The 94,393-nt window shown below is 44.3% G+C and carries 82 protein-coding genes and 1 pseudogene (1 of these 83 running past the window's edge); 31 read left to right on the top strand and 52 right to left on the bottom strand.

Going from position 1 to position 94,393, the window contains the following annotated elements:
* The first annotated feature begins 133 nt into the window (after positions 1 to 133).
* Positions 134 to 382, top strand: coding sequence for a GNAT family N-acetyltransferase (locus ST37_RS00905; protein ID WP_277922119.1), 249 nt, complete (start codon positions 134 to 136; stop codon positions 380 to 382).
* 20 nt (positions 383 to 402) lie between these two features.
* On the opposite strand, the gene sigZ is transcribed toward ST37_RS00905, so the two are convergent.
* Positions 403 to 951, bottom strand: a complete 549-nt coding sequence (gene sigZ / locus ST37_RS00900) for an RNA polymerase sigma factor SigZ (protein WP_084882651.1) — start codon at positions 949 to 951, stop codon at positions 403 to 405.
* Between the two features lie 259 nt (positions 952 to 1,210).
* Here sigZ and ST37_RS00895 point away from each other — a divergent pair, with 259 nt between their 5' ends.
* Positions 1,211 to 1,753 (top strand): GNAT family protein, encoded by a 543-nt coding sequence (locus ST37_RS00895; protein ID WP_084882648.1) that lies wholly within the window; start codon positions 1,211 to 1,213, stop codon positions 1,751 to 1,753.
* 1,022 nt (positions 1,754 to 2,775) lie between these two features.
* Here ST37_RS00895 and ST37_RS00885 read toward each other — a convergent pair.
* Positions 2,776 to 3,510, bottom strand: coding sequence for an HAD-IIB family hydrolase (locus ST37_RS00885; RefSeq protein ID WP_084882643.1), 735 nt, complete (start codon positions 3,508 to 3,510; stop codon positions 2,776 to 2,778).
* Between the two features lie 229 nt (positions 3,511 to 3,739).
* On the opposite strand from ST37_RS00885, the gene ST37_RS00880 reads away from it, so the two are divergent.
* A complete protein-coding gene (locus ST37_RS00880) occupies positions 3,740 to 4,501 on the top strand; it encodes a hypothetical protein (RefSeq protein ID WP_084882641.1) in 762 nt (253 codons plus the stop codon).
* A 244-nt stretch (positions 4,502 to 4,745) separates the two neighbouring features.
* Here ST37_RS00880 and ST37_RS00875 read toward each other — a convergent pair whose 3' ends face one another.
* Positions 4,746 to 5,084, bottom strand: a complete 339-nt coding sequence (locus ST37_RS00875; protein WP_084882684.1) for a cytosolic protein — start codon at positions 5,082 to 5,084, stop codon at positions 4,746 to 4,748.
* Positions 5,085 to 5,546: 462 nt separating this feature from the next.
* Here ST37_RS00875 and ST37_RS00870 point away from each other — a divergent pair, with 462 nt between their 5' ends.
* From ST37_RS00870 to ST37_RS19895, 3 genes are all read left to right on the top strand, one after another.
* Positions 5,547 to 6,440, top strand: a complete 894-nt coding sequence (locus ST37_RS00870; RefSeq protein WP_084882681.1) for a sensor domain-containing diguanylate cyclase — start codon at positions 5,547 to 5,549, stop codon at positions 6,438 to 6,440.
* Between the two features lie 420 nt (positions 6,441 to 6,860).
* Positions 6,861 to 7,142 carry a hypothetical protein gene (locus ST37_RS00865; RefSeq protein WP_143698081.1) on the top strand — a complete coding sequence of 94 codons (282 nt, stop codon included), beginning with the start codon at positions 6,861 to 6,863 and terminating at the stop codon, positions 7,140 to 7,142.
* A 267-nt stretch (positions 7,143 to 7,409) separates the two neighbouring features.
* The gene (locus tag ST37_RS19895) at positions 7,410 to 7,547 is read left to right on the top strand and encodes a hypothetical protein (RefSeq protein WP_172400900.1); all 138 of its coding nucleotides are present in this window, start codon (positions 7,410 to 7,412) and stop codon (positions 7,545 to 7,547) included.
* A gap of 146 nt (positions 7,548 to 7,693) precedes the next feature.
* On the opposite strand, the gene ST37_RS00860 is transcribed toward ST37_RS19895, so the two are convergent.
* The 8 genes from ST37_RS00860 to ST37_RS20175 all read right to left on the bottom strand — a co-directional run bounded on the left by ST37_RS00860 (position 7,694) and on the right by ST37_RS20175 (position 17,913).
* A complete protein-coding gene (locus ST37_RS00860; protein WP_143698084.1) occupies positions 7,694 to 11,107 on the bottom strand; it encodes a hypothetical protein in 3,414 nt (1,137 codons plus the stop codon).
* A 184-nt stretch (positions 11,108 to 11,291) separates the two neighbouring features.
* Complete coding sequence (locus tag ST37_RS00855; protein ID WP_084882636.1) at positions 11,292 to 12,272, bottom strand: ABC transporter ATP-binding protein; 981 nt, start codon at positions 12,270 to 12,272, stop codon at positions 11,292 to 11,294.
* Complete coding sequence (locus tag ST37_RS00850) at positions 12,269 to 13,261, bottom strand: ABC transporter ATP-binding protein (RefSeq protein ID WP_084882633.1); 993 nt, start codon at positions 13,259 to 13,261, stop codon at positions 12,269 to 12,271. The genes ST37_RS00855 and ST37_RS00850 overlap by 4 nt, the downstream gene beginning before the upstream one ends.
* Positions 13,258 to 14,241 carry an ABC transporter permease gene (locus tag ST37_RS00845; RefSeq protein WP_084882631.1) on the bottom strand — a complete coding sequence of 328 codons (984 nt, stop codon included), beginning with the start codon at positions 14,239 to 14,241 and terminating at the stop codon, positions 13,258 to 13,260. The genes ST37_RS00850 and ST37_RS00845 overlap by 4 nt, the downstream gene beginning before the upstream one ends.
* Before the next feature lie 26 nt (positions 14,242 to 14,267).
* The gene (locus ST37_RS00840; RefSeq protein WP_084882628.1) at positions 14,268 to 15,242 is read right to left on the bottom strand and encodes an ABC transporter permease; all 975 of its coding nucleotides are present in this window, start codon (positions 15,240 to 15,242) and stop codon (positions 14,268 to 14,270) included.
* A 169-nt stretch (positions 15,243 to 15,411) separates the two neighbouring features.
* Positions 15,412 to 17,061 carry an ABC transporter substrate-binding protein gene (locus tag ST37_RS00835; protein ID WP_084882626.1) on the bottom strand — a complete coding sequence of 550 codons (1,650 nt, stop codon included), beginning with the start codon at positions 17,059 to 17,061 and terminating at the stop codon, positions 15,412 to 15,414.
* Positions 17,062 to 17,479: 418 nt separating this feature from the next.
* Complete coding sequence (locus tag ST37_RS20180; protein ID WP_242426170.1) at positions 17,480 to 17,674, bottom strand: hypothetical protein; 195 nt, start codon at positions 17,672 to 17,674, stop codon at positions 17,480 to 17,482.
* A gap of 14 nt (positions 17,675 to 17,688) precedes the next feature.
* Positions 17,689 to 17,913, bottom strand: a complete 225-nt coding sequence (locus ST37_RS20175; RefSeq protein ID WP_242426169.1) for a hypothetical protein — start codon at positions 17,911 to 17,913, stop codon at positions 17,689 to 17,691.
* A gap of 256 nt (positions 17,914 to 18,169) precedes the next feature.
* On the opposite strand from ST37_RS20175, the gene ST37_RS00825 reads away from it, so the two are divergent.
* Positions 18,170 to 19,222, top strand: a complete 1,053-nt coding sequence (locus ST37_RS00825) for a LacI family DNA-binding transcriptional regulator (protein ID WP_172400899.1) — start codon at positions 18,170 to 18,172, stop codon at positions 19,220 to 19,222.
* Here ST37_RS00825 and ST37_RS00820 read toward each other — a convergent pair.
* The 4 genes from ST37_RS00820 to ahpC all read right to left on the bottom strand — a co-directional run bounded on the left by ST37_RS00820 (position 19,219) and on the right by ahpC (position 25,476).
* Complete coding sequence (locus ST37_RS00820) at positions 19,219 to 21,471, bottom strand: glycoside hydrolase family 2 TIM barrel-domain containing protein (RefSeq protein ID WP_084882623.1); 2,253 nt, start codon at positions 21,469 to 21,471, stop codon at positions 19,219 to 19,221. The genes ST37_RS00825 and ST37_RS00820 overlap by 4 nt on opposite strands.
* A gap of 63 nt (positions 21,472 to 21,534) precedes the next feature.
* Positions 21,535 to 22,800 (bottom strand): extracellular solute-binding protein, encoded by a 1,266-nt coding sequence (locus ST37_RS00815; RefSeq protein WP_084882620.1) that lies wholly within the window; start codon positions 22,798 to 22,800, stop codon positions 21,535 to 21,537.
* Positions 22,801 to 23,086: 286 nt separating this feature from the next.
* Positions 23,087 to 24,679 (bottom strand): alkyl hydroperoxide reductase subunit F, encoded by a 1,593-nt coding sequence (gene ahpF, locus ST37_RS00810; RefSeq protein WP_084882618.1) that lies wholly within the window; start codon positions 24,677 to 24,679, stop codon positions 23,087 to 23,089.
* Between the two features lie 239 nt (positions 24,680 to 24,918).
* The gene (ahpC, locus tag ST37_RS00805) at positions 24,919 to 25,476 is read right to left on the bottom strand and encodes an alkyl hydroperoxide reductase subunit C (protein ID WP_084882615.1); all 558 of its coding nucleotides are present in this window, start codon (positions 25,474 to 25,476) and stop codon (positions 24,919 to 24,921) included.
* A 438-nt stretch (positions 25,477 to 25,914) separates the two neighbouring features.
* Between ahpC and ST37_RS00800 the strand changes: the two genes are divergently transcribed.
* Complete coding sequence (locus ST37_RS00800) at positions 25,915 to 27,534, top strand: trypsin-like serine protease (protein WP_084882614.1); 1,620 nt, start codon at positions 25,915 to 25,917, stop codon at positions 27,532 to 27,534.
* 114 nt (positions 27,535 to 27,648) lie between these two features.
* Here the strand turns inward: ST37_RS00800 and ST37_RS00795 are convergent, their stop codons facing one another.
* The 6 genes from ST37_RS00795 to ST37_RS00770 all read right to left on the bottom strand — a co-directional run bounded on the left by ST37_RS00795 (position 27,649) and on the right by ST37_RS00770 (position 33,728).
* A complete protein-coding gene (locus tag ST37_RS00795) occupies positions 27,649 to 28,434 on the bottom strand; it encodes a hypothetical protein (RefSeq protein WP_084882611.1) in 786 nt (261 codons plus the stop codon).
* Between the two features lie 69 nt (positions 28,435 to 28,503).
* The gene (locus tag ST37_RS00790; protein ID WP_084882609.1) at positions 28,504 to 29,061 is read right to left on the bottom strand and encodes a hypothetical protein; all 558 of its coding nucleotides are present in this window, start codon (positions 29,059 to 29,061) and stop codon (positions 28,504 to 28,506) included.
* Positions 29,062 to 29,326: 265 nt separating this feature from the next.
* On the bottom strand, positions 29,327 to 29,668 hold the full coding sequence (locus ST37_RS00785; protein ID WP_084882606.1) for a hydrogenase maturation nickel metallochaperone HypA: 342 nt from the start codon (positions 29,666 to 29,668) through the stop codon (positions 29,327 to 29,329).
* A 72-nt stretch (positions 29,669 to 29,740) separates the two neighbouring features.
* Positions 29,741 to 32,449, bottom strand: coding sequence for an FAD-dependent oxidoreductase (locus tag ST37_RS00780; protein WP_197687438.1), 2,709 nt, complete (start codon positions 32,447 to 32,449; stop codon positions 29,741 to 29,743).
* Complete coding sequence (gene hypB, locus ST37_RS00775; RefSeq protein ID WP_084882602.1) at positions 32,446 to 33,129, bottom strand: hydrogenase nickel incorporation protein HypB; 684 nt, start codon at positions 33,127 to 33,129, stop codon at positions 32,446 to 32,448. The genes ST37_RS00780 and hypB overlap by 4 nt, the downstream gene beginning before the upstream one ends.
* An 11-nt stretch (positions 33,130 to 33,140) precedes the next feature.
* Positions 33,141 to 33,728, bottom strand: a complete 588-nt coding sequence (locus ST37_RS00770; protein ID WP_084882600.1) for a HupE/UreJ family protein — start codon at positions 33,726 to 33,728, stop codon at positions 33,141 to 33,143.
* A gap of 382 nt (positions 33,729 to 34,110) precedes the next feature.
* On the opposite strand from ST37_RS00770, the gene ST37_RS00765 reads away from it, so the two are divergent.
* A complete protein-coding gene (locus ST37_RS00765; RefSeq protein WP_084882597.1) occupies positions 34,111 to 34,749 on the top strand; it encodes a TetR/AcrR family transcriptional regulator in 639 nt (212 codons plus the stop codon).
* Positions 34,750 to 34,769: 20 nt separating this feature from the next.
* Here ST37_RS00765 and ST37_RS00760 read toward each other — a convergent pair whose 3' ends face one another.
* The 3 genes from ST37_RS00760 to ST37_RS00750 form a co-directional block, all read right to left on the bottom strand.
* A complete protein-coding gene (locus ST37_RS00760; RefSeq protein WP_084882594.1) occupies positions 34,770 to 35,246 on the bottom strand; it encodes a GNAT family N-acetyltransferase in 477 nt (158 codons plus the stop codon).
* Between the two features lie 41 nt (positions 35,247 to 35,287).
* The gene (locus ST37_RS00755; RefSeq protein ID WP_084882591.1) at positions 35,288 to 35,656 is read right to left on the bottom strand and encodes a VOC family protein; all 369 of its coding nucleotides are present in this window, start codon (positions 35,654 to 35,656) and stop codon (positions 35,288 to 35,290) included.
* Between the two features lie 192 nt (positions 35,657 to 35,848).
* Positions 35,849 to 37,177 (bottom strand): Ig-like domain-containing protein, encoded by a 1,329-nt coding sequence (locus ST37_RS00750; RefSeq protein ID WP_143698079.1) that lies wholly within the window; start codon positions 37,175 to 37,177, stop codon positions 35,849 to 35,851.
* Between the two features lie 49 nt (positions 37,178 to 37,226).
* Here ST37_RS00750 and ST37_RS19645 point away from each other — a divergent pair, with 49 nt between their 5' ends.
* Together ST37_RS19645 and ST37_RS00740 are read left to right on the top strand one after the other, a co-directional pair.
* Positions 37,227 to 37,415: a substrate-binding domain-containing protein gene (locus ST37_RS19645; RefSeq protein WP_143698083.1), complete on the top strand. Its 189-nt coding sequence runs from the start codon at positions 37,227 to 37,229 to the stop codon at positions 37,413 to 37,415.
* Between the two features lie 504 nt (positions 37,416 to 37,919).
* Positions 37,920 to 38,927, top strand: coding sequence for a LacI family DNA-binding transcriptional regulator (locus ST37_RS00740; protein WP_084882676.1), 1,008 nt, complete (start codon positions 37,920 to 37,922; stop codon positions 38,925 to 38,927).
* Positions 38,928 to 38,966: 39 nt separating this feature from the next.
* Here ST37_RS00740 and ST37_RS00735 read toward each other — a convergent pair whose 3' ends face one another.
* Entirely contained in the window at positions 38,967 to 39,563 is a 597-nt protein-coding gene (locus tag ST37_RS00735; protein ID WP_084882583.1) for a pentapeptide repeat-containing protein, read from the bottom strand.
* A gap of 150 nt (positions 39,564 to 39,713) precedes the next feature.
* On the opposite strand from ST37_RS00735, the gene ST37_RS00730 reads away from it, so the two are divergent.
* Positions 39,714 to 40,796 (top strand): mechanosensitive ion channel family protein, encoded by a 1,083-nt coding sequence (locus ST37_RS00730; RefSeq protein ID WP_084882580.1) that lies wholly within the window; start codon positions 39,714 to 39,716, stop codon positions 40,794 to 40,796.
* Between the two features lie 63 nt (positions 40,797 to 40,859).
* Here the strand turns inward: ST37_RS00730 and ST37_RS00725 are convergent, their stop codons facing one another.
* Positions 40,860 to 41,495, bottom strand: coding sequence for a DUF3299 domain-containing protein (locus ST37_RS00725; RefSeq protein WP_084882577.1), 636 nt, complete (start codon positions 41,493 to 41,495; stop codon positions 40,860 to 40,862).
* Positions 41,496 to 41,734: 239 nt separating this feature from the next.
* On the opposite strand from ST37_RS00725, the gene yghU reads away from it, so the two are divergent.
* Complete coding sequence (gene yghU / locus ST37_RS00720) at positions 41,735 to 42,589, top strand: glutathione-dependent disulfide-bond oxidoreductase (protein ID WP_084882575.1); 855 nt, start codon at positions 41,735 to 41,737, stop codon at positions 42,587 to 42,589.
* Positions 42,590 to 42,649: 60 nt separating this feature from the next.
* Here yghU and ST37_RS00715 read toward each other — a convergent pair whose 3' ends face one another.
* Positions 42,650 to 43,525, bottom strand: a complete 876-nt coding sequence (locus ST37_RS00715; protein ID WP_277922116.1) for a DMT family transporter — start codon at positions 43,523 to 43,525, stop codon at positions 42,650 to 42,652.
* Between the two features lie 23 nt (positions 43,526 to 43,548).
* On the bottom strand, positions 43,549 to 44,535 hold the full coding sequence (locus tag ST37_RS00710; RefSeq protein WP_084882569.1) for a zinc-binding dehydrogenase: 987 nt from the start codon (positions 44,533 to 44,535) through the stop codon (positions 43,549 to 43,551).
* Between the two features lie 197 nt (positions 44,536 to 44,732).
* On the opposite strand from ST37_RS00710, the gene ST37_RS00705 reads away from it, so the two are divergent.
* Positions 44,733 to 45,632: a LysR family transcriptional regulator gene (locus ST37_RS00705; RefSeq protein WP_084882566.1), complete on the top strand. Its 900-nt coding sequence runs from the start codon at positions 44,733 to 44,735 to the stop codon at positions 45,630 to 45,632.
* Here ST37_RS00705 and ST37_RS00700 read toward each other — a convergent pair.
* The 11 genes from ST37_RS00700 to ST37_RS00650 form a co-directional block, all read right to left on the bottom strand.
* Positions 45,629 to 47,587, bottom strand: coding sequence for a diguanylate cyclase (locus tag ST37_RS00700; RefSeq protein WP_084882563.1), 1,959 nt, complete (start codon positions 47,585 to 47,587; stop codon positions 45,629 to 45,631). The two genes, ST37_RS00705 and ST37_RS00700, sit on opposite strands and share 4 nt — an antisense overlap.
* On the bottom strand, positions 47,584 to 48,120 hold the full coding sequence (locus tag ST37_RS00695) for a YfiR family protein (RefSeq protein WP_084882561.1): 537 nt from the start codon (positions 48,118 to 48,120) through the stop codon (positions 47,584 to 47,586). The genes ST37_RS00700 and ST37_RS00695 overlap by 4 nt, the downstream gene beginning before the upstream one ends.
* Positions 48,110 to 50,188, bottom strand: a complete 2,079-nt coding sequence (locus ST37_RS00690) for a TonB-dependent receptor plug domain-containing protein (protein ID WP_143698078.1) — start codon at positions 50,186 to 50,188, stop codon at positions 48,110 to 48,112. The genes ST37_RS00695 and ST37_RS00690 overlap by 11 nt, the downstream gene beginning before the upstream one ends.
* A gap of 89 nt (positions 50,189 to 50,277) precedes the next feature.
* On the bottom strand, positions 50,278 to 52,647 hold the full coding sequence (locus ST37_RS00685; protein ID WP_084882555.1) for a GGDEF domain-containing phosphodiesterase: 2,370 nt from the start codon (positions 52,645 to 52,647) through the stop codon (positions 50,278 to 50,280).
* Positions 52,648 to 52,710: 63 nt separating this feature from the next.
* The gene (locus ST37_RS00680) at positions 52,711 to 53,730 is read right to left on the bottom strand and encodes a spermidine/putrescine ABC transporter substrate-binding protein (RefSeq protein ID WP_084882552.1); all 1,020 of its coding nucleotides are present in this window, start codon (positions 53,728 to 53,730) and stop codon (positions 52,711 to 52,713) included.
* Positions 53,731 to 53,850: 120 nt separating this feature from the next.
* A complete protein-coding gene (locus ST37_RS00675) occupies positions 53,851 to 55,059 on the bottom strand; it encodes a hypothetical protein (protein WP_242426161.1) in 1,209 nt (402 codons plus the stop codon).
* 7 nt (positions 55,060 to 55,066) lie between these two features.
* On the bottom strand, positions 55,067 to 55,768 hold the full coding sequence (locus tag ST37_RS00670) for an ABC transporter ATP-binding protein (protein WP_084882547.1): 702 nt from the start codon (positions 55,766 to 55,768) through the stop codon (positions 55,067 to 55,069).
* 19 nt (positions 55,769 to 55,787) lie between these two features.
* On the bottom strand, positions 55,788 to 57,020 hold the full coding sequence (locus ST37_RS00665; protein ID WP_084882544.1) for an FtsX-like permease family protein: 1,233 nt from the start codon (positions 57,018 to 57,020) through the stop codon (positions 55,788 to 55,790).
* Positions 57,010 to 58,239, bottom strand: coding sequence for an ABC transporter permease (locus ST37_RS00660; RefSeq protein WP_084882541.1), 1,230 nt, complete (start codon positions 58,237 to 58,239; stop codon positions 57,010 to 57,012). Before ST37_RS00660 ends, ST37_RS00665 begins: the two co-directional genes overlap by 11 nt.
* A 19-nt stretch (positions 58,240 to 58,258) precedes the next feature.
* The gene (locus tag ST37_RS00655) at positions 58,259 to 58,948 is read right to left on the bottom strand and encodes an outer membrane lipoprotein-sorting protein (RefSeq protein WP_242426171.1); all 690 of its coding nucleotides are present in this window, start codon (positions 58,946 to 58,948) and stop codon (positions 58,259 to 58,261) included.
* A gap of 92 nt (positions 58,949 to 59,040) precedes the next feature.
* Entirely contained in the window at positions 59,041 to 59,697 is a 657-nt protein-coding gene (locus ST37_RS00650; protein ID WP_084882537.1) for a TetR/AcrR family transcriptional regulator, read from the bottom strand.
* A gap of 378 nt (positions 59,698 to 60,075) precedes the next feature.
* Between ST37_RS00650 and ST37_RS00645 the strand changes: the two genes are divergently transcribed.
* Positions 60,076 to 60,963 carry a porin gene (locus tag ST37_RS00645; protein ID WP_084882535.1) on the top strand — a complete coding sequence of 296 codons (888 nt, stop codon included), beginning with the start codon at positions 60,076 to 60,078 and terminating at the stop codon, positions 60,961 to 60,963.
* A gap of 55 nt (positions 60,964 to 61,018) precedes the next feature.
* Here the strand turns inward: ST37_RS00645 and ST37_RS00640 are convergent, their stop codons facing one another.
* Positions 61,019 to 61,525, bottom strand: coding sequence for a DUF3087 domain-containing protein (locus ST37_RS00640; RefSeq protein WP_084882532.1), 507 nt, complete (start codon positions 61,523 to 61,525; stop codon positions 61,019 to 61,021).
* 306 nt (positions 61,526 to 61,831) lie between these two features.
* On the opposite strand from ST37_RS00640, the gene ST37_RS00635 reads away from it, so the two are divergent.
* Both ST37_RS00635 and ST37_RS00630 read left to right on the top strand, forming a co-directional pair.
* The gene (locus ST37_RS00635; protein ID WP_084882529.1) at positions 61,832 to 62,455 is read left to right on the top strand and encodes a glutaredoxin domain-containing protein; all 624 of its coding nucleotides are present in this window, start codon (positions 61,832 to 61,834) and stop codon (positions 62,453 to 62,455) included.
* Positions 62,456 to 62,507: 52 nt separating this feature from the next.
* Positions 62,508 to 63,068, top strand: coding sequence for a methyl-accepting chemotaxis protein (locus ST37_RS00630; RefSeq protein ID WP_084882527.1), 561 nt, complete (start codon positions 62,508 to 62,510; stop codon positions 63,066 to 63,068).
* An 80-nt stretch (positions 63,069 to 63,148) separates the two neighbouring features.
* On the opposite strand, the gene ST37_RS00625 is transcribed toward ST37_RS00630, so the two are convergent.
* Entirely contained in the window at positions 63,149 to 64,015 is an 867-nt protein-coding gene (locus tag ST37_RS00625) for a LysR family transcriptional regulator (protein ID WP_084882524.1), read from the bottom strand.
* A 165-nt stretch (positions 64,016 to 64,180) separates the two neighbouring features.
* Between ST37_RS00625 and ST37_RS00620 the strand changes: the two genes are divergently transcribed.
* From ST37_RS00620 to ST37_RS00610, 3 genes are all read left to right on the top strand, one after another.
* A complete protein-coding gene (locus ST37_RS00620) occupies positions 64,181 to 64,894 on the top strand; it encodes an NAD(P)-binding oxidoreductase (protein ID WP_084882522.1) in 714 nt (237 codons plus the stop codon).
* Positions 64,895 to 65,345: 451 nt separating this feature from the next.
* Entirely contained in the window at positions 65,346 to 66,830 is a 1,485-nt protein-coding gene (locus tag ST37_RS00615) for a hypothetical protein (protein WP_084882519.1), read from the top strand.
* A gap of 111 nt (positions 66,831 to 66,941) precedes the next feature.
* A complete protein-coding gene (locus ST37_RS00610) occupies positions 66,942 to 68,135 on the top strand; it encodes an MFS transporter (protein WP_084882517.1) in 1,194 nt (397 codons plus the stop codon).
* Between the two features lie 11 nt (positions 68,136 to 68,146).
* On the opposite strand, the gene ST37_RS00605 is transcribed toward ST37_RS00610, so the two are convergent.
* Entirely contained in the window at positions 68,147 to 69,175 is a 1,029-nt protein-coding gene (locus tag ST37_RS00605) for an aldo/keto reductase (RefSeq protein ID WP_084882516.1), read from the bottom strand.
* 425 nt (positions 69,176 to 69,600) lie between these two features.
* On the opposite strand from ST37_RS00605, the gene yegS reads away from it, so the two are divergent.
* The 3 genes from yegS to ST37_RS00590 all read left to right on the top strand — a co-directional run bounded on the left by yegS (position 69,601) and on the right by ST37_RS00590 (position 72,174).
* Positions 69,601 to 70,515 (top strand): lipid kinase YegS, encoded by a 915-nt coding sequence (gene yegS / locus ST37_RS00600; protein WP_084882514.1) that lies wholly within the window; start codon positions 69,601 to 69,603, stop codon positions 70,513 to 70,515.
* Between the two features lie 78 nt (positions 70,516 to 70,593).
* Positions 70,594 to 71,400, top strand: a complete 807-nt coding sequence (locus ST37_RS00595; protein WP_084882511.1) for an AAC(3) family N-acetyltransferase — start codon at positions 70,594 to 70,596, stop codon at positions 71,398 to 71,400.
* 129 nt (positions 71,401 to 71,529) lie between these two features.
* Positions 71,530 to 72,174 carry a GyrI-like domain-containing protein gene (locus tag ST37_RS00590; RefSeq protein ID WP_084882508.1) on the top strand — a complete coding sequence of 215 codons (645 nt, stop codon included), beginning with the start codon at positions 71,530 to 71,532 and terminating at the stop codon, positions 72,172 to 72,174.
* 120 nt (positions 72,175 to 72,294) lie between these two features.
* On the opposite strand, the gene ST37_RS00585 is transcribed toward ST37_RS00590, so the two are convergent.
* Entirely contained in the window at positions 72,295 to 72,726 is a 432-nt protein-coding gene (locus tag ST37_RS00585; RefSeq protein ID WP_084882506.1) for an MAPEG family protein, read from the bottom strand.
* A gap of 164 nt (positions 72,727 to 72,890) precedes the next feature.
* Between ST37_RS00585 and ST37_RS00580 the strand changes: the two genes are divergently transcribed.
* From ST37_RS00580 to gltS, 5 genes and pseudogenes are all read left to right on the top strand, one after another.
* On the top strand, positions 72,891 to 73,454 hold the full coding sequence (locus ST37_RS00580; protein ID WP_084882503.1) for a dihydrofolate reductase family protein: 564 nt from the start codon (positions 72,891 to 72,893) through the stop codon (positions 73,452 to 73,454).
* A gap of 123 nt (positions 73,455 to 73,577) precedes the next feature.
* A complete protein-coding gene (locus ST37_RS00575; RefSeq protein WP_084882500.1) occupies positions 73,578 to 74,972 on the top strand; it encodes a diguanylate cyclase in 1,395 nt (464 codons plus the stop codon).
* Positions 74,973 to 75,193: 221 nt separating this feature from the next.
* Positions 75,194 to 77,059 carry a methyl-accepting chemotaxis protein gene (locus ST37_RS00570; protein ID WP_084882498.1) on the top strand — a complete coding sequence of 622 codons (1,866 nt, stop codon included), beginning with the start codon at positions 75,194 to 75,196 and terminating at the stop codon, positions 77,057 to 77,059.
* A 540-nt stretch (positions 77,060 to 77,599) separates the two neighbouring features.
* Complete coding sequence (locus tag ST37_RS00560; RefSeq protein WP_084882494.1) at positions 77,600 to 77,905, top strand: isoamylase early set domain-containing protein; 306 nt, start codon at positions 77,600 to 77,602, stop codon at positions 77,903 to 77,905.
* Between the two features lie 265 nt (positions 77,906 to 78,170).
* A pseudogene (gene gltS, locus ST37_RS00555) lies at positions 78,171 to 79,400 on the top strand (sodium/glutamate symporter).
* Positions 79,401 to 79,605: 205 nt separating this feature from the next.
* Here the strand turns inward: gltS and ST37_RS00550 are convergent.
* On the bottom strand, positions 79,606 to 80,820 hold the full coding sequence (locus ST37_RS00550; protein WP_084882491.1) for an MFS transporter: 1,215 nt from the start codon (positions 80,818 to 80,820) through the stop codon (positions 79,606 to 79,608).
* A gap of 7 nt (positions 80,821 to 80,827) precedes the next feature.
* Positions 80,828 to 81,169 carry a hypothetical protein gene (locus tag ST37_RS00545; protein WP_242426160.1) on the bottom strand — a complete coding sequence of 114 codons (342 nt, stop codon included), beginning with the start codon at positions 81,167 to 81,169 and terminating at the stop codon, positions 80,828 to 80,830.
* Positions 81,170 to 81,535: 366 nt separating this feature from the next.
* On the opposite strand from ST37_RS00545, the gene ST37_RS00535 reads away from it, so the two are divergent.
* The gene (locus ST37_RS00535; RefSeq protein WP_084882487.1) at positions 81,536 to 81,832 is read left to right on the top strand and encodes a hypothetical protein; all 297 of its coding nucleotides are present in this window, start codon (positions 81,536 to 81,538) and stop codon (positions 81,830 to 81,832) included.
* A 104-nt stretch (positions 81,833 to 81,936) separates the two neighbouring features.
* Here the strand turns inward: ST37_RS00535 and ST37_RS00530 are convergent, their stop codons facing one another.
* On the bottom strand, positions 81,937 to 83,397 hold the full coding sequence (locus tag ST37_RS00530; protein ID WP_084882484.1) for a DUF3360 family protein: 1,461 nt from the start codon (positions 83,395 to 83,397) through the stop codon (positions 81,937 to 81,939).
* A 374-nt stretch (positions 83,398 to 83,771) separates the two neighbouring features.
* Between ST37_RS00530 and ST37_RS00525 the strand changes: the two genes are divergently transcribed.
* A complete protein-coding gene (locus tag ST37_RS00525) occupies positions 83,772 to 86,324 on the top strand; it encodes a DUF294 nucleotidyltransferase-like domain-containing protein (protein WP_084882482.1) in 2,553 nt (850 codons plus the stop codon).
* A 100-nt stretch (positions 86,325 to 86,424) separates the two neighbouring features.
* On the opposite strand, the gene ST37_RS19890 is transcribed toward ST37_RS00525, so the two are convergent.
* The 6 genes from ST37_RS19890 to ST37_RS00500 form a co-directional block, all read right to left on the bottom strand.
* Positions 86,425 to 86,595, bottom strand: a complete 171-nt coding sequence (locus tag ST37_RS19890) for a hypothetical protein (protein ID WP_172400898.1) — start codon at positions 86,593 to 86,595, stop codon at positions 86,425 to 86,427.
* Positions 86,596 to 86,892: 297 nt separating this feature from the next.
* Positions 86,893 to 87,897, bottom strand: a complete 1,005-nt coding sequence (locus tag ST37_RS00520) for a substrate-binding domain-containing protein (protein WP_084882479.1) — start codon at positions 87,895 to 87,897, stop codon at positions 86,893 to 86,895.
* Positions 87,898 to 89,709 (bottom strand): methyl-accepting chemotaxis protein, encoded by a 1,812-nt coding sequence (locus tag ST37_RS00515; RefSeq protein WP_084882477.1) that lies wholly within the window; start codon positions 89,707 to 89,709, stop codon positions 87,898 to 87,900.
* 138 nt (positions 89,710 to 89,847) lie between these two features.
* On the bottom strand, positions 89,848 to 90,855 hold the full coding sequence (locus tag ST37_RS00510) for an Ldh family oxidoreductase (protein ID WP_084882475.1): 1,008 nt from the start codon (positions 90,853 to 90,855) through the stop codon (positions 89,848 to 89,850).
* Positions 90,856 to 90,917: 62 nt separating this feature from the next.
* Entirely contained in the window at positions 90,918 to 91,934 is a 1,017-nt protein-coding gene (locus ST37_RS00505; protein ID WP_084882472.1) for a zinc-binding alcohol dehydrogenase family protein, read from the bottom strand.
* 13 nt (positions 91,935 to 91,947) lie between these two features.
* Positions 91,948 to 93,417, bottom strand: coding sequence for a mannitol dehydrogenase family protein (locus tag ST37_RS00500; RefSeq protein WP_084882470.1), 1,470 nt, complete (start codon positions 93,415 to 93,417; stop codon positions 91,948 to 91,950).
* A gap of 329 nt (positions 93,418 to 93,746) precedes the next feature.
* Between ST37_RS00500 and ST37_RS00495 the strand changes: the two genes are divergently transcribed.
* Positions 93,747 to 94,393: the 5' portion of a sugar kinase gene (locus tag ST37_RS00495; RefSeq protein WP_084882468.1), read on the top strand. It continues 313 nt past the right edge of the window; the window shows 647 of its 960 coding nt (coding positions 1-647); the start codon lies at positions 93,747 to 93,749; its stop codon lies beyond the right edge, outside the window.

Genomic DNA, 94,393 nt, shown 5'->3' with positions numbered 1-94,393 from the left:
TTATAATCAAACAAGGAGGCACAGTGCTCTTGGATATCTAAGTCCAATCAACTTTGAAAAACAAAATGTCGCTTAACCGTGTGTCCAGTGTTGCTGGGGCAGATCACTTTGCCCTAATCCACAATACCGAGATATTAGATTCGCTATTAAACCGTCGATGCAAGGTAAGGGCTTTGCGAAAGAAGCAGCGCAGGCGGTCATTCAAGAATACTTTGTACAGCATAGCGAATCGATATTAGGCGTCGCTATCGACTCAAATGAGCCAAGCCTTGCTCTGCTTAGCCTGCTGGGCTTTTGTAATGATGAAATTGCAACCCCGTATTCAAGCAGAGAAGGGTTAACCGTACTACGATTAAACAAGCCAATTTACAGTGTTAAGTGACCTAGCTAAACTGCATAAATTCATCGTGGTTCTGGGCAGTTACAGCTGTCTCGCTTTGTATAATCGATAAGATTACCCTGCGCATCTCGCGTGAATAAACAGCAGCGATTAAACAATTGGTAAAGATCATCGCGAGCTCTTTGTACTCTTGATTTTACGGTTGAATAATTAATGTTGTGTTGCTCGGCATACTGTTTTTGACTCATGCCTTCAATTTCTATTGCTTTTAGCAATCCCTGTTGCTCTGTAGTCAGGCAATTAATAAAGGGCTCAATGCAGGGGCCCATTTTAACGATGAGCAGTGTTTCCGAAGCTTCCAGCTCGTGAAGCTGTTCAGAGAACTCTTCACTTGGCTTTTGTTTTCGGTAAAAATCCATCATCGCGTTATGAGCAATTTGAAATAGCCAAGACTTTAGCTTACTAACGTCATTTAGAGTATCTATGTTTTGATAGGTTTTTAACATCACGTCTTGAAGAATGTCGTCTGCATCAGCTTGGTTTCGTAAGTTTTTAAACAAAAATGCTCGCAAACTCACTTCATACTGTTGCCATATCTGCTCTAATTCCATATTGGTTACCTTCTTCAACACTGGTGACAGTATAACCGAACCTACAAATGTGAAGAAAGTAAGGAGTTACGCGTTCAACGCTTTCTAATTACAGCTTTTTAAGCGATTATTCGTAACATTAGCCTCTTTTTGGTGTTTAGCTTTCCATGCGCATGCCGATCTTTGTAAAACTGTTTACCTCTTTTGTAAACGACTCTCAAGAGTGTATTAAGTTTGTTTATGGCGTTGGATATAAGCTCAAATTGTAAAAGGACATAGCGTGGAAGCGACGATCGAGATACGAAAGGCCGCCCCTAGTGAACTAAACGATCTGTACGAGCTAGTCACAAACAACAGTGAGTGGACGCGATTTAACGGCCCGTACTTTCCATACAGCCACCCAACTTTTGAGCAGTTTCGCACTGATCTCTTTAATAAGCTGTTATTGGGTGAGTCCATTAAGTTAATTACTCTCAATGGTGTACCCGTTGGTTCAGTCAGTTATTACTGGGAGTGCGAGTCGACACGTTGGCTTGAAGTGGGCGTCATAATTTACGATCAAGCTCATTGGGGAAAAGGCATCGCGCGCCCTGCCCTTCGGTTGTGGATATCTGAGCTGTTTGACCGCTTTGATATTGCTCGGGTCGGATTGACTACCTGGTCTGGTAACCCACGAATGATGAAATGTGCAGAAAAACTCGGTATGACGCAAGAGGCTCGCCTTCGTAAAGTTCGCTATTTCAATAGTCACTATTATGATTCGGTTAAATATGGTGTATTACGCGAAGAGTGGAAGACGCTGATGGCTCAAGATTGCGCTTAAAGAGGAAATTTTTTAGACATTAATTTTCTGTTTTATTGCCTCCACTTTCAAGGCATTCTAGGTCCAGCAACAAGTTGCAAGTCATGCTCCGCAACGCATTGGAGTAGTCTCCCAGTGGTTGTTATGCTAATCGTTGTTCCCCCTAAGAAACTACGATAAAAAAAGCGCCAATATCGATTTTGATGTTGGCGCTTTTAACTAAGTCCCCTACTGATAGTTAGCCTAACTACTTCGCACTGACCCGTTTCATATTGACGATCTTTGCGCCGAATAGTGGGTCGCAGACAAACGCCATAAACGGCTAATGAACTTTTTCATCTCATCGAAGTCTAAAATTTTAGTTTAGATAATTAGGTAGCTGGCCTTTAATCAGTATATTAGTTCGCGATGAGAACTCGCCTGAAAGTGACTCGGTTCTCCCTACATGTAGGTAGTCACTTCAATTACACATCAATTTTGCCACTCAAAACACTGTCAATGAATTGATTCATCTGCGCTACCGACTTGATGATCACAACATCTTTTGCGGCAGATCAGTAGCGGATCAAGCAAAAATACCAAACCGAGCCATTGACCGATTTTTTTGTGTTGAGATACGCTTTTATCAATATTGCAGAACAGTGGTGCTCGCTTATAACATGCGACCAGTGGAAACTGCACAAAAAGGCCATTCCCGCAATTAGATTCACCACACCAATTAACGACAAATAGATCCCTTTCGAATCCATATTTTGTGTTAGCGAAAAGGCGAGTGGCAACGTGATAAGAAAACAGTAACCGACAATCCAGTAACTGACTGAAAAATTTTAGATTAACTTCGCCCAAAGTGACGGTTTTGTCTCTTTTGCTGAGACCGCATTATGGTCAAGAGTGTCTGTTCGCGTGGCGTTCACAAGCACATCCTCAATGTAGTGTGTATAACCACATTATTGATGCGGAGATTGGGGCCATTATGAAGAAAATGTAGAGATTGCAACTCACTGCACGAGCAACCTCCCTAGTTGACTATTTTAACTTCGATATCAACACACTGCGTGCGAACGTTGCCAAAACTCAAAACCCTCAATGACGCCTTTAGAATGATGGCCCTTGGCAACATACACATTTTGCCGCTCTGCTAAATGCGACACCTCAGGGTAATGATTTCCCACCAATACCCCGTTAACGCCTGGGAGCGTCAACATAGTGGTGTCATTAGCGGAATCGCCAGCCACCACGACTTCTTGAGGTTTAATACCGAGCGAGTCCAGCAAGTATGAAAGTGCCGTGGCCTTATGAATTCCGGCTGGTGTGACGTCTAAGAACCAATCGTGTGAATAGGTAATGTCAACTTGAAGGTTATTGTCAACCAATACCTCATGTACTGCATCGATCTGCGATGCAGCGAGCTTTCCTTCAAAGGTGAGTTTAAATTCGCCTTGATGCTGTCCATTTTGAGCACCCACAAAAGGTAAACACTCTAACAGTCGTTCCAGATGTTCTCGGTCCCACTGCTGTTTCACGTTGCTATGCCACCTTAGATCCGGACTTAACACTTTACCATGGTGCAGTTGAGTGCCAACATCGCTAATAATGCTTGTCGGTGCCGGGTAATCACCACTAGACAGCCCATCACAAATAGAGGGTAAAGTACGTCCCGTGGCAACCACAAAACTTAACGCATGGTTTCGCTCGATAAACTGCTTAAACTCAGTAACTAACGACGCTTTACCGCCTGAAATAGTGCCGTCAAAATCGCACACAAGCATTTTAATCATTTTTATGTCCCCTAGCCTTTTCATTAAGCTTTCCTCACATTTAAAGCAAGCACAAGAGAATTTCTGAATGAGTCTTTACTTTTGTTATCGTCCATACGTTTGGTGCAACTTATTACCTGTTTTTAGAGTGACTATTTATTGAGATATGACTCTCAATTCCTCAAGAAACCGCTTCCTTTAGCGCTATGGTCAACGCAAGATCACGTCAAGAAAACAAAAGGGATAACCAATGATTCAATTTTGGAACGGGAATAAAACGGCAGCTCGCCAAGCCCATGAATACGAATTGATTTCTAAACTTTTAAACAGTAGAGAGATCCACAATAACCTTACCGACTACCCTAACGCTGAAGACGAAAGTAACATTTTTCATAAAGGTGCAGATTTACTCGTTACCGTAGCAGGCAATCCCAAGTTTGCTCCTGAGACGTTTATCGAAGTTGCGCCACCTCTCTGCTTTGGCTTGCTAGGGTGTCGGTTGCTGATTACCCGAAAAATGGATGTTCAGTTTGACCACATTACTCAGTTAGAACTCAAGCAAAAGATCGCTGGTGTCCCTGCAACATGGGCCGACGCCACATTACTGCGTGACAACGGCTGCACTGTGTTGGAAGAAGGTGATATCGAACATATCCTAACCGCCATCTCACAAGGAAATGTCGATTATCTTTCTTTAGGTGCCAATGAAGTGCACGCAGTATTTGACCAATTTAAATCGCGCTTTCCCGATCTCCATATTCACCCAGAAACGATGATTTACTATCCATTGCCACTTGTATTCTATGTCTCGCCAGAACAACCAGAGCTCGCAGAACGCCTTTCAAAATGCATGCGTCGTATGTACCGCTCAGGTGACCTTTTAGGATTGTTGAAAGCGCATTATGGGGAGAGCATTCAAGCGTCATACTTAGATAAGAAACATTGCGTGAAGCTCGACAATCCAGCTTTAACTGAAGAACAGAATCAATGGCCTTGTATATTTTTGTCTTAACGGCGGAAAATCAAGATCGAGATAATGAAGCTTGCTTAAACCTGACATAGCACACTTGCGCTACTGCGCAGTGAAGTGTTCGAAGAAGTCTATAAAGTTTGGTCATAGCGGTTAACGTTTCATCGATAACCTTGTTGAAGCTACCAAACTAAGCTAAGCAATGGGCACCCAAATCATAAGAGAAACGTGTGCCGAAGAAAGGCTAGATATTCCGCTTGAACATTATCAATGTGTTGGACTAAATTCAGTCTAATCGAGTAATAAAGGTCTGCTCGTCATTAACAAAAGCTACAAAGCCGCCGTGATAAATAAACACCCGACCACGTCCTTCAACTAAACAGGCAAGTTGAGGGTTCAAATCTTCTTCGTTATCTTTGCTTTGAAACGTGCCGGTATCGGTGACTACACCGCTAAATGTAGGCAGGTATCCATAAGTACGTTTGGCTTGATCAATCAGGTTTAATTCGCTGGTGGCAGAGAAGCAAGACGGAATCGCACCAGCGTCTTCAATAAATAGAGTTTTCAGTTCTTCAAAAGCGGTTATGACTAGCCAGTCGATGCCGTTAACTTGATGGATAAACATTAATTTTCTCGGTATTTTTATTGCCGAGATTTTATCACTATCAAGTTGGTACATAATAGAGATTTTGTCACTAAAGTTGGTATTTCTGTACGGATAGCGAACATACCCTAGGCAAACTTGGAAAACGCTTTTGCCGTTAGGTCTATTAAGTTGTCGTAGGTGATAATACGGTTCTAACCCATTCTACGTTAACGTAGTGACTCAGTGGCAGATCCCGCAACTGGTTCCATCGTACTTTTATCATGGTGACTGGAGGAGATGCGATGCCAGAAGGATCATAATAGCGTCCACTTTTACACAAATTCAACTTATTATCACATTTACATAGTTATGGGACTGGATCAAATTTCGAGAAAAGGTAGAGTAAAGCTATAGACTTGTTAGCAATTCAGACTGATACAATAGCTATTTGTATAATGCGATCTAATTATGAAACGCATCGTTATTACGAGGTTAGCATTTATGGAAGAAAGTAAACTAGAAGAATACGAAGCGATCATTACGTCGTTACCTGATATGGTTTTTGTTCTGACCGAGTCAGGGCGTTATGCCGCAGTATTAGGCGGAGAAAGCCCAGAGCAATATCATGATGGTAGTTTTTTAGAAGATTTGAACCTATTTGATGTACTGCCCAAGCAAAAAGCCATTTGGTTTATCGAAAGGATTAAAGATACACTTTCCGCGAACACATTGAAGATTTTTGAATATTCACTTGCGGCTGATGAAGTGGATAATATTAATCCGAGTTCTGGCCCTACTGGAGAGCTTAGATTTGAGGGGCGAGTCAGCCCATTGAATTATTTACGATATGGAGAGCGCGCTGTTGTATGGGTCGCACGAAATATAACCGAGCGCTATCGACTAGAAAAGCTATTAACTTATCAGGCCGAAGTCGATCCTCTTTCTAATGCGTTTAATCGAAGAAAACTATTTGAATGTATGGATCAGGCTTTCTATAGTTTCCAGCGGCACAGAGAAAACATAAGTTTCCTCCTGTTAGACATTGATGATTTTAAGCAAATTAACGATAGCTTCGGTCACCAAGTAGGTGATAACGTTATACGATGCATTGCTCAGCTATGTCAATCTAAGATTAGGCAGACTGACGTGTTTGGTCGCATCGGTGGAGACGAGTTTGGAATTATTTACAGAAGTACATTACCTACATCATTTGCCTTTGCAGAACAACTAACTACTCTATTAGTATCGACGTCTTCTGATATAAATGTATCTATCAGTATCGGGATTAGTCAATTTGAAGAAAGTGACAATAATATCGAACAAATCTACCAACGAGCTGACAATGCGTTATATAAATCGAAAAAGGCGGGTAAAAACACCTGCTCAACTCACTAATTTTCGGATAATGCTACGGGTAAAGCGTGGAACTCTCAGATATCTATTAAGCCCTTGTCTGAAGTGACTAGAGAGGGATATAAATCAAACTCATCCAAAGCCGATAACTTATTGATAAAAAATAGTTAATATCACATTAATTACTATTTAAGTATTATTGTCCAGCCTCTAAACAATTTGAGCTGGCAAGTCTTTTGTGGAAAGTTTTTGTGCCTCAGTTTCGAGTGCATTCCAAAAAGTCACCTTGGCTATATCACTGCTATCAATTTGGCAAGAATGCTAGCTCAAAAATGACCAATAGTTTGCTACGTCACATTGTGTCATCACGTTTTGCGATACAAAAACGGATGAGAGTGTTACTGTATTGCACACTTTCAAACGCCGGCAACTAGGTGTGTAACATTCTATGGCTAAATAGAAATGAAGTCGAATTTAGAGCTAAAGTTAGTGGCTGTGGCTATTGTGATAGCGCTGCTAAACATTATAGCGCACCTGCTAATGAGTGAGTTCTTTCACGACTTCCCATTGCTCGAATACTCTCTGGCATCCATCCCTATCATGATGCTGTTATTATGTCTTGGGGCGTTACGTGCAGCAACTCGCGCATGGCGAAATGAACATGAGCAAAATAACCGAAGCATGTCGGCGAGTGGTGATGGATCCCAACAAACACTGAATCAATGTGAGTCTCGCAGCGATTAACAACCTCTAGCATAAACAAAAGCTCAACATCAGAGCACTTACAACTAAATCATCACATTCACTAAAAATCGACGTGAAAGGCCAAAGTACCGAACCTGCCAAGAATGTAAACGCATTTCGGATTCCCAATTTCGAGAGTATAAACGCCCAAAGCTAATCACTTTGGACTTTTTATTGTGGTGGTAAAGTAACAATCGATGACAAATGTTCTAATGCTATCAACACTCTTAAGTTAACGGGTAAAACACAATTAATAGGTGACGCATCATGAGTAGCACACTGGTATTACTTACTATTCTGGTAACCGGCGTAATCATCGGTTTATTAGCACTGTATTCGCCACAGCTTTCTAAGTGGAGTCACGATAAAGTGCGCAAAGCACAAAAAAACAAAGACCAACGTTAACCTTAATGGAAGTCTATGTGGTCACTTAGTTGGGCGTTTACAACTCCTAAAATTGTCCGTACAAAGCTAATTTGGGCTGGATCACGGTCAAAAATTGAAGAAAAAAACCAGTGACAAGTCACTGGTTTTTCTATCTTGCGAATGTTCTACGCGATTGACACTTCAACACGTAACACTTTTCCGTCACGATTGAAAATAGACGACGATACTTCCTTAGTAAGCGTCATGTCTGGCATAGACAGTGACTCACCATTGGCCAATACAACCGTAATTGCATTATTCTGAGCAGCCGTGTACACAAAAGGGACTTGGCAATAGCTATAGCCAAGTTGGCCTGCCGCTAGTTCAATGTCACAGGTTTCACCTTGAACATTTTGGAATTGATAGACCGCTTTTTCTTGTAACAGTTCATCGCGATTTAACAACGTTGGTGAAATGCTTACTTGCCCACCATCGACAAATAGACCCAATTCGACAAAGCGCGTTAAGATCTCTTCTTTCACCTGGCCTGTCATACCCGGTTGTTGAGCGCCAGCTTGTTTTGGCGTGTGAGAGTATGGGTCAGTTGGGAATGCACCATAGTTTTCAGCACTCTTATTAAAACCAATACCATCGCGCACTCGGTAGTAGTATTTAGCAAGCCCTGCCACTACCTCACTTGGTGCATCTTGTTCCAATGCGAGCAAGTAGTTTTCTTGGGTCGCAAGCAACAGTTTTGACACCATATGCCAGTAGATACATCCCAAACCTTCGTAACCAAACATAGTACCAGAACGGCCAGTAAAGGCTTTGTGGTTGAAGACCTCTTCAAAGATGCTTTCTACTTGCTGCCAGTCTTGCTCTGCAGCATCAACATAGTCGCCTTTGACTTTCGCAATGGCGTCACGCAGGTAACCTACATTTTCAAACTGCGCGTTAAAGTGCAATGCGCCATTTAGATCGGATTCAATCAGTCGGCGATCGCCGTTTTCTAGCATGCTTGATAGCAACTTGCTTTGCTCAAGGGTTGCCGCTGGTATCTGGTTTTTAGCCAAGAAGCTCGTTAGGTCGCGATCTGGATACAACATAAAGCTGTCTTGATCGGCGCGGTACATCTCACTAGTAAACAGCGTTTCGATTAACTCAATGCTTTGTTCTGGCGTTAGTAGCCCAGAGCTCAGTACCGACACCTGCCCTTCCAACATTGGGTACAGCTCTTCAATGTTTAGTGCATTATCGGTGTAAGTGAGAATGTTGTATGCGTTGTACAATCCATCTTCACGTAAGTTATTACGAATGCTGCTGTCTAAAATCTCCAAACTAACCGTCAGTAACTCCGACACAGTCTGGGTGTCTATAGATTGTTTACCACTAAAGCCCGCTTCATACACGTTAACGCGGTATAGCTCGGCCGCACCAGCCAATTGCTTAAGCACTAGCATACGACGCTCACCATCCATTTCGCCTTGAGAGATCGCTTGAGACGTCTCATTCAAAATGGTAGAGGTGGTGTTAATCCACTGTACAACCTCAGCCGACAATTTGGCGTTGCTTGGCAATGCCGCGACAATTTGCTGCATAAACGCTACATAGCGACGCATGTAGTACAAGGTCACCATTGATAGGCCGTTACCGACAATGGCATTGTTGGCGTCGTTCCATTCTGGGCGTTGGGTGTTGAGCCAAATACCACCATCAACCACCAGGTTACTCAGTTTGCTAAGCAATGGAACGAGCACTTTCTCTAGCAAGTTCACTTGGTAAACCGTGTCATCGCTATTCAGCATCAAACGACCGTCACTGCCAAGTTTCGCGACTTTCTCGTCAATAAAATCTTGCTTCTGCTGGTTAAAGCTTACGGTGTCTTTAGGGTTAGCGAACAAGCCGTCAACGCCACAGATTTCGTATGGAACATGTGCGTAGCTAAACTGGTCTTCAGTCAGCATGTTGATCAATGCTTCACGATCAAATTTGTCTGCCAGTTCTAGGAACTTAAGCAAATAAATGATCTGATGATCACCCCAGTATCCGATGTTGCTCCACGGGTCTGTTGGGTCAAGGATCTCCCAATCGATACCTTGTTTGGTAATGCGATATGGGTTGTAACCATCGGCAGTAGAGGCATTCACAAACTTAGCGATAAACGAGCCAATAAAACCTGGGTAGCTTAATGCCATTGCTTCCCAGTTTTGGAAGATGTCGCGCCAGTTGCCTTGGTAAGACAATAGACGATCGCCGTTTTCATCTTTTAGCTTAATTTCGTAGTGGTTCCATGGGCGACTTGGGTCACCATGACGTCGGCCAAAGGTCAGTGGCAAGTATTCGTAACAAAGTCGAACCAGTTGTTGATCACCGGTTTTCTTAGCCGCAGCAATCAACTCAGCATGAGTCAATTCGCTTTCTAAATTGCTCACAAACTCGGTTTGATTTTGCATAACCTGCTGGTTGTAGGCAGTCAGCGTTTTCACTACGTCTGCTTTATCTATCTGGTAGTTGTTTTCAATTACGCCGCCGCGCATGTTATTAAACAGCACGTTCGCATAGTGGTGAACGGTAGTGTTCTCTTGAGCTGTGCACTGCCAAGCATCCGCGCCAGACATAAGGTTAACCAGTTCGGTTTGGTTTTCGGCGATACTTTGTTCAACCAAACGCGCTGTGTCCACAGGCACTTTTAGAGTATCGCGTAATTGTGCGACGTCTTTATGGCTTTTGTCGATATCGGCCACAATGCTCCAGCTGTTACTGCTGCCCGCGCCAAGAGCGACGGTTTTATGGATCAAGTAACTGCCACGAACACCTTTAGTGAGTGTTTCGGCCGTGATCGCGCGTCCTTTTCTAAATGCCGTAACTTGCTGGCTGCTAAGTAACACTTGGCTTGCGTCGCTATCGATGCTAAATACCGTTGTCGCCAATAGTGATTCAGCAGGGTCAGCTCGATCGCTCAGTTTGGCGTACATGGTGTAAAGCGCAAGGCTTGAATCTTCGACCTTTTCGTTCCATTTGTAGGCATCAACCAATGCGCTACGAGTTTGCAATGCGCCTAGCGGTGCACCTGGCGGTAAAAGGTTCTGAATACCGTCGAGCATTTCAACTTCAACGGTAGCTTGGGTAAGGTTGGTTAGCTCTGAGCGACGCACGAAACCAAATTGCTCACTGCTACTCCAGCTATATTGAAAACGAAGCCCTAGAGAGTGGTTCATTTCTTCAAATACAATTTTGTCGCCAATGGCATTTTTATACAGGTTACGTTCAACCTCGTATAAGCCGTCATGATGAGGGTTAAACGGTTCCCACATCGATACGCCACTTTGTTGACGAACTTTAAAAATAGATTTTGCGCCGGTGTTGTCAGCACTTTCGTGAATGTAGTCTACCGACTTGTATGGAAATAGAGCATTTTCGGGGCGAATTCGACCCGCAGACAGAGAGCCGGTCGATGAAATAAACAACCAGTGGTCACTGGCGGAAACCACACTAATAAAAAATGGGTTCATATGATCGACATTGCCGATCTTGTAGAAACGCTCGTTATTGAGCGTGACAAACTCACCTTGAACGGTGGTATTAGGTGCTGCTTGCATTGTCATGAAATGCTCCAAAAATTAAAAATAAAAAAATTTCATCTTTAGAAAGGAGCAATCCATGTTGCTTAATACACTCTCCAAAGATTCTGAGATAATTGTTGTTTACCATTGCCAGTATAGACAGCAACGGTAAACAATACTGTGGTATAGAAAACACTATAACCGCTTTTCTATTAAGGAATTATTGCGGGTTATGACAGCGAATAAAGTGGTCCTCTGCCAGTTGAGTAATGCCCGGGAAATCACCTTGACACTTCTCGATTGCACGTGGGCAACGCGCAGCAAATGGGCACCCTTGACTGTCTGGCTTCCAAAGTGGAATTTCGCCTTTCTTCGCACCAAGCTCGCGACGTCCACCACGACCCGGCTCGGGTACTGCCGATAGCAATAACTGGGTATAAGGATGTTTTGGCGTTTGCGTCACTTTGTCACTGTTACCCCACTCCACCATATGTCCGACATACATAACTGCGGTCTTCTCAGCAAAGTAACGTGCGGTCGCAATGTCGTGCGTGATGTACATAAACGAAATGCCGTGCTTATCTTTTAAGTCCGCCATTAAGTTCAAAATGCCCAATCGTACGGATACATCAAGCATCGAAATAGGCTCATCCGCCAAAATAACTTCTGGATCAACCGCAATCGCGCGGGCAATTGCAACACGCTGGCGTTGACCACCACTCAGCTCGTGGGGATATTTTTCAGCCGTTTCAACAACTGGCGTCAAACCAACAAGCTCAAGAAGCTGATACACCAATTGATCAATATGCTCAGTCCCTACTCGGTTGTGTATCTGTAGTGGACGAGCAATATGGTGGTGGATTGTATGCACCGGATTAAGCGAGCCAAATGGGTCTTGGAAAATCATCTGCACCTGACGTGCATACTCTAGAGTCCCATTCTCTTCAATGTAGTCATCGATAGGCTGGCCTTTAAACTCAATCTGGCCATCTGTAGCGTCGTAAATTCGAGTAAGAACACGGGCACCAGTACTTTTACCAGAACCGGACTCGCCCACTATCGCTAGCGCTTCGCCCTTGCAAAGATCAAACGATACATCGTTTACGGCGCGCATGTACGCGTCTTTTTTCTTACTGGTACCAACACGGAAATCTTTAACTAGGTTTTTAACCGAAAGAATCACTTCTTGACCGTTATTCATCGTACTTCTCCGTGGGCAATAGTGTGTGAGGCAGTGAGTAAGTTGCACGCTGCGTGGTAGTCTTGACCCACTTCAATGAGCTGAGGATCGACTTGCTTACATGCTGCAACGCAGTCGTTGCAACGGTCTTGGAAGTTACAGCCTTGAGGCAAGTTAAGTAGGTTCACAGGGTTACCCGGAATACCATACAAGCGCTCTTTAGGCCCATGAATACTTGGGAACGAGGCAACCAAACCTTTTGAATAAGGATGGACAGGGTCGTTAAACACTTTTTGCGCTTCACCAATTTCAATAAGATTGCCCGCGTACATCACGCCGATTCGGTCCGCAATCTCACCCATTAAGCTCAAGTCGTGCGAGATAAACAAAATCGAGAATCCGAATTTGGTTTTTAGGTCATAAAGCTCATTCAAAATTTCACGTTCTACCACAACATCCAGTGCAGTAGTAGGCTCATCCATGATGATCAGCTTAGGCTCTAGTGCCAGTGCAATCGCAATCACCACACGTTGACGCATACCGCCGGACAATTGGTGCGGGAAACTCTTAAGGCGATCACCGTGAATACCTACAATGCCCAGTAGTTCAACCGCTTTGTCACGAGCTTGTGTATAAGGCACATTTTTATGGGCAATGATCACGTCGATGAGCTGCTCACCAATGGTAATAACCGGGTTCAACGAGTTCATTGCGCTCTGGAATACCAGCGATGTTTCGTTCCAACGGAATTTACGCAGTGCACGGTCATTCATTTTTAGAATGTCAGTACCTTTGTAAAGAATTTCACCCTCAGAGATGAGTGCCGGCGCTTTGTGCAGTCTTGCAATAGCGAATGCTAAGGTACTTTTACCACACCCTGACTCGCCGGCAATGCCTAAGGTTTCACCTGGCATAATTTCTAAGCTAACGTTATTAACCGCACGTGCCACACCATTTGGAGAGACGTAGTCCACGCACAAGTTGTTAATTTCTAATAATGGCTGGCTCATGCTAGACCTCGACGCTTATCTGCTTCTTTTTTCATTTTCGCCCACAGTTTCATGTGCGCGCCTGTTTTCAGTTTTGGATTACTTACTTGGTCAATGGACATATTGATCAGTGCTAACGCACCACCTGTCACGGCTAAAGCAATCGCAGGAACTATCATTTCCCACCATGCGCCGGTGTAAAGCGCTGCTGAAGTTTGCGCCCAGTAAAGCATTGAGCCCCAGCTGACTTCAGTTGCATCGCCCAAACCTAAGATGCCAAGGCCCGCTTCTGCACCCATAGCGTAGATAACCGCGCCAAGAAAACCACCAAACACAATTGAGGTAAGGTTAGGTAAAATTTCTACAAAGATGATGCGTAATTTAGACTCACCCATTACTTCTGCAGAGATAATGTATTCTTTATTACGTAGCGCTAGTGTTTGCGAGCGGATAACCCTTGCGCCCCATGGCCAGGAGGTAAACCCGAGCAACAGCGTTATTACCAGGGACCCTACTTGCCCCAAGAACGCGGCGAGTACTATCAACAGAGGTAACTGAGGGAAAACCAAAAATACGTTGGTGATAAAGTTAAGCCACTCGTCAACTTTGCCGCCCATGTATCCAGAGGTTACACCAACAACAACGGCCAATGTCATGGCGATGATGCCAGCAGTTAATGCTACAGTTAGCGTTTTCTTACCGCCATGCAGTACTTGGCTGTACACGTCACGACCACTTCGAGTCGTACCCAGTAGGTACTCAGCGCTTGGCTCTTGGTGTGGTCTTGCGACACGTTTTTCTGGGTTATGAGTCATTAATACTGGAGAAAATAACGCGCCAGCAAGAATGATAGTAATTAAAAAGGTACCAATGATCGCTGGCGGATTACCATGGAAGAAATTCTTAAGAATGTGCTTCCATTTGCGAAATGAGGTCGCTAAGTTTTTAGGGCGAGACGCCGGAATCTTCGACGTATCCATGCTTGCAGTTAATTTGTTCATAATTGTTCTCTTTCTCTGCTACTGCGTTATTCGTCGATACGTGGGTCAAGCCATACGTATAACAGGTCGGCGACAAAGTTTGCGGTGAGTACCGCAGACACTAAGATAAGAAGGATGGCTTGGATAAGCGGGTAATCACGCGCGGTGATCGCCTTTAGCAATATGTTGCCAAGCCCTTGGTAGTTAAACACCACTTCCGTCAAAATCGAGCCCGCAAAAGAGAAACCAATTGCCATCGCAATAGCGGTTGCAACAGGCAGAATTGCATTACGTCCAGCGTAGCGATACATCACTCTAAAACTGGTTAAGCCTTTCGCTTCCGCCATGGTGACGTAGTCTTCGCCCAACACATTGATCATCGCGTTACGCATGTTAAATACCCATGTTGCGATACCGACCAAAATCATCGAACCCATTGGTAGCACAGCATGGTAGGCCACGTTGCTAATAAACTCCCAAGTAAATCCAGGCACTAAGTTAGGATCATAGGTGTAGCCAAGTGGGAACAACTCCATTTTTAGACCGAAGATGTAGAACAGCAATAGCGCGGTAACAACATAAGGAAAGTTACTGATGAACGCCAATACAGGCGGAACGACTTGTCCAAAAAAACCTTCACGTCGGTAAGATGCGTAAGTACCAATGCTTACTCCAATGATCAGCGCGACTATCAGAGAACCAAGTGCAAGGAACATGGTCCACGGAAGCGCCATACCAATAACGTGGGTCACTTCTGTAGGAAACATCAATACCGATGGCCCTAGGTCTAAAGTGAAAACACTTTTAATGTAGGCAAAGTATTGCTCTGCAAGAGAGCCATCGACAAAGCCGTACATTTCTTTAACGGCTTCCATTTGAGAAAGATCCATTTTGCCACCAGCTGCTGCAAAAAGAGCGTCGACGGGGCTTCCTGGCATTATGCGTGGCAAGAAAAAGTTAAAAGTTATTGCCACAAAAAAAGCCGTTAGATAAAAACTAAAGCGGCGAACGATAAAATTCATAAGACATCCCAAGATAGTGCTATAACCGGCAAAACACCGAAATCAAAAAGGTTTGGGCAACTCTCCTCCCGCCTCAACAGTGAGAGGAACGAGGAGAGTCTAGGGGGTTGACTGTATAGAGTGGGTAGAGCCACCAGTCCCAACTTACTGATGGCCTTCCCCTATTCGATTACTTCTGATGAAGGTTGTCGAAGATTTTCACTTTTTTGTCTGCTTGGTAGTAGTTAGGGTGAATGTACGGGTTTTCCGCATTTGGCCAACCTACTACTTTCTCGGTGCGGTACTGAAACCAAGTTGGGTTAGAGAACAGTGGGATAAATGGCATGTTTTCCGCGGTAAACTCTTGCAACGTGTTGATGATTCGAGTTTGCTCTGCCGCGTCGTTAGTGCTACCGAAAGATTCGATTAGTTCAGACATATCTTTAGAGAAAATGCCGTGGCTTGCGTGCCATGAAGTTCCTACAGCACTCGCTGCAAAGTAGTCTTGATAAGACTGAATTGGGTGCGCATTGTTTGTGTTTGACCAGTTAATTGACATGGCGTAGTTGCCGTCTTTTAGGTTCTTGTCATACACAGACCAGTCAACAGTCTTAACATTGGCTTTAATACCAACTTCTTCAAACATCTCTGTTACGATTTGTACACTTTGAACCCAATCAGTCCAGCCGTTTACCACTTCAATGTCGAATGAAATTGCATCGCCATTTGGCAGTTGACGGAAGCCATCACCGTTTTTATCGGTGTAGCCCGCTTTGTCTAGAATTGCAGCTGCTTGCTCTGGATCGTACGACGTGTATTGAGAGTATTTTTTCTCTATATCTTTGTCGACGTAAGAGTCAAAGTAGTCACCTAGGCCGCCAAGGTAATGGTTTGGCGTTGGGTAACCGTACGCAGCGATATCAACGATCAGTTCGCGATCAAGAGACATAGACAGGGCGCGACGAACTTCTAGGTTGTCAAAAGGTGCCGCCTTAGTGTTCATGTAAAGATGGATTGCATCGTTACCTGGGTACCAGTAATGGTTGTTTTCTGGATCCGCTTCTACAAACGTTTTGTCGATATCGGCAATGAAGTTTGAACCCCAATCAATCTCACCTTTCATCAGTGCAGCTTGAATTTGAGAGTTGTCATTGTATGAACGAGCAACAACACAATCTAGGTAAGGACGGCCTTCAGCTGCCTGCCAGTAATGCGGGTTACGACACAGTTTCATTTGCTGTGCGCGCATAAGTGCAACTTCGGTAAAAGGCCCGTTACCCACTGGATTTGGGTTAGTAAAGGTGGTTAGATTTTCAACTTCGCCCCAGATATGCTTAGGAACGATGAAGTAGTCTTTTAGGCCCCAAACAAACGTCGAATCAGCGGCATTCATTTTGAATACAACCGTTGTTTCGTCCGTTGCTGTTACGCTGTCTAGTTTACCTGCGTCACCCCAAATACCTTTTACGTCGAATGCGCGAGTCTCTTTAGTCATATTGTAGCTGTATGCTACATCTTCTGCGGTCAATGGAGTGCCATCAGACCATTTTAAATCTGGGCGAACTTTAACGGTTACAGACATCAGGTCATCAGCAACAGTGATCGATTCAGCCAAACGAGGTTCGATTTCACCAGTTTTACCGTTATGTATAAAAAGTGGCTCGTACATAGTACCAGCCATCAAATCTTTAACTGTATAAGGGTTAAAGTTTTCAACAAAACCTGTACCGATAGCAGGGATGGTAACTTCGCCCCCTTGCTGGATTGAGGTATCTGCAATTGCAGAGCCCGCAGCCATCAAACCGATAACAAGTGAAGAAACAGCGCTTTTGTTAAACATAATGTCGTAATCCTTTTTATTCACATTAATTGTGGATTTTTCATCCAAAAAGAAACCGCTACCTTTTGGCTTTCAAAAAAATGCGCTTAGTGGAGCGCAATAATTTGTTATAAGGCTGTAATTGTGGCCACGCAAACGATAAAACAGTTACATTGACCCATAACGCCTTTTTAATAGAAGAAAGACTAAAAGGAACCGCTTTCTTGAAATGAAGATTAAAGGACTGCACACACAAATTCAGGGAAGTGGATCTCATTTTATAAACAATAGCGATTTTGTGGGTAATTTCGTGATCTAAAGCGTCCAATCGCGCTTGAAAGGTGGCTTTGGTCGATATCTAGAAGGGTAAAGTTTTAACAATTGTGGATTGCTGGCCTAATAAACCAGCAACAAAATGAAAGCGCTACCACTAACGCTATTATTTCTGAGTGGTCATAACGGTTTTTGCTGCCCCAACATTAAGCAGCTTTTGGTAAGCCGAAGTCACGGTGTTCACAAAGCCATGTTGATTCTTTAAGTCCGAGCCAAAGATAGACTTAATCGCTAATAACTCAGGCACAACGTTCGCACTGAGCCCATGCTTGTCATAAATCGCTTTAAACGTATCTGCCATAGGATCATTGATCGCTATCTCCTGCCCTTTTCATCCACACCAGACACATACCTCATCCAACCTGCCACGCCTAATGCTAGCCATCGGTAATTAGAATGGTGCTGCAAATGAAAACGAAGTGAATCGCCATATCGCTGTGGTAGCTTTTGGCTTCCGGCAGTTGCGATTTGGCCAGTACGATGCTTCAAACTTTGATTTGAAAAACGTTCGATGAGTTTAAGAAGGTAAGTTTCGAGCACTATCCCTTTTTGGCATAACAAGAGTGGGTGGTATACGATGTATGTTTTCGCTTAATAAATATTGAGATAACATGAGGGCTCTCGACTAATAGCAAGCAAAGCTCAATTCTCACCACCATATGACTTGGGGTTACTGGTCACCTTTACACAACGCTATATTGTTGCAGATAGTGTCACAAACCTAGATGATTTATTGCACTTTACTTGTCTAATGAGGCAAAGTGGACTTAGCTTATACGAGCACATTTCGGGAAAAATGACGACTCTTAATGACATAAAAATAAAAACTGGGCTATCCAAATCCACTATTTCCCGTGTCCTAAATCATGACCGCAGCTTATCTGTTAGTCAGGCCACCCGCGAACTAGTATTAAAAGTTGCCAAAGAGTTAAACTACCAAACTCCCAAAGAAAAGCGTAAGCGAAAAACCGCTGAAAACCTCATCACTTCCAGATCACATTTTGTTAAGCATTCGGGTAGTGCTACGAGTTTGATCGTCATTCATTTTTTGAATTCAGATGACGAGTGTTTAGACCCTTATTTTACATCCATTAGAATAGGGATTGAAAAGCGTGCTGAAGAATTATGCCTAATTCCGCATCACATCTTTAGCTCAACAATTCAATTCAATCTTCCCTTGCTAACGCAAGCAGATGCAGTGGTCTGTGTAGGTCATTTTTCTAGTACACAAATTGAACAAATTCAAAGCTGCTCAAACAAACTTATATTTGTAGATTCAAACCCTCTTGGAATGAAAAGTGATAGCGTCATGTTCGATAGACATCACGCAGCGTTAGATGTAGTTAAGACTATTTTACACAGTGGTTTTCAATCTCCAGCCTTTATTGGAAATGACGAGACTAGGCTACATGTATTTAGGCAACTGACTCAACAATATGGCCGCTATCAAGACGCATATTGTAAGATTACAAACACATTTAGCATCGAAGAAGGCTATCTATCGATGCGCGAAATACTTAAAGAAGAGTACTATCCGGATGTAGTGTTTGCAGCAACAGACATTATTGCGATAGGTGTGTATAGGGCGATTTTAGAAACTGGATTGAGAATCCCTCAGGATATATCAATTGTAGGAATGAATGACATTCCAATGGCAAAAACAATGACACCTCCCCTATCGACCGTATGGCTGCCAGCCAAAGAAATGGGCGAGGCCGCTATCGATTTGTTTGTTGAACGGCTCAATGGGCGCGCCTATAACAAATGCGTGACTTTAGGTCATGAAATGAAATGGAGAGACAGTTTTTCTGCTGCCTCACCATTAAAATTTCCACTTGAAAAAAGCTAGTCTTCTACCACAGTTAGGTTAATGACCTTTCTTCCAAAATATCGACTTTCAACTACAATACTCGCTTCGCCAGCCTGTGCCGCCACTACCCAAAATGCATTGTTACCGGCATCTAATGTTAAAAGGTTTGGCCCACAAACAGCTAAATTGCTTGATGTCGTAATCGATAATACATCGTCGAAATAAGGCATGCATTGTTGTTTTTGGTCTAGAGCTGCAACACCTATTCTACAACTGTCATTGCAGTTCGCATATAACTGATACGTTTGTACATCAAGTTCAAGTGTTGTTGGCACTGGTGAACCTGAAAACTCACAGACTTCGACAATCTCGCCATTGAGGTACCCTGTAAATCTAACGTCATCCCAGGTTAAACCCCAACCTCCAATTTCGAGATCACCAATACTATATTCGTCGATCACTATCGGTGCATTTGGTAAATGAGGAAAGCGAGATCTATCAGGGAAGTAAAACTGACTCTGACCATCAGCAAGTGTGATTTTTACTGAGTCGCAGTTGGTTAATATAATCAACGGAAGTGCTTTTGCGGCAGGTCTCTCTCCACGAGTCCAATAGGTGACAGGCTTGAGTATAGGAACATCAGTTGCGGGCTGCTGACTTGCATAAACGTATGCTGCGAACTTTGGCGTTCTAAAGGCATCAGATACACCGTGATAGCAGACCTTATCTCCACTGCCAAAATCTCGGTGAGTATTATAATCGAATAAGCACCATGTGATGGCACCACTAATACTCGCATTTCCGTAACTAGCATCCAGGACTCGTAAGTGTTTCATGACATGTTCTTGTTGCCAATTTTCACAATCTGCTTTCTTAGTGGGAAACATATGTCCCCCGTATTCAGTCACCAGATATGGAACCGAACGTGTTAGACCAGTCACTGATTGGGGTGTTCTTAGTGCTATCTCATCATTTGGATTAATTTGGTCATCGCTAAGTACAAAATCATTCATCGTATAGACATCTTCTAACAACTCACTGTTTTGAATACAGCGCACTCCTCCAGTCTGTCTAGAAGGGTCTAGGGTTTTCGCCATACTGTGAGTCTTTGAATAAAAATCGTGATCATCGGGGGATTCATTAATGCGCGTTCCCCATAGAATTATGCTCGGATGATTCCAGTCTCGCTCAATCATCGATTGCACATTGTCTATTGCTCTTTTCTGCCAGGCATCATCGCCTATATGCTGCCACCCTGCAATTTCTTCAAATACCAATAACCCTATTTGATCACAACGGTCTAAAAAATGGGGGCACTGTGGATAGTGAGATGTTCTTACTAGATTAAACCCTAATCGATGCTTTATATAATCAGCATCAAACTGTTGAGCACGCTTACCCATAGCGTATCCTTTATAAGGAAAGCTTTGGTGGCGATTTACACCTGTAATTTTTAACAGCTTACCATTTAGATAAAATCCAGTGGGCGTAAACTTAGCCTCCCTGAATCCAAATTGGCGACTGTAATTATCCTCTACACTTTTGCCCATTATACTAATTTCTAACGTATACAATGCAGGATTCGACGGCTCCCAAAGTTCAATTTTAGAGACAGGATTTAGCTCCACACTATACCGCTGTGAATGCCTCTTAGAACGCACAGTTCTCGGCTGTGCAATTTCTTTACCCTCACTATCTAAAAGACGAACCTCAATGATGAGCTCTGGATAATCATCCGAAAACTCTTCCAAAAAAATAGAGGCTTGCACATGTGGTTCGTGCAGTACATTCAGCGTGTCTATCTTTACGTTTTTTATTCGAACTTCGTCATATTCAGAAATTGTTACATCGCGATATATACCAGGAAAACAAAGGTAGTCAATTCTGCCACCAAATGGCGGAATTGCTGGATTTTCTTTACCCGAAAGTGTCACGGTAATTAAGTTTTCACCTAGCTTTAAAAATGGATTTAGATGAACATCAAATGATGTAAATCCATCACTGTGCGCTTTGCTAAGCACTCCATTTACATAAACATGGGCGTCACACATGACCCCTTGAAATGTCATTACCTGTTGGCGAGTTATTTGCGTCTCGCTAATTGTAATTACTTTGTGGTAAGTAAAATCCTGATGTAGAACTGTTTCGTCAAAATAGTTCAGTGGGAGATCCACACTATTATGAGGTAAAGTGACTTGCTGATAGTTATCTAAATTGCTCAGTGACGATAAAACGTGATGACCGGCGCCAAACCACCAACCTTCATATAAAAATTGTGTACTATGCATTAAAAATTGCTCCAAGGAACTCGCAAAGTTGCCGCCTGCCAATGTGACAAGCGGCGAATGGGATTATTGTATTAGTAGAAATTTCAGGTTTTGCTCAACTTGAGTAAGCACGTCTTTTACTGGTGCTCCTTTCAATATTGCGGGTATTGACGCACTAATTGCATCATCGATTTCTTGTGTATACATGCCATACGAGACTTGAGGTATTTCATTTACCCATAAAGAAAAGTCAGCAAACACTTGTTGTCCACCAAAAAACGGATCTGCAGTTTGATAGGCTTCACCCTTGCCGGCAGGGAGGTAAGTGGCCATTGCGCCACGATCAATCAACAAGCTTTGATACATATTGACATCAGACGCGAAGGTCTTTGAAAGAAAATCAATCACCAGTTCTCTATTTTTAGTCGTGCTCAAGACGTACCAACTTGATCCACCCTGGTTTGAGGCGTGCTTAGCACCTTCTACCTTAAGTTTTGGAATAGGAGCAACCCGCCATTTACCCGCTTGATCCGGCACGTTCTTAATTGACCCCATAATCCATACGCCAGACGTCACCGTAGCTACATCACCGCTGTTGAACCCTCCTATCAATTCCGACCACCCAGAAGTAGGCCTAGCTATGTCTGCTTCGCTGATTGCCTTAATTGTCTCAAGCGTTTCGATTAGTGCTTTGTTATTTGCGAGATTGAGTTCACCCTCTTCGTCTAAAAACCACTCTCCTCCTGATTGCATCATTATATGAGGCAAGACAACATCGTCAGTATCGAGTGTTAGCATATATTTGCCAGTTTTTTCCTTTACTTGTTTACCAATATCAATAAAGCGCTTCCATGTAATATTGAGCATATCGTCGTGCGTAAAGCCAGCTTGTTCCAAGTAATCCGAACGATAAAATAAACCAGCGACTCCTGAGTCAAATGGGATTCCGTATACATCATTATTTACTTTCATTACCTCAACTTTATATGGAGCAAATTGTTGATAATCTATGTAGTCTTGCAATGGTAAAAATGATCCTGGATAAGCCTGAATGTACTTTTGTGCGTTGTAGTCTTCTATGAGTACAATATCAGGAAGGTGTTTGGTCACACCGGACGCAAGCATTGTATGAAGCTTTTGTTCAATGTCCTCTTTTCCCGAGTCGATCACTGTTAAATTAAAGCTGGAATCAACACTTTGATAGCGTTCCGCTGCTTCATTCATAGCTGCTACGTTAAAGTTAGGGTCCCAAGCCCATACTTTAATTTCTTCGGCGTAAATTGCAGAGCTAAAGCCAACCGCAGTTATTGCGATTCCTAGTGCTAAAGATATTGGACTGAAGTTTTTCATCTTCTACTCTCCTTATGGATTTATACCTAGATTAGAGAGTTGGTTTGCCCTAAACAACGAGCGGTTAAAGGATTAGCGTTGTCAAAATGTGTTTAGTCGTCCAAATCCCTTTTTGCATATTTAAATTGATACAGGCAACTAAAAAAGGAGGTAAATATTTACTAAGGTTCTTCACTATACGTGACCGCAGTCGCTTGGTTTTAGTAGTTTACGTACCCTTTTACACATACAAAAAAGTCGCAGCGAATATTCTGCGACTTTGTTAGTTTGTGGTCGTTCCAATGTATTACTGTAAAGTTTCAGCAACAGTTACTGGTGCAGGGTTACGAATGAGGTAATCAAACGCTCCTAAACTCGCTTTTGCACCCTCGCCCATCGCAATGATGATTTGCTTGTACGGAACCGTGGTGACGTCTCCGGCTGCAAACACACCGTTCATTGAGGTTGCACCGTGTGCGTTAACTTCAATTTCACCGCGAGGCGACAATTCTACTTTGGTGCCTTTTAGCCATTCGCTGTTTGGCATTAGGCCGATTTGAACAAAAATACCCGCCAATTCAATCTGTTTGATTTCGTCGGTTTCACGGTCTTTATATTCAAGTCCCGTAACGCGAGTTCCATCGCCAATGACTTGAGTCGTTTGTGCCATTTTGATGATGTCGATGTTTGGCAACGAGTTGGCTTTATCAATCAATACTTGGTCTGCACGTAGCGTATCGGCAAACTCTAGTACGGTAACGTGCTCTACAATACCCGCTAAATCAATGGCCGCTTCAATACCTGAGTTACCACCACCTATAACTGCTGTGCGTTTTCCTTTAAACAATGGACCGTCACAGTGTGGGCAGTAAGCAACACCTTTATTGCGATACTCTTGCTCACCCGGTACGTTCATCTCTCTCCAGCGAGCACCTGTGCTAGTGATGACGCTGCGCGCCTTAAGCACTGCCCCGCTTTCTAGTTCAACATGAATGTAACCATCTTTTGTTTCTGATGCGTCGATAATATTCGCTGCACGCTGCTCGGTGATCACTTCCACACCGTACTCTTTTACGTGTTCTTCAAGGCTAGCAACCAGCTTTGGCCCTGTTGTGGCTTTGACTGAAATGAAGTTTTCAATCGCCATGGTATCCATTACCTGACCGCCAAATCGTTCTGCAACGATACCGGTGCGTATCCCTTTACGCGCTGCGTAAATTGCGGCAGACGAACCAGCTGGACCACCACCAACGACTAACACATCAAACGGTTTTTGGTCATTCAGTTTTTGCGCTTTCTTCTCAGCTGCGCCAGTGTCTACTTTGTTGAGGATTTCAGCCAGTGACATACGGCCTTGTCCAAACAGCTCACCATTAATAAACACACTTGGCACCGCCATTATGTCGCGTGATTTCACTTCATCTTGGAATGCTGCGCCGTCAATCATTGTAGTCTTAATACGTGGATTGATCGCAGACATCATGTTGAACGATTGAACCACTTCTGGGCAGTTTTGACACGACAATGAAATGAAGACTTCAACGTTGAGGTCGCTATCAAGTTCGGCAATTTGGTCAATAACGTCTTGTTCCAATTTTATTGGGTGACCGCCACTATGAAGAAGTGCCAGTACCAAAGAGGTAAATTCGTGCCCCATTGGTAAGCCAGCAAAGTTAATGCTAGTACCCTTGGTTGGATTAACAACTTCCATCACGGGTTTACGAGCCGATGTACCCGTTTCAATCACAGATACTTTGCTGCTCAATGAGGCAATATCTGTCGCCAACTGATGGAGCTTACTGGCGGTATCGCTATCATCCAAACTTAATACCAATTGTACCTCTGTCTTAAGATTCTCAAGGTACGATTTCAACTGCTGCTTCATGGCTTGATCTAACATAATAGTGCCTATTCCTAAATTCATTTGAGTCTGGTTGTTCACTCATTACTGACTGAACGAAATGCGGTCTTGCTTAAAAAGGGAGTAACTAAAAAGGGGGCGCAAGTGACACAGTGACTTTGGCTTGTTGGTAATGCATTTGGTGGTAAAGAAAAGAGCGCCTAACTCTTTGATGACTTGCCGCAGCTAGTAGTCCGGGACAAACAGTTAATTGTTAGGCGCTCTAAAGTCAGTGCGGTTTAGATTTTGCCGACTAGGTCTAGAGAAGGTGCTAGTGTTTCTTCGCCTTCTTTCCATTTAGCTGGGCAAACTTCACCTGGGTTTGCTGCAACGTACTGCGCTGCTTTCACTTTACGCATTAGGTCTTCAGCGTTACGGCCAATACCTTCAGCTGTGATTTCCATTGCTTGGATAACGCCTTCTGGGTCAACAAGGAACGTTGCGCGGTCTGCAAGACCTTGACCTTCACGCATAACACCGAAGTTGTTAGTGATGGTGCCAGTTTGGTCGCCTACCATGAAGTAGTTGATTTTGCCAATTGTGTCAGAGCTATCGTGCCATGCTTTGTGAGTAAAGTGAGTGTCAGTCGATACTGAGTACACTTCTACGCCACGTGATTGAAGCTCTTCGTAGTGATCCGCTAGGTCACCAAGTTCTGTAGGACATACGAAAGTGAAGTCTGCTGGGTAGAAGAAGAATACAGACCACTTGCCTTTTACGTCTTGCTCAGTGATTTCTACAAACTCGCCTTGCTTGAATGCCGTTGCGTTGAATGGTTTGATTTCAGTGTTGATCATGATGTTTCTCTCTTAGTTGTTTGTAGTGGTTAACGCTTTCCTGCGTCGATGGAGATATATTGCAACGAACTAAGAGATTGGTAAATTCGGAGGTTTCTATTAAATCAGTAGGTGAAACCTATTGAACTGCTTTTTTACTCGATACCTAAACACATTATGTCCTTACTAATCGATACAGAAGATCTTTTACCAACAACTAGTGCTAACGCATTCCTCGCCTAAGCAACATATGCCCTTACAAAAATTAATGTTAAGTCATCGTCAAAACTACGCATTTCTTTTGATTTACAGTATGACGGTTAATAAAATAATGCGAAATATCAGATAATTATAGCCCTACCTAAGTTTAGCTTGCTTAAATTGGACGCTAACTAAACCGATCACATGGATGATGCCAATGCAATGAATGCTAGGCATAAATGATATACGGACATAACTATGAAAAACTCTTCACTCGCATTGGTAACAATCACCGCGTTAGCGGGGTTCGTCACCGAAGCTACAGCGACTCAACACTCTCCTCGGGTTATTCTTGGCACTGATGTAACTCAGCAAGAGTACGCAAACTTCGACTCAATGGTTCATATCGAAACGTCAGCAGGGCGCTGCGGAGCGCAATTGCTCGCAGGTGAGTGGATATTGACGGCTCGACACTGTTTGCCGATTGAGTATGAAGCAAACGATGGTGATAGCGCCGACATAAAGATTTACCGTGGCCTAAAGAAATTTCAGATTGATAACCTAATCTACAACGGTGAGGTTACGATGTATGGCAATGAGCGAGACGAGATCGCTCAAGGTGAATACATGCGTGAAGTTTACACGGATAAAATTCATGACCGACTTGTTGCTGCTAATTTCAGATACCGCAAACGCAGTGACCATATGGGTGGATGGATTTATGAAGAACTCTATGGTGAAGATGCTCGCTCTAGCGAGGAAACCAATCAATCCAATATACATCCCGACAAGCCAATATATTGGTGGCATTACTCATATGACCTAGCGATTGCTAAGCTAGACCATCCAATATCGTACAAATACACGGCACCACTTCAAAATGGCCTCAAAGAACTTGATGAAATTCAAGAGGGTGGATACATCGACCATAGCGAAGTAACTGACCTCTTTAATATTAAATCGGGAGACACGTTTACATTTATGGGGTGGGGCAGTGGAGGGCCTAACGAAGATAGCGTAAATACACTCCGTAAAATCCCTATTGAGGTCAACGCTGGCGAGTTCACATTAGAGTGTAACTATCAGTTATTTTACAAAGTTGGTGGCAACTTCGAGGAAGACTGTAGCGATATTGCCTATGAGGATTTAAACCCTGATGACCTAATTGGCCAAATTAGAAAATACATGCAGATTCGTTACCTTGGTTATATTACAACGATACGGACGAACCAAGCGGCATACAGCGGAGACTCAGGGACACCACTGTACAATGATAACCAAGAAGTCATTGGTGTAGCTTCATCGGTGTTTGGAAATCCTGATGACGGTCAGTACGGAAACTCTTTTGCAACCCTGACACCATACTGGGACTTTATTGTAGATCGCATTGATACACTTAACGCCTCTAAAATCATTGAGGAAACATACGTTAAAGTGAACTCAATCGAACCTAGTTACTTGGTTAAGGTTCAAAACCTGACATCTGAGGATAAGGTGATCAGCCCTTTTTTATCGGATGGATCCTATTTCGCTATTACAGCAAACGACTGCCCCACCCTATTACCCAGTGGTGATAGTTGTACCGTGACACTTGAAGCTCCAAGGCTGGAAACACCCAATGAAATTACAGTATCAGATGTACTTAATTGGGGGGATGGCAATGGCACCGAAGAAAACCCAGATTATCTCACGGCTATTTCTATTTCTGTTGTCGATGAACTGCCAGTAGTAGACCCTTGTATCAGTTGGGGATACTGCGTTGATGTTGAAGATCCACCAGAATCTCCCAGCCCTAAGTCTGGTGGATCGCTAGGGTTTTGGCTTGGTGGCCTATACATACTTCTCTTTACGCGTCGACGTATACAAACAACGCCATAACAACACTCATTAAATGACAGGTGCTTAATAAGTATCTGCAATAGTGCCTGTCAAAACGTCTTTTAGGTGAACTCATATACGTTCACCCTACTTAATTTCAGCTATCTCTATCAGTCACTCATCAATGTGACTATATCTAGTCGCGAATTCTTTAAGCACCCGAGCATTATCAGCCGTTTCACTATCACCACACACCTGACCATCCACTATTAAACTTGGGCTAGAATAGGCTGGTATAGTATCCGCTGCATACGACATAACGGTGCCTCGCTCAGCACACCTAGCTCCAAAAGAATACGCTTTCTTCATTGGATAGTGTCCCGTCAGGTAGGCCGAGATACTATCTACCCCATCAATGGTCAATAACGTGTGCTTATCGTGGCTCGCGCCACTGAGATGGCCTAATTCATGTTCAAAAGTGGCATCGCGGCAATTAATGGCGATGGCAAAGAAGTAAGAATGATGAGAGGCAAAACCACAGTACTTTGAGTGATAACTGTCTAGCCAACTCTCAAATACAATGCCCGTGAATACAGGAAAACCTTGGGCTGATTGTTCAGCAATAGGATCCGCTAAATGATATTGCAATAGCTCTCTAGCGGCCTCAAGATCTTGAAACCAATAAGAATCGATCGCCGAGTTATAGGTCACTTTAGTTATTTTGCGCTCGATAGGTATGCACGAGTTAGACAACACCAAATTAGCGTAGGACTCCCATGCCGTAAGCTTGGCTTCGACATATTCTTCGGAGTATTGGTCAAGCACACTTGCATCGATATATAAGTGAATCTCTGTTTGTAGTTTTGTTGCTGCCTCACAGGTCGGAAACTCGGTTTGACTCGCCACGGTGGCACTGGCGAACAACACTAACCCCATCAACAACCAATGTACTGTCTTCATAGTGTCCTAATAATTTCTGGTTTTAAGGAACCGCCTATGTGTAGTGGCACCAAAATGCGTTATTTGCTCTTAACTAGCCATTTTTTTGGTTATCACTTTATAAGCGAGAAAAATTAATAAAGCGATCAGACCCAAAAAGTAGGTCATAGTTAGGAGGCTTTTCACTAGAGTGAAAAAGCTTGTCACAGATACTAATGATTCAGAAATGGAAGGGTATTGCGTCAGCATCATCCCAATGCCAATATTTTCAGAATAGTCAAATAGGCAAACAAACAGAGGCAACCTAGCGATGGTCTGCCAAAATTGATGATTAACCTTTCCAGCCGTCATGAGCCATTGGGTTAAGCAGAAGTAACACAACCCAAATAGCGCTGGATAAAACAGATCCAACACCAGCTGAAGTGTCAGGTACAAGTGCCGCCCTTGCTCTCCAAGTTGGTCCAGTAACGCCATCGCATCACTATAGCTGTAACCCATCGGTGACATATCGAACAGTGGCAAACCACCTGAAAACGCCATCACCTTTGGAATGCTATAGGCCAACATGGTGATATATATACCGTTGGCGGCGATAAACAGCAGTAAAACGGTTTTTCCGTTACTGCGTGACTTCAAAAAATTAATCATGTTATGTCCCTAGTAACTTAAGTCCTTTAGACCAAACGTTTAGGCACCAGTATGACCGTTGAAGCCTATTCATCAGTAGCAAACAATCTCAGCGGTAAACTATTTTGCACTCACTCACATCTGATTACTTGTCACTCACCATACATTGTAAATAACTAATATTTCAACAAATGATTAATCTCGTTACACATTGAGGCGTTGCTAGTTTTACTTTGGCAAAACCCGCCAAAATTCTCTAGGTGGGCATTGCAAACAGGTAACATCATCAATGGGCAATGATCTCTTTGACCATAAACTCCTTTCCCGACAACAGTCCCCACTTGTTCTGCTCACAACTCGGGCAGGTTGAGCGATGTTTTAGTATCTCAAAGCTTTCACCGCAGTGATGACACAACCCAATTGCGGCAATAATTTCTATCTCTAGCTTGGTCTTTTCTAGCGATGTCCCATCGACTGCAGCGGGGTAACAGGTTTCGACGTATTTTGGGATCATCGAAGAAAGCTCTCCGATTTGCAGGACTATGGTATCAACATGAGTAACTTGGTGCTTTTTAGCGAACCGCTGCACCGTATTTACCACCTCAATGACCACTCCGAGTTCGTGCATACTCTCTCCTTAGCGTCAGGCTGCACTGAAACACGAGTAATGCAGCCTGAGTTATTATTACGACTGGAACGTTTACCTCATAGGGATCAATGATTTAATCTTTTTAATGGGTTTATTAAGTGTGACTTTTACTTTGCGTTTGACTGCGTATTTGATGATTTTTTTGCGAGCATCACGCAATTCACTGCCTTGGGCGTCAAAGACTCTTTCGAGTGAAATAGCGCCAAACTTACAGCGAGTTGTACACGCTCCGCAGCCAACACACATAAAGTCATCGGCTTTGACCACTCCGCAATCCAAACATCGATTTGCTTCAATCTGAACTTGTTGTTCAGTCAAATAGCCCCTTAGATCTCTAAAGGTCGTTTTGGATTTAGCGCCGTCGACGTGCTTTGTGGTTTGGCGTGGGGTATTGTCATAGCCACCTAGCTCAACGTTATTCTTGTCGAACGAGGAATAGGCTCTGCGCAGTCGACCAAGTTCTAAACTTTGCCCATGTTGCACAAAACGGTGGATCGAAATCGCCCCCTCTTTGCCTTGAGCGATTGCGTCTATAGCAAACCGTGGCCCAGTCAGTGCGTCGCCGCCAACAAACACATCCGGTTGATCGGTTTGAAACGTTAGCTCGTTGGCTATCGCACACTGATTTGTGCGCACTTCAACGCGGCTGTTGTCTAATAGCGGTCCCCAATCTATCGCCTGTCCTACGGAGATTAAGATTTGGTCTGCGGCAACGGTTTTTCGATTCTCGGTATTAAAACGTGGAGCAAAATGTCCGTTTTCATCCACAACAGCTTCACACTTCACCAGTTCTAGCCCAACCACGTTGCCGTCTTCAACCAGCACTTTGCTAGGCCCCCATCCGTTTTCGATGGCAATACTTTCATCCAACGCTTCTTGAACTTCCTCAAAGTGAGCGGGCATCTCGTCGCGACTTTCCAAACTAAACAAGGTGACACTTGAGACATCGCAGCGAACCGCTGTTCGAGCAACATCAATAGCGACGTTCCCGCCCCCTATGACCACCACGTTTTTACCAAGATTGTGGGCATTCCCTAGATTGATCTCTCGTAAAAACTCAACGCCAGTTTGTACACCGTTGGCCTCGCTTCCTTCAATAGTAAGTTGTTTGCCCTTTTGCGCGCCAATAGCAAGATAAAACGCTGCAAAGCCTTGCTCTCTCAGCTCTGCTAAAGTGACATCATTGCCAACATCTATATCGGTTTTAAAGGTCACGCCCAACTGACGCAATACGTCTATTTCTGCGTTGATCACCTCTTTTTCCAAGCGGTAGGATGGGATGCCTAACGTCAGCATGCCGCCTAGCACAGGCTGGCGTTCAAACACAGTGACACTGTAACCTTCAACCGCCAGAAAATACGCACACGAAATACCCGCTGGGCCACTTCCGATCACCGCAATCTTTTTGTCTGAGTAATCATGACGCTTGGTTGGAACATAGCGCCCATCAGCTGACATATCTTGCTGGGCGACAAATTTCTTGATGTCGTCAATAGCAACAGGATCATCAATGTCTCCTCGGGTACATTCTGATTCGCAGTTTTTCGGGCAAATTCGGCCACATACGGCTGGAAGTGGATTTTCTTTCTTTATCAGCTCTAAGGCTTCGCTATAGCGCCCTTGCGCCGCGAGTTTGATATAACCTTGTATGCCAATGTGAGCCGGGCAACTGGCCTTACATGGCGCAGAGCCTTCATTGGCAGCTACCTGGCGATTAATGCGATAGTCAGGATTATATTTGTCTTCGCCCCACTCGTTGGTATAAGGCAACTCTCGAGGCTCGACTTTGGGTTTATTCACGGCGCATAGCTTTTGCCCAAGTCGAATGGCATTTGTTGGACAGTGCTCCACGCATTCGCCACACGCTACACATTTGCTTTCGTCAATTTTGACCACATAGTTTGAGCGGATCATATCGGGGTTTTGCCACTGCTCTGCCAATCGCAGCGCAAAACAGCCGCAACCACAACAGTTACAGATGGCGTGAGTCTCTCCCGACCCATCGAAGTTTGGGATCTGGTGCATCAAGCCATTGTCTTCGGCCTTGCGGATCACCTGTTTAGCTTCTTCACGAGTGATCGATTTTCCGCGTCCTGTTCGGATGTAATACTCCGCGGCATGTCCCATTTGTATGCAGATATCATCTTTGATGTGGCCACAGCCTTCACCCATCGCTTCTCGCGACGCTCTGCATGCGCAGTCCGATAGGGAAAACACCTCATTATCGTCGAGGTACTTTGATACTTCTTCGTATGAGGCGCTTCGCGTATCACCGTCAATGGCAGTTTCTATTGGGATCACACGCATCGGTCCACTGCCGACAGGCACGTTACCTGCTGCCATCGGTCCGCGCTTTTTACCAAAATCATCAAACGCTACCCCCAACTCAGGGTATTGATCGATCAGTTGTTTGTTGTTAACGACCATTTCCATGTGGCCAGGAACCCACACGTCATGCCAATAGACATCGACACCGTCTACGTTATTCACAAACGCAGCGCCCACCACGGCAAGCTCCCAAAGCAGAGCTTCGGTTTCTTCCACCGACTTGCCACAACGTTTTGCCACCTGTTTAGCATTGAGAGGCTCTTTAAGCTCTAGGCACAATCCAACTTCGGCCATTTCGTCGCTCATGACTGGCGCAAAGATGCGATACTCTGGGTCTTGAGGAGTGATCGCATTCTTTGACCCCGCTTTCACCATGCTGATTTTATTGGCATAAGCGATCACTTGTTGTTTTACTGGAGTGTGTTGCATCATTGCACTCCTTGGTTATTTTTCCACTCTGCGACATTGCTTTCGAGCCACCCAACCCAATCAGCAACGCCCTCGCCCGTTCTTGCAGACATGGGGATCACAGTAATGTCGGGATTAAGGGCTTTAGCGCGAGCGATAACCGCCTCAACATCAAAATCGAACACGCCTATGGTGTCTATTTTGTTGATCAGCAGCACATCACAAATAGAGAACATCAGAGGGTACTTAAGAGGTTTGTCGTCCCCTTCAGGTACACTAAGGATCATGGCGTTTTTTACCGCGCCAGTATCGAACTCTGCTGGGCAAACAAGGTTGCCTACGTTTTCTAAAAACACCAAATCTAAACCGTCGGCATCAAGTCCTTCTAGACCTTGTTTGGTCATATCTGCGTCCAAATGACACATTCCACCTGTGTGAAGCTGGATCACTTTGACGCCCTGCTCTGCAATGGTTGCTGCATCAACGTCCGAGTCGATATCCGCTTCCATCACTGCCACATTCAATGCACTTGGGAGGCGTGACAAGGTGTTGACCAAGGTTGTGGTTTTGCCTGAGCCCGGTGACGACATAAGGTTGAGCAAGAACGTGCCTTTTTCTTTTAAAGACGCTCGCAACAGGTCCGCTTGCTCTACATTGTTTTCAAACACACTTTCTTTTATTTCCATCACTTTATATGGTTTCATCACTCTTCTCACTATGCCGCAAGCAAAATCAATAAACCTGAGCCGCTCACCGCTAGAGCTACAAAGGTTTTAGGAAGCAATCGCGCAAGGTACGATCCGACAACAAAGGCCAGTGCAGAACCACCTAACATGCCTAATCCAAATCCCCAGATTGACGCGCCAGCAAGTTCTACTCCGTGCGCCCACCCATGTACGGCAACACCAGCAAGTGCCACAACGCTGAGTAATAAACTGATTGACGTCTGTTCGTAGCGTAAAAACAGTGCCGCTGCAGGGACAAACAGCGACATAACAATCACGGTTTCCATCATTGCAAAAACACCAAATTGATGACCCAAAAACAAACCCGCGACCATGGCGAATAACACCACGCTAAGTTTTGTCAGGTACAGAGAAGTCGACTTTTTGTTAGACGACGATGCTTGAAAGTGAGCTAACATCCCCATTGAGACGAGGATCAATAGATGATCCAACCCAAGCAGTGGGTGGATCATTCCCCCCCATAGAGATGGCAACAGTGTGTCACTAGCAGTGTGTGCACTAGCAACCGGTGAAACAGCTAAAGCAGCCAGTAATGCAGTCGAGGTAAAACGTTTCATGATTATCTTCCATACTAATTATAAATTCTTGATTTTATTAGCCACCACCATACAAATAACCTACTCAGTGCTCACTGAGTTGCTCAGATTGTTAGCCTAATAAAAACTAGAGTATTTGCTCTATTGGCGTAAAATTACTTCTTTTGGATTCGTTGTGTTGTGATTGGCTTCGCAAATCCATTGGTGTAGTGACTAGACGTCTGGGGTTAACCATTGATTTTGCGACAAAGGTCAACACCTTAGTTGTGCAACAGTCGTACAGTGAAACCCCGACAAGGCACTCTCCACACGTCACTATTGGCAAGTCATGAGCGACAAATAACTATCAACCTAGACGCAAAGACCTAGAAGTATCGGCACGGAAGTAAGGTAAGTTTCTATTATGAATACGAAAGATAGAATTGTTGTAGAAAGCTTAAAGCTATTTAATGAACAGGGTGAAAGAGACATAACCACCAACCACATTGCTGCTTATATCGGGATTAGTCCTGGGAACCTGTATTACCATTTTCGAAACAAGCAGGACATCATCCAGTCCATTTTTGGAAAATACATAGACCACATGCGCAGCTCTTTTCAGTTAGAGGCGGTTAACGACAACGCTGAGGTGTTTCTACAACAATACTGCGACGACGTGTTTGAGAGTTTATGGCAATTTCGATTTTTTCACTCCAGTATGCCGGGGATTCTATTGCGTGACGAAACCTTACATCACCAATACTTAGCGGCCCATGGCCTATTAACAGATAGAGCCAAGATGGCGGTGTCTAAACTCAATAAAGATGGCATCATCGAGATTGATGATCACGACATTGATGATTTAGTCGAATTAATGCGGGTGGTTGGCTCTTTTTGGACCAGTTATCTTATGGCCAACTCAGTCAACCAACCTCTAACTGAATTAGAGGTGTATAGAGGGATCAGTAAAATTATTATGCTGCTGTGGCCTTACGCGACAACCCAAGGAAAAGTGCGCCTTAACCCGCTTCGTGAAAAATACGAGGCATTGTCAAAGCCTTAGCAACATCTCCAAGTAACCGTTCACTGTGTGTGTTCTGCTGGTGGCAGCAAGTACGCCATCACTTGATGTCCCTCTTGCACATCGGCATCTACTTTGGAAAAACCAATATTGGCATACAGTCTTGGAACATCCGTGTAGACATAGAGGTGAGATTGGGGGTACTGCTTGGGGTTTGAGGCAACGTTTATAATGGCTTGTTGAATCAGTTGACTCGCAACGCCTTGCCCGCGATAGGCAGCATCGACCGCTAATGCGTTTACCCAAACGACGTCGTGATCATCATTGGGCGCTTTGAAGAAGGTATACGCAAGTCCGGCAACAAGTTGTTGTACGTGAGAATCACTCGATCCTATTCCAATCGTTGCGGCTATGGGCGCGGGTAGATCCCCGTGGTAGCCTGTAAAGCTAAAATCTGTCCACTCAGCGCTAAGTAGTGACTCAACTTGCTTCATTAGTGTTGAATTGAACTTAGGATAGTTCAGTAAAATATCGGTCATCGTTTACCCCATTCTCGCCATTTAAAATGGCACAGCAATCGCTAGTTGGTCACTCGTTCCATAATTTCAATGCGGTTGCCAAACGGATCACGTATATCAAACCGCTTGTACCCTTCAATTTGGGCATTTTCAAAAATAGGGACTGAATGTTGAGTAAATGCCATTCTCCAATGCTCAGCACTAGTTACATTTAAGGCGACATGAGCTTTGGAAATTTGTCGATTTGATAGCGCTTCACAGCCTAAGTGAAGCTGAAGATCACCAATACTAAACCAAACCCCACCATTTGCCTTCAAGTGCTCTGGTTTTTGCAACTCGGTTAAGCCAAGTAATTCACCGTAGAACTGGCGCGCTGTAGGTTCTTCACCAAACGGCATGGTTAACTGAACATGGTTTATCCCTAAAATCATAGCTTTCCTTCATTCTACCCATCAATATTACGTAGCATAGACTAACACTAGAGTTTGCTTATACAAGTATGTCTTCAGCTATGGGTGGAATATAGATGATGATTTTTAACAGCCAACACCACTTTATTTTTATTACGCTTAGAAAGCAAAAGCGGCCACTATATTGTGGCCGCTTTGTTTAGAAATAAACGCTTAGTAGAAGTAAATATTATCTAAGTAAACGCTATCACTACTGCTTCCCCACAACGCCATACCTAGTTGAGTCATGGTGCTTTTATTAAAACCAGACACCGCACTAGGGGTATCAGACAAGTCAAAGTCAAGTTCAACACTCACCCACTCTCCAGTCGCGATATTGTCAATCGTATAAATAAGCGGGCCACTTGTAGAGAGCAGTTGGAACTGAGCTCGTGTCACACCGGCCGTGGCGTAAAAGTCGAATCTTAACCCTGTCATCGCAGAGGCATCAACTACCTGGGAAATACCATATTGAATACCGGTGACACCGCCAGCCACACCATCTGGGGTGATGGTGAACTTGGCGGTATTGTTACCTTCAATTTGAATATCTTCATGCGTCGGAGCATTCCACCAATTATCGGACCAATAGGTGATCCAATGGTCACTGGTAAGCGCATCACTGTACAAGGAGATCACATCATCACTGTCTACAATTGGTGACGGTGCAGCAGCGGTAGGCCCTGTACTAAGTGCGGTAAGCTCTAGTGTGAGCAGATTAGAACCTGCCGTCACTATGGTACTCGCTTGATTAATGCCGTAACCTTGAGCCATTCCTTTAATTTTTTGCTTACCTTCTACCAACATCAGCGTAGCCACGCCTGAAGAATCCGTAATGCTCGTATTGGCTTCATCGTACTCTCCATCTACGCCAACACTGACTTCTGCATTGCTAATGGGTTGCCCTACACTATCCACAACTTCAACCTCAATAGCGTATTTTGATGACTGCCCTGAGAAATAAAAATTATCGACAAATATAGAACGTCCAGCCTCCCCGTATAACTGAATGCCAGCCATCTGCATCTGCGCCGTATTTAGCGTACTTTCGCCATTAAGGGACATATCGGCAAAGGGAATTGACATACTTACCCACTGTTCAGCAGGTAGGTTGCTCACTGTATAACTCGCTGAGCCATCGGTAGTGACCAACTGTAAGACAACCTGACTAATTCCTGGTTCCAGATAAAGATCAATGTTCCAAGTGTTATGTTCAGACACATCAACACTGCCGTATTCAATCCCAAACTGTATGCCAACTACGCCACCCGCAGCACCAGCTCCTTGAATTTCGTATCGCGCATAAGCGTTCCCATCGACTTCGTCTTGAGAATAAAATGGGGCGTTCCACCAGTTTTCATTCCATAGAGAAACAAACTTGTCTTCATCTAAGCTATCACTAAAAATAGAGAACACATCGCTGTTCAATACCGATGGCGTCGGCGCGGGTAAATTTGGTGCGGAGCGTTCAATCTCTTTAGTTATAAAAGAAACATTGCTCAATTGAATGCTGCTAGGTTGATCGCCTAGAAAGACAAACCCCAACCATCGCATCTGCGTTGTTCACGCCCAGCTTATCCGCCCTATCCTAACCACCGTCGATTTCCCGGTTCCAGGTATGGGCATAGAAGCTGCGAAGCGCTTATTTGCAATAATAGAAAACAAGAGTTGTACTGAGGCCGATCCAATAAAACTACTTCCACGATTAATTGAGAGACATTCAGTTCTGTCGATAGCGTAGCGTTATTGCAATCATTTTATGGAGCGAGATTTGGCTTTCACTTTATGACGTTGGTTTAGCGTCGTTCAATTCGCAGTAGTGTGTAGGCTAACTATTGTTACTCACTTGCTCAAAATACGTGCGTTTCACATTTTTACCTTGGTTACCTAACGCTATTAACCAATTCTATTGCTTCCTCGGTTTTAATACTTTAGCAACCATAAAGGAAGCGCTTTCTTTACTGGTGGTGGTTATTTGACGTTTCGATTATAGATATTGTCTAACAGTGATCGAAGAAAATGTACAAAATACGAATAAAATTATTAAAAAACAGCGAGTAATACAAAAAGGAATAAATTTACTCCCAAGTATTCGGTATAAGTTTTTATCATCGGAAACACACCGGAAAGAAACCGTTTCCTTTCCGGTGTGACTGATCGCAAGGATTTCGCCCCTATATTGCAGTATCCTTGCAATATCTTGATAAACTCAGCGTCCCACATGGGTCATTTACAGGAAGTTAACGTGTCCACCATTGATGAAGTTGCCAAATTAGCTAATGTTTCCAAAACCACGGTATCGCGTGTGATCAATCGCCATACCACGGTAAAAGAAAAAAACCGCCAAAAAGTGTTGGCTGCAATGGAAGAGCTTAACTTTAAGCCAAACTCATTTGCCCAAGCACTGGCATCTTCACGCTCTAATAGTATTGGTATGTTAGTCGGCACGTTAGGCGGTCCTTTCTTTGGCGTGTTGATGCATCACGCCGAAATCGAGCTTCGTCGAGAAAATATTCACCTCATTACATCCAGTGGCCAAGAAACAGAAGAAATTGAACGTGATGGGATACGCTTTTTACAGTCCAAGATGGTAGATGGAATGATCATTCATGCCGATACCCTGCATGATGATGAATTGATCGACATCGTGAAGCGCTATCCTAAAACCGTCATTCTCAACAGAAACATTCCTGAAATCACCGAACATTGCTTATTTTTGGATAATGAGTTGGGCGGATATCTTGCTACCAAATACCTAATTGATACGGGACATAAGCAGATTGGTTGTCTTACTGGTCAGTTAAGTAAAGCGGACAGTCGCGACCGCCTTTTTGGTTACCGAAAAGCGTTAAGCGAAGCAGGTATGCCCTATAACCCAAGCCTCGTTGTAGAAGGCCGATTTGATAGCGAAACGCCAATTGATGCGGGAAAACGCTTGTTTGAACGAGACTTAAATGTTGACGCAGTATTTTGCCAAAACGACCAGTTGGCGTTGTCGATGTACACCATTGCAGCAGAGTTTGGCAAAGTCGTGGGTAAGGATATTTCCATAATTGGATACGATAACGACCACTACACCAAGCACTTACAACCGAGCTTAACAACCATGCATTACCCACTGCAAGACATGGCGATGTTGGCGGTTGATAAAGTATTGGCGTTGGTGAATGGTGATAAAATTTACCCGTCAGACATGCTAAAACCTTGGGTTGTAGAGCGGAACTCGGTGAACACTCAAAACCAAATAAAATAATGCGATGTGGGGGTCATGATTTTGGGGGCAGAATAAGCCTCAGTCCACCAGTTTGATGTTGAGTGAATTAAGCAACGATAACGCTTCGAGCCTTGAGAATTGAGCACCACTTAATCGATTATTAAGCACATCAATCTCAAAGTGATAACTGTCGATGAGATTACTTTGCTCTAAGTTGGTTCTCGAAAATAGCGCCCCCGATAAGTCACATTCGGTAATTTCAGATTGTGAAAGCGATGCCTCTCTAAAGTCCACACCCACCAGTTTACAATTATGTAGCATAAGGTAATCGAGGAATAACCCGAAAAACGAGCAATCATTAAGTATGCACTGTTCAAAAGCGAGTTCAGAGTCCATATCAAATTGAGGCCATTGAGCCTTAGTCCAATCCATCCCCACCAGTTTACTGCTAGTAAACTTGCACTGGGTAAATCGGCTTAAGCTCGGGTCAACTAAGCTCATATTGCACTGTTCAAATTCGCACTCGACAAACCGACAGCGGCTAAACACCGTTTCGGAAAAGTCGCACTGCACAAACTTACAGCCTTCAAACTCAGTCTGATTGAGCTCTTCATAACTAAAATCGATTTGGGTAAACTCGTGCTCGGTGTATTGGGTGCGATTGTCGAAACTCATTGGATTGCCTAAGAATATTGAAACATGGTAAGACTACCACCCTCTTCATGTATTTATCTTGTGATAAAACACACTTTGTAAAGCTTTTGCTTTGACCCTCTACCGTCAACACTGCACACTGACATCATCAAACATTGCAGCTTGAGTAAAATGGACAGAATCGAGTTTTTTACCTCTCACCCCGACTTTCTTTGGGTCAACGAAGTGTTGACCATCACCTTATTCAGTAGCGTTGCTTGGATCGTATGGCGCGTGTTTATTGGTCGCTTAGAGCGCCACACCTCCGACAGTGCTGAAAGTCGCGTACACGCAGTCATTCATTCGATTAAAGCGCCGATCAGTACACTAATATGGCTTTGGCCAGGTACGATTTCCCTGGGTCTCATTCTCGGAAATTACTTTGACTATTCACTCAATTTTTTAGACACCGCCAAGCATGCTCTGGTGGTCTTTACCCTTGCATGGATCAGTTATCGCCTTTCTACCAACATAGAATTTAATGTCATTGCTCGTGGCAAACACGATGCAACGACCATTAACGGTATTGGCAAATTGAGCAGAATGGTCATCATAGTTATTGGCCTAATTAGCGTTTTGCAGTCTATGGGCCTTAGTCTTTCGGGTGTAATGACGATGGGCGGCGTCGGTGGTTTGGTTGCTGGTTTTGCGGCAAAAGACCTGCTGTCCAACTTCTTTGGTGGCTGGATGATTTATTTTGATAAGCCATTCAAAGTAGGAGATTGGATCCGCTCACCGGATAGAAGTATCGAAGGTACGGTTGAACGTATTGGTTGGCGTATGAGTGTTATTCGCACCTTTGACAAGCGACCACTCTATATTCCTAACGCCATCTTCAGCAGCATTGTGGTGGAGAACCCTTCTAGGATGACTAACCGCCGAATTAAAGAAACCATCGGTATTCGTTATGACGATGCAGAGAAAATGCACACCATTATTAACGCGGTAAAAAAGATGCTTCTCAATCACCCCGCTATCGATACCCAACAAACTATGATCGTTAATTTTGACAGCTTTGGGCCTTCTTCGTTGGACTTCTTTATCTATACGTTTACCAAAACTGTCAACTGGATCGAGTTTCATGAAATCAAACAAGACGTGCTGTTAAAGGTTATTCAAATCATTCATCAGCAAGGTGCTGATGTCGCGTTCCCGACGCAAACCCTTAAAATCGATCCCACTGCAGAACCAGAAATAAGCAATATCGGTCGTTAATAGCGAGTCACGGCTGCCTAATGCCTTGTAGGTTAGGCAGCATTCATTGTTTTTTGGCAAGAGCTATTGGACGGTATAAATTTCTATTTTATCGGCATCCATGGTGTACGCCGACTCAATCCCATTGGCACCGTCTGAGTACATGACATCTTGCACGTTAGCTTCAACGTTAAGAGTGCCTTCGATCCATACTGGCGTGTACATTGAGGTCAATTGGTAACCTTGTGGATAATCGACCAAAATAATTTGATTGGGTGGCGGAGGTGGTGTGTGTACGCAAGCGCCACCTGATGGCACGATAAAGAACTGGGTGACTTTATTATCGTCAAACTGAATCGGCGTGATAAAGCCAGGGACACGAACCTTTTCGCCATTTAACGACGCTTTAGGCACCGTTGCTGCAACGCGGCGCTGTTCACTAACTGCTGCTCTGATGCCAAACAAATATTCGACGTCAATCCCCTGGCTTTCGAGATCGTCATTAAGGGTTTTCCGTTCTAATTGTTCTTCTTCTGTGAGCGTCTCTTTCATATCGAGACGAGCAATCCTGCCTAAATCGAACAATTGGTCGCGGCTCAGCTCCATAAACGGGTCTTTAATGTTACTTACATCTGGACGTAAGTCTTCCCATTGAAGTTGTGTTGCGGCGAACGAATGAAATGCCACTAAAAGAGACGCCAATATTGCCAGTTTTTTCATAAAAATCCGAATCGAAATTATAGTGCTGTTTTGAGGGGGCTAAGAATGACAAATTCACACTGGTGCGACAAGTGACATTTCTTTGAATTTCGAGCCTGCTTACACAATGACATACCAATTTATAGCCTAATAGATCAATGCTTCAACAAGCGGTACATTAAATCTATGAACACTATCCCTTTAAAACCCGATTAAACATCCCAATAACACATGATGTAACCCAACATTAAGGAGTCACAATGGGCGATAATTACACCCCACCTAAAGTATGGACACACGACACCTCTAACGGTGGCCAATGGGCCAGCATTAACCGTCCAGATTCAGGTGCACGTCATGAACAGGTACTCGAACAAGGTCAACACCCTTTCCAGTTGCATTCGTTAGCTACCCCAAACGGACAAAAAGTCACCATACTTTTTGAAGAGCTATTGGCGGCAGGCGTTAAAGATGCCGAATACGATGCCTACCTCATCAATATTGGTGATGGTGACCAATTTGGCAGTGGCTTTGTTGAGATTAACCCGAACTCAAAAATTCCTGCTTTGCTAGACACCACCACAGGAACACGCGTTTTTGAATCTGGCTCTATCTTGCTCTATTTGGCAGAAAAATTTGATCACTTCATTCCCAAAACGCTGCCAGAGCGCACTGAAATGATGAACTGGCTATTTTGGTTACAAGGCTCTGCACCTTACTTAGGAGGCGGTTTTGGTCATTTCTATGCTTATGCCCCTGAAAAGTTCGAATATCCTATCGATCGCTTTTCGATGGAAGCTAAGCGTCAATTGGATGTATTAGACAAGCAACTAGCCAACAACGAGTTTATTGCTGGCGACGAATACACCATTGCAGATATGGCGATTTGGCCTTGGTATGGCGGTCTAGTACTAGGTCGTATGTATGATGCAGCTGAGTTCTTGGACGTTGCAAGTTACAAGAATGTCGTACGTTGGGCTAAGCAAATTGACGAGCGTGCAGCGGTTCAGCGTGGGCGCATAGTCAACCGTGGATGGGGCGAAGAGTGGGAACAAGTTCCTGAACGCCACAGCGCCGCAGACATTGATGCTGCTCTTGCCAAAAAGCCTAAGTAAAAGCGTTCTAATTGGGTCATCACTCAACTCGTGAGACGATGACCCAGTCTTCTCTTTTCGCTACTCTTTCGCATCCCTACATGAGGGTAATTGAGTCACAATAATACCCGCTAGCGTCAAAACACAAGCCAACACCTCTAACGAGTTCGGAATTTCGTTTAGCCATATAACTGCACCCACAAATGTTAGCGCGGGTACAGACAACTGATATAACGCAGCGCTAAACCGGCTAATAAGTGGTAACAACGCATACCAAGCAGCATACGCGCAGGCCGACGTCACCATTCCCGAAATTACCGCAAGCATCAAAGCGTTATTCGTTGCGGCGGTGTCAAGTCCAATAACGGTAGAACCTAACAATACAAATCCTGTAGCAACAATAAACGCAAAACCTGTTCTAAACAGCGGTTGTGTCGATTGGCGACCAAGCAAGGTATACCCACCCCACCCAACACCCGCTAGGACAGCACATACCATCCCTACAAACGTCGCTCCCATGACACTCAACGAAGGCACGACCAATGAAGCCATTCCTGCAATGGTAATGGCATAGCCGATGCGCTGCAGTTTTGTGAGGCGTTCACCCATACGAATGCTGCTTAGCAATAACACCAACTGCACCGTTGAAAATAGCAACAGCGCACCTAGTCCTGCATTGAGTGTTTTATACGAATAGCTAAAACCAATCATATACAGCGCAAGGAAAGCGCCACTTAACCAGTTATCTTTGAGCTTCCATTGAGACGGGTCTACCAACTGCAGTGCGTGTTTTCGGTTAAACACCAACAGCAACAGACACAACATAAGTGCGCCACTGGCGGTTCGGTAAAGTGCAAATAATGAGGGATCCATTCCCTCGGTGAAAACGGCAACGCGACTCAACAACGAGTTGGCCGCAAATGCCGTCATAATTAGGAGTGCAACTAAGTACTTCAATGTATAGTGACGTTAGCGGGATGTTACTCAATTTTTACCACAATTTTACCGACAGTTCTTTGGTTTCTTATATCTTTTAACGCATTAGCTGCGTGCTCAAGTTCAATAACCTCAAGCGCTGGTACTCGGATATGCCCATTTTCAAGTAATTGATTAAACTGAACGCCCGCATCAGTGATACCGGTACGCCCCGAATGATCATTGACATGACCCGATCCTAAACTCAGTTGATGAAAACTCAACCCTCGTAAAAATGCGTCGGGGTATTCACTTGGTCTAACCGTTTGCACCAGCTCCACCATCTCACCTTCAAACGCCAGTGCGGTAGCTGCAATAATATCATTGTCGCCACCGACACAATCCAATGCCACTTCTACACCATTGCCATCAGTAATGGCCATGATCTCTTTAACGATGTCTTGTTTTTGATAGTCAATAACGTGAGTTGCACCCAAGTCTCTGACGTAATCATGATTTTTTTCAGAGCAACTGGTTATGATCTTATCCACACCAAAGTATTTGGCAATTTGAATGGCAAACCCACCCACGCCACCGGAGCCACCAACGATGTAAATGGAGTCACGCGTTTCAATATCCAGTTTATCGACCAACGCGCGCCACGCGGTCCAACCGGCACATGGAGTGGCGGCAGCCAGTTCATGGCTGACTTTAGGGTGAACGGTCAATGTACGTGCATCATGAACTGCAAATTCAGCGCACCCGCCGCGAGTTCGGCGCATATTACCATGATAAAGGACTTTGTCGCCGACAACCCAAGACTCTACTTTATCACCCACTTTAACCACCGTCCCTGAAACATCAAGACCACCGACAAAGGTATTATCAATATCGGGAACCAATGCTTTCCAAAAATTCACTTTGGCGTCGACAGGATTAAGCCCTACCGCGTGTACTTTCACTACAACATCCCAATCGTTTTCAAGTTCTGGCTCGACAAGTTCCGATAAGTAAAACTTGTCCATTTGCAGGTGATAGGTGAGGGCTTTCATGGAGTATGTCCTTTTGATGGTCACTCTTTGATTATAGAACTCCATGTAAAAATGTCACACTATAGAGAGCATAATTAAATCGTTAAATCAGTAGCTTATTCTCTACCTAGTTAAGCTTTCCGCTTTCCGCTTCCCGACTCTACGCAACACTTTCTGCTATAATTTATTCAAACCAACCAAATTCATTATATTTAATTATGATAAACCCTAAGTGGCTCAAAACCTACATTGCACTCGTTGAAGAAGGGCACTTTACCCGCACTGCAGAAAAGCTCTATATGACTCAGCCAGGGGTGAGCCAGCATATCGCTAAATTGGAGCAAGAATGTGGTACACCGCTACTTCAACGACAAGGTAAAACCTTTGAACTCACACCAGCAGGCGATAAGCTTTATCAGTTTGCGCTAGAGCAGCTAGAACTGCATCAACAGTTGCTCGACACCATTACTGTTGATGATCCAAACAAGGGACTGGCGCGAGTCGCCTGTTCGGGAGCATTAACGCAGCAGTTGTACTCTCGTTGCATCAATATTCAAAAAGACTATCCCGAGTTACATTTTGCGTTTGAGTCTTGTTCTAATCAGGGGGCAATGAATCGTGTCTTAAATGGGCAGTCAGATGTGGCGTTGATGACTCAACAAGCGGTCAATCCTTTGCTCAGTTATCAGCAAATTGGGTTGCAGAAATTAAGCTTGGTTGTACCTCAGGTATCTGATGCCAAAACGGTGAGCGCCGAATATTTGCACCAGTTAGGGCTCGTTGCTCATCCAGACGCCCTCCACTACTTGTCTTTGTATCGACACTCTTCAAAGCACTCACTATTGTCAGATATGGACATCGCGCATATACCGCAGGTTAGTTTTGTGAATCAGCTAGAGCAAATTCTTGCCCCGATATCGCTAGGGGTAGGATTTACGGTGTTACCCAGCAGTTGTGTAGAGTTGTCTCCGTACAAGGATCGGCTGTCGGTGATCAACGTTGGTTTGCCAGTCGTAGAAAAAGTGTACTTGGTGACTAAGATCAGCAAGCCCTTGCCAAGCTTTTATCAGCACTTTGTCGAACTGTGCAAAAGGACTTTACAGGCCGACACTGCTTAACTTGATGATTGCGCAAATTGCCCTTTACCAAGAAACTTAGCTCGATACATCGCTTTATCCGCTTGTTTAATTACCGCACTGGCCTCGGTCTCATCATAATGTTTGTCCGTCATATGAATGCCTATGCTAACCCCAATTTTAAGCACATTACTTTCAAAGTTGATTGGCTCAGCAATCGCGTTCAGCACGCGCTCCGCCAACGAACTGCACAAGGCATTTGTGGACTGTTTAACTAGGATAACAAACTCATCGCCCGCAAGGCGGCACACTAGGTCATCATCTCTAACCACGCTTTGTAATCGCGTTGCTACTGTTTTTAACACAAAGTCACCGACATCATGACCCCATTGGTCATTGATCGATTTAAACCCGTCGAGGTCCAAAAACAGCATACCAAACTCGCCTTGATGACCGTTATCAAGCAGCTGTTGTGTTTGAGATAGGAGCTTTGTTCTGTTCGCTAACTGAGTCAATGGGTCGTGGGACGCGATATGCTCAAGCCTTTCCATCTCTTTTTGATCCCGTAAATCTGTGCATATCAGCACCAAGTCACTGTCTACGTTCACATCACTAACATTACTAGAAATCAATCTAGCCTGAACCTTAATTGGAAGTGCGCTACCATCGCGATGGTATTCAACTATCTCCCCTTCCCAACTACCATGCTCCGTCGCAACCTTACGTATACTATCGACGCTGCGCCAGCACTCATCGCCATTAAACACTTTGTAAACTAACTGGTTAATAAGATCCGCTTCACTATGACCAGATAGCTGTTCTAAAGCTGGATTGACCATAATGATTTTGCCGTCTTTATCTATTACTATGATACCGTCCTGGCTGTTTTCAAATATCCCTGTGGCAAGTTGCTGTTTGTAGGTTCGAGCCAGCTCTTCAGTAATATCAACTATTGAGAACAACACCATTTTAGAGTCCGTGGTTTGCAACGTAGTTACACGTAAAATTCGAGATTCTTTTGACGGTGTTGTCACGGTAAATAACGCATCGTTAAGATGCTCGCGACCCAACAGAGCCATCAATATCTTGCTCTTATCAGGCATGTCAAAATATTGATTGATATTGGTGCCGACCATTGTACCCACCACACCAAACTGCATACCCGCATGTTGGTTATCTTGCTTAATGAGACCTTTGTTATTCACTACAAGCAAGCCATGGGCGATGGATTCAATCAGTTCGTTAGCAAAATTTCGCTCACTTTCTAACTTGTCCATCGACGCCGCAATTTGTCGATCACGCGCTCTTATCCGCGAGATCATGGTGTTATATCCATCAACTAAGTCGCCAAGTTCGTCATACTGCTTAATATTGATCGGCTCAATATTGCTGCTGTTCTCCAGCAACGCTGTCATGGCTTCCTTGATTTGGTAAACAGGGACAAGTATGAGTCGGCTCAGACGTCCATAAAGGTAGTAGAGTATACCTATCCCCAATAGCACGATCAGGCTACCACCCTCAATGACGTGTTGGAGTTTACCTTTATCAAAATTGACATCAGATACGATTTTTAATTTTCCGACTAACTCATCGTCCACATTAATCGGAATATACACAAATAGCTTACCTGAAGACGCGACAGCACCTTCTAGCTCCCAATTAAACTTAATGCTCTGAAACCAATCTTTATCGGTATCCGGTTGATACATGGCAACCATATTATCCATCGCATCATGAAGAAATACCGACAGAATAGAAGGGTCGGCTTTGAAGGTATCTATTTGCTCTTGCGCCGCCTCTACATCTTCAAATAACAGCGGCGCTTCTAAATTGTACGATACTGTTCTGCCGAGTGTTTGCAGGTGAGTAAGTTGCGAATCGCGGTACAAGGTGTACTGGAAAAAGTCGGTGATCCCTTGAAAAAGCACAAAAACCACGGCAATACTCAGAAATAAAGGCGCGAGAATCTTTTTCTTAATCGAACGATACCTAATCACGATGGATCCTCAATGATCGTCGCAATTTTTAGTAACTTGGAACTCAACCGGATATCGCTCTCTTTTACCGATGGATAGTTCACGATGAGTTCGAGTTTGTTCTTGTTTTGTTTAAGTTCTATCTGCCCACCCTTAACAGCAAATTGGTCTTTATCGCCTACCGCAATTTGATAAGGAGCCAGCTCATCAATCACAAACTTATTGCCCATATACACCAAATCGCACTCCTCAATAACGTTAACTGGCACTAACTGTTTGCCCGCCACTAATTTTTTCTTGGCAATGTCATCGAAGGTGTCTCTTAATTCTTTGTCACCAAAAATACAGTAGTGGATCTGTGCCTTGTTAGCATCATCTGGCCATTTGATATAGTTTGCAATTTTAAACAGGTAAATGGCTTTGGCTTCAAACGGTTTGAGTTGAGCACTGACGGCCATACCACTGGGAAAATACGTTAAGCAAAACATCACCACGCAGGTGACTACGTAGCGAAGAAAGTTCGATTTTAAGTGGATCTTAAACTTAAAAATCATAGGTTAAGCGTGCGTACCATTTTAGTTCATTAATGTAAGTATAATAAGCCACTTCAGTATTAAGGTAGCTGTAACCAGCCCCAAGAAGGTTTTGTGCAATCAGTTCTACACTTGGCCAGTTTTGTTGTTTTTGCCAAGCAAGGCGTGCGTCTAAAACAGCGAAAGGATTGACTTCATAATCGGATGCACTTTCATGGAATTTTTGGTTAAAATAGCGACCAATTAAGTCCACTTCGAATTGTTCAGTAACCGACCATAAGCTTTGAATTGTTGCTGTATGTTGTGAGTCAATGTCGTAGTAACTTTCCCCATATGTGCCAATGTAGTCTGCATCTTCACCTGTACGAGCCACTCCTGACCAGTCCGAATCGATCGTTAAATAAGCGTAAGTTGCGAACAGAGACCAATTTGAAATGGGTTGATAGTTGATAGCCAGCTCTGCACCTAATGTTTTGGCATCATAATCTGAGTTTAAATATGAGGTGTAAGATCCGGAGATAAATGGTTCATAAATATCAGATTGTTCAACTCTGCCTGGATCGCTGTACCCCGAGTCCATATAACTCACACCGCGCAAGTTTTTATATTGGGAGACAAACAACACTGTGTCTACGCCAATTGTCGCGCTTGGGTTATAGCGATAACCAAATTCAGTAGTCAACACAGATTCGTTTTCTAACTCTGGATCAGATAGATATAGATCTGGTGATCCATAATAACCGTTCACTTCATCCATTTCAGTGTCAAGGTAGCTAGGAAGCATAACAGCCCGAGCGACACCTCCCCAAATAGAGTGATGACTGTTCATGTTATACAGCCCTCTTAATTGAGGGGACAGTTCAGTGCTATCATTTTGCGAAAAATGCTCTGCCTTAGCGCCTGCTACTAACTTAAACTTATCACTGAGCCACACTTCGACTTGCCCATAAAGGTTGTAGGCGTAGTCTGTATGTTTCGTGTCATTTACAGCTGCTCGTTGTCCAAGTAAAAAATGCTCATAGTTGTAGTCTGATATGTGATTATCGAAGTTGATAGTGACCGCTCGAATACCACCACCAAAAATCAAAGATGTGGTTTGTGAAAGCTCGGTATTCATGTAGCTATCGAGCTCTGCATGTAAATAATCGCCTTCTGCGAACGGATCATTATCAGAGTCGTAGTTTGCAAAGAATGAGGTGTTGAAGCTTGTTTGCGAAGAAGCCGCAAATTGGTGACGTACGTTTACATTCCAGGAGTGGCTATCTAGCGTGGATGGTCTTGCGCTTTCGTTATAGTAGAAATCATCAACCAAAGTATACCAGTACTCTTCAGAGCCCTCTGTGGACGACTCTCCACCTAACTGCACCAGCAGAGTATGTTTATCAGCATACAGTTCGTACGCAGCACCGTATTGATGACTTTCTCTGATCAGCGCATCGTCTTCTAAGGTACTCGGTGAGTGTTTGTACTTGTAAAACACCTTTGCAAACGAGTATTCGCCAAACGAAAATCCATGACGTACTTCTGCACTGCGATTGGCGTAATCTCCTACGTATGCTGAGACGTGCGTTCCTTGCGTATTTTGCGCAGATTTAGTGATGATATTAACCACACCGTTAGCAGAGTTAGCCCCCCACATAGTACCCGCGGGACCACGGACCACTTCGATCTGCTCAATATCAGCGATTAAATAATCAAGATCGGCCATGTATGTGCCCCCATATACGGGACTGTATACACTCCGGCCATCGACCATAATTAATAGCTTGTTGTAGAAACTGTCGTGAAAACCTTTGCTTGAAATATCAGAGCCATTTTCACTGTATTTTGTGGTTAAGAAACCTGGAACTAACGAGAGCAACTCAGAAATAGAGGTGTAACCGCTTCGAACGATTCGTTCGTTACTGATCACGTAAACTGAAGCAGGAATGTCATTCAGAGACTGGACATTTTTTGCCGCCGTTTCCATTTCAAGGGCAAACCCTGACAACTCTTCAAAGTCCAAATCCAGCAAAGCATCCAAGTCGTCTGCGACACACTGTCCAGAGATCATTAGAGTGATACAAAGCTTAAGAATATCCCTATTCACTAATTATTTTCCATTACACAACGCTTGCGCACATTGTACGGTATAGTTAGTTGGTTAACAATATTAGGAGATGCATTATTAGCAAACTCTTAAGTTGCTTGCGCAACAGCATACTCGATTATTTCAACGAGTTGCTCAAACGCTACGGGTTTTGACAAATAGTAGCCTTGTAGGTAAGTGCATTTCGCTCTTGTTGCTTCAAATTCTTTCTCTGTTTCAACACCTTCTGCCACAGTATCTAATCCATAAATGGTCGCTAGCTGTACAATCACATTAAACATTGTCTGCTGGTTATCGTTATCTGCGGTGAGATTTGAGACAAAAGAACGATCAATTTTTAACGTATCGATCGGGTACTTAGCTAACTGTGACAGACCGGTAAAGCCGGTACCGAAATCATCCAAGGCGAGATTGACCCCCGTCCTTTTAATCGACCAAAGTATTTTTTTCGTTTTTTCACCGCTATCGATCAAACTGGTTTCAGTAATTTCTAGCTCTATTGTATGAGGGTTGATTTGATACTGAGTAAGCAATCTTTCTAGTTCATCTGGGAAGTTAGGATTGTTAAGCTCTAACGCTGAAATATTAATCGCCGCTTTACCTTTGTATCCCCACTTTACTAGTCGCTTATGTGCTTTAAACGCATTTTCAATCACCCACAAGTCAATCAATCTGATTAACCCTGTGGCCTCCGCAATAGGAATAAATTTGTCGGGCCCGATGCCGTGAACTGAAAGCATTGGGCAACGCAATAGTACTTCATAGCATGCAACTTCCATGGTTTTGCTGTTAAACAACGGTTGAAAAACCAGCTCAAACATATCGTCATGGTAGCTCTTGACCAATACCGATTCGATAAACTTTCTCAATTCTAGATTATCGGCGATCTCTTTGGTAAATACCTGCACTTGGTTTTTGCCTCGATGCTTGGCTTGGTGCTTGGCTTCATCACTATAAGCCACCAATTCTGCCTGATTTTTTGCCACCTCTGGATAAATCGCGACGCCGATACTCACTTGTACATCGAGCAGTTTTTCTTGAAGGTTAAAACCAGAGCTAAAGTACTGATTAATCTCCAGCGCAATAGTTTCAGCAGTATCACTGTCCGGTATATTATTTAATATCACTCCAAACTCATCCCCGGCCAATCTCGCAATGTAATCGACTTTTCGACGCTGACTGCGCGTAATTATCGCGTCTTTACTATCAAGAAACGTAAGCAACCGTTTTGAAAAATCGGTTAATAGCTGATCGCCTAATTGATGGCCAAAATGATCATTCACTTTTTTAAAGTTGTCTAGGTCAATATGCAGCACCGCAACAAGGGTTTGGTCTGTGTTTGCGCGCGCAATCTCTTCTTCTAGGCAGAGATCGAAACTGTGACGATTTCCTAGTTCGGTAAGGCGGTCTGAGTTTGAAATGTATTGCACTCGATCGACCAGATCGGCATACGCATTATTAAGCCTAGCGACCTCACTATTGCCCGACAATTTCTCGATTTGGGGTACATTGTGTGTCGCTTGAAGTGAATTAACCAACTGTCTTATGGGCGTAATGACCTGATGACGAATGCCAAACCAAATAGCGATGTAACAGCTTAACGTGAGACTCACAATAACAACCAATAGTTGCCATCGAAGGGTCGTCAAAGCAGCAATCATGTTATTTTCATCAATGGTTAGTTCAATCGTATACAACTGGTTAACTTTTCGAACAAATAGATCATCGCCCTCCTCAAACGCGCCAAAAGTATGGGCAACAGTGTCACTGCCTTGAAAGTTGGGTTTAATGGTAAGCGCAAATCCATGTGCAAAATCTTGCTTTAGCGCTTCAACCAAATGCAGATATGACAGCGCATTAGCGTCGTAAATCGCTTTATAAGTGCTGCTATTTTTTGATATTTTGTCTTGCAGGATCAATTCAGATGAAAATCGTCTAATAACGCCTAACGACAACCCCCCACCCTGCTCTGAATAAAGTATATGTTGCTCGATGGGCAGAGTATAACTTCCACCACCGCTAATGTTGCGATCAAGTATTTTTTGAGGAAAATTAGGCCAGCTCGGCTCCTTAAATGGATCGTCATCACCCGCCGATATAACAATGTCGTTCATGTAATCAGCAATTTGAATCGAGCGCACGCCAGGTAGCCTCTGCTGAACCAATCGCAATTGATTATTAAGCATTACGTGCAGTGTATGCGAGGTGTAGGAGTTTTCAGCTTGATTCAAGAAGTTTATCAACTCTTTACTGCTCAAAACCAAATCTAAAGCAGACTGCGCAGACGCTAATTCAAGCTGATACTCTTTGTAGAAGAAATCGAGCAATGTCGACACTCGTTGATACTCGCTATCAACGTGTCTATCAAAAACCGTCTTGTAAACCAGGGCGCCAGTAATACTGCATATGAGCAATATGATTGGCAGCAATATTAAACGCAGACGCTGAATTAAAGTCATGTGCAGTCAATACTTCCTTTGATTGACGATGGGGCTAATTCTAAATATGCAAACAAATTCATGTCAGTGAAACTGCTCTATTATTTTTGAGCGAACTTGCAGTGCGTCAAAGGTGAGTGTTTTATATGCTGTGCTCTTGTGCAGTATATCGGCAGATGGATAGAGAGTGGTATCTTGACGGTGCTCTTTGCTCGACAACTCTTTAGCCCCTATAACCGGAGTTGCAAAGCCACTTTGTTCGGCGTTTTTCGACGCGTGTTCAGGCTGACTGATATATTGTATAAACTCAACAGTCGCTGATTTTAGGTTTTTCCCTTTGGGAAGCACTAAGCACTCTACCCATAAAAGTGTCCCCTCATTTGGGATAGTGTAGGTCCAATCGTCGTACGGTGAATGCTCGTTTAAATAATACTCATCACCCGCATAGCCAAGAGCTAATGATGCTTTCGGAAACGAACTATAAATACCTTCACTGGCTAAATAACCAACACCTAGCCGATCAGCTTTGGCACCGATCATCAAATCGTAAGCCGACTTTAACTCTGCCTTGTCTTCCGTAAATGGATCTAAATTGAGCGCATAAAGAGCAGCAGCAACGGTATCGACTTCATCCATGTAAAATACCGTTCTATTACGATGTTCCACCGGAATATCAAACAGTTGCTTCCATGATGTTACGGGGGTTTCGGTGACGCTTTCGCGATGTAGAATCCCAAGTGTGCCCCACGCATACGGATAGCCCGCTGATCCGCAATCGTCGTTAAACGGCTGTTTAAAAAGTTGCGCTCTTGCAGGGGCAAGTGTAGGAGCTTTAGTCAAATAGTCCTGCGCAAACATTTGCTGCGCCGACATATGATCAACTAGGGCTAAGTCAAACGCACTGCCCCTACCAGAAATAATGATCTGATCGCGCTGCATTTCGTTGTCAAAATAACTTAGAGATACCGTATGACCGGACTGCTGTTCAAACTGTTCGATAACTTCAGGGGCAATAAAACCATCCCAATTGAAGAACTTAATATCTTCAGCATGCAGTGGTTGGCTAGCAACAAGCATCACAATACAGGTTAAGCGTTTAAACATACAATGATCTCCATTTCGGCAACCAATGTAACTTATTGCACACAACCAAACAACATTACATACCGTTTAAGAGCGATAGCGCACATTTAGGCTAATTCCGAATAAATATTCAACAGTGTATTAAAAGTACCAACCGAGTTGTCCGTAGACACTGGTGTTGTTGATGACACCATCAAAATATTGAACAAAGCCAGATAGAGTCCAGTTGTCGGCTAAAGAATAAGACAGACTGGCCCCTAAAAAGTAACTACCGTCGTCATAGTAACTCCCTTGCGCTGTCACTCGGCTTAACGCTGTAAGATCAAACCCAATATCGGCATATCCAGTCCATTGGGTAAAACTGAGCGTTCGTGCCGTTAACGGCAGCTGGGATGTCGAGGTGGTATCGAGAGGGTAAGCATCAGAGAGATAAAGAATGGCGGCATTACCCATCCAATTTCGTAAGCCACCAAAGCTGTAGGTGGCTTCCGCACTCGCGACTAATGCCGAGTCTAACTCTATCCCTAGACTAACAGCGGCCTGTTCATCGTAAGGTGAAAAATAAGACAGTTCGGCTTTTAGACCTATCCCTTTAATATCGCCAGCAACGCCTGCTCCTAAGGTAAGGTCAAGATAGGATTTACCGGCAATAATTTGCGCATCCCAACCGTCTCTATTAAACAAATAGCGCGCAGCATAACTATCAAGGTCGCGGTTCTGATTTGGTGCATAGACGGCGTTCACTTCACTCGCAAAACCAAGTTTGTAGGTAAACTCAGCCGCATCAACACCCGGTTTCTCTGGGTAATCGACGTTGTAAATTGAATACGGGTTAAACAGATCATTGGGATTCCATAGGGTATTCATTCCCCAATTAACCCGGTACCGACCTATTCGTCCTTTGATATTGTTGTCTTGGTAGGTCACATACAAACGATCAAACTGCGACGTGACAATAGCGTTATCACTATTGTGCCAGTCGTAACTAAGATTGAAATACCCCATATCTTCAGTCACCGCGCTGCGATACACCTCAGAGTCGAGGCTATCTCCAACCAGGACTCGGTTACGCATAGAGGCATTAAACCGCCAAGGGGAATCGAATCGGTATTCAAAATTGAGTCGGTTTTGCAACTGATGATCGTCAACCGTGCCAATGGTGTCATAACGCTGCGCAACGCCGACATAACTGATGTAACCATCTAGATCCCATGGCGATTTTGGGGCAAGTCCCGGAATGTTCGCTAACGCGTTATTCCAACAGGCATTAAAAACGCCAATGCCGATTAACATAGCAGTGCTAGACCACGCCTTAGTCTTTCGAGAGTGAATGAGTAAATCCTTGTCCATGCCCGCGCTACTCGGCCAGTTCTGGCTGTTGTTGCTTATCCGATTTTAGTTGCCCATCTTCAAACACAATCACGCGTCTCGCACGAGTGATCACTCTTGGATCATGGGTGGAGAAAATAAACGTGGTGCCCTCTTGCTCATTTAGTTGCAGCATAATGTCTAATAGCTCTGCCGTACTTTGAGCATCCAGATTAGCGGTCGGTTCATCCGCCATCACAAACTTAGGACTGGGTGCCAGAGCCCGCGCTACCGCGACGCGCTGCTGCTGTCCACCAGACAAATGATTCGGCCTCTTGTGTAGTTGTTCTCCCAACCCGACTCGCTGCAATAGTTTTGTAGCGCGTTGGCGGCACTCTTCGCTAGAGTGCCCTTGCAGCTGCATGACAAACTCGACGTTTTCTAATGCCGTAAGCACCGGTAGCAGACTGTAATCTTGGAAAATAAACCCAATATTGTCACGGCGAAAGGCGATGATTTCTTTGTCACTAAGCTCGGTCATTGATTGACCATCAATGTGCACGGTGCCGTTTGTCGGTGTATCTATCCCACCCAGCATGTTGAGTAGTGTTGTCTTGCCAGAACCAGACGGCCCCATCACTGCCACAAACTCGCCCTGCTCGATGGTAAGGTCCAGATTATCCACCGCGTGGACGGGAAATTCACTGTCGGGATTATAGGTTTTGCATAATGCTTTTATTTGAATACTCATACTTCTCTCCAGCGAATGATTAATGTTTCTCAGCCATGGCATCCGCCGGCTTCTGTTTAAGAATTTGTCTCGCCGGATACAATCCTGCAAGCAAACTGACTAGTATTACCGTCGTGAACGTAGTGACGTAGTCGTTCATACCAATTTTTGGGAATACAACAGGGTCCATACCAAAAGCACTCAGCCCATCCGAAAAACTGCTCAAATCGAGCCCATGTTTCAGAAGAAGAGCATTACTGCCAACGCTTAGCACCATTCCAATTAACGCGCCAACGCCGCCCATGAGCCCAGATTCCAACACGATCAATCGGCGGATCTTACTTTTATCCATGCCTACTGCCATGAGAACGCCAAACTCTTGGGTACGCTCAAACACCGACATCAATAAAACATTCACGATGCCAAACGCCATTGCCGCGACGAAGATTAAAAGAAAGACCACATTAAACACCGCCATGCTCTCAATCATGGTTTTAAGCATCGGCTGTATTTCGGTCCAGTCCCGTATTAACACCTCTTTAGAGAAGCTTTTAGCATTGAGAGTTTTCACAAGCTCATCGACAATCATTGACGACGATTGAGCATCTAAGGTGATCATAGCAATTTCATGGTCACTTTCCGCGCCACTCAATGATTGAAGGTCGGCCTTTCTTACATAAACGTTGGCGTCGTCGAAAGTCGTGTTGGGTGTTTTATACAGCCCCCTCACCCGAAACGCAGCGCCTGTGACTTCTCCATGAACATCGGTAAAAGTAAGCACAATCTTTGAGCCAACCCGCAAGCTTAAACGCTCGGCCGTTTTGGTTGAGACCAAAATAGGGTTTCGACCTTGATTGTCTAGCCATTCGCCATCAATAACACTTTGATGTATGGGCGTAATACGCTGCTCTTTTTCAGGAACGATGCCGTTAATTTTAATTCCACGAGCACTTCGCGCCGACGAAATCATACCGTTCACTATGTGTCGTGAAGACCAATGAAGAACGCCATTGTTCTCATTGAGCATGGTTTCTAGATCATCTTGATGTGGCAGCGTATGAGTGACATCGGGATCGTCGGGGTAACTAACGTTATGAATTTGGGCATGACTGGTTTGCCATAAAATGGCGTTCTCAATCATATTTTGTGAAAATCCGGTCATGAAACCCATAGTGCCAGTCACACCCACAAGACCAAATATCATCGCGCCAAGCACAATACCGGTACGAAGCTTATTACGCCATAGGTTTCGCCAAGCTAACTTAATGAGCATGTGCGCCTCCTTTAAGACCCTGTACTACTTTCAGTTTTAGAAGGCGCGTAATGGGATATACCATACAAATAGCCAACAGCCCCAGTACGATCACCACTTGATTGAGGTATAAGCCTGCATCCAGCGCCACTGGCATAATAGGTTCGTACCCCATATCCAGCATCATCTGCGCGGTCTCTCCACCAAGTCGTATTGGATTAAAAAAGAAGTAAACGATGATAGGACTGGCTAGTGCGATTCCTATAGCTGAACCAAGTAGGCCTATCATTGCCGACTCAACACAAATCAGTGTTACTAACTTGCTTCTGAGCATCCCTGTTGCGAGCATGACCGCAAATTCGCGCTGACGCTCTAGCGTCATCATGACCAAAGTGGCAAACAGTCCAAAGCCTACAATCCCATACAACAAATACATCATAAACTGACCACTCACTCGGTCTAACACAATGCTTTGTTCAATCTCGGGCGCAAGCTCTGTCCAATCCCATACCGTTTGTTCTGGTTCATACTCGGCTTTTAGCTGAGTAGAGACCTCCTCTATGCGTTTTAACGAATCTAGCGCAATCACCCATGCACTCACCTGTTCGCCTGTGCTCAACAGCTCTTGTGCCAAAGGCAATGGTAAATAAACCATGGTGTTATTGATTTCGGGTAATGCAAACTCAACGATGCCCTTAATGGGGTACAGACCTGCAGCCGTCTGTCCGCGATAACCTTGACCGTAAAACACGATTTCATCACCCACATCTAAGTCGAAGTATCGAGCAACCCCAGCACCAATTAATACTGAGCGATCGCTTAATTCAATAAACTCTCCATTCACTAAACGGTCTTTGAGCCCCGTATACTCAGGATCAATGTCGGGATGGATACCGCTCATCATCACCCCTTTTGAGCGCTCGCCGGCTGCCGCCAACGAAAAGCTCTCCAATCTCGGAAGCAAGTGTTCTATATGGTCAATGGATTGAGCGCTTTGGATGAAAGAGCTTGTCGAAGGTAATAAATCATCGATACTCAGCGAATCTTTATAGTTGGGATGCTGGATCTGAATCATCCCGGTACTCATCTTCGCTGAATTCTCAATGGTTGATGTGTATTGCCCTTCTTGAAAAGAGCGCATTAACAACGATAAGAACAGCGCCAAAGCAATCGCCGACGCCGTTAATATTGTGCGGCGCTTCTGTCTCCATAAATTTCGCCAAGCCAATTTGATCAGCATAACGTTTCCTTACTAGGGGTTAGTCTCGTAGATTCTTCATTTGTGATTGAGAAAAAAACTCATCGCCAATGTCAAAATCAAATTGTGACGCATGGGTAATCATTTCTGTTTTATTGCCTGGCTTATCTGCTGGGATCATTTCCATTCTTACCGCAATTTGGCGACCGCCTATTTCCTGTACATCGTAGGTATTGAGGGTATTCACCAACTCATCAAACTCGTCATAAGATTCGACTTTGCGTTGCAAGTAAGTCTCTTGGGAGATCCACATACGCACTTTGCTCCACACAACCGGCGCATCGGGTTTTGCGATCGCATCGATAACCCAGCTCATGTCTCCATCAAATTCTTCTTCTTTCACCATTTCATGGGTGTAATCGACAACAATCGATGACTGGTTAATTAGATCGTTATTAGTGAAATCCGACCCCATCCAAGACTGAGCAAGCATAGAAGGCGCAATTTTGATCACCTTTTCTATTGTCGGTATCCAGCTCCACATTTCATTTTGACGTTTCAGTGAGGCGCTGCCTTTGTCTTTTGCTGGCGCAGTGACAAGCACTAGCGAAAGATCGTTTCCCTTGGTCCACGACTTCATGCCCATACTGCGGCTCCAGTCGGGACGCACAATGTTCATGGTTAGCTCGCTATAGCTCGAGTCCCCTCTCATCTGCTTGTCGGATCGCTCTACAATGTCTTTGGCGTCCATTGACGCAAAAACCGAGCTGCTTATGAGTAGTCCACTGGCTAATAGTGCGGCCAACCCGTTACGGTTCAAAATTCGCATCTTATATATTTTCCTTATTCGATCCATTCAATAAATTCGTCAAATTGAACGGTAATGTAATCGGGTGAGTCATTGCCCAACACTCTGGCAATACTTTGTTGTAAGGTACGGGTAAGTTCGACGAACTCAGCGCGTCTGGCATCAACATCGTCCTCACTAAGCAATAGACTGGAAAAATGTTGGCTAAAGCCGGTGATGCCATAGGAAATAAAGTGGGCACATCCGAGTGCTGAGTCGAGTTTAAATACCCCTAGATCTTTTCCTTCTTGTATTAAGCTCGCTAATAAAGGCAAGAACTTACGCTGAATGGTTTTTTCTATCCGATTTTTAAGCAGCACGTTTTCATCTTGTTCCATGGTTTTGTGCAGCTCTAACAGTTGGTCTTTATGCTCTATTTTCCATTTATAGCCGGCTTCGAAAAACGCACTCCAACGGCCTTTAAAATTAAGTGACGAGTCTTGCACTACTTTCTCCATTTGATCCATGGTCTGCTGGGTCAATTGGTCGGTAAATTCATCTAGCAGTGCTTGCTTAGAGGTAAAGTAGTGATAAAACGCTCCTTTAGACGCGCCTACGTATTGGAGGATGTCGTTGACTGATGTGCTCTCAAAGCCTTTGCTTAAAAACAACACTTGAGCAGCATCTAGAAACCGCTGTTTTTTTGCTTCCATTTTTTAGTACACCTTTGTTCCATGCGTGGGCACATAGCGTTTAGTGAGTTGCTTTATATTAACTGTAGAGTAATGGCAAACCGACGGTCGGTTTGAGATAATTATCACACTTCAAGTAAGGTAATAAGCAATCCGGTGAACTATTGATCCCCATCAAAAACCCCGAACAGCGCAACACTTCCTTACATCTGGACACCATATAAAACACTGCCTATCAATGACTTACCTAACTGCTCAAGCTTGTACCGTTTGAAATCAAACCTTCATTTTCGAGCAACACTTCATTCATATAAGCCACTTAGTATCCTTCCCATCAAAGCGAGACACAGCTCTCATTTTTTATCGAGCCTTAGCTCAGCTTCACTCAAGGAAATAATAATGAAAAAAGTACTACTAGCCGTTGCCATTACATCAGCATTCGCATCTGCAGCGACAACCGCAGCTACTGTCTATCAAAACGACGACACCAAATTCAGCATTGGCGGCCGTGCAGAAGTACGTGGTCTGTTCTCTGATGACGTAAAAGGCACAATGGCAGATAAAAGCCGTGCGCGCATTAACTTTGGTGGCGAAACCAAAATCGCTGAAGGGCTAACAGGTTTTGGCTTCATGGAATATGAAATGAAACCCGGTGTTGATTCAGAAAACCGTTACTTGTACGCTGGCCTAGGTACAAACTTTGGTGACGTCTCATACGGTCGACAAGACACGTCGAACGTTATGATCTCTGACATGACTGATATTGCGTCTTACCACTCAGGTATACAAAAGATCATTGGTGCTGCAAAAGACAAGCAAAATAATACTTTCTTGTACCAACACGACATCACCGATATGTTCACGGTTAATGCAAACTATATCGCAGCTGGCGATAAAGACGGTGATAGCTTTGGTATTGCTGGCATGGCCTCACTAGATTTCGGTCTTGACCTAGGTCTAGCTTACTCAAGTCAAGACGACACAAACCAAATTACCCTTGGTGCAGGCTACACTCTAGACAACCTTTATTTAGGTGCTACTTACGCTATTGTTGATCAAGATGACGACAATTTGAACTCTGTAGAGCTTGCCGCTGAATACAAATTGACTAGCGAGTTTCGTCTAATTGGTATTTACGGATATGCTGAGGCAGATGAAAAAGAAAAAGATTTCTTTGCACTAGAAGGCCAATACCGCTTTAACAGCGCTATGCGTACTTTCGCGTCATACCAAATTGACAACGAAGCGAACAATGAGCTAGTGGTTGGGTTACGTTACAACTTCTAGGCACGCCCCAATTAAAAAACCACGCTCGAAAGCGTGGTTTTTTTGATCTTAACATTCAGAATTGTTTTAAAAGCTCTTCTTGATACTTACTAATATCTAAAACCACACCATATTGCTCAACCCATTCATCCAATTGATTCTGCGCTTTATTCAAACTGTCCATGGTGATCGAGTTATCGTCCAGTTGCCACAATTGACGTGATCCCTCGTAACTGTACTGCAGGGCAAGCATCGCTAGTGGATTACCTGCTTTTGCTTCTGCCAGTAATTTTCTATTCTTTCGATAAATCAAGTTAAGTTGATGCTTTAAGTCCCACACATACGCCACTTCTTCCAGCTTAGGATAATTTTTAAGCTTATGAAGAACACTTGCCACCAACAGTGCCGCTACTATCACCCCTAACAAATTCCAATGAAAATGAGATCCAGACTCGGAAGGGAAAAGTACAATCAGCACTTGAGATACCAATAAACTTAGCCCAGCTAACGAGACGATGCACGCAACAATAATTCTATTAAGTCGTGAGCGATACGTGTGTTTATCAATCTTTTTTAACTGCATGAGGATTCCAGACTAAGGGTGGGAACGATTTCGGGCGACAGTCTTACACAATTACACTTTGAAGCACACTTAAGCGTCGTCTACACAGCAAAAAATTTGACCATGAGCCAAATATACTAACTGATCAGCCAAAACTAGAGGTTAATAAAGAAAGCCTTAAGCGCTATCAACAGCAGGTTGAGATATCCTCCTTGACTCTGATTTGCTAGTATTTATATCAGTTTTTGAGCCATTGACGTGATGCATTGAAAGTTTTTTTACGCGCAGCGGTTCTATTAAGGAAAGAGACTTTAAAAGGAATGCAGTATGTCCACTCAAACAACCCCAAACACTCAAGCTAGCCCAATTAAACTCACTTTATACCGCTGGGGCGGTAGTTGGGGCCCATTTAGCGTCAAAATACCTTGTGGTGAATGTACGCTCACCAAGGACATATTAGCCGATACCTTTGCCAACGAACTTGATGGTATTCCAGTAGAACTAGACGTGAAAGATTGGCTATCAAATTGGTGGGAACCTATGCGCTACGGTGCTTGGCATGCGCCTATTTTGGTGTGTGAAGGTAAAGTGATCAGCCAAGGTGAAGCGCTTAATCGCGGTGTACTGGTACAATCGGTCATTGCCGAATGGACCAAACGCGATCAATTACAAGGCAATATCGTTTACGGTAAAGCGACTTGCCCGTTCTGTACCAAAGCAAAAGCAGCACTCGATGAAGCGGGTATTGACTATCAGTATCACGATGTTGTGAAAGACAGTGCCGCGCTGTATAGAATGATCCCTGAAGTGAAAGCACACATTGGTGAAAAGACACCAGTAACGGTTCCTCAAATCTGGATTGATGGGGAGTACATTGGTGGTCATGATAATTTGATTGAGTGGCTGGCTAAGCAGCCGGCATCGCAACCCGATAACGTCGTTAATCTATAGTATATACAGGCCTCGAAAGAGGCCTTTTTTGATTCTAACAAACACCTAAAGTGTGTCGTCAAACATAGACACATTGGCGGCCAAAAGTGACTCTATCTCTAGCGTGCTAGACGTTATCCGTGGCATTTCAGAACAAACCAACCTGCTTGCACTTAACGCTGCAATTGAAGCCGCCCGAGCAGGCGAACAAGGCCGCGGATTTGCAGTCGTCGCCGACGAAGTATGTAACCTTGCTCAAAGAACCAGTGAGTCCACTGACGAGATCCATGCAATGATCACCGAACTTCAAGATGGTGCTAAAGCCGCGGTGTCATCTGTGCACGAAGGTCGTGAACACGCAGAAATGGGTGTAGAGGCGTCGCTTCGTACCAACCAAGTTCTTGAAGAAATTGTCGGCAATGTCCAGCACATTGCGGATCTTAATACTCAAATCGCCACCGCAACCGAAGAGCAGTCTGCGGTGATCAGCGAGATTAATCAGCACGTTGTCAACATTGGTGATAGCAGTGAGCACAGCGCTGAAGCCTCTGCAAGTATTGAAGCATCAAGTGGGTCACTTAAGGTAATGGCGCAAGATTTAGACAGACTTGTTGGTCGATTTAGACTGTCTTAAGCAATACTTTTGACTAAAAAACCAGACTATTAAACTGCCCCCAATAGTTGGACACTAATTATTGGAGGGCTTTTTATGTGTTAGTGCTCAAGGCGTTTGTTCAAACGCGACGCAATAAAATCAAATACTCGCTTAACCTTGCGATTATTTCTAAGCTCGTGTGGTGAAACCAACCAAACAGGCAGCTCCATCAACGGTTGCTCAAACCCAGGTACTTTATGAAAATGTGGCAGTGAATTGGCCACATCTTCTGGCATAAACAGAACACCAAGATCCTTTTCGCACAGTGCTATTTGCATAGGTTGATAGTTGGTCACCAGCCCAAAATGACTCTCATCAAGCTCCCAGCCGTGGTGCGACAACAGCGTAATGATTCTATCAATTTGATTAAACCCCAAGATCTGAACCTGTTTATAGTTGTCAACTAACGCTTCCACATAGCGTTTTGTGCCATACAGCCCGATATGCTCTTCACCCAATTTTTTTGCAATGAAATCGTACTCCGTCGGCCTAAAACTACGTATCGCGATGTCGGCCTCACGACGCTTTAAGTCGCTTACTCCGTTAGTAACAACAACTTCGACTCGTATTCCAGGCTCATGCTGTCTAAGTTCATCCAGTATACTAGGCAAGCGATATACGGCGTCCATTTCGCACACCGACACAACAACCTGTCCCTCTAGACTTTGTGATTGTCCACTGGCTACCATGGTAAACGCCTGAGCCGCTTCATACATCTTTCGTGCTGGCTCTAACAACTCTAACCCGGCTTGGGTTAACTCAATCGTCTGTCCACTTCGCTCAAAAAGAGTGACCGCTAAGTCCGCTTCAAGTGACATGACTTGTCGGCTTAAGGTCGGTTGCGTCATTGATAGCTTGCGAGCCGCTGCCGAAAAACTCCCCTCTTCTGCTGTAACCACAAAAGCACGCGCCTTATTCCAATCCATAATTTTCCCTTTATTTGTCCGCTGGCTCGATCTGTTTTCTATCTTAGCAAGCTTATACGTCACACTGACTATACACAAATGTATAGTCGCATTCGTTTTTAGACAATTTATAAATCATTTAAGTATAGCTAAAGTAATTGTGTATTCAGTTAGGAGGAAACAAACATGAACGTATTAGTATTAGGCGCAACAGGCGCAACAGGACGACTAGCAACACAATTACTGTTGGAAGCGCATCACCACGTAATGGCCATTGTGAGACCAACAAGCGAGCTAGACAGTGAAATCGCCAACCATAACAAGCTTTCTGTAGTTCGAGACAACATTGACTCGATGAGCGACGAGATGCTGTGTCACTATCTATCTAAGTGCGACGCAGTGGTAAGTTGTTTGGGCCACAACCTTTCTTGCAAAGGCCTCTTTGGCCACCCAAGAAACTTGGTCAGTGATACTGTGGCTAAGGTTAAACGATGTGCAGAGTTACTGGAGCGTGAGACACCATTAAAGCTTGTATTAATGAGTTCAAGCGGCGTGGCAAATCGAAGCATCGATGCCCCAATGTCTTTCGCCAGTCGATGCGTCATTGGGACTTTACGAGCACTCTTACCGCCACACGCCGATAATGAACGTGCGACTGCCCAACTACAGCAAGAGCCAACCCAAGCTCTAGAATGGGTTAGTGTTCGCCCCGACGCATTGGTTAATTGCAGCACGATTTCGCCTTTTGAAGTGCACGACAGCCCTCAACGTGACCCTATTTTTAATTCTGGTGACACGAGCAGAATCAACGTCGCTAAATTTATGGTCGATCTTCTGATTTCGCCCTCACTATGGCGTCAGTGGCGCGCGCAAACGCCAGTGATCTATAACCGCTCTTGATCCCGCATCAAACTGAACTTATTAATCAACAAAGCGCTGTTTCACAGCACAACAGCGCTTTGCTACTTGCGTCTGTGATAAGAAATTGCGCCTAAAGGTCACTGAGCTTTTTGGGGTTTTATCCAAGATTCGGCTCTACGGATCGTAAAACGAGGACTAATTGTCAAAAGTTTAAGCTAGCTCTGATATTTTAACTTTCCCAGTGACTAACCCCGCCTTATATGATCCTAATCATTTATAACTTGAATAGACTCTAACATCTATATTTTTACGTTATAAAACGGAAGTTTAAATGTCTTTTATTATCTAAAAACCTGCCTTAAATAACGATTATCACGGCCATTCACTTTATTTACTGAGCATGTATCATTACTAAGACTGCAAACGCTTTGTATCCACTTTGTAACTACCTATTATTAGGTAGAGCAAACAGAAAGCATTAGGAGTTCACATGGCCACCTTAAACCAAAAGTTACTAATTACTCTAGTAGCAACAACATTCATTGCAGGCTGTGGAGGCTCGAGTGACTCGGGGGACGATGCCCCCCAAAACCCAGTATCTACCAGCGCCTACACCGGTGTTTTCGTCGATAGCCCGGTTGGGGGTATGTTCTACCAAACCGAGTCGTACAGCGGCTATACCAATAGCTTGGGGGAATTTAGCTATCTACCCGGTGAGACGGTCCAGTTCTCTATTGGCTCTATAATGCTGCCCGCTGTCCAAGCTGGTGACATTATCACGCCATTAACCCTCGCTCGGACTTCTGATACAGACAACTCCATAGCCATTAATATAGCGAGAGTCCTTCAAACACTGGACAGTGATGGAAACCCAAACAATGGCATCGATATTTCTACTGATATGCATCAGGTACTGGCAGATCAAAACCTTGACATTAACTTCGATGATGACAGTTTTGACACGGCATACAATAGCTTTGTATCAACGCCGGGATTAAACAAGCAGCCCGTTGACGCAGACGTAGCAAAAGCGCATCTAGAGCAAACCCTATCTGACATTGCGCCCGTGGAATTTACTACCGAATGGCTCAGTGGTAAAACCCTTTACCTCGTCATGTTTGGTGAGGGTGACGTTGGTGGTGAAGAGCCAGAAAACGTTTCCGTAGTTGCGCAACTGACTTTTAATAGTGACAGCACCATCTCTTATACGGGGTTAGTCAATGACGATAACGTCGACACCATCGGCTATAGCTTAGAAGACGGTAAGCTTGCCTTCTATGATGATGGTGAAGTGGATTACACCGAAATCGTATGTGGCAGCACCAAGGAGTATCTAAAAACTCATAGCACACACCACGACACCATTAATGGTGCTGAATTGTTTTTTTACAATAAACAAACTGCTCTCGATTACGCCAAACGACTCACCCAAGATATTCCGGTGTGTATGAGTGAAGCCTATAACACGATTCCCACCTTGGACAATACGAACAATTGGGATGAAGTCGAGCCAATGATTATCGACCCTACTGGCGATGCCGGGTTAAGCGCCTATGACGTTACAGCGGTGTACTTGGCACAAAATGAAACCACCTTATTCATCCGATACCATACTGCTGGATCAGAAAGACCGCCTGTCGCAAATCATTATGCTAACCGATGGATTCATTTTCGTTCGCAATCTGGCTATGCGTTAGCGGTTGAAGCGTTTTACTTTAATGGGGCCGAACCGGCTATTTTATACGACGTGTCTAACGACGCGGAATACGATGATTATATGACTTTAGCAGACAATCTTCCGGTTACAGAGTTAAATCAAGTCATCACCATTGAGGTACCAAAATCGCATATTGACACAAGCAAAGTGTATGAAGTTGACTTCTTTACTCATTACTCGAACTTGTCTGATACTTGGGAAGGTGAAGATGAAACTGAAAATGACAGAGGTAGGGTAAACTACGTAAGTTTCTGGTAAATTGACATTCGTATACCCCCCATGCCACCAATTAACCATTGGTGGCATTTTTTTATTACTGCATAGCTTTGGTCGTGTACAATCATGCCTTTCTCCTTGCAGACACCTCTAATGCGCAGATTGACTCCCGTACAATGGATTGCTTTATTGTCAGTCCTACTTATTGCTTTAAATCTACGCGGGCCATTTACCAGCCTTGCGCCAGTGTTAGAACAGATTATGGAGTCGCTTCATTTGTCTGCGTCGATGGCGGGCATTGTAACAGCGCTGCCTTTAGCCGCATTGGCTTTCTTCTCGCCTATCGCCCCTAGAGTTGCCCTTAAAATTGGCCTAGAGCGCGCATTAATATTTGCGCTAATGTGTGTTGCAATTGGCGTAATGGTTCGCTCTATGGGGAGTGTATCGCCGTTGCTCATTGGCACGGTATTACTCGGTGCTGGCATTGCCTTTGGCAACGTGCTCTTACCGGCCGTGGTGAAAGAAGAATTCCCACTGCAAATCTCGGTGATCACGTCGTTTTATATTTTTGCGATGGGCATAGGTTCGACGCTCGCCTCTAGTGCGATGGTGCCGCTGTCTCAACTTGCCCCAGAGCAAATAGATGGCTGGCAGTTTGCGTTACTGTTTAACCTTCTATTTCCCGTTGCGGCGCTTGCGTTTTGGCTGCCTAAAGTATTTAAAAACAAGACGTCGGCTGGGCATACAACGGTAATCAACACCGCCCCACCAGAAGGAATGAGCTCAATACTTCGTTCACCTGTGGCCTGGCAAGTGACATTGGCACTGGGAATAAACTCGTTTACTTTTTATTCTCTTGCCGGTTGGCTACCTAAGATCTTAAACGATTTGGGCTATAGCGAACTGGAAGCCGGCTATACCTATGGATTTTTGCAGTTCTCGACGATGGTTCCCGGGTTGTTGCTGATGCCCATATTAGCTAAAGCAAAAAACCACATACTCCTTATCACATTGTGTGCCGGCGGTGTGGTTGTGAGTTTGGTTGGATTAATTGCTGCGCCTCAATGGGCGGTATTCTGGGTTGCCATGTTTGGGCTGACAAACTGCTCTACATTTATTGTGGCTATCTCGTTTGTCGGGCTTCGTACCAAAGACAGCAAACAAGCCGCGTTACTGTCGGGCATGTCTCAGAGCCTCGGCTATTCGCTGGCGGCGACGGGACCGTCGCTCATTGGCTACTTGTATACTCAAACACAAGGTTGGACTACTCCGCTGCTGACGATTGCCGGTTTTGGAGTAGTGTGTACCGTGTTTGCAGCACTAGCAGCTAGAGACAAACAGGTCTAAGTTCCCGGCCTTTAACTGGAGCTATGTGCGGTTAATATTGCACGGATCGCTTGCTGCTCTGACTCACTAAACTCAAGTTTCTCGGTTGAAGCTACATTTTCTTTGAGTTGCTGTGGAGAACTCGCACCAATTAAAACGGACGTCACTCGCTGATCATTGAGCAACCAAGCTAACGCCATTTGTGCAAGCGATTGACCGCGCTGATGCGCAATCTCTGCTAGCGCGACAATGGTTTCTTGGTTGTCTAACACCAAACTCTCACTTAAATACGAATGTTGATTACTCGCGCGAGAGTTTTCCGGAATCCCTTTTAGATAGCGATCCGTCAACATTCCTTGCTCTAAAGGTGAGAAGGCAATCAACCCTAAGTCGTGCTCTCCAACGCAACCTAACAAGCCCTCTTCTATATGGCGATCTAACATAGAATAACGAGATTGATGGATAATAAAGGGCGTACCTAGCTCTTTAAATAACGCGTGAGCTTTGGCGGTTTGTTCTTCACTGTATCGAGAGACCCCAACATACAAGGCTTTTCCTTGTTTTACCAACGAGTCTAATGCGTAGACGGTCTCTTCAATAGGCGTATCGGGATCGGGTCTGTGGTGATAAAACAGATCCACATAGTCCAAATCCATTCTTTTCAATGATTGGTTGAGACTTGCAGTAAGAGATTTCCTAGAGCCATTATTACCATAAGGGCCTGGCCACATGTCGTACCCTGCTTTGGTCGATATAAAGAGTTCATCTCTGTAAGCAGCGAAATCCATATTTTTAATTCGACCAAACACCTCCTCGGCAGAACCATAAGGAGGTCCATAATTATTCGCTAGATCCCAGTGGGTGATCCCTAGATCTAGTGCTGTTCGCAAAATTTGGCGCGCATTAGCAAAATTATCGTATTGGCCGAAGTTGTGCCACAAACCTAAAGAAAAACAAGGCAGCATAATGCCACTGTTTCCACAGCGGCGATAAGGCATCGAGTGGTATCGTTCTTTGTTAGGTACATAGACCGGTATTGGTGCGTGATCGTTGATATCCATGGTGTAACTCATTGAAATGTTAATGTATCACTATAGCGTCACTCACCCGTTCCGTCTGGGGTGGAGATCGAAAAAGACAGTTTTGGAACCGCAGAAAATGTTACTAATTCTCATCTATCGTGATCCTTGATTTCCAGAGTCTTGTGTCGCTAGTAACTTCGCTTTTATGACCTTTACTGCTAGCTACGTCGAGTTCGTCTAAACCAACCCCTAAAGCTTAAATTACACAAATAGCGGGATCGTCTTTGCGAAAGAAATCGCTGTCAAACCAGCATGGTTTAAGTGAGTAAGCCTTCTATTACCTGCAAAGAACGACCGATTTTTGCTAGTTTCCCCATAGTTGTTACACCTAATTGCTGTTGTTACTTCTCTAAGCCTGTTGTTTATTGTTACAGTAGCTTAGTTATCAAATTAGGATCTATTCCATGCTCACTCGCTTACTGTTAAATGGAAAGAAAGCTGGCCAGCAAGATATTCGCGACGCGGTCTATCAACTTCGTGAAGAAGGACATGATCTCGAAGTGCGAACCACCTGGGAAGGCGGAGATATTGAGCGCCTTGTTCTGGAAGCAGAACAACAAGGAATAGATCGCATTATTGCGGGCGGCGGCGATGGCACCGTCAACGAAGTCGTCGATGCTCTACTCAAACATTCCCTAACTCATATTCAAGTAGCCATATTACCATTGGGGACAGCCAACGATTTCGCGACAGCTTGTGACATCCCAACAGCCTCTCCTTACCAGTCTTTGTTACTTGCACTGAAAGGCAATGCCTATCGTGTTGACGCGGCACGAGCTAACGAGCGCCACTTCATAAATATTGCAACTGCCGGGTTTGGAGCGCAAATTACCGCAAACACCCCAGTGACACTAAAAAACCTACTAGGCGGTGGCGCTTATGCCCTGTCGGGAATGGTTCAGGCATTAAACTTTCGACCTTTCCATGGCACGGTGTTGATTGATGGAAAGCAACATAAAGCGAATATCGTTGTTGGGGCACTGTGTAATGGTCGACTGGCAGGTGGTGGACAACCTCTTGCCCCTGAGGCGTTTCTCGATGATGGGTATTTAGACGCATTTTCACTGCAAGGCTATACCTTGGCTGACATTTCAAAAGTGGTCGAAGAAATTCATAACCCCAACTTTGAAGGCGTTGGTTTCGTCAACAGAAATAAGGTGACGCGCTTGCAATGGGACTCGCAACAAGAAATGCCAATTAACCTCGACGGCGAGCCAATGGCTTCTCTTAAAGTCGTCATGGAAGTCTTACCCAAGGCTATCAAGCTCGTTTTGCCAGAGAACACAACGATCCTTAAGCACCGTGAGTTAGCCGACTAGATTTCCACTTGAAAACACAACATTGGCTTTAGAGAAGAGTATCAGATATTAACCATCCTCAATCATGGATACGATTAAATGCTAACTTTAAACGAGCTAAAACAACATATTTTGCAGGCCGGTCTAGACAACAGCATCCTTTGCCTGCATTCCTCTTTCCGGTCTTTTGGACCGGTAGTCGGCGGTGCTCAAACAGTGATAGACGCATTGGTTCAAAGCGGTTGCACTTTGGTTTGCCCCGCTTTTTTCTATCAGTCTCAAACCTACCCTTCAAGAGTTAACTACGCCAATAATGGCATCGACTACTCAAAAATCGGCAGAATGTTGTCGGTTAATTACACAGGTAGCAGCGAGCAAATTGAACCGTCAATGGGTGCCATCGCCAGGCTGTTGTTGAAGCAGCCGAATACCTCTCGGACTCAGCACCCAGCCAACGCGTTTTCGGTATGTGGCCCCTTACACCAATCTCTTTTAGCCAATCAGTCGATGCTTAAAGCATACTCCGTTTACAAAAATATTCATCACTCTTCACAGCCTGCCTATGTCGTACTTGCAGGTGTAGACTTTACCTCTTGCACCCCAATTCACTATGCCGAAGAAATTGCGGGAAGGCAGTTGTTCCGACGCTGGTCCGTCTACAACGGGCAAGTTGTTGAGACTGAGGAAGGCTCTTGCTCTAACGGTTTTGAGCAGCTTCGGCCGCTCGTTAAGCACTTAGAAAAAGTGGTGACGCTAGGGCAAAGTGAAACCAAAATCTACCCATTTAAGCCATTCATTGACACACTGTCGGAGTCAATTAGAGCTCACCCTCAATCGACCCATTGCGGTGATGATGAGTGTGTGAGGTGCCATGATATGACACTTGGTGGCAGATCAAGCGAGTAGACAAAAGAATGCGGCGATTGGCAATAGCGTGCTAAAAATTGGCGATTGAACACTGGCAACCAACAGCTGCAGAGAAACGCTGAAATGTCACCCAACCGCTATTAAAAATCGACCATATAAGGGAAAATTATGACCACAAAACATGAATGGCGCAAACACGAAAAATCGCTGTACTTGCCTAAACCCAAGCCACAACTCATTGATGTGCCTGCGTTCAATTTTATTACTGTCAACGGTGCTGGAAACCCAAACAGTGAAGAATTTACCGATCGAGTGACCGTTTTATATTCCCTGGCGTACGGGTTAAAGATGCACCTCAAGAAGTTGGCGTCAAAGCCCGAAGGGTATGTTGATTTTACCGTTTACCCATTGGAGGGAATTTGGGACATTAGTGACGAAGCTAAAAAGGCTTTTACTGGAGTAATCAATAAAAACGACTTAGTTTATTCGTTGATGATTCGCCAGCCGGACTTTGTAACTGAAGCACTATTTTTAGACGTGAAAAAAGAGGTTGAACTAAAAAAACCATCCCCCCTTCTGCCCTGCGTAACCTTTAACACTCACACTGAAGGTTCGTGCATTCAAATGCTCCATTTAGGCCCATTTGACGATGAGCCTCAAAGCTTTTCTCAAATGGAAAAGTTTGCAGACGAGCACCAGTTATTGCGCGTTTCTAAAGTACATCGAGAGATATATTTATCCGACGCAAGACGCGTTAGTCCCGACAAATACAAAACGGTATTGCGCTTTAACGTTAAGCCAAAAGTTCAATAAGCCCATATTACTAGCTTATAATAAATTGCCAGTTATTTTGCAAAAAGGTATCACAAAATTATTTACTCGACACAAAAGCCAGCGCTATTGGCTGGCTTTACAATGAATGAGGATTCTAGGTTATACGAGGGCAAACGCTACCAGTAGGATCAAAACTAAATTGGCTATATAGCCGACCATGTAAAAGTAACTGCGAGGACTCGGATTTGTTTCTGTTGCGATCTTGTAGTACAGCACCATATGCGCCAACCTAGCAAGTGCATATACCCATACGACTGCGGCCAGCCAAAAGGCGTCAACTCCCGCGAACAATCCAATAAATACTGGCACTGCAAACGGCACTATATTTTCGAGCGAGTTTTGGTGCGTACGATGACTGCGAAATACAAATGAATCGTGCCCTAAATTCTCGTCCACTACCCCTGGGATCATGTGCTCTTGCTTACGGTGCGCTCGAATGGCAATGAAGCTTTGTACGTAAATGGTCGCTACGATAAAAAGTAACCCTAACAGCGCTGCGTGATAATCAGAAAATTGAACGTCAACTAACATTTTGCTCTCTCCATAAATCAAAAAGTCGATAATTAAGTTGTGCACAATATATATCAATCCCAGTAGCGTCGCAATACCTATACTTTTCTATGCATGTCCAACACATCCTATAGTTCTGACATATAATCTATTGAGTATTCACCGATTTTCAAAAAGGTCTTCGCATGAAATGTTCCGTCTATATTGCTGCCAGTGTCGATGGCTACATTGCGAAACACAACGGTGACGTAAGTTGGTTAGACAGCGTGGGGAATAGACAAGCCGATATGGGGGATCATGCTGACATGGGATGGCATGCTTACTTTAGCTCTGTCGATTGCTTGGTCATGGGCCGAAAGTGCATGCAGGTGATAGCCGATATGAACCTGTCTCTGGATCAGTGGCCTTATGGTGATACACGAATCGTGGTATTAAGTAATACGCTTAAACAACTCCCTAAGACACTTCATGGCAATGTAGAGTTGTACTCTGGCGATATTTACTCGTTAATAGAACTACTTGAGCAAGACGGACATAAACATGTCTATGTTGATGGTGGCCAAACTATCCAGTCATTTTTGGAGCTCAAACTTATCCACCAAATCACCATTACCCGTGCGCCGATTTTACTTGGTGGCGGGATCCCCCTATTTGCTAAGATGCCGCTGCCCATTCTACTAAAACAGGCAAAATCGATCGCATATGCCAACGATTTTGTGCAAGAACACTACGCAGTTTCTTACCTTTAAAACGCTGTATGGAATTGTTTTATAGCAAGAAAAAATAGCCTTGTGGCGCACACACTTGTAATTCAAATCATTTTAGGGTGTTATGTACGCTTAAGCATATAAACTTTGCACTTGGTGGCCTTGGTGATCGAAACATTAGACAGTTCTTATCAATCTTCACAAATGATTGAGCACTTGTTTGCCAATGTGGATGTGGCTTTTGTGGTGCTAAATCTTAACCGTGAAGTGATGTTGATGAATCGTCATGCTGAACGGTTAACCGGTTACACCCAAGAAGATATGGTTGGCAAAAGCGCTCGAGTGTTTTATGAGCACGAAAAAGACTTCACCGAACAAGGCCAAAAACGTTATAACCCAGATACTGAGTACACAAAAGAACACTACGTCACACCTTACATAACTAAACAGGGTCGTCGTTTTTGGGGAGATACCCAAGGAGGCCCCGTTAAAGGAGCCGACGGCAAACCAATTTATTTTGTCGCTATCGTAACGGACGTAACAGAGCGCTATCAGTCCACACTCACATTAAATCACCTACATGCTGTCACTTCCGACCGAAACCTCAACTTTTCAGAGCGAGTGAGTCGCCTACTTACATTAGGATGCGAACACTTCGAACTGCCGATAGGGATATTAAGTCGTATAGATGGCGAAGTGTACACGGTCGAATACGCTAAACACCCAGAGAAGACCCTAATCGGTGGAGAAGTATTCGAATTATCAAACACTTATTGTTTTCACGTATTCCAAGCCGACGACGTACAACAATTTCATCATGTCGCCAACAGCCGCATTTCTACTCATCCCTGCTATACCGCGTTTGGTTTAGAAGCCTACATCGGATCACCGATATTTGTGGATGGGGTTCGTTACGGAACACTCAATTTTTCTAGTCCCAACCCTAGACGCGCGTTTACTGCCCAAGACCGAGAGATCATTCGCCTACTCGCACAATGGGTAGGACACGAAATAGCAAGAATGAGAGATATTGATGAGTTGCAACGAGCTAGGGAAGAACTCGAACGCGTTGCCAACACAGACAGCCTAACAATGCTGCCAAATCGTCGCTATTTGAATGGTGAAATTGAACGGCATATGGCTCATTTTGAACGATTTAATGAACCCGTCACTATCGCAATGGTTGATTTTGATAAGTTTAAATTGCTGAACGATCACTATGGACACGCCGCGGGTGACCAAGCATTAGTCGACTTTGCAACTATCACTCGCAATGAACTGCGTAAATACGATCTCTGTGGGCGTTGGGGGGGAGAAGAGTTTATTATTGTGTTCCCCAACACAAACATTTCTGACGCTTCCTTGGTGATTGAGAGGCTTCGTCAACAAGTTATGAGCTCTCCGGTAACCTTAGACAATGACCAGATATTCTTCACCATTAGCATCGGATTGAGTGAATCACGAATAGGTGAAGAAACTGAAGAGCTGATACAACGCGCTGACGATGCTCTATACCGAGCAAAAGAAAAGGGTCGCAACTGTTTTGTCATCAGCAAATAGCCCTAGCTGAGCTTTGTTTAACGGTTTGTTTCTTAAGCCGTCCACTATTGTGACAGCGCTGTTTTAAAGTATAAGTAATGAGTGTTCGTTTTCGTGACCCCCGTTATAAAACCTAATTCCACTATGTTAACTCGGTAATAAATTACCGATTCCCCTCATTATTGTTGGTGCTAAGCCGATATAGACGTAGCAAAAACTAAAACAATAATTAGGAACATGCTATGAAGTTTAAAAGCAAAGTTGTCACACTTACTGCAGCACTATTAATAGGCACAATTGGCCTACTTTCCACCAAAGCTTTTTTTGATTCCAAAGAATCTATACAAAATCAACTCATCAATAGCACCGAAGAAATTGTCGAGAGTGTGAGCCAAACGGTCAACAGCGAAATGGAAGCTAAGCGAGCATTTTCGCAATACGTTACGCAGCTTTTATCCAACGCTACCAATGACGCTGAAATTCGTAATATTATTGATCAACCTCAGCTCACCAGCCAGTTTATCGTTACCGCTCTTGGGTTTGAACATGACGGTCATATTGTAGAAAATGACCCCACTTGGGATCCAATCGATTATGACTCGCGAACACGTCCGTGGTACCAAGAAGCAAAATCGACTCGTGAGCAAATCATTACAAAACCTTATATCGACATTGCTACCGGTGACGTCATCGTCTCTATTGCACAATCTGTCTATCAAAATGGTGAATTTATTGGTGTTTCGCTATCCGACGTATCGCTCGCATACCTATCGGAAGTCACTAACAGAGTCAATATGAGCGCTTTAGGAAGCATGGTACTGGTTAATAAAGAAGGGATATTGCTAGGCCATAAGAATTCAAGTCTTATTGGCAAGCAAGTCTCTGATATCGCGCCAAATGTTAAGCTTGAGAATCGCGCCCAACAGACCGTAATTGATGGTCAAAAATACCTCATCAACTTTGCAGATGTACCTAATACCAACTGGAAAGTAGGGATAATGATGCAAGAAGATAAAGTGTTCGCGCTAATTGCTAACATGCGAAATAACTCTCTTGCGATCGCTTTAGTTGCCATAATCGCAAGCATGCTAATTTTACTTATGGTGTTGTCACACTTAATGAAACCGCTTAATAACCTAAGCGATGCAATGGATAACTTAGCCAGTGGTGAAGGCGATTTAACCCAGCAACTCGCCACCGATACAGACGAAGAGTTTGCAAAAATTGCTGTAAGTTTTAACCGCTTCGTTGGCTCGCTAAAGATTAATATTTCTCAAACCAAACATATCAGCAGCCAACTAATAGAAAGCGCACAACAGTCTACAAACAATGCTCTCAAAACCACTTCAGCAACCGAAGTGCAACTTGCTGAAATCGAACAACTGGCAACAGCAATGCATCAAATGGCAACCAGTAGTGGCGAAGTTGCCGACAATGCACAAAGTGCAGCAAGTGCCACCAAAGAAGCCGACCAAGCAACAACGGTAGGAACTGAAGTGGTTCAAAACACGACGGAATCTATCAGCCGACTTGCACTTCGAATAGATCAAGCTGTGGACGAAATCGTTGGTTTAGAAGCGGCCACAGAAAATATTGAAAGTATTATTAAGGTGATCAACGATATCGCTGACCAGACGAATCTACTTGCACTTAATGCCGCTATCGAAGCTGCAAGGGCCGGAGAGTCAGGCAGAGGCTTTGCTGTAGTTGCCGACGAAGTACGAACTCTTGCTCACCGTACGCAACAATCGACCACGGAAATTCGCACCATGATTGAGCAATTGCAATCGGGTACTCACTCTGTAGCAAACGCGATGAATCATAGTAAAACCACCGCCAGTGACACCGTCTCAAAAGCCAGCGAAGCAAACATTGCGCTAAACCGAATTCGCGATGCGATCAGTGATATCAACAGCATGAACTTGCAAATTGCATCGGCAGCAGAAGAGCAAAGCCTGGTCGCAGAAGAAATAAATAACAACACTCTGAAAATTAAAGGACTGTCTGAAAACGTGTCGGATGGAGCAAATTCAGCAAAATCGACAGCTCAAGAGCAAACGGCTTTAGTTAAGGAGCAGCAACACATTTTGGGTCGCTTTATCGTCTAACTAAGCGACCAATTAGTGAATTTCCTAAAAAGCCTTTCAATTGAAAGGCTTTTTTTATGAATCACTGAATGAGTTCAGTGTACATCTCTAGCTTTCCCAACAAAGTCGTGTTTATACCAATCGAAGTAATTAGCTGGTCAGAAAATTGCAATAGAAAAATCGCTGAGAACAACGCAAAGATTGCCATAGGCAGTTGTTCTACCTACAAAATCTTTAACTCCGTTATCAGTGATTTTAACGAGCAAGAATGATCTGGCAATTGCTTTGGTTGGTATTCCCCGTCTATTGCACGTAGGCTCACTGAGTTAACAAAGACATCCAATTAAGATACTGCGCTCCTGATATGTCATGCAAATGCAAAATATCAGTTGTAACGTGCACCAATTACGCTCAAAAACCCGCCTGGTTGCACGATAAATGAGCGTGAAAACTGTAATTCTTTACCATAACAGATGAAAATGCCCTAGTTTATGTGGTATTTATTTTGCTAGGTTCTACTAATTAAAACGATTTAACTTACGACGACTCTGAGGATAGACAATGTTTACTAAGAAGTTTTTTAAGACGAAAGACGAAGTTGAAGTCACCTTTCAATGGCCAAAAGGTGAGTCTGACATTTCTAGCATCGCGGTATGCGGCGAGTTTAACGACTGGCAACCTACTCCAATGAAACTTAACAGACAAAAAGTGTTTACAACTAAAATTCGAGTGCCGAAGAACAGCCAAGTTCAGTTCCGCTACCTAATCAACGAAGAACAGTGGGAAAATGACGGCCAAGCCGACAGCTATGTCTGGAATGAGTTTGGTTCTGAAAACAGTGTTATCGATACGGTCGCAAACGCCTAGCGTATCGCTTCATACAAGCGATGATGCGCAATCGAGCAATACTCATTAACGAGTAAACCTTTTCATCAGTCTCCCCATTCTGGTTTGATCGCTCGTAAATACTGCAGCCAAGGTGTCTAGACCCCTTGGCTTTTTTGTTGCTTGTTTTCATGATGGTAACAAACGATTCAGCAAGTTAAATCGTTGCACTATACTCATTGAAATGCATAGCCTTATTTCGCTTTTTGCACTTCACGTTAAACAATCAGACTTTTAGGAATGGTAAATGGAATTTGAAAATAACGTCCTTCAACTTGGCTCTTTTTTTGCCATTACCATAGGGATAATGGTGCTTTTTATCGGGCGTAGGCTAAATCAAGTGGTGGGAGTTCTGAAAGAACTCAGTATTCCAGAACCGGTTTCTGGAGGGTTATTGGTGTCCATTGCATTTGCAGTTTTGTACTGGACCACGTCTATTGAAGTCTCTTTTGACATGACCGCTCGGGATGTTTTACTGGTGTAATTTTTTACCACTATTGGTATTAACGCCAGCCTAAAAGACCTTGTAAAAGGTGGAAAGCCACTGATCATTTTATTGGTCATCACCATCGGCTTTATGCTGGCACAAAACGTAGTGGGTATTTCGATTGCGACCATGTTCGGTCTCGAGCCTGTGTTCGGGCTATTAAGTGGCTCTATTTCACTCATAGGTGGACACGGTACCGCTATTGCTTGGGCCCCCCGCGTTGGTGAAGAGTTTGGTTTAGAAAGCGCAATGGAAATTGGCATCGCCAGTGCAACATTTGGTTTTATTCTGGCCAGTTTAATGGGTGGCCCGATTGCCAAACTCTTAATTAAGAAGCACGGACTTGCCGCCGAGAAAACAGACGCAGAGCAATTCCCACAAGACAACGTGGACGCAGAGCAAACACCAAAAATGAACTCGTTCGACTTTTTGGATGCCGTACTAGCGATTCATATCTGTGTTGTTATCGGTACCATACTCAATGAGTTAGTCAGTCAAGCGGGTTTGCAGTTGCCTCTTTTTGTTAGCTGTTTATTTGCTGGTATCATTTTAACCAACTTAGTTCCCAACACCTACCCACGCATTACTGGTACTAAATGGCCTACTCGTACCGCCGCCATTGATCTACTCGCAGACATTTCGTTGGGTACATTCTTAGCCATGTCTCTTATGAGTATGCAGCTTTGGACGTTGGTCGATCTCGCCGGACCTATTTTTGCCATTTTGGCCATGCAATTGATGCTAGCAGTATTAGTTAACATTTTCATTGTATTCCCCGCGATGGGCAAAACCTATGATGCGGCATTAACTAGTGCCGGTTTTGGCGGAATATCTCTTGGCTCTACACCAACAGCGATGGCAAATATGTCAGCGGTAAGCCACACGTACGGCTACTCGGCACAGGCTTTCATAGTAGTTCCTTTGGTGTGTGCATTCTTTATCGACTTAGCAAATGCATTCATCATTCCATTTTTCATGGGGCTTCTATAGATTCCCCAATTTTCGATGTCTTAGAGGGTAATCTTCCCCCTTCACTTTGCGCGTATGGACATTGATTATTTCCAACAGCTCAATGACCCAAATGGACAAATCGTTGGCGAATATCTTTTATCTTCCCTCGCCCACCTTCTTTTAACCCAACTTGACGACATTTGTAAGTGAGGCGTTCTGGAGAAAAGCGTGTACTGCATATTGGTTAGGAAAGACTGCCAGCCAGCCTAGGTAAAGGCTTATCGTTAATCGGCAAATGCACTACTGCGGCAATAAGTGCCAGAGCGACTGTTGACCACCATATCGGTTGGTAGGAACCATAGTAGTCATAGATCAATCCCCCAGCCCATGCCCCTAAAAAGCTGCCCACTTGGTGAGTAAAAAACACCAGCCCATACAGCGTAGATAGATACTGCGCCCCAAATATTTGCCTTACCAGACCAGAGGTTAGCGGGACGGTGCCTAACCAAACAAAACCGATAGCCCCACCAAATATCGCAGCGCTAAATTGAGTGATAGGTAACGTCACAAATCCGGCAATAATCGCTGCTCGCAAAAGATACAGTACAAACATAACGTGACGTTTGTTAAATCGATCCGCCATCATGCCCCAAAAATAGCTGCCAAATATGTTAAATATCCCCACATAGGCAAGCGCTAGCGCAGCACTCGATGCAGGCAGGTCTTTGTCTGCCAAATAGCTAGGAAGATGCGTTGCAATAAACATTACGTGGAAGCCACACACAAAAAAGCCTAAGTGAATTAACCAGTAACCTTTGTGACGAAATGCTTCCTGCAACGCTTGCTTTAAGCTTACTGTGCTTGCAGAGTTTACTCCACTTACTTCACGGCGAGCCGATGAGCTTTTGATAAAAAAAGCAAACGCTACCATCACCGTGCAAAGCATCGCAAATACTTGCATTGCGCCCTGCCAGCCAAACTCGCTCAGCAACGCTTGTGCGCCAGGGATCATTGCAAACATACCAAATGACCCAGCAGCAGTAGTAAGGCCAAACGCTTTTGCAGCGTGTTGTGCTGGAACCACTTTTGCCACAACGCCCAAAATAATTACGTAACTGGTGGCACTTAACCCTAAACCCACTAGCGCGCCAAGCGATACATAAACAACCGCTGCCGACGTGGTAATCGAGGTGATATACAAACCTGTTGCGTACGCTATCGCGCCCAAAATAACAATGCGCTTTGCTCCAAACCTATCGGCGGCCATACCAACCATTGGCTGGAAAACACCGAACAGTAGGTTCTGTAGCGCGATAGCAAAACTAAAAAATTCTCGACCGCTGCCAAAATGATCCGAAATAGGCAGCATGAATATACCAAATGACTGCCTGACGCCTAAGCTCACAATAAGTATACCAATGCCAATCCATACCATTGGTGGAAATCTAAAAATGCTCATAATGATCCTAGTGATAGTGAATATGTTTGCCCATGTGCATATCCATAGGCGAGTGAGAGTTTATGTCTTCATGTTGATGACAGCCCGCAGCCATTGCTTGCTCTGCAAATAAATCTAATAACGGTTGACAATGATGGACTGAAAATAGGCTTACACTTAAAACCACCAACCAACGAGCTACTTGCGCGCTCATTGCCTGTGATTTAAAAAGCCAAAGTGGTGATTGTGTCAACATTGTAGAAATTAAGTGCATAACAAAAGCGGTAGCAAACTGAGGGCGCGAAGTATAAGAATAGCAACCAGCAGATACAAATGATAAAAAGACAATAACTTTATGACTAATATGCATAGTGACACGTTAACTCTATGCGCAAGAGGCAATTTCATTGCTGCACATTTGACGCTAAACATCGCACACCCAATCGATTGCAGGATTAATAACCACTATTTTTATCAACGCAATATCAAAAAGACTCAAATGTTCTAAATCAACCATCGAGATCACATGATTCAATAGAATTTCTGTAGGGCGAGTCTTTCCATTACCGTACAATGTAAGGCATGCAATCAGCAGAGATCTTCGACTGAACAGCTTGACCATGTCAGTACAAGACTTGTTAACGTTGAGAGATACAGCGCATGAGTTCGTTAGAAAGAGTTGAGGGACAACTCGGACGGTAAAAAACATAAATAACGCCAACCAAGGACAGGTACTATGAACCAAATTACCAAAGCACACCCAACCACCAATCCCTTCGTAATCGGCTTTTTTAGCTTCGCACTACTTACTATCATCGGTATTCTAGGCTATTTGTGGCCAGCCATTCAGATCACGCTCGACTATATGGCTGTTTCTAATGCAATCAAAGACGCTGCCGCTCAAAGTACTATGGGCGAGTTCGTCGTCATAGAGCTGCAACGTATACTTCCTTTAGCTTACGCTAAGGCAGGTGCAATCTGTATTCCAGCGCTTGTCGCTACTCTGTGGTGTTACAGGAAAGCACTTAAGTAAAGCGTTCGTTTGAACTGGCAGTGTGACAGCTGCCATTCTCGTCCCCAACGTTGGGACAAAAAAAAGCACCGAACACTATCGGTGCTTTTTGCGATCTATCTTGTTTAGTTTCCGATAATAGCTGGAATACCAGGAAGTTGGCCAACCAGTGCTAGCGACCCGACGCAAATAACAAATGCAATGCCTGGGATTAAGTACTTATCCTGAGCTGAAAGCGTTTTGGCACGCTCATGGTCGCCTATCAAACCCATGTTATCGAGCAACATAGTTGTTGCCCAACCAAATACTGGGTTTACGAACGCACAAGCAAAAATACAGATACCCGCACTCAGTGAATCTTTATGTTTGTGGATCATTTGCATTCCCGCTTCAAGTAGCGGCAAGAACACACCCACAATCAAAGCAACGCGTAATACTGGCTCCCACATGGCAAGATCCATTGGGTAACCTAATACCGACGCCATAATACACATAAGACCGGTCAGCAATGCACCACCTGGTATAGGGCGCTTAGCGATGGCGGCTGGGATCATATAGGTTCCCCACGATGACGCTAAGTTACCGCCACCAAGGAACGAGCCCACACCTTGTCGAATTGACGCCCCCATCATAGTGTCATCCACATCCATCAGTACGCCTTTGGCTTCTTTTGGATAGTTCAACTCTTGGAATACGCGGTGCCCTAAATAGTCTGGAGACCACATTGCAACAGCCAATAACGCAAATGGAACCACAGCAACAAAGTGCTCTAGAGTCGGCCAACCAAGTTTCCAACCGGTATCCTCACCCCACCAGTAAAATGGACTAAAATGCGGTAAACCTGGCGCTGTACTAAACGAAAAATCCGCGCCCAACACATAGGCAACAATTCCAGCTAATGCAGAACACAGTGGGATCGCCAGCCAACGCTTATTGATCTTGGCTAGATAGGCATACACCATTACCGTTACGCCAATGACCGCAAACGAAATGTAACCTTGATCCGTGCTGCTCGCCCATGCCTCTGTTTTGTTGATTTGCCCAATAAGACCCACTGCTCCCAAATAGATCAGTAAGCCCCCCCGTACCCCTACACCAGTAAGGGTCATTAACTTTGATCCCCCTTTGGTATAGGCAAGGATAAGGCCAAACACACACACCATGATGCCCAGTGCGAGTGGGTGTCCTCCTGCTGCCGCAATCAGAGGGATCAATGGAATCATCGGGCCATGCGTACCCGCTAAGTTGGCATTAGGGTTTAAGATGGCCGAGAACAATATTACAAACAGCGCGCCTGCAATTAGGAGTTCATAACGGACGTTTTCAGCCACAAATTCTGGCGATAAACCAAACTGAGCAGCAAACGCCGCCACCATTGCCGTTACCATGACCACTTTACCAATTGTTGCCGCCAAAGCTGGCACCCAATCTTCAATCTCCACACTATAATCACGTGAAGGTAAATGAATACCCCAACGCTTAAAGCTCATAATTTTTAGGTCATGGTTTAAAAATTCTTCCCTGCTTTCAAAATCTTGCGCTTTCTTGCGCATATCTCTATAAAATGTCTTTCCAGATTTAGACATGTAACATTTCCTTATTAGGCTTCAAAGCAAAGCGTTCACTGCTCAGTCTCACTTGCGCTCGGTATACCAACCTTCAGCTGATACGAGACGACATCCCAGACGCTACCTTGCATCTCCATTTTTATTTAAATAAAGAGGAGACAGACAGTGTGCTAGCTTATTAATGAATACGGTGACCAACCATTTTCGGTCACTGAACGTGCGTCAATCGCACTAGAGGCAGTCTAAAGAAACATTTTGTAACAGAAATTGACTTAGATTATTTTAGGGGATGAAGTACGGGTGTATTGTAGTATTAATAAACAGAGTTGCTACTTGGCGCACACTTTTTGTGTGTTAGTTAATCGTCAAACTGAGCGAGATATAGCTGCACGATGAAAATATCAGAACACGCTGCGCGCACAGAAGCATTGTTTGGCGTCCGGGGAGAAGATATCCATAAATGGATTGACGGTTTTTTTGATCATGATGGTAAAGATCATGCCCAGCACATGGCTAAACAACTGGACTACGACCCATTTGACCACCGCCGTTTTCGTCACTGCAAAGAAGCACTAGGCGAAGCGTATCGCGAATTTGGTGGGCGCTACACTCAACAACAAATAAAAGATGTTTTCGAAACCCACATAAAAGATGACTACGAAGGCTACTTACCTGGTAGAGCGGATTTTGAAAATGGCACGTTTACTGCCAAGTATCACGATAGAACTCATAGCGACTCCATAGAAGAAGTACTCGATGAACGAGAACTTGCAGACTATTTTGATGGACTGCATCATCAACAACCGAGCGCCAGTCATCCACTAAAGCATTTTAGCTACCGTATTGTCCTGCCTACCATTGCTGCGATTATTCTGTTTATCACATCGATTATTTATGTGATTGTGCCATTGGTCGAAGACTCCATGGTTGAACAAAAACGGCAAATGCTTAGAGAGTTGACCTCTGCAGCCGTGAGCATCGTAGACAGCTATGTCGAACTGGAACAGCAAGGCGTTTTAGCCAAAGAAAGCGCGCAAACTAAAGCCGCGCTTGAAATAAAAACCATGCGATACGGTCCAGAAAACAGCGATTACTTTTTTATTACCGACATGCACCCCAAAATGGTCATGCACCCCAACCGCAATGACTTAACCGGCCAAGACCTTACCCACTATAGTAACGACGCTCAAGATAACGGCCCGTCGGTTTTTGTTCGGATGGTTCAATTGGTGAACGAAAGCCAACAAGGCTTTCTTGAGTATCCATGGCAATGGAAAGACGACCCCACCCTAACCGCCCCTAAAATGACGTACCTTGAAGGCATCGAAGAGTGGGATTGGATCATCGGTACTGGCGTGTATATCGAAGATGTTGAGCAAGGCATTGCCAAGTTAGAAAATACCATGTCACGTATCTTCGTCGTGATTACGATTGGTTTGATAGCGTTGATGAGCTACGTTATTAACCAATCTCGCAGGAGTGAGCTGAAGAAAAAACGTGCCGAACTTGCGTTGCATGAGGCAAAAGATCGGTATAGAGCCTTAGTCGAGTCCTCCAATGAAGGATATATATTAGAGGCGGATGGACAGGTACTGTTCTCGAACACGCGCCTGAGACAGTTATTGGGGTACCAACAAGACGACCTCAAATCGAACACGATTTGGGAGAAGCTGTTTTCTACAGCGCCGCACAATACCAAAGTTGTTGAACACTTATTAAAACTCTTCAAGCAGCAAGCTGAGCCGGGTGAGTTCGAAGCTCAACTGCAAACAAAGCAAGGACAACACATAGATATCATTCTCACCACATCCAAGATTTTCCTTGCCGAAAAACTGGGTCATGTTGTGAGCTTTCGACCTATAGTCCGTAAAATATATGGCACCAGCGTTACGCCAACCTCGTTATTGAGCAGTAACGCAGACCAGACGATTGTCGATCAAATACAGCAGGCGGAAATGCACAGCGAGGTGATGGAGTCCCTCAATCAGTTAGCGGATCAGATTCGATACAAAATTGAAGTGGGTACAAGGCCGCATCACCTGCGCAACCTTATTGGCTCAACCTATGATGCCGCTATTTGTCGTTTTATCGAGTTAACCATCGAAGACATTGGCGAGCCACCTGTCCCCTTTTCTTTCATTAGCTTTGGCAGCAACGCTCGTCACGATATGACGCTGTTCTCCGATCAAGATAATGCCATCGTTTTTGAAACTCCCAACGATAGCGACTTAAAGTCAATTCGCCGTTACTTCTTGCATTTAGCCGAAAAGGTCTGCGCCCTCCTTAATCAAGCCGGTTATCGCTACTGTGACGGACTGATCATGGCTTCTAACCATCAGTGGTGCTTAAGCCAACAAGAGTGGAAGCAAAACTTCAGTAACTGGATTGAACGTGCAACTCCCGACACAATCTTGGAACTCAATGTCTTTTTTGACATTCGCTCAACCTATGGGCACGCCACTTTGGTTGATGGTATTCAGACTCACATACAAACTGTGTTAGCTAAGCAAACCGAGTTCCTACCGATATACTCACTCAACTGTCTTTCCTATCATGTACCGCTTGATGGCAGTGGCCAATTAATCACACAGCAGTATGAAGGGATAACTTCGATTAATCTTAAAGATTGTCTTCGACCTATGGAGATATTTTGTCGATTATATGCTTTGCATTTTGATATCCGTGAGGTAAGCACCATCGAGCGACTAAAACAGCTCCACACGCGGAATCTGTTTGGCGCCGAAACACTGCGAGAAATGATTTATTTATTTGACCATATATGGAACTTAAGATTTATGAATCAGTTAGTTGAATACACTGATTTGCGAAAAGTTAATGATGTCCTTGCCATCGATGAACTGACGACAGTTGAACAGCAGAATCTTAAAAACGTGCTCAATCGAATGCAGCAATTAGAAAAAATGGTGCTACGGGACTTCAGTTAAGTCATTAAAAAGCAGGTGGTTAACGTGGCAACCTCATGGGGTGCCAGTCGCTAATAAATGTGCCGTCAATCTACTGATGACACCGCAACCTACATAACCTTCAACCAAACGAAAAGTCTAACTCTAAAGGCGTGACTGGCTCTGTATCGAAGTAATAAGTTTCTTCAATGGAGTCAGGTTGTTGATCATAAGCACGGGTAGAATCTGGCTGACTACAACCAGTAAAAACAATACAGGCCATAACAATACTGAACACCGAATTACTATCCATACATCACTCCTTACACACTGTAAATCACACGTATGTCCAAACTCTAAAGTTAGCTGAAGTATCCTTGCGACAACGGCTCCAACCCCAAGCTTTTGCAGCGATCCGTTTCTGTCGCAATAGCATGTTGATTTTCTATAAAGAATTAGTGGTTTCAACCAGCATTGCGATCATTTCGCACCCGGCTATTATAGCGTTTCTGTTCGTTCAAAACCTTGCTAAAGCTATCAAAATTAATGGGATTCTATTGACTTACGAACGACAAATTTGAGTCGATATCACATTGCTAAAAAAGAGAGGTCAACTTCGTTTGATTACCGACTTCCTCTCCACCAGTGTTGGTTTAAATTCGTGTGTCATACCCGCTTTTACAGGCATACCTGACTCTAATTCCAACGCGAGTTGTGCAGCACAGGTTGCCATATGTGAAATTGGGTACTCCATAGTGGTGAGTTTTGGATAGAGATGACCTGCAATGTATTCATTATCAAAGCCAATGACAGATACTTGTCGGGGCAATGATATCCCATGGTCTTGCAAACACTCTAACGTACCAGACGCCATCGAATCGTTATAGGTCGCGATCGCCGAGTATCGTTTACCTGAATGGATTAATGCTGTGGTTGCGACTCGCCCTCCCTCATCGGTTGGTTCGCCGAAGTAGACGTTATTAATGTCAAAGCGTAAGCCCGCATTGTCCATTGCCGCTTTGTATCCTTGCAAGCGCTCTCTTGCATCCGGGATGTCTTCATTTGAACACACATACGCTATCTGTCTATGTCCTTTGGCAATAAGTTCATTGCATGCGTCTAAGCTGCCTTGGAAGTTATTTAGGTATAGACACCGCTCACGGGCCGTGGGTAAATCACGATTAATGAGCACTAAGGCCGGTGCTTCCTGGCAATACTTGCTGAGTACATCATCGCTTAGACCTTTTGAGTGCGCAACAATAGACTGACAACCATTACTTAATAACAGCTCTAGCATCTCTTTCTCTTGGTGCGCATCGTGGTAACCATTGGCCACTAATACATGTCTGCCATTTTGACGCGCAACATTATCAACGCCTTTGACGAGTGCGCCAAAAAAAGGAACACCAACGTCCGAAACCAACACACCTATTGTCTCGGATTTGCTTCTCACTAAGGCTTTTGCCATCGCATTTTTTCGATAACCTAACTGCCTAACGGCATTGTGTACTGCGTTGTAGGAATGCACACTGATTTGAGGCGAGTTGTTCAACACCCGTGAAGCAGTCCCTACCGATACACCGGCTAATTTAGCGACGTCTTTAATCGTGGGCATTTACGCCTCCTTTTCAATCTTAAATCGGCCAACCAACGCGTCTAACTGACGATTTCTGTCCAGCAAAGTATGAGTGTTGTTCACGGCAGCCTGACTATTGGCTTCTAACTCAGACACAACAGAATAGAGCGTATGCATATTCCTATTGATCTCTTCACTCACCTGTTTTTGTTCGCTAGCAGATAGAGCTACGGAGTCGTTAAGGTCGGTGAGTTGACGAACTGCCGCGGTGACATCATCAAGGTCTCGACTGATTTGATTGGTACTGATGGAGGTGCTCTTACTGCTGGATTTGGTTTCTTCAAGCGCTTGCACTACTTGATGACTGCCTTTCTCAAGTTTTGCCAGCATGGCGCTTATTTGTTCGGTACTTTGCTGGGTTCTGGCAGCCAGTGCTCGAACTTCATCGGCAACCACTGCAAAGCCTCTACCTTGCTCACCCGCCCTCGCGGCTTCAATTGCTGCGTTAAGCGCCAAAAGATTGGTTTGCTCTGCTATACCACCAATAACATTGAGCACTTCAGAAATGTCTGCCACATCGTCAACCATGCTGCCCACCGAGTTAGACATGTTCTCCATTTCTAAAGTCAGTGAATCTACGTTTGTTACTGCGTGCTCGACACTTTGTTGACTGCGTTTACTCACCGTCATTGCATGGTTGGTGACGCTCGCGGCTTCACTGGCTATAGTTGCGACACCATCAGCAGCTGTACTCATTTCGGTGATCGCGGTGACCGCTTTCTCGATCTCTTGGTTATGTGTGACTGCTTGTTGCTGATTGGAAGACACTCGACCTTCTAACTCATTTGCTTGTTGTGCAACGCTTTTGCTGGTGAGTTTTACCTGCTGCATCAACGACTGCAAGTTAGATACAAAGCTATTTATGCTGGCAGAAATACGGCCAATATCATCCGAGCTGTGGACCTCCAGTCGCTTAGTGAGATCAGCCTCTCCCGACCCTAATTCTTCAATGAGTTGACGCAAAGCAATGATTGGCCTGTAGGTCACATTGAGCGCCACTAGCCCCAAGCCGATGAATACCACTCCACACACCAAGCTGAGCAGCGCCACTTTTACCACTAGCGCGTCAGTATGACTATAAATGTATTGTTGGTTAAGATAGCCATGAAGTGCCCAAGTACTATCACCGACAGCAATCTGTTTTGTGATCAACGGCTGTTGGCGTGTGTCACTGTCCTCGAGAAATGCCACGCTAGAGAACAGCAACTTACCATCGGCGGTGAGCAGTTCTAGCCCTCCAGCATCAGAATGAATGGCCTCTAAACTGGTTAAAATTGGCTGTAGATCGACTTCGAATATGTCGATACCACCAGAACTGTCTATGGACGCTATTGCGATCGTCATAATCAGCCTATCGTCAACATGTTCTACGTACCGTATTGACGATCCCTGTTCTACTTGCGTCGCAATAGCTTGGTAGTGCTGTTCTTGCAGCGGGTTAAATTCTAAATAGGTCGGAGCTAAACCCGCTTGATACTCTCTGCTTGGGTCGGGAGAGAACACCGAGCCATACATCACTTTAATAATTCTATAAAAGCCAGACGAATCGAGTACCTGAGCCATGTTAGACAGGTTTAATGGGATACTGTTGGCAAGCTTTACTGCCGACTGTAATTCCACTTCGACCCGCTCAGAGACTAAATCTAATTGCGTTTGAATTTGTTGACTATCGTTGGCGTAAAAATCTTTCTCTACCAACGTTCTCGCGCTTATAAAAGACGCGAAAATGGATAACAACAACAGTAGTACCATTACCGACAGTATTTTGTTTCTAAACGATAGTTTTCTCATCAATTCGATCCCTCAAGCCGTTTTAGGTAAAAAAAGGCCACGCCCTGAAGACTATCGATCAAAGCGCGGCCAAAATGTAGAGAGTCCCCCTCTACGGAACATATCTAAAAAAACAGTGAAACACCTACCCCCTAAGTTTTACCCTTTTAGATACTGATACACCCCCTCAGCAACCGGAATACCCTCGGCTTCACATTTAGCTTTATACGCCACTTGTGGATCATTTGGTGCCATGACTTTTTCAACACCTGGTACCGGTTTAACTGCGCGAAGCTCACTGGTCATCATCGCCATGGTCGCAGCGAACAGCGGCGTACCTAATTTGGTTGGGTCGATAATGATCACTAGGCTTGCGAGTTTACGCATCTTGTCGTAGTCGCCATACATACGGATAATGTGATTGCCGTAGTTGGCCCCCATCAAGACGCCAGTAAGTGCATCAATCGCCAGTGCAATGCCCGACCCTTTGTGCTGGCCAAATGGCAGTAAATTTTCAACCTTGTGGGGATCGGTGGTCATGTGACCTTCTTTATCAATCGCTAGATTTGGACCAATCTCGGTGCCCGTTTCTTTGGCGTGCAACAATTTGCCAAATGCCGTTGCGCTGGTCGCCATATCAACAATCATTGGATGGCTACCTTCAACCGGGAATCCGAACGCGATTGGGTTGGTACCCAAGAAACGCTCAGCACCACCATGCGGGGCCACACAGGTATCGGTTTGTGTCATGCCAATGGCAATCATGCCTTCGCGAGTGGCTTGTTCCATAAAATAGGACAGTGCGCCGCAATGAGAGGTGTTTTTCACACTAACAAAACCTAATCCGGTTTCAGCGGCCATCTCAATGCCGTGCTCAGTAGCCGCTATCAACGCTGAATGTCCCATACCGTCATCTGAATCAAGTACCGCTACCGACGGTGAAATCTGATCGATTGAAAAAGACGCGTGTTTGTTTAAGCCACCTGTTGTAAGGCGTTTACAGTAATGCTCGACACGCATTACTCCATGTGAGTGAACACCTGTCATGTCTGCGTGAACCAGTACGTCCGTCACTTCCTGTGCAGTCTTATCGTCTAAACCTGCAGCGACCAATTTCGTCAACGCAAGATCTCTTAACTCGGCTTCTTTCACTAATGTCATCGACATACTTCTATCCTTTGTTTTTATGATGCGGCGCAAGCGCCGCTTATTGTTTGATAACGTCTGAATTAAAAATTGATCACGCCTTTGACCAGCGACGTGTTTTCAACGACATCTTGCTTATAGTTCAAGCCAAAGCTGTGAAAATCGTACTCTTTGTTCTTCATGATGGTTTCCGAAATCTTGCCTTGCGCCATGAGTTCGATAACACGTTCAAAGTCCTGACGTGTTGCATTGCGACTGCTCAGAAGCGTCGTTTCTTTCTTATGGAAAGTTGGATCGTCCATCACCAAATCACCAATGTACAAACCGATAAACACTATCTTGCCACCATGACGAATCAGCTCTACCGCTCGACTCATCGAGCCTTTGTTGCCCGTTGCGTCCATCACCACACAAGGTAAGTCACCACCAAATGCGTTACGAAGTTGTTCTTGGTAGTCATCGACAAGTGGGTCAAGTGCAACAACATCAAGAGATTGCGCTACTTTGTCGCGTCTTACGTCAGACACATCAGCAACAGCGACCGTCGCTCCTTCGGCTTTTGCAATAGCTGCCGCTGCTAAACCAATTGGACCGGCCCCTACAACCAGTACATTGTTGCGCGGCGTAATTTCTGCGCGTCGAACTGCGTGAGCGCTGATGGCAAAACACTCTACCAACGCGCCTTGAGAGTCACTCACACTGTCCGGTAGCTCCACTAAGTTATCTTCATAAACCGCCAAGTACTCACTAAAGCCACCATCTTGATGCACGCCGTACAAAGAGACGTCTTCACAACAGTTGGTTTTGCCATCGCGACATGCGGCGCAAACGCCACAAGGGATACATGGGATAACCGAGTAGCGTTTTCCGGCAGTGGCAGACGCGACTTTTTCACCCACTTTGATCACTTCACCCGAGATTTCATGGCCCAATACACGTGGGTAAGAAAAGAACGGCTGACGTCCAGCATAGGCGTGAATGTCGGTTCCACAGATTCCAACCGAACGAATTTTAAGTAGCACTTCGTTATCTTGGATTTGAGGAATGTCGCGTTCGATGTATTCAATCGAGTTTGGTTCGTTACAAATTAGTGTTTTCATATCAGACTCTTACTTAAATTTTTGCTAAAGAATCGACAACATAAGCGATTCCGTGATGTTCAATAGCGTCAAACGCTTCCATAACCGCTTGTGTAAATTGCGGATTGGTTTGCGCGTGGTCGCCAAAAATTTTGTCAATCGACAATAGAGCGTGTGCTCGTTTCTGCGGTGTCGTATGGGTTTCGCAAATCGAGGCATAGGTTTCTGCTAGTGGGTCTGCAATGGCCTCTTTGTTAACAACTTGAGCGATGGTGTAATGCATCCACCCTGCAATTAAGGTGGGTAAGCAGGCAAAGTCCACTTCGCGCTTTTGCAGCTCTAGTAGTGGATCGAGTGCTCGTTGAGGTAGCTTCTGTGAGCCGTCCATCGCGATTTGTGCCGTTTTGTGTTTGATGTTGCTATTGCTAAAACGCGCAATCAACAGTTCGGCGTATTGCTGTAAATCGACTTTTAACTCATCACTTAACGAACGCGCTTGTTCGTCAAGCATCAAGCGAAGCGTTGTTGCTCGGAGTTTTTCATCCTGCATGCATTGAAAAATAAATTCATACCCAGCAAGACTGCCGTTGTAAGCCAAAAATGAATGGCTACCATTTAGCATGCGCAATTTCATTTCTTCGTAGGGCAATACGTCGTTAACAAACATCGCCCCAGCGATCGACCAATCAGGACGTCCCGCAACGAAGTTGTCTTCAATGACCCACTGGCGAAAATCTTCGGTCACAACACCACATGGGTCGCGATAACCCGTTTTTCTTTCAATCACATCAAACTGATCGTCGGTCATAGCAGGTACGATTCTGTCTACCATCGTGCTAGGAAAAGACACATTGCTTTCAATCCACTTTGCCAGTTCAGCATCACGCTGCTTAGCAAATGAAAGCACGGCATTTTTGGTTAACACTCCATTTTCAGGAATGTTGTCGCAAGACATCACGCTAAAAGGAGCAAGATTGTTTTGCATACGTTGAGATAGCGCCTCTGTAATAAGGCCAATCGCTGATTGAGGTTGGTGTGGTTGCGCTAAATCATGAGCGATCAAAGAGTTGTCTACATCAAGTGAGCCCGATTGTGGATCGACGCAGTAGCCTTTTTCGGTAATGGTCAGCGATACGATTTTAACTTGAGGTTCGACCATTTTATCAATAGCCGCTTGAATGCCCGTTTTAGGCGTATGGATCTGCTCGCAAACAGTACGAACCACACGAGAAACCGTATTGGTTGATGAAGTCTCAACGACCGTGAATAGACCCTGCTGGTGTGTTAAGTCATCTATAAGGTTCGCTGAACCAAACATGTTTATCTCACATATTCCCCACGGCTCATCTGACTGGTCATTTGTGAGGTCGTTATACACAGCTTGGTGTCCGCGATGGAATGCGCCAAATCCGATATGAACAATATTACTGCTTAATATTGAGCGATCATACGTGGTGGTTTCATCGTAATTTGCGTTAACCACATCCCTATCCAAAACAGTCATCTTATACCTTTTCATTAAAATTGATTAACCAATGATGAATTTATACTCTTTAGAACGACCATTTGCAGTGATTATTGTCACACTTAGAGAACCAATACCAAAAAATGGCTGACCAATATAGTTTTTTGGCTAATTAATGCGCAAATATATCGTTCGAAGATTATGCCATAGCCTACACAATTAGCCACCCGGCCCCTTATTAAATAAAGTGTGAGCTGACACATACACCTAAATCGCATTTTGGTTGACCAAAAAAGACTGGTTGTTTACTATCTGAATCAGTTGAATAAGTAATAAGCAGTTATTAAGAATTTATAGGTGAAATTTGTATGCTAAATAGTAAAAGCGGCCAACAGGTACCAGCAGAAATCCTTAGTTTTGGTGAACCGATGTTCGAATTCAGTCAAATGAAAGATGTAGCACTGGGTCAGGCAGACTTTTTAAGTGGGTTCGGGGGGGACGCCTCTAACTTTGCCATTGCCGCAGCAAGGCAAGGCGCTAACGTCGGGATGCTTACGCACGTAGGTAACGATGAATTTGGAAAGCGATTCATTGACCTTTGGACAAAAGAGCGCGTATCTACCCACAATGTCCAAGTAAAGTCGAACCAACATACCGGTGTTTACTTCATTACTCATGACGATCAAGGACACCACTTTTCGTTTTTAAGAAAGAACAGTGCCGCAAGTTTAATTACCCCTGACCAACTTCCTTTAGAGCAGATTGAAGCGGCCAAGTTATTGCACGTTACTGCGATTACCCAAGCTATCAGCAGCAGCAGTTGTGATTCTGTGTTTGCCGCAATTGAGGCGGCAAAGCAAAGCAACACATTAGTGTCCTATGATACGAACCTGCGTTTAAAACTGTGGTCACTGGCAAGAGCAAGAGCCGTCATTAACGAAACGGTCAAAATGGTCGACATCTGCTTCCCTAGTATTGATGAAGCGCAGTTAATCACAGGGCTTACACACGCCGA

This window comes from Vibrio sp. qd031 (assembly GCF_002100145.1).
Lineage (GTDB): Bacteria > Pseudomonadota > Gammaproteobacteria > Enterobacterales > Vibrionaceae > Vibrio.
Note: the sequence above shows the minus strand (reverse complement) of the source record. Positions and strands in the feature narration are given on the sequence as shown.

Excerpts from the sequence above, each read along its gene's own strand:
- ST37_RS00580 (WP_084882503.1), top strand. The coding sequence starts at position 72,891 with ATGAAATGTTCCGTCTATATTGCTGCCAGTGTCGATGGCTACATTGCG.
- ST37_RS00585 (WP_084882506.1), bottom strand. The coding sequence starts at position 72,726 with ATGTTAGTTGACGTTCAATTTTCTGATTATCACGCAGCGCTGTTAGGG.
- ST37_RS00525 (WP_084882482.1), top strand. The coding sequence starts at position 83,772 with ATGAAAATATCAGAACACGCTGCGCGCACAGAAGCATTGTTTGGCGTC.
- ST37_RS00735 (WP_084882583.1), bottom strand. The coding sequence starts at position 39,563 with ATGAGTTTCGACAATCGCACCCAATACACCGAGCACGAGTTTACCCAA.
- ST37_RS00640 (WP_084882532.1), bottom strand. The coding sequence starts at position 61,525 with ATGCAGTTAAAAAAGATTGATAAACACACGTATCGCTCACGACTTAAT.
- ST37_RS00590 (WP_084882508.1), top strand. The coding sequence starts at position 71,530 with ATGACCACAAAACATGAATGGCGCAAACACGAAAAATCGCTGTACTTG.
- ST37_RS00650 (WP_084882537.1), bottom strand. The coding sequence starts at position 59,697 with ATGGAAGCAAAAAAACAGCGGTTTCTAGATGCTGCTCAAGTGTTGTTT.
- ST37_RS00800 (WP_084882614.1), top strand. The coding sequence starts at position 25,915 with ATGAAAAACTCTTCACTCGCATTGGTAACAATCACCGCGTTAGCGGGG.
- ST37_RS00510 (WP_084882475.1), bottom strand. The coding sequence starts at position 90,855 with ATGTCGATGACATTAGTGAAAGAAGCCGAGTTAAGAGATCTTGCGTTG.
- ST37_RS00695 (WP_084882561.1), bottom strand. The coding sequence starts at position 48,120 with ATGATTTTTAAGTTTAAGATCCACTTAAAATCGAACTTTCTTCGCTAC.
- ST37_RS00535 (WP_084882487.1), top strand. The coding sequence starts at position 81,536 with ATGAACCAAATTACCAAAGCACACCCAACCACCAATCCCTTCGTAATC.
- ST37_RS00790 (WP_084882609.1), bottom strand. The coding sequence starts at position 29,061 with ATGATTAATTTTTTGAAGTCACGCAGTAACGGAAAAACCGTTTTACTG.
- ST37_RS00705 (WP_084882566.1), top strand. The coding sequence starts at position 44,733 with ATGATAAACCCTAAGTGGCTCAAAACCTACATTGCACTCGTTGAAGAA.
- ST37_RS00675 (WP_242426161.1), bottom strand. The coding sequence starts at position 55,059 with ATGGACAAGGATTTACTCATTCACTCTCGAAAGACTAAGGCGTGGTCT.
- ST37_RS00605 (WP_084882516.1), bottom strand. The coding sequence starts at position 69,175 with ATGGATATCAACGATCACGCACCAATACCGGTCTATGTACCTAACAAA.
- ST37_RS00815 (WP_084882620.1), bottom strand. The coding sequence starts at position 22,800 with ATGAAAAACTTCAGTCCAATATCTTTAGCACTAGGAATCGCAATAACT.
- ST37_RS00840 (WP_084882628.1), bottom strand. The coding sequence starts at position 15,242 with ATGAATTTTATCGTTCGCCGCTTTAGTTTTTATCTAACGGCTTTTTTT.
- ST37_RS00625 (WP_084882524.1), bottom strand. The coding sequence starts at position 64,015 with ATGGATTGGAATAAGGCGCGTGCTTTTGTGGTTACAGCAGAAGAGGGG.
- ST37_RS00670 (WP_084882547.1), bottom strand. The coding sequence starts at position 55,768 with ATGAGTATTCAAATAAAAGCATTATGCAAAACCTATAATCCCGACAGT.
- ST37_RS00845 (WP_084882631.1), bottom strand. The coding sequence starts at position 14,241 with ATGAACAAATTAACTGCAAGCATGGATACGTCGAAGATTCCGGCGTCT.
- ST37_RS00870 (WP_084882681.1), top strand. The coding sequence starts at position 5,547 with ATGGAAGAAAGTAAACTAGAAGAATACGAAGCGATCATTACGTCGTTA.
- ST37_RS00770 (WP_084882600.1), bottom strand. The coding sequence starts at position 33,728 with ATGAAACGTTTTACCTCGACTGCATTACTGGCTGCTTTAGCTGTTTCA.
- ST37_RS00780 (WP_197687438.1), bottom strand. The coding sequence starts at position 32,449 with ATGATGCAACACACTCCAGTAAAACAACAAGTGATCGCTTATGCCAAT.
- ST37_RS20180 (WP_242426170.1), bottom strand. The coding sequence starts at position 17,674 with ATGGCAGATACGTTTAAAGCGATTTATGACAAGCATGGGCTCAGTGCG.
- ST37_RS00685 (WP_084882555.1), bottom strand. The coding sequence starts at position 52,647 with ATGACTTTAATTCAGCGTCTGCGTTTAATATTGCTGCCAATCATATTG.
- ST37_RS00560 (WP_084882494.1), top strand. The coding sequence starts at position 77,600 with ATGTTTACTAAGAAGTTTTTTAAGACGAAAGACGAAGTTGAAGTCACC.
- ST37_RS00850 (WP_084882633.1), bottom strand. The coding sequence starts at position 13,261 with ATGAGCCAGCCATTATTAGAAATTAACAACTTGTGCGTGGACTACGTC.
- ST37_RS00645 (WP_084882535.1), top strand. The coding sequence starts at position 60,076 with ATGAAAAAAGTACTACTAGCCGTTGCCATTACATCAGCATTCGCATCT.
- ST37_RS00855 (WP_084882636.1), bottom strand. The coding sequence starts at position 12,272 with ATGAATAACGGTCAAGAAGTGATTCTTTCGGTTAAAAACCTAGTTAAA.
- ST37_RS00765 (WP_084882597.1), top strand. The coding sequence starts at position 34,111 with ATGAATACGAAAGATAGAATTGTTGTAGAAAGCTTAAAGCTATTTAAT.
- ST37_RS00880 (WP_084882641.1), top strand. The coding sequence starts at position 3,740 with ATGATTCAATTTTGGAACGGGAATAAAACGGCAGCTCGCCAAGCCCAT.
- ST37_RS00725 (WP_084882577.1), bottom strand. The coding sequence starts at position 41,495 with ATGAAAAAACTGGCAATATTGGCGTCTCTTTTAGTGGCATTTCATTCG.
- ST37_RS00835 (WP_084882626.1), bottom strand. The coding sequence starts at position 17,061 with ATGTTTAACAAAAGCGCTGTTTCTTCACTTGTTATCGGTTTGATGGCT.
- ST37_RS00615 (WP_084882519.1), top strand. The coding sequence starts at position 65,346 with ATGGCCACCTTAAACCAAAAGTTACTAATTACTCTAGTAGCAACAACA.
- ST37_RS00520 (WP_084882479.1), bottom strand. The coding sequence starts at position 87,897 with ATGCCCACGATTAAAGACGTCGCTAAATTAGCCGGTGTATCGGTAGGG.
- ST37_RS00730 (WP_084882580.1), top strand. The coding sequence starts at position 39,714 with ATGGACAGAATCGAGTTTTTTACCTCTCACCCCGACTTTCTTTGGGTC.
- ST37_RS00755 (WP_084882591.1), bottom strand. The coding sequence starts at position 35,656 with ATGATTTTAGGGATAAACCATGTTCAGTTAACCATGCCGTTTGGTGAA.
- ST37_RS00680 (WP_084882552.1), bottom strand. The coding sequence starts at position 53,730 with ATGTTTAAACGCTTAACCTGTATTGTGATGCTTGTTGCTAGCCAACCA.
- ST37_RS00795 (WP_084882611.1), bottom strand. The coding sequence starts at position 28,434 with ATGAAGACAGTACATTGGTTGTTGATGGGGTTAGTGTTGTTCGCCAGT.
- ST37_RS00505 (WP_084882472.1), bottom strand. The coding sequence starts at position 91,934 with ATGAAAACACTAATTTGTAACGAACCAAACTCGATTGAATACATCGAA.
- yghU (WP_084882575.1), top strand. The coding sequence starts at position 41,735 with ATGGGCGATAATTACACCCCACCTAAAGTATGGACACACGACACCTCT.
- ST37_RS00500 (WP_084882470.1), bottom strand. The coding sequence starts at position 93,417 with ATGACTGTTTTGGATAGGGATGTGGTTAACGCAAATTACGATGAAACC.
- ahpC (WP_084882615.1), bottom strand. The coding sequence starts at position 25,476 with ATGATCAACACTGAAATCAAACCATTCAACGCAACGGCATTCAAGCAA.
- ST37_RS00545 (WP_242426160.1), bottom strand. The coding sequence starts at position 81,169 with ATGCATATTAGTCATAAAGTTATTGTCTTTTTATCATTTGTATCTGCT.
- ST37_RS00785 (WP_084882606.1), bottom strand. The coding sequence starts at position 29,668 with ATGCACGAACTCGGAGTGGTCATTGAGGTGGTAAATACGGTGCAGCGG.
- ST37_RS00570 (WP_084882498.1), top strand. The coding sequence starts at position 75,194 with ATGAAGTTTAAAAGCAAAGTTGTCACACTTACTGCAGCACTATTAATA.
- ST37_RS00710 (WP_084882569.1), bottom strand. The coding sequence starts at position 44,535 with ATGAAAGCCCTCACCTATCACCTGCAAATGGACAAGTTTTACTTATCG.
- ST37_RS00760 (WP_084882594.1), bottom strand. The coding sequence starts at position 35,246 with ATGACCGATATTTTACTGAACTATCCTAAGTTCAATTCAACACTAATG.
- yegS (WP_084882514.1), top strand. The coding sequence starts at position 69,601 with ATGCTCACTCGCTTACTGTTAAATGGAAAGAAAGCTGGCCAGCAAGAT.
- ST37_RS00860 (WP_143698084.1), bottom strand. The coding sequence starts at position 11,107 with ATGCAAGCAGCACCTAATACCACCGTTCAAGGTGAGTTTGTCACGCTC.
- ST37_RS00595 (WP_084882511.1), top strand. The coding sequence starts at position 70,594 with ATGCTAACTTTAAACGAGCTAAAACAACATATTTTGCAGGCCGGTCTA.
- ST37_RS19895 (WP_172400900.1), top strand. The coding sequence starts at position 7,410 with ATGAGTAGCACACTGGTATTACTTACTATTCTGGTAACCGGCGTAATC.
- ST37_RS00655 (WP_242426171.1), bottom strand. The coding sequence starts at position 58,948 with ATGGACGCCAAAGACATTGTAGAGCGATCCGACAAGCAGATGAGAGGG.
- ST37_RS00825 (WP_172400899.1), top strand. The coding sequence starts at position 18,170 with ATGACGACTCTTAATGACATAAAAATAAAAACTGGGCTATCCAAATCC.
- sigZ (WP_084882651.1), bottom strand. The coding sequence starts at position 951 with ATGGAATTAGAGCAGATATGGCAACAGTATGAAGTGAGTTTGCGAGCA.
- ST37_RS00515 (WP_084882477.1), bottom strand. The coding sequence starts at position 89,709 with ATGAGAAAACTATCGTTTAGAAACAAAATACTGTCGGTAATGGTACTA.
- ST37_RS00820 (WP_084882623.1), bottom strand. The coding sequence starts at position 21,471 with ATGCATAGTACACAATTTTTATATGAAGGTTGGTGGTTTGGCGCCGGT.
- ST37_RS00610 (WP_084882517.1), top strand. The coding sequence starts at position 66,942 with ATGCGCAGATTGACTCCCGTACAATGGATTGCTTTATTGTCAGTCCTA.
- ST37_RS00620 (WP_084882522.1), top strand. The coding sequence starts at position 64,181 with ATGAACGTATTAGTATTAGGCGCAACAGGCGCAACAGGACGACTAGCA.
- hypB (WP_084882602.1), bottom strand. The coding sequence starts at position 33,129 with ATGAAACCATATAAAGTGATGGAAATAAAAGAAAGTGTGTTTGAAAAC.
- ST37_RS00530 (WP_084882484.1), bottom strand. The coding sequence starts at position 83,397 with ATGTCTAAATCTGGAAAGACATTTTATAGAGATATGCGCAAGAAAGCG.
- ahpF (WP_084882618.1), bottom strand. The coding sequence starts at position 24,679 with ATGTTAGATCAAGCCATGAAGCAGCAGTTGAAATCGTACCTTGAGAAT.
- ST37_RS00550 (WP_084882491.1), bottom strand. The coding sequence starts at position 80,820 with ATGAGCATTTTTAGATTTCCACCAATGGTATGGATTGGCATTGGTATA.
- ST37_RS00635 (WP_084882529.1), top strand. The coding sequence starts at position 61,832 with ATGTCCACTCAAACAACCCCAAACACTCAAGCTAGCCCAATTAAACTC.
- ST37_RS00665 (WP_084882544.1), bottom strand. The coding sequence starts at position 57,020 with ATGCTCATTAAGTTAGCTTGGCGAAACCTATGGCGTAATAAGCTTCGT.
- ST37_RS00660 (WP_084882541.1), bottom strand. The coding sequence starts at position 58,239 with ATGCTGATCAAATTGGCTTGGCGAAATTTATGGAGACAGAAGCGCCGC.
- ST37_RS00875 (WP_084882684.1), bottom strand. The coding sequence starts at position 5,084 with ATGTTTATCCATCAAGTTAACGGCATCGACTGGCTAGTCATAACCGCT.
- ST37_RS19890 (WP_172400898.1), bottom strand. The coding sequence starts at position 86,595 with ATGGATAGTAATTCGGTGTTCAGTATTGTTATGGCCTGTATTGTTTTT.
- ST37_RS00885 (WP_084882643.1), bottom strand. The coding sequence starts at position 3,510 with ATGATTAAAATGCTTGTGTGCGATTTTGACGGCACTATTTCAGGCGGT.
- ST37_RS00865 (WP_143698081.1), top strand. The coding sequence starts at position 6,861 with ATGAAGTCGAATTTAGAGCTAAAGTTAGTGGCTGTGGCTATTGTGATA.